General features: G+C 35.9%; 79 protein-coding genes, 1 tRNA gene and 1 pseudogene (2 of these 81 cut by a window edge). 40 read left to right on the forward strand and 41 right to left on the reverse strand.

All coding sequences use genetic code 11. From position 1 onward, the window contains the following. Together EGI22_RS07665 and EGI22_RS07670 are read left to right on the forward strand one after the other, a co-directional pair. A protein-coding gene (locus tag EGI22_RS07665; RefSeq protein WP_255067538.1) for a hypothetical protein crosses the window boundary here: on the forward strand, positions 1-86 show its final stretch. It extends 790 nt beyond the left edge of the window; only the last 86 of its 876 coding nucleotides appear in the window; the start codon falls outside the window, past its left edge; its stop codon occupies positions 84-86. 74 nt (positions 87-160) lie between these two features. Beyond that, positions 161-799 carry a NeuD/PglB/VioB family sugar acetyltransferase gene (locus EGI22_RS07670; RefSeq protein WP_255067539.1) on the forward strand — a complete coding sequence of 213 codons (639 nt, stop codon included), beginning with the start codon at positions 161-163 and terminating at the stop codon, positions 797-799. Between the two features lie 117 nt (positions 800-916). Here the strand turns inward: EGI22_RS07670 and EGI22_RS07675 are convergent, their stop codons facing one another. The 3 genes from EGI22_RS07675 to EGI22_RS07685 form a co-directional block, all read right to left on the reverse strand. Beyond that, positions 917-1,480, reverse strand: coding sequence for a DJ-1/PfpI family protein (locus tag EGI22_RS07675; RefSeq protein WP_255067540.1), 564 nt, complete (start codon positions 1,478-1,480; stop codon positions 917-919). A gap of 114 nt (positions 1,481-1,594) precedes the next feature. Beyond that, entirely contained in the window at positions 1,595-2,002 is a 408-nt protein-coding gene (locus EGI22_RS07680; protein ID WP_262925430.1) for a GxxExxY protein, read from the reverse strand. A gap of 569 nt (positions 2,003-2,571) precedes the next feature. Further along, a complete protein-coding gene (locus tag EGI22_RS07685; protein WP_255067541.1) occupies positions 2,572-3,522 on the reverse strand; it encodes an N-acetylornithine carbamoyltransferase in 951 nt (316 codons plus the stop codon). Between the two features lie 102 nt (positions 3,523-3,624). Between EGI22_RS07685 and EGI22_RS07690 the strand changes: the two genes are divergently transcribed. Together EGI22_RS07690 and EGI22_RS07695 are read left to right on the forward strand one after the other, a co-directional pair. Then, positions 3,625-5,085 (forward strand): ATP-binding cassette domain-containing protein, encoded by a 1,461-nt coding sequence (locus tag EGI22_RS07690; protein ID WP_255067542.1) that lies wholly within the window; start codon positions 3,625-3,627, stop codon positions 5,083-5,085. Positions 5,086-5,165: 80 nt separating this feature from the next. Next, positions 5,166-5,879 (forward strand): hypothetical protein, encoded by a 714-nt coding sequence (locus EGI22_RS07695; RefSeq protein WP_255067543.1) that lies wholly within the window; start codon positions 5,166-5,168, stop codon positions 5,877-5,879. A 55-nt stretch (positions 5,880-5,934) separates the two neighbouring features. Here the strand turns inward: EGI22_RS07695 and EGI22_RS07700 are convergent, their stop codons facing one another. The 5 genes from EGI22_RS07700 to nhaC all read right to left on the reverse strand — a co-directional run bounded on the left by EGI22_RS07700 (position 5,935) and on the right by nhaC (position 14,280). Further along, complete coding sequence (locus EGI22_RS07700) at positions 5,935-9,072, reverse strand: glycoside hydrolase family 2 TIM barrel-domain containing protein (protein ID WP_255067544.1); 3,138 nt, start codon at positions 9,070-9,072, stop codon at positions 5,935-5,937. Between the two features lie 38 nt (positions 9,073-9,110). Then, positions 9,111-9,566, reverse strand: a complete 456-nt coding sequence (locus EGI22_RS07705; protein ID WP_255067545.1) for a protein-disulfide reductase DsbD domain-containing protein — start codon at positions 9,564-9,566, stop codon at positions 9,111-9,113. 12 nt (positions 9,567-9,578) lie between these two features. Further along, positions 9,579-10,973 (reverse strand): MBL fold metallo-hydrolase RNA specificity domain-containing protein, encoded by a 1,395-nt coding sequence (locus EGI22_RS07710; RefSeq protein WP_255067546.1) that lies wholly within the window; start codon positions 10,971-10,973, stop codon positions 9,579-9,581. 187 nt (positions 10,974-11,160) lie between these two features. Further along, on the reverse strand, positions 11,161-12,675 hold the full coding sequence (purH, locus tag EGI22_RS07715) for a bifunctional phosphoribosylaminoimidazolecarboxamide formyltransferase/IMP cyclohydrolase (RefSeq protein ID WP_255067547.1): 1,515 nt from the start codon (positions 12,673-12,675) through the stop codon (positions 11,161-11,163). A gap of 159 nt (positions 12,676-12,834) precedes the next feature. Further along, a complete protein-coding gene (gene nhaC / locus EGI22_RS07720) occupies positions 12,835-14,280 on the reverse strand; it encodes a Na+/H+ antiporter NhaC (protein ID WP_255067548.1) in 1,446 nt (481 codons plus the stop codon). Positions 14,281-14,530: 250 nt separating this feature from the next. Between nhaC and EGI22_RS07725 the strand changes: the two genes are divergently transcribed. Next, positions 14,531-15,430 (forward strand): SMP-30/gluconolactonase/LRE family protein, encoded by a 900-nt coding sequence (locus EGI22_RS07725; RefSeq protein WP_255067549.1) that lies wholly within the window; start codon positions 14,531-14,533, stop codon positions 15,428-15,430. Positions 15,431-15,437: 7 nt separating this feature from the next. Here the strand turns inward: EGI22_RS07725 and EGI22_RS07730 are convergent, their stop codons facing one another. The 3 genes from EGI22_RS07730 to EGI22_RS07740 all read right to left on the reverse strand — a co-directional run bounded on the left by EGI22_RS07730 (position 15,438) and on the right by EGI22_RS07740 (position 18,850). Then, positions 15,438-15,947 (reverse strand): phosphoheptose isomerase, encoded by a 510-nt coding sequence (locus EGI22_RS07730; protein ID WP_255067550.1) that lies wholly within the window; start codon positions 15,945-15,947, stop codon positions 15,438-15,440. A 105-nt stretch (positions 15,948-16,052) separates the two neighbouring features. Beyond that, the gene (era, locus tag EGI22_RS07735; RefSeq protein ID WP_255067551.1) at positions 16,053-16,940 is read right to left on the reverse strand and encodes a GTPase Era; all 888 of its coding nucleotides are present in this window, start codon (positions 16,938-16,940) and stop codon (positions 16,053-16,055) included. Continuing rightward, complete coding sequence (locus EGI22_RS07740; protein WP_255067552.1) at positions 16,937-18,850, reverse strand: LTA synthase family protein; 1,914 nt, start codon at positions 18,848-18,850, stop codon at positions 16,937-16,939. Before EGI22_RS07740 ends, era begins: the two co-directional genes overlap by 4 nt. A gap of 79 nt (positions 18,851-18,929) precedes the next feature. On the opposite strand from EGI22_RS07740, the gene EGI22_RS07745 reads away from it, so the two are divergent. Further along, positions 18,930-19,002: transfer RNA gene (locus EGI22_RS07745), tRNA-Met, on the forward strand. A gap of 473 nt (positions 19,003-19,475) precedes the next feature. On the opposite strand, the gene EGI22_RS07750 is transcribed toward EGI22_RS07745, so the two are convergent. Beyond that, positions 19,476-21,725 (reverse strand): tail fiber domain-containing protein, encoded by a 2,250-nt coding sequence (locus tag EGI22_RS07750; protein WP_255067553.1) that lies wholly within the window; start codon positions 21,723-21,725, stop codon positions 19,476-19,478. Between the two features lie 190 nt (positions 21,726-21,915). On the opposite strand from EGI22_RS07750, the pseudogene EGI22_RS07755 reads away from it, so the two are divergent. Continuing rightward, positions 21,916-23,178, forward strand: a pseudogene (locus EGI22_RS07755) (sorbosone dehydrogenase family protein). A gap of 62 nt (positions 23,179-23,240) precedes the next feature. Here EGI22_RS07755 and EGI22_RS07760 read toward each other — a convergent pair. Then, entirely contained in the window at positions 23,241-23,705 is a 465-nt protein-coding gene (locus EGI22_RS07760; RefSeq protein WP_255067554.1) for a DUF5004 domain-containing protein, read from the reverse strand. A gap of 211 nt (positions 23,706-23,916) precedes the next feature. On the opposite strand from EGI22_RS07760, the gene EGI22_RS07765 reads away from it, so the two are divergent. The 8 genes from EGI22_RS07765 to EGI22_RS07800 are packed head-to-tail and all read left to right on the forward strand — an operon-like array spanning position 23,917 to position 32,007. Further along, positions 23,917-24,498, forward strand: coding sequence for a TIGR00730 family Rossman fold protein (locus tag EGI22_RS07765; RefSeq protein WP_255067555.1), 582 nt, complete (start codon positions 23,917-23,919; stop codon positions 24,496-24,498). Positions 24,499-24,542: 44 nt separating this feature from the next. After that, positions 24,543-25,289: a hypothetical protein gene (locus tag EGI22_RS07770; protein ID WP_255067556.1), complete on the forward strand. Its 747-nt coding sequence runs from the start codon at positions 24,543-24,545 to the stop codon at positions 25,287-25,289. Between the two features lie 32 nt (positions 25,290-25,321). Next, entirely contained in the window at positions 25,322-26,623 is a 1,302-nt protein-coding gene (gene eat / locus EGI22_RS07775) for an ethanolamine permease (protein WP_255067557.1), read from the forward strand. Positions 26,624-26,650: 27 nt separating this feature from the next. Further along, positions 26,651-28,003: a glutamine synthetase family protein gene (locus tag EGI22_RS07780; RefSeq protein WP_255067558.1), complete on the forward strand. Its 1,353-nt coding sequence runs from the start codon at positions 26,651-26,653 to the stop codon at positions 28,001-28,003. A gap of 14 nt (positions 28,004-28,017) precedes the next feature. Continuing rightward, positions 28,018-29,154 (forward strand): iron-containing alcohol dehydrogenase, encoded by a 1,137-nt coding sequence (locus tag EGI22_RS07785; RefSeq protein WP_255067559.1) that lies wholly within the window; start codon positions 28,018-28,020, stop codon positions 29,152-29,154. A gap of 2 nt (positions 29,155-29,156) precedes the next feature. Beyond that, entirely contained in the window at positions 29,157-29,876 is a 720-nt protein-coding gene (locus EGI22_RS07790; protein ID WP_255067560.1) for a gamma-glutamyl-gamma-aminobutyrate hydrolase family protein, read from the forward strand. Continuing rightward, on the forward strand, positions 29,857-31,227 hold the full coding sequence (locus tag EGI22_RS07795; RefSeq protein ID WP_255067561.1) for an aldehyde dehydrogenase family protein: 1,371 nt from the start codon (positions 29,857-29,859) through the stop codon (positions 31,225-31,227). The genes EGI22_RS07790 and EGI22_RS07795 overlap by 20 nt, the downstream gene beginning before the upstream one ends. Before the next feature lie 48 nt (positions 31,228-31,275). Then, positions 31,276-32,007, forward strand: coding sequence for a DUF1080 domain-containing protein (locus tag EGI22_RS07800; RefSeq protein ID WP_255067562.1), 732 nt, complete (start codon positions 31,276-31,278; stop codon positions 32,005-32,007). 10 nt (positions 32,008-32,017) lie between these two features. Here EGI22_RS07800 and EGI22_RS07805 read toward each other — a convergent pair whose 3' ends face one another. The 4 genes from EGI22_RS07805 to EGI22_RS07820 are packed head-to-tail and all read right to left on the reverse strand — an operon-like array spanning position 32,018 to position 37,601. Further along, the gene (locus EGI22_RS07805) at positions 32,018-33,070 is read right to left on the reverse strand and encodes an acyltransferase (protein ID WP_255067563.1); all 1,053 of its coding nucleotides are present in this window, start codon (positions 33,068-33,070) and stop codon (positions 32,018-32,020) included. A 53-nt stretch (positions 33,071-33,123) separates the two neighbouring features. Beyond that, the gene (locus EGI22_RS07810; RefSeq protein ID WP_255067564.1) at positions 33,124-33,582 is read right to left on the reverse strand and encodes an FKBP-type peptidyl-prolyl cis-trans isomerase; all 459 of its coding nucleotides are present in this window, start codon (positions 33,580-33,582) and stop codon (positions 33,124-33,126) included. Next, on the reverse strand, positions 33,579-36,737 hold the full coding sequence (locus EGI22_RS07815; protein WP_255067565.1) for a PVC-type heme-binding CxxCH protein: 3,159 nt from the start codon (positions 36,735-36,737) through the stop codon (positions 33,579-33,581). The genes EGI22_RS07810 and EGI22_RS07815 overlap by 4 nt, the downstream gene beginning before the upstream one ends. A gap of 9 nt (positions 36,738-36,746) precedes the next feature. Next, positions 36,747-37,601: a ThuA domain-containing protein gene (locus EGI22_RS07820; RefSeq protein WP_255067566.1), complete on the reverse strand. Its 855-nt coding sequence runs from the start codon at positions 37,599-37,601 to the stop codon at positions 36,747-36,749. A gap of 345 nt (positions 37,602-37,946) precedes the next feature. Here EGI22_RS07820 and EGI22_RS07825 point away from each other — a divergent pair, with 345 nt between their 5' ends. After that, complete coding sequence (locus EGI22_RS07825) at positions 37,947-40,418, forward strand: DNA translocase FtsK (RefSeq protein WP_255067567.1); 2,472 nt, start codon at positions 37,947-37,949, stop codon at positions 40,416-40,418. Positions 40,419-40,484: 66 nt separating this feature from the next. Then, positions 40,485-41,114 (forward strand): outer membrane lipoprotein carrier protein LolA, encoded by a 630-nt coding sequence (locus EGI22_RS07830; RefSeq protein ID WP_255067568.1) that lies wholly within the window; start codon positions 40,485-40,487, stop codon positions 41,112-41,114. A gap of 2 nt (positions 41,115-41,116) precedes the next feature. On the opposite strand, the gene EGI22_RS07835 is transcribed toward EGI22_RS07830, so the two are convergent. Together EGI22_RS07835 and EGI22_RS07840 are read right to left on the reverse strand one after the other, a co-directional pair. Beyond that, complete coding sequence (locus EGI22_RS07835; protein WP_255067569.1) at positions 41,117-42,640, reverse strand: trehalase family glycosidase; 1,524 nt, start codon at positions 42,638-42,640, stop codon at positions 41,117-41,119. A gap of 85 nt (positions 42,641-42,725) precedes the next feature. Then, the gene (locus EGI22_RS07840; RefSeq protein WP_255067570.1) at positions 42,726-43,145 is read right to left on the reverse strand and encodes a nucleoside-diphosphate kinase; all 420 of its coding nucleotides are present in this window, start codon (positions 43,143-43,145) and stop codon (positions 42,726-42,728) included. A 122-nt stretch (positions 43,146-43,267) separates the two neighbouring features. Between EGI22_RS07840 and EGI22_RS07845 the strand changes: the two genes are divergently transcribed. Genes EGI22_RS07845 through EGI22_RS07855 form a run of 3 tightly spaced genes read left to right on the forward strand, consistent with a single transcriptional unit; the run spans position 43,268 to position 46,090 of the window. Further along, complete coding sequence (locus tag EGI22_RS07845) at positions 43,268-44,314, forward strand: bifunctional oligoribonuclease/PAP phosphatase NrnA (RefSeq protein WP_255067571.1); 1,047 nt, start codon at positions 43,268-43,270, stop codon at positions 44,312-44,314. 28 nt (positions 44,315-44,342) lie between these two features. Then, a complete protein-coding gene (locus tag EGI22_RS07850; protein WP_255067572.1) occupies positions 44,343-45,182 on the forward strand; it encodes an FKBP-type peptidyl-prolyl cis-trans isomerase in 840 nt (279 codons plus the stop codon). Positions 45,183-45,223: 41 nt separating this feature from the next. Beyond that, positions 45,224-46,090, forward strand: coding sequence for an FKBP-type peptidyl-prolyl cis-trans isomerase (locus EGI22_RS07855; RefSeq protein ID WP_255067573.1), 867 nt, complete (start codon positions 45,224-45,226; stop codon positions 46,088-46,090). A 77-nt stretch (positions 46,091-46,167) separates the two neighbouring features. Here EGI22_RS07855 and leuB read toward each other — a convergent pair whose 3' ends face one another. The 6 genes from leuB to bshC all read right to left on the reverse strand — a co-directional run bounded on the left by leuB (position 46,168) and on the right by bshC (position 53,897). After that, on the reverse strand, positions 46,168-47,238 hold the full coding sequence (gene leuB, locus EGI22_RS07860) for a 3-isopropylmalate dehydrogenase (protein WP_255067574.1): 1,071 nt from the start codon (positions 47,236-47,238) through the stop codon (positions 46,168-46,170). A gap of 71 nt (positions 47,239-47,309) precedes the next feature. Then, positions 47,310-48,821, reverse strand: a complete 1,512-nt coding sequence (locus EGI22_RS07865; RefSeq protein ID WP_255067575.1) for an alpha-isopropylmalate synthase regulatory domain-containing protein — start codon at positions 48,819-48,821, stop codon at positions 47,310-47,312. Next, entirely contained in the window at positions 48,808-49,962 is a 1,155-nt protein-coding gene (locus EGI22_RS24110) for an acyltransferase family protein (RefSeq protein ID WP_369010868.1), read from the reverse strand. Before EGI22_RS24110 ends, EGI22_RS07865 begins: the two co-directional genes overlap by 14 nt. Positions 49,963-49,976: 14 nt before the next feature. Further along, positions 49,977-50,588 (reverse strand): 3-isopropylmalate dehydratase small subunit, encoded by a 612-nt coding sequence (leuD, locus tag EGI22_RS07870; RefSeq protein ID WP_255067576.1) that lies wholly within the window; start codon positions 50,586-50,588, stop codon positions 49,977-49,979. A gap of 68 nt (positions 50,589-50,656) precedes the next feature. After that, complete coding sequence (leuC, locus tag EGI22_RS07875) at positions 50,657-52,054, reverse strand: 3-isopropylmalate dehydratase large subunit (RefSeq protein WP_255067577.1); 1,398 nt, start codon at positions 52,052-52,054, stop codon at positions 50,657-50,659. A gap of 298 nt (positions 52,055-52,352) precedes the next feature. After that, positions 52,353-53,897 carry a bacillithiol biosynthesis cysteine-adding enzyme BshC gene (gene bshC, locus EGI22_RS07880; RefSeq protein ID WP_255067578.1) on the reverse strand — a complete coding sequence of 515 codons (1,545 nt, stop codon included), beginning with the start codon at positions 53,895-53,897 and terminating at the stop codon, positions 52,353-52,355. An 80-nt stretch (positions 53,898-53,977) separates the two neighbouring features. Between bshC and mnmD the strand changes: the two genes are divergently transcribed. Together mnmD and EGI22_RS07890 are read left to right on the forward strand one after the other, a co-directional pair. Then, positions 53,978-54,631, forward strand: coding sequence for a tRNA (5-methylaminomethyl-2-thiouridine)(34)-methyltransferase MnmD (gene mnmD / locus EGI22_RS07885; RefSeq protein WP_255067579.1), 654 nt, complete (start codon positions 53,978-53,980; stop codon positions 54,629-54,631). A 55-nt stretch (positions 54,632-54,686) separates the two neighbouring features. Continuing rightward, the gene (locus EGI22_RS07890; RefSeq protein WP_255067580.1) at positions 54,687-56,033 is read left to right on the forward strand and encodes a sugar porter family MFS transporter; all 1,347 of its coding nucleotides are present in this window, start codon (positions 54,687-54,689) and stop codon (positions 56,031-56,033) included. A 47-nt stretch (positions 56,034-56,080) separates the two neighbouring features. Here EGI22_RS07890 and EGI22_RS07895 read toward each other — a convergent pair whose 3' ends face one another. Further along, positions 56,081-57,547, reverse strand: a complete 1,467-nt coding sequence (locus EGI22_RS07895; RefSeq protein ID WP_255067581.1) for an alkaline phosphatase — start codon at positions 57,545-57,547, stop codon at positions 56,081-56,083. A 46-nt stretch (positions 57,548-57,593) separates the two neighbouring features. After that, positions 57,594-58,670, reverse strand: a complete 1,077-nt coding sequence (locus EGI22_RS07900; protein ID WP_255067582.1) for a formylglycine-generating enzyme family protein — start codon at positions 58,668-58,670, stop codon at positions 57,594-57,596. A gap of 396 nt (positions 58,671-59,066) precedes the next feature. Here EGI22_RS07900 and EGI22_RS07905 point away from each other — a divergent pair, with 396 nt between their 5' ends. Then, a complete protein-coding gene (locus EGI22_RS07905; RefSeq protein ID WP_255067583.1) occupies positions 59,067-62,153 on the forward strand; it encodes a TonB-dependent receptor in 3,087 nt (1,028 codons plus the stop codon). Between the two features lie 27 nt (positions 62,154-62,180). After that, positions 62,181-64,019: a RagB/SusD family nutrient uptake outer membrane protein gene (locus EGI22_RS07910; protein WP_255067584.1), complete on the forward strand. Its 1,839-nt coding sequence runs from the start codon at positions 62,181-62,183 to the stop codon at positions 64,017-64,019. Between the two features lie 273 nt (positions 64,020-64,292). Here EGI22_RS07910 and EGI22_RS07915 read toward each other — a convergent pair whose 3' ends face one another. After that, the gene (locus EGI22_RS07915) at positions 64,293-66,545 is read right to left on the reverse strand and encodes a c-type cytochrome (RefSeq protein ID WP_255067585.1); all 2,253 of its coding nucleotides are present in this window, start codon (positions 66,543-66,545) and stop codon (positions 64,293-64,295) included. 174 nt (positions 66,546-66,719) lie between these two features. Continuing rightward, on the reverse strand, positions 66,720-70,823 hold the full coding sequence (locus tag EGI22_RS07920; RefSeq protein ID WP_255067586.1) for a two-component regulator propeller domain-containing protein: 4,104 nt from the start codon (positions 70,821-70,823) through the stop codon (positions 66,720-66,722). Positions 70,824-71,074: 251 nt separating this feature from the next. On the opposite strand from EGI22_RS07920, the gene EGI22_RS07925 reads away from it, so the two are divergent. From EGI22_RS07925 to EGI22_RS07970, 10 genes are all read left to right on the forward strand, one after another. Beyond that, the gene (locus EGI22_RS07925; RefSeq protein WP_255067587.1) at positions 71,075-72,610 is read left to right on the forward strand and encodes an arylsulfatase; all 1,536 of its coding nucleotides are present in this window, start codon (positions 71,075-71,077) and stop codon (positions 72,608-72,610) included. Positions 72,611-72,641: 31 nt separating this feature from the next. After that, positions 72,642-74,051, forward strand: a complete 1,410-nt coding sequence (locus tag EGI22_RS07930) for a Gfo/Idh/MocA family protein (protein WP_255067588.1) — start codon at positions 72,642-72,644, stop codon at positions 74,049-74,051. A gap of 215 nt (positions 74,052-74,266) precedes the next feature. Further along, positions 74,267-75,193 carry a ThuA domain-containing protein gene (locus EGI22_RS07935; protein ID WP_255067589.1) on the forward strand — a complete coding sequence of 309 codons (927 nt, stop codon included), beginning with the start codon at positions 74,267-74,269 and terminating at the stop codon, positions 75,191-75,193. A gap of 171 nt (positions 75,194-75,364) precedes the next feature. Continuing rightward, the gene (locus EGI22_RS07940) at positions 75,365-76,678 is read left to right on the forward strand and encodes a sulfatase-like hydrolase/transferase (protein WP_255067590.1); all 1,314 of its coding nucleotides are present in this window, start codon (positions 75,365-75,367) and stop codon (positions 76,676-76,678) included. 33 nt (positions 76,679-76,711) lie between these two features. Next, complete coding sequence (locus tag EGI22_RS07945) at positions 76,712-77,413, forward strand: SGNH/GDSL hydrolase family protein (protein ID WP_255067591.1); 702 nt, start codon at positions 76,712-76,714, stop codon at positions 77,411-77,413. Positions 77,414-77,421: 8 nt separating this feature from the next. Continuing rightward, positions 77,422-79,194 carry a DUF1961 family protein gene (locus EGI22_RS07950; RefSeq protein ID WP_255067592.1) on the forward strand — a complete coding sequence of 591 codons (1,773 nt, stop codon included), beginning with the start codon at positions 77,422-77,424 and terminating at the stop codon, positions 79,192-79,194. A 44-nt stretch (positions 79,195-79,238) separates the two neighbouring features. Beyond that, on the forward strand, positions 79,239-81,776 hold the full coding sequence (locus EGI22_RS07955) for a DUF4962 domain-containing protein (RefSeq protein ID WP_255067593.1): 2,538 nt from the start codon (positions 79,239-79,241) through the stop codon (positions 81,774-81,776). 1 nt (position 81,777) lies between these two features. After that, a complete protein-coding gene (locus EGI22_RS07960) occupies positions 81,778-83,208 on the forward strand; it encodes a sulfatase (RefSeq protein WP_255067594.1) in 1,431 nt (476 codons plus the stop codon). Between the two features lie 23 nt (positions 83,209-83,231). Continuing rightward, positions 83,232-84,755: an arylsulfatase gene (locus EGI22_RS07965; protein ID WP_255067596.1), complete on the forward strand. Its 1,524-nt coding sequence runs from the start codon at positions 83,232-83,234 to the stop codon at positions 84,753-84,755. A 4-nt stretch (positions 84,756-84,759) separates the two neighbouring features. Beyond that, the gene (locus EGI22_RS07970; protein ID WP_255067597.1) at positions 84,760-85,953 is read left to right on the forward strand and encodes a VCBS repeat-containing protein; all 1,194 of its coding nucleotides are present in this window, start codon (positions 84,760-84,762) and stop codon (positions 85,951-85,953) included. Between the two features lie 4 nt (positions 85,954-85,957). Here EGI22_RS07970 and EGI22_RS07975 read toward each other — a convergent pair whose 3' ends face one another. From EGI22_RS07975 to EGI22_RS08015, 9 genes are all read right to left on the reverse strand, one after another. Next, the gene (locus EGI22_RS07975; RefSeq protein ID WP_255067599.1) at positions 85,958-87,355 is read right to left on the reverse strand and encodes a BNR-4 repeat-containing protein; all 1,398 of its coding nucleotides are present in this window, start codon (positions 87,353-87,355) and stop codon (positions 85,958-85,960) included. A gap of 27 nt (positions 87,356-87,382) precedes the next feature. Continuing rightward, complete coding sequence (locus EGI22_RS07980) at positions 87,383-88,825, reverse strand: sulfatase (protein WP_255067601.1); 1,443 nt, start codon at positions 88,823-88,825, stop codon at positions 87,383-87,385. Between the two features lie 34 nt (positions 88,826-88,859). After that, entirely contained in the window at positions 88,860-90,203 is a 1,344-nt protein-coding gene (locus tag EGI22_RS07985) for a sulfatase-like hydrolase/transferase (RefSeq protein ID WP_255067602.1), read from the reverse strand. Beyond that, positions 90,200-91,801 carry a sulfatase gene (locus EGI22_RS07990; protein ID WP_255067603.1) on the reverse strand — a complete coding sequence of 534 codons (1,602 nt, stop codon included), beginning with the start codon at positions 91,799-91,801 and terminating at the stop codon, positions 90,200-90,202. Before EGI22_RS07990 ends, EGI22_RS07985 begins: the two co-directional genes overlap by 4 nt. Before the next feature lie 39 nt (positions 91,802-91,840). Then, positions 91,841-93,265 (reverse strand): sulfatase, encoded by a 1,425-nt coding sequence (locus EGI22_RS07995; protein ID WP_255067605.1) that lies wholly within the window; start codon positions 93,263-93,265, stop codon positions 91,841-91,843. A 12-nt stretch (positions 93,266-93,277) separates the two neighbouring features. Next, positions 93,278-96,259, reverse strand: a complete 2,982-nt coding sequence (locus tag EGI22_RS08000; RefSeq protein WP_255067609.1) for a DUF6797 domain-containing protein — start codon at positions 96,257-96,259, stop codon at positions 93,278-93,280. Between the two features lie 82 nt (positions 96,260-96,341). Further along, a complete protein-coding gene (locus tag EGI22_RS08005) occupies positions 96,342-98,720 on the reverse strand; it encodes a GH92 family glycosyl hydrolase (protein WP_255067612.1) in 2,379 nt (792 codons plus the stop codon). 27 nt (positions 98,721-98,747) lie between these two features. Beyond that, on the reverse strand, positions 98,748-100,445 hold the full coding sequence (locus EGI22_RS08010; RefSeq protein WP_255067614.1) for a hypothetical protein: 1,698 nt from the start codon (positions 100,443-100,445) through the stop codon (positions 98,748-98,750). A 24-nt stretch (positions 100,446-100,469) separates the two neighbouring features. After that, entirely contained in the window at positions 100,470-101,828 is a 1,359-nt protein-coding gene (locus tag EGI22_RS08015) for a DUF1080 domain-containing protein (protein WP_255067615.1), read from the reverse strand. A gap of 506 nt (positions 101,829-102,334) precedes the next feature. Between EGI22_RS08015 and EGI22_RS08020 the strand changes: the two genes are divergently transcribed. Further along, on the forward strand, positions 102,335-103,918 hold the full coding sequence (locus EGI22_RS08020) for a hypothetical protein (protein ID WP_255067616.1): 1,584 nt from the start codon (positions 102,335-102,337) through the stop codon (positions 103,916-103,918). Between the two features lie 119 nt (positions 103,919-104,037). Next, on the forward strand, positions 104,038-105,309 hold the full coding sequence (locus tag EGI22_RS08025; protein ID WP_255067617.1) for an aminotransferase class V-fold PLP-dependent enzyme: 1,272 nt from the start codon (positions 104,038-104,040) through the stop codon (positions 105,307-105,309). On the opposite strand, the gene EGI22_RS08030 is transcribed toward EGI22_RS08025, so the two are convergent. Further along, a complete protein-coding gene (locus tag EGI22_RS08030) occupies positions 105,310-107,280 on the reverse strand; it encodes a hypothetical protein (RefSeq protein WP_255067618.1) in 1,971 nt (656 codons plus the stop codon). A gap of 207 nt (positions 107,281-107,487) precedes the next feature. On the opposite strand from EGI22_RS08030, the gene EGI22_RS08035 reads away from it, so the two are divergent. Together EGI22_RS08035 and accD are read left to right on the forward strand one after the other, a co-directional pair. Then, positions 107,488-108,624: a M48 family metalloprotease gene (locus EGI22_RS08035; RefSeq protein WP_255067622.1), complete on the forward strand. Its 1,137-nt coding sequence runs from the start codon at positions 107,488-107,490 to the stop codon at positions 108,622-108,624. A 112-nt stretch (positions 108,625-108,736) separates the two neighbouring features. Continuing rightward, positions 108,737-109,579 carry an acetyl-CoA carboxylase, carboxyltransferase subunit beta gene (accD, locus tag EGI22_RS08040; RefSeq protein ID WP_255067625.1) on the forward strand — a complete coding sequence of 281 codons (843 nt, stop codon included), beginning with the start codon at positions 108,737-108,739 and terminating at the stop codon, positions 109,577-109,579. 17 nt (positions 109,580-109,596) lie between these two features. Here the strand turns inward: accD and EGI22_RS08045 are convergent, their stop codons facing one another. Then, the gene (locus tag EGI22_RS08045) at positions 109,597-110,493 is read right to left on the reverse strand and encodes a DUF4249 domain-containing protein (protein WP_255067626.1); all 897 of its coding nucleotides are present in this window, start codon (positions 110,491-110,493) and stop codon (positions 109,597-109,599) included. 4 nt (positions 110,494-110,497) lie between these two features. Beyond that, positions 110,498-112,882 carry a TonB-dependent receptor gene (locus EGI22_RS08050; protein ID WP_255067629.1) on the reverse strand — a complete coding sequence of 795 codons (2,385 nt, stop codon included), beginning with the start codon at positions 112,880-112,882 and terminating at the stop codon, positions 110,498-110,500. 206 nt (positions 112,883-113,088) lie between these two features. Here EGI22_RS08050 and nagB point away from each other — a divergent pair, with 206 nt between their 5' ends. Next, on the forward strand, positions 113,089-115,008 hold the full coding sequence (gene nagB, locus EGI22_RS08055) for a glucosamine-6-phosphate deaminase (protein ID WP_255067630.1): 1,920 nt from the start codon (positions 113,089-113,091) through the stop codon (positions 115,006-115,008). A gap of 216 nt (positions 115,009-115,224) precedes the next feature. Further along, positions 115,225-115,343 carry the 5' portion of a hypothetical protein gene (locus tag EGI22_RS08060; RefSeq protein WP_255067632.1) on the forward strand. It continues 37 nt past the right edge of the window, so 119 of the gene's 156 nt are visible here — the first part of the coding sequence; the start codon lies at positions 115,225-115,227; its stop codon lies off the right edge, out of view.

The following is a 115,343-nucleotide window of genomic DNA, read 5'->3' on the forward strand; positions in this document are numbered from 1 at the left end:
TCGCTTTTAATATTCTTTTCGATTTTGCTTCTGAAACCTTCAAAGATCAAAAGAAACGCTACAAAGCAGCCCTCAAGAATCAATAATATCAATAATATTCCTTTCAAAAAGACGCAATCGATAATTTAGATGTGTAATTTTGCGTAAAATATAGAAAAAAATGAAAAATCCTGTTGTAATATTTGGTGCGGAAAGCTTAGGAAGGTTGGCTTTGGATATTTTTGCGAGCAACGATGTCCTAGTTTATGGTTTTTTAGATGATGACAAAAAATTGCATAATACTGAAATATCAGAAGTGGTAATATTAGGTGATCCTATGGACGATGGTTTCCTGAAAATTATAGGTAATAAAACGGAGGCATTTGTGGCTATAGCCAACAAGACTCACAAAGAGAAAATTGTGAAAATGCTGCTGGAAAGAAGAAAAACTATGCCTGTAAATGCCATACATGCAAAAGCAGTATTATCAGAAGATGCAGAAATAGGTCACGGAATTTTACTTGCTGCTGGAGCAGTGGTAAATCAAGGTGCAAAGATAGGCAATCACACGATAATTCTCTCGAATGCAGTAGTTGATACACAAGCCGAAATAGGCGAATATGTGGAAATAGGAGCTGGAGCAATTATAAATTCTGAAGCTATCATCGAGTCTGGTGCCTTTGTAGGCAGTGGAGCCATAGTCGTTTCGGGTGTCACTATTGGAGCCAATGCTCGTGTAGGAGCTGGTTCAGTTGTCATAGAAAATGTAAAAGAAGGAGCGACTGTTTTTGGTAATCCTGCTAAGGCAATTGGGAAATGATGATTCCTTTCTATATTTTAATATTTTGAAAGATTGGAAGCAAGATTAGGCATTGTAAAGGAATTTGTAGAAAATTTAATAATATTAACTACAAAAAAATTTTAAAGAATAAATTCCCTATTTCTCATTTAAACATTCAAAAACCATCCTATAAAAATCAGGATGAGATTGCCATGTTTGGCCAGAAACGTATCTTCCGTCTCTCACGGCTTCGTTTTTTCCAACAAAATTTCCTCCACAAGCTTCTACTTCGAATCGTACGTTTTCGTAGCAAGTAACAGTTTTGTCTTTTACCAATCCAGCGGCTGTCAAAATCTGAATTCCGTGACAAATGGAGAAAATAAACTTATGGGCCTTGTCAAATGCCTTTACAATTTCTATCACTTTGTCGTTGTGGCGTAAAAATTCTGGAGCTCTTCCTCCTAAGATCAAAACGGCCAAATAATCCTCAACTTTTACATCGACAAAAGCAATGTCAGACTCAACCATATACCCAGGTTTTTCTACATAAGTATCCCAACCTGGCTCAAAGTCATGGATGACTAAATTGAGTCTTTTTACACTCGGAGCTGCAATAACAGACTCATAACCTGCTTCTTCAAAGCGATGCTTGCCGTACAAACATTCGTAGCCTTCACCTGCATCTCCAGTAATTATAAGAATTTTTTCTTTCTTTGACATTGTATTAAATTAGGTTGAATAAAAGACAAATATAAAGTATTTTGAAGCCAAAAATTCTGGTAATTCTTAATGTTTTTCTAAATCAGGATGGGTCTATTGTGGTTTTGAGCAAAATTAGTCAGGCAATTGTCTGAAATACTCATTGACCAATGGAATATAGCTCTCCTTCAATTTTCTTGAAAAAAAATTAATAACCAATCCTTGAGGTTTTTTATGCAATCTCATGTAGGTCAATACCTGTGCTTCGTATGCTGGATGAAGGTTTTCGGTAGCTTTTACTTCTACAATTACCAAATCATCTACTAGTAAATCAATTCTAAGCTCGGCATCTAATTTAATGCCTTTATAATCTATTGGAACCCCAACTTGAGAAGTCACATAGTTCCCTCTAGAAATCAATTCATGTTTTAAACATTTTTCATAGACACTTTCTAATAAGCCTGGACCTAAGGTATTATGAACCTCAATTGCAGCATTCATTATTTCATAAGACAAGTGTGTTACTTTCTTTTTTGTTATCATCGTGAAATAGGTTTATCATTTTGATCTTTTTAACATGAAGGTATTAAGTAAATGAAGAATCTTAATGCCCTTAAAACCTTCATTTTCTTCATGTTAAAACTATATTGATTTTTCTTAACATGAAGGTATTAAGAAATGAAGTGCATGGAGTTTCTTAATGTTCTTAAAGCCTTCATTTTCTTCATGTTAAAAATTACCGCATTTTTCTTAACATGAAGGTATTAAGAAATGAAGTGCATGAAGTTCCTTAATGACCTTAAAACCTTCATTTTCTTCATGTTAAAACTTACCGCATTTTTCTTAACATGAAGGTATTAAGAAATGAAGTGCATGGAGTTTCTTAATGTTCTTCAAACCTTCATTTTCTTCATGTTAAAAATTACCGCATTTTTCTTAACATGAAAGTATTAAGAAATGAAGTGAATGAAGTTCCTTACTGACCTTCAAACCTTCATTTTCTTCATGTTAGAAATTACCGCATTTTTCCTTAACATGAAGGTATTAAGAAATTAAGTGCATGAAGTTCCTTAATGTTCTTCAAACCTTCATTTTCTTCATGTTAAAAAATCTTACTTCAAATCCTCCAAAATTTGTTTAATAACCGCCTGCACAGACCATACGCGGTTTCCTGCTTGTTGGATTACCGCGGAATACTCAGCATCCAATACTTCATCGGCAACTTTTAGACCTCTTCTAACAGGCAAACAATGCATAAATTTAGCATGATTAGTTAGAGCCATTTTTTCGGCAGTTATTTTCCAAGAAGGATCTTGTGTCAGAACTTGTCCATACTGCTCATACGACGACCAGTTTTTCGCATATATAAAGTCTGCCCCGGCAAAAGCCTCCACTTGAGAGTGCACAACTTTGGCATTTTTTCTAATTTCAGGTGCTAAGTCATACCCTTCAGGGTTAGCTATCACAAAATCATAATCTGTCATTAAGACCCATTCCGCAAACGAATTACCAACGGCTTGGGGTAAAGGCTTAAAATGCGGTGCCCAGGTTAAAACCACCTTTGGTTTTTCGACTTTTTTTAGCTCTTCTATTGTAATCAAATCCGCCAAAGATTGGCAAGGATGCCTTGTGGCTGATTCTAAATTCACGATTGGAACGCCTGCGTATTTTCTAAAACTCTCTAAAACTGTTTCTTTATAGTCTTCGTCTTTGTCTTTTAATTCAGCAAATGCTCTTACCGCAATAATATCGCAATACTGCCCTAAAACTGCAGCCGCTTCTTTAATATGCTCGGCTTTACCTTGATCCATTATCACACCGTCTTCAAACTCCAATTGCCAAGAATCCGAACCAACATTCATCACTATGACATTCATTCCGAGATTTAAAGCTGCTTTTTGGGTAGAAATCCTTGTCCTAAGACTAGAATTGAAAAACAACATCCCAATGGTTTTATTTTCTCCTAAATGTTTGTTTACAAAAGGATTGGCTTTCTGGGCAAGACCCTCTTTTACCAAATCTGCTACATTATTTACGTCATTTAGGTTTATAAAGTGTTTCATTTTAAGTATCTCTTGTTTTATTACAAAGGTAGCCTAATTGACTTTTTAATTAACTTTAAGTTCAAAAAAAATGAAATTTTACTAATTTGCGAGAAAAAACATATGCCCATCCGCTTCGAAAATGTAGAATTAAGTAAAAATAATTTTACGATACTATCTGATTTAAACTTCGAGATAAATGAAAATACGGTAGTTTATGGAGAAAGTGGTTCGGGTAAAAGTATTCTTTTGGATGCCATTTCTGGCAAATTATTCCCAACAAAAGGCAAGATTTTTAAGGATTCGAGTAAAAGTATTATTGCTGTAGGTCGTGATTATAGTTTTCACAAACTTATTGGCCCAGTATACCAATATTATCAACAAAGGTTCAATTCCCAAGATGCTGAAATAGGCCCTACTGTTTATGAAGTTCTTCAAAATCAAGTAATTCCTGTGGGAACAGTAAACGAAAATTCCGTGGAACTTACCTCTCCGCTTTATGAAGAAAATTGGCTTGGAGAAATTGTAAAGTTGATGCATTTAGAACATTTACTGAAGCAAAAAATAACTTCTCTCTCAAATGGAGAAACCAGAAGGACCTTGATTGCCAATGCATTGTTAAAAAAGCCGGCCATTTTATTATTAGACAATCCTTTTACTGGATTAGATGTTAACAGTAGAGTAGAGCTAAAAAATATTTTATCAGGACTAAAACACGTTCTAATTGTTCTAGTTGCTAACCCAGCCGATGTACCTGAAAGCTTTAAAAACATAATATTTTTAGACAATAAGTCAATTGAATTCATAGGAAATAGGGGAAATTTCATCCCGAAAGAAGTTAAAAAGTGGAATATTGATTTAAAATTGCTTAGAGAAATTGAATTACTCTCCACTCCGCAATTTGATGATTTTTCAACTGCAATAAAAATCATTGATGGGAAAGTAAGATATGGCGACAAGCTGGTGCTACAAGAAATAAACTGGGAAGTGAAGAAAAATGAAAAATGGGCACTAATGGGACCAAATGGTTCAGGAAAAAGCTCACTCCTAAGTTTAATTACTGGCGACAATCCACAATGTTACCAAAACCAATTGTATCTTTTTGATAAAAAACGTGGGAGCGGTGAAAGTATCTGGGACTTAAAAAAGAAAATGGGCTTTGTTTCACCTGAATTGCACCTTTATTTTAATAAATACATTACGGTTTGGAAAGTAACTGCCTCTGGTTTTTTTGATTCGGCGGGTTTGTTCCAAAAATTGAATGAAAACCAAATGAAATTGGTCGAAGCTTATCTTAAGCTAGTAAATCTTTTTGAATTTAAAGATAGAACCCTAAATCAACTATCTTTTGGTCAACAAAGATTGGTTTTCTTAACGCGAGCTTTGGTAAAAAATCCTGCATTATTGATTTTAGATGAACCATGCCAAGGTTTAGATTATAATCAAATGGTGTATTTTAGAACTATTTTAAATGATATAGCTACACATCAAAACAAGTCATTGGTTTTTGTTACACATTATGAAGATGAAATACCAGGATGTGTAAATAAAAGACTAAATTTATCAGAAGGCAAAGTAATTTAAATTATTTTGTAAATTTGAAATAATTTAAATTACAATTCAAAAATAATTAACCACTTCCTTATAACACACTCAAAATTAAGATGTCAAATAGATTCATAGGTTTCAATCTTACAATTTTAGCTATTTCAAATATCTTTTTTTTCAACCTTGCATTAGAAATTCAACCTTTAACATATCAAGATATTGTTTTGGGGAAGATTTTGAATCAAAGTAACCGTTTGCTTATCTTCTTATATATAATAACTAATAATAAATTCACTTTTAAAGAAATTAATATTTCAATAATCTTACTTATTATAATTGTAGGATTTAGCAATGAAGTTTTTAATTATTTTTATATTCAAGAAGATAAAATTCTTGAAAACAGTATATTTATGATAATAGAAAAACTACTCTGGATATTAATATTTATATCATTGGGAGGAAGACTATTTACAAAAAATCATATTAAAAGCTTTTTGAATTTAATTTTCGGATTTTCACTTTTATATTTTTCCTATAAGGCAATACAATCAAACACGGAATTAAAAGCTATTCCTTTTTTAAATTTTACAATGCTTATAATAATAGCTTTTGTAATATTTAGCTCAAATATTAGAGAGTCATATTTTCATATGTTAGGTATTGGTGCATTATTAATAACCTTTGGTGACCTAGCATTTATATATTCAGGTTACTTTGAAGATTTGCATTGGAGATCCTTATATCTTTTACCAAGATTTTTAATAAGCATCGGAGAACTCATGATTATATACAAAATACTTGAAAATTATAATTCAGAAAATTTCGTCTAAATTTTTCTATTCAACTAAATTCAATAGTTTATTGTGCTTGAAATTTTATAAATTTTTAAATCAACCGAATTACATAAGTGTAGCTGTAAGTTTTATCTAGTAATCTATATTGATTATGTGGCAAAGCGTACCATGAGTTATCTCCGCCTAATCCTCTTTGCATAAGATCTACATGCAAAAACACTTCGTTTCTGTGCTTAACATCTGTGGGATGTTGCTGTTTTTTTGTAAGGCCCGGGTCAATATCTTCTGTTTTAAAAGGTAAGGCACTAAAACTGAGTCCTTGTTTGCCTTCAATTGAAAGCCCATGCATAGTTTTATCAAGAATTTGAAGCCATCTGGTATCTGTATGATAGCCTGTTTCTTGAGGTCTAATGTATGTCCAATCGTATTCTGAATTAATAAATTCGGAGTATTTGCCTACAAAAGCAGAAGTAAAACGGTCTTGATAGTTTTCTAATGGCCCTCGACCATAATAAGTCAAATTTCTATATTCTGGAGATAATTCAATCCTCATTCCAAATCTAGGCATTTCCGGCAAATCTAGCTTATCCATTGAGATAGTGGAATTTACTTTTATTGAACCATCATTCTGAATCGTATATTCTATCCTATATGGTACCATTAGACCTAATAACTCATATTGAATTGTTATTTTTAAACCTTCATTATTTTTCTGACCTATTTCAACATTTTTGAGTTTTTTATCAATATGAGCATTTCTCCAAATTCCAAGTTTTAGAGGCATGTCATTTCCAAAGTCATTGTCATTTGGAGCCCTCCAAAAATAAGGCTCAGGCATTTGATTCATAACATTAGAACTATTTAATAAAGTATACTGAGTAAAAACTGCTTTATCGGTGTCAAATTCTCCAGAAATATTGCCTGATTTAAATTTTAGGATTTTTCCCTCTTTTACAATTTCGAGATTTCCAGGAATATTCTTTTTCATTGAATCAAAATATTGTTTTGAGCTCAACTGAAATTGCTCTTTAGCAACTTCATGACCAGCTGGAACCATTTCATTCCCTTTTTTTGAATATGCAAATACATTTAAAAAATATTCATCCTCTCCATTGCTATCTATATTTGGAATTTCTAGCATTATTTCTTTTAATTCATGAGGCGAAAGTTTCAAATTAAATTTCCCTTCAAAGGTTTTCGTTCCATTTTTTAAAATCTCCCATTTAAAGTCATAGTTTTCCAAATCTGTAAAATCAAAAAGATTCTGAACAGTCAGCATTCCTAAACTTATGTCTTTTGATTTAAATAAAATGTTTTGATATACTTTTTTTACTTCAAATATGCCGGGATGTAACCTCCGGTCTGAAGAAACTAAACCATTAGCACAAAAATTATCATCGTTTTGTAAATTTTGAGAACCTAAATCACCACCATATGCCCAAAAAACACGTCCATCAGAGGTTTTTGTTTTTAATCCTTGATCTACCCAATCCCAAATAAACCCTCCCTGCATTTGCGGACTACTCATGATAACATCCCAATATTCTTGAAAATTACCGTTGCTATTTCCCATGGCATGCGAATACTCACACATAATATATGGCCTAGATTGTGTTTTATCAGCAGCGTATTGCTTCATATATTCCATAGTAGGGTACATAGGGCAAACGATATCGGTATTGGCTTCTTGTCCAGCCTGCTCTGATTGCACGGGTCTATTATCTCTTGACTTCAGCCAAGCGTAGTTTTCCTTAAAAACCGGACCATTTCCACATTCATTCCCCAACGACCAGATTATTATAGAGGTAAAATTCTTATCTCTTTCAAACATCCTCTGTGTTCGGTCTATGTGAGCTGGGGCCCACTCCGGTTGATATGCCGTATGCGTAGTTTTATCTATTACACTTTGTAATTCTGCTCCCATTCCATGAGCTTCAATGTTTGCTTCGTCAACCACATAAAAGCCATACTTATCACAAAGCTTATAAAAATAAGGGTCGTTTGGATAATGGCTCATCCTAATTGCATTAATGTTGAATTGTTTCATCAGCTTTAGGTCTTTTATCATCAAATCTCTATTGGGCACATGACCATTTTCATCGTCATGTTCGTGTCTATTTACTCCATGAACTAAAGTAGCTACTCCATTAATCAACAACTGAGCATTTTTTATTTCTACACGCCTAAACCCAATCTTTGACCCTGTAAGGCTTAAAAGCTTTCCCTTTTCGTCTGTTAATTTTATTATGCAATCATACAAATAAGGATTCTCAGCGTTCCACTTTATCGGGTCGCCTAATTCCGTTTTAAATTGAATTTTTTGGATTTCATTTTGGTTGAATGTAAATTTTTGTGCCTGTGAATAAACATTTTTTCCGTTTGCGTCTTTTAATATCACTTCTAAATTACCTCCTTTATTTAACGAATTTGGAAATTTCCTGATATCAACTTCACATGAAAAAAGGCCTTTTGTGTATGAGTCATCTAAATCAGCTTTTATGAAAAAATCCCATATACTAGTTCTCTCCATGGCTATCATATATACATCTCTTTCGATACCAGAGAGCCTCCAGAAATCCTGATCTTCAAGATAGCTGCCATCATGCCACCTAATAACTTGAACGGCCAATGTATTGATTCCTTTCTTCAGAAATTTTGTGATATTAAATTCTGCGGGAGATTTCGACACTTTGCTTAATCCAACCTTTTGGCCATTCAAAAAAACTGTTGCACAACCTGTTATTGAACCAAAGTGCAAAATTATTTCTTTTCCAGTCCAATTTTCAGGTATTGTGAAGGTCCTTCTATAGGTTCCTACTGGATTGTCTTCTCCCACAAAAGGAGGGTTTTTAGGAAATGGATAAATTACATTGGTATAGATGGGAATTCCAAAACCTTTCAACTCCCAGTTAGAAGGCACATCAATTGTTTTCCAAGAAGATATATCTAGACCTTCTTTAAAAAACCCTTCTGGCTTATTGGCAACTTTTTCTGTAAACAAAAAATTCCATTTGCCATTTAAGGATTTATAATAAGGGGATTTTGAATACTCGTCTGCAATTACCCCATCTTCTGAATTATGGAAATAAAAGATAGATCTCGGTTTTTCTTTGTTTTGCTCAATTAAGAGTGGGTTTTCCCAATAATTGTTTTTAGAATAATCTTTAATTCCTTGCGAAAAGGCAATTTGACCAAGCAAAAAACTAAATAAGAAAAGAATATTTTTCATATATAAGTAAATAGAACAATCGATAATTTAATAAGTATTCAAAACTTAAAACTGAACTTGTCTTTGTTAGTTACACAACTTCCGTCTTTAACAGTACAAGCCTGATTTATTAATTTGCCTTCAACCAACGCTCCAGACTTTAAAATCTTTACTTTCTGGATAAACTTCGCTTCTTTTACATAATAATTCACCTTTCCTCCCCATATTTCATCATACTTTTCTTTAGGGTTTACAGGAATCAATTTGCCAATTACTTGAAACGAACCATTGTTTACAAACTGGACTTCGGTGGGACTTGGGCCTTCCACTTTCAATTCAGAACTGTAGATATACCATTCTTTATCAATTTTGCCAGAAAAAACTAAATCAACTGTGCTACCTACTGCTGCTTTTGAAGGATTAGACGTGAATGTCCATTTTACAGGCTTCACAATATCGAAGGACAAAATACTCAAACTAAAAATTAATGAAACTACTAAAAATCTGATTCTCATAAAATTTTAAATTTAAAAGGCAAAACCCTCGCCTTGATTGGGAATAATAATATTTTTAAAGCCCTCGGCATTTAATTTTTCTTTAAAAGCAATTTGCGTTTTGTATTCTCCATGAACCAAGAATAATGTTTTAACCTTTTCGGGATCTTGACATTTTAGTAGTTCTATTATTTCAGAGTAGTCCGCATGGGCGGAAAATGAATCCATAATTGCTATTTCTGCCTTTACTATTTTCTCCTCCCCAAAAATTTTAACAGTTGACTGACCTGTTTTTAACATAGCACCTAAGGAATTGGGAGAACAGTAGCCTACCATCAGGATGGTATTATCCCGATTTTCTATATTGTTGGCTATATGATGCTTAATTCGGCCAGCCTCTGCCATACCTGAAGCTGAAATAATTATACAAGGTTCTTTCGAAAAATTTAATTCTTTTGATTCCTCAACCTTAGTAATATAGTGCAGGTTATCAAAACCAAAAGCATCGCCGTCCCGCTCTATATATTTAAGAATATCAGGGTTAAAGTCCTCTCTATGCTTTTTCATTACCATTGTTGCATTTACTGCTAATGGACTATCCACATATACTTGAATACGAGGAAGTTTACCCTCACTTTCTAATTGATCCAAAGCATATATCAACTCCTGGGTTCTATCTACAGCAAAGGCAGGTATAATTAACTTTCCTCGTTTTTGTACACAAGTTTTATATACCAAATCCAACAAATGAGCCTTCATGTCAAGCTCAGGTTCATGTAACCTGTCACCATAAGTTGATTCACATATCAAATAATCCACCTGAGGAAAACTCTCAGGGCTTCTAAGTATTTTATCATTTGGTCGGCCAATATCACCAGTGAAGTAGATTTTCTTAGTTTCATTTTTTTCTTCTAAATGAATCAAAATCCCTGCACTGCCCAATATATGACCCGCATTAAAATATTCCACTCTTACCCCTTCTTCAAGATAAAATGCTTGATTGAGCTTTACAGTTTCAAACAAAGCCAAAGCTTCATTTACATCGGACTCTTCATATAAAAGTTCTAACTCTTCTTGATCTCTTTTCCGCCTCCTTTTATTTACTCTTTCAAGGTCTCTCTCTTGAATTCTAGCTGAATCCATAAGCATAATTTCACAAAGACTTTTTGTGGCAGCAGTGCAAAATATTTGACCCTTAAAACCTTTTTTTACAAGCCTAGGTACCAAACCAGAATGGTCAATATGGGCATGGGATAGCAATAAATAGTCAATTTCTGAAGGATTGAATCCAAAATTTAAGTTTAATTCACTTGTATTGATTCCCTGAAACATACCACAATCCATAAGGATTTTTGTGCCTTTTTGTGTAGTTAAAAGGTGTTTACTTCCTGTAACTTGTTGTGCCGCTCCGTAAAATTGTAGTTTCATTGTAATTATGTTTAAAATCTTTGCTTTTAGCATTATTTGATGCAAAATAAACAATTGTAGGTGAATTTAATATTTCTGATTAAAAAACTGCTTAATAAATAAAACAAAAAAGCAGAAATTCCTTGTCGAATTTCTGCTTTTTTTTATAATAAAAATAAGGATTTTGCCAACCTAAAGTATTAATTTCTCAATGTAAAAAATGCCTCACTCCTGTCATAACCATAGCAATGTCATGCTCATTGCAATAATCAATTGACAATTGGTCTTTGATAGATCCGCCCGGTTGCACAACAGCAGTAACGCCAACACTTCCGGCTATTTCAACACAGTCTGGGAAAGGGAAAAAGGCTTCAGATGCCATAACGGAGCCTTTTAAATCAAAACCAAATTCTTTTGCTTTGTCGATGGCTTGCTTTAGTGCATCAACTCTTGAAGTTTGTCCTACACCACTTGCCAATAGCTGTCCGTCTTTAGCTAAAACAACATTGTTTGACTTGAGATGTTTACAGATTTTCAAAGCAAACTCTAAAGCTTTGTTTTGATCTTCGGTAGGAATCTTATTAGTTACAACTTTAAAATGAGCTGTTTTTTCAGTTGAAAGATCTTTATCCTGCTCTAGAACACCATTTAAAAGAGTCCTAAACTGTTTCTTCGAAGTTTTAACTTCTTTTCTAATTAACAATCTTCTGTCTCTTTTCTTTTTCAAGACCTCTAAAGCATCCTCATCAAAAGAAGGTGCAATCAATATCTCGAAAAACAATTTGTGCAATTCTTCAGCCGTAGCCAAGTCTACATTCGTGTTTGTAATAATAACACCTCCAAAAGCAGACACTGGATCGCAAGAAAGTGCATTTAAATATGCTTGCCTGGATGTTTCCGCTGTAGCAACGCCACAGGCGTTGTTATGCTTTACGATTACATAAGTTAAATCTTCAAATTCTTCTATCAATCTTACACACGCATCTACATCCATTAGGTTGTTATACGAAAGTTCTTTTCCGTGCAATTGTGTAAACATCTCATCAAGATTTCCATAGAAACTGGCGGATTGGTGCGGGTTTTCACCATAACGAAGCGGAGTTTGTTGAGAAGCTCTAAAGTTTCCTCCGTCGTCTATTCCAGCAAAATAGGCGTGGATAGCTGAGTCATAATGAGAACTTGTGCCAAAGGCTAACATTGCATATTTTTTTCTATCTTCAAAGTCCGTACCGCAGCCTTTTGCCGATAAAATTTCAAAAACGTCATCATATTGTGTCCTCGATGATACTATTAACACATCTTGGAAGTTTTTAGCCGCTCCACGTATCAAGGCGATTCCTCCAATGTCAATTTTTTCAATAATATCATCCTCTGAAGCCCCAGAAGCCACCGTTTCTTCAAATGGATAAAGGTCTACAATAACTAAGTCAATGGCTGGAATTTCTAAGTCTGCTGCAGTTTTTACATCGTCTTCGTTGTCTCTTCTATGTAATATTCCTCCGAAAACTTTTGGATGCAATGTTTTAACTCTTCCACCGAATATAGAAGGATATGAAGTAAGGTCTTCTACAGCTATTACTGGAATTCCCATTTCTTCGATAAAACTTTGGGTACCACCAGTTGAATATATCTTTACGTCATTTTCATGAAGCAATTTTACGATTTTGTCTAAACCATCTTTGTAGAATACAGAGATAAGTGCCGACTCGATTTTCTTTGACATAAGTTTAATTAAGAATTTTTGTGCAAAAGTAAGGTTTTTTTAAAGAAATTTCCCTCATCACTATAACAAATAATAAACTTAAGTCTTAGCAAATCAATGACTATGAAATATTAAATCTGAGTTGAGCAATTTGTTTTTTAGCAAAAACAAATTCTCTATTTACGCAATATCTTCAACAATTTTCTTGATTTTGATATTCAAAGCTGCAAAAAGCAATGTCATAAATGGACTTATAATATTGAAAAAAGCATAAGGTAAATAAGCCAATGTATCAACACCCAATACTTGAGATTGATAAGCTCCGCAGGTATTCCACGGCACTAAAACCGAAGTCACAGTACCTGTATCTTCCAATGTTCGGCTTAAGTTTTCAGGGGCTAAGTTTTTTTGTTTATAGGCTTCTGCAAACATTTTGCCTGGAACAACAATCGCTAAATATTGATCAGAGGCCGTTAAGTTTAATGCCAAACAACTAGCAACAGTACTTGCAAATAACCCAAAAACACTAGTGGCAAAGGAAAGTAAAACTTCAGTAATTTTTGATAAAGCACCAATTGCTTCCATAACCCCTCCAAAAATCATGGCACAGATAATCAACCAAATTGTGCTTAACATGCCTGCCATTCCCTTGGCTCTAAACAAATCTGTCAATTGACTATTATCGGTTTCTATACTGGTTTGAATAGTTAAAGCATTTAAAACACCTTTATAGCCAGTTACAAAATCCATTTGTGTGCCTCCTCCAACCTTTGCTACAATACTAGGTTGAAAAATTAAGGCGAATACTCCACCTAAAACGGCTCCAGTAAATAAGGCTATTAATGGATTGGTTTTTTTAATAATCATAAAAATTACTAAAGCAGGAACTAGAAATAAAAATGGACTTACATTAAAAATATCCGTTATTGATTTAAGCGTTTTTTCGGTATCAACTTCTCCTGTACTTGTACTAAAAAGTCCGATAAAAATAAAAATTATCAAAGTAATCAAGAACGTTGGAACAGTGGTTATTGTCATATATCGAATATGTGTAAACAAGTCTGTGCCAGCCATAGCTGGAGCTAAATTAGTTGTATCAGACATTGGAGACATTTTATCACCGAAATACGCACCTGATATAACCGCCCCTGCTACCATTCCTGAATCAAACCCCAAGGATTGACCAATCGCGATTAAAGCAATTCCAACTGTAGCAGAAGTAGTCCAAGAACTGCCAGTGGCGACAGACACTATAGCAGTAATAATTAAAGTTGCAGGAAAAAATATACTAGGTTGCAAAATTTTTAGACCATAATATATCATGGTTGGAATAATTCCGCTTATGAGCCATGTACCAGATAATGAACCTACGAATAAAAGAATCAAAATAGCTCCAGAAGTAGACTTTATGTTATCATATACGTTTTCTAACATTTCCGAAACCTTAAATTTGTTTTTTAAACCGATTGCCATAGCAACAGCAGCTCCTATTATTAAAACAAATTGGTTTGAACCTGAAGTAGCAGAATCACCAAATACATATACATTAAAAGCTAAGATAGAAATAAGGACTAATGCGGGCAAAAGTGCCTCCCAAAGCTTTATTTGTTTTTTAGTTTTGTTCATTTTTAATTCAATTAGGGTAAAAATCGTTAATAGAAGTGTTATAATCTGCTTGTTAAAGGTAAAGTAAATAAAAAATGAAATTGAATCAAAGCATTAATATTCTCATTCAAATTTTATTAAAAGGTTAGTAATTTAATTTTTGGAATTTTTATGGCTACAAATAAAATGAGATTGAATTCTCAAATAGAAAAATTCAAATATTAACCTTAATTTGCACAAATTAATATTCAACCTTATTCAATTTATAAATATGTTTCGACCACTTATTTTAATAATTGCATTATTTATTGTTCCAAAAATATGCACATCCCAAGATTTTGACACGCTTCAAATAGTAAAAAAAGGGGCAAAACTGCAACAAATATCTAAGCAGTTTAAGTTTACCGAAGGACCAGCAGTTGATAAAAAAGGAAATGTGTTTTTTACTGACCAACCCAATAATAAAATTTGGAAATATGATACCAAAGGTAATTTAAGCCTGTTTCTTGATAATGCGGGTCGGTCAAATGGTCTTTATTTCGATAAAAAGGGTAATCTGCTATCTTGTGCTGATGAAAAAAACGAGCTTTGGACAATAGACAAAAAAGGGAATCATAAAGTTTTGCTTGGCAACTATGAAGGAAAACTATTCAATGGTCCTAATGACCTTTGGATTGATCCGAAAGGCGGCATTTATTTTACCGATCCTTTTTATCCAAGAGATTATTGGACCAGAAAAAATCAAGAAATTGACAAAAAAAGAGTTTATTATTTAGCCAAAGATGCTAAAGCTGCAATAATAATGGATGAAGATTTTAAACAGCCCAATGGAATTGTTGGAAGTCCTGATGGCAAAAATCTGTTCGTAGCTGATATAGGTGCAAGTAAAACCTATAAATACGACATAGCTCCTGATGGCAAACTCACCAATAGAAAATTAATGGCCAATATGGGTTCTGATGGGATGACCTTAGACACAGAAGGGAATCTTTATTTAACTGGAAGAGGCGTGACAATTTTTAATAAAGACGGTCAGCAAATTGGAAAGATACCAGTTCCATCAGGTTGGACAGCCAATATTTGTTTTGGAGGTAAGGACCGAAAACTATTGTTTATTACTGCATCTGAATCAGTTTATACCTTGGAAATGAATGTAAAAGGGGCGAATTGAGCCCTTTTCATCTTCCAAAATCATCCTGAACTCTTACTATATCGTCCTCATTAGAAGGATTTTCTTTGTCGGTATGTTGCCATATTTCAGCTACTACGCCCCAGCCATCGGCTCCTAAAAGACGGTGTCTTTCTCCACATTTTAGGTTTATTACTTGTCCTATTTGCAATGGAAGCGGTATGTTCTCAATATCCGTATCAGAGATTACCACCCCTGCTACTCCACCTATTAGTTTCCAAATTTCCGCTCTTCTATGATGATATTGCCACGAAAGCCTTTTGTTTGGAGCTACTACCAATATTTTCGGACTAAGTTTTTCAAACCCGGCAAAATCCTCAAGACTTAAATGAGAAAAAAACTTTTCGATGAATGCTGGAGCTTGGGCTTCATCTATCACAAAGAATCCTCCCCAAGGGCGATTTTGGTCTTTTGAGACTACTGAAAACCCTTCTGTTTTTATAAATTTAGCGATTGATTCAAATACGTTTTCTTTCGAATTTTCTTTTAATAATTCCATTTTAAATTTATGATATAATTTTAATTTATATTAAGCGATTTAACTGCAATAACCTTTTAAAGCAAGCGGTCGACCTTTGGTGTGACCGCGTAACGGTCAAAAATTTTAATATCCAAAACGATCCAACTTGGCCTTTTGCTGTCTCCAATCTGGTTCAACTTTTATGTATTGTTCTAGAAAGACCTTTTTGCCAAAAAACTTTTCCATTTCTATTCTTGCCTCTATACCTACTTTTTTGATTCTTTCACCTTTATGGCCTAATAAAATAGCCCTTTGGGTAGCTCTTTCTACAAATATTTCGCTCGAAACCTTAATAATATCATCTGATTCTCTAAACTCTGTGATGACCACTTCGCAACTGTAAGGTATCTCTTTTTTATAATTTGTAAAAATCTTTTCTCTTACCAATTCCGCCGCAAAAAACCTTTCTGGTTTATCCGTAAGTTCATCCTTGGGAAAATATGGCGGATGAACAGGCAAAAAAGAAATAACTTGCTTAAGCAAATCTTCAACACCGACATTGTTAAGAGCTGAAATCGACAAAATGATTTTTGGATCAAAAACAGTTTTCCAATGTTGTATTTTTTCTTCAATAACCTCCTCTGTAGCAAGGTCAATTTTATTTATAATTAAAATAATAGGACTTTCACAATGTTTCAATTTCTGAATTACATCCTCTTCATCATATTTTTCATAAATATCCGTAACAAAAAGTACAACGTCTGCGTCTTCAAGCGAACCATGGACAAACTCCATCATGGCATTATGCAGTTCGTATTGAGGTTTGATAATACCCGGTGTGTCGCTGTAAACCAATTGAAAATCATAGTCTGGCATTTCGCCATTTACGATTCCCATAATCCTATGTCGGGTTGTTTGGGCTTTTGAAGTAATAATGGACAGTTTCTCACCCACCAAAGCATTCATTAAAGTTGATTTGCCCACGTTTGGTTTCCCCACTATACTTATAAACCCTGCCCTGTGTTCTTTCATTTTATCGTTAGTCTGTTATCTATCATTCTATTTTGATATTGCTGCAGAAACCCTTTTAGATTAAGCTCCATTTTTTTTGCAAATTCATTGTCAGAAAGCAAAAGATTGTTCTTTAACAATTTATCGTCCACAAAATTATACAATCCTTGCGGTTTTTCCCCGTCAAACTGCATAACATATTTGCCTATGAACCATTGGTATTGGCCAAAGTAGTTAATTGCATAGTTCTGAGGCTTGTAGTCCAAAAGGTTTTTGCCAAATGCTAAATAGGGTTTATCAAAATTTAACAGCGACAATACAGTAGGTAAAACGTCTGATTGTTGGAAGTTTTTATCCGATTGTTCTGCTATTTGACCACCAGGATAATAAAAAAATATAGGTACTCTAAATCGCCCAACACTGTTAGAAAACTCTGGCAAAGTAGCGTGCGAACTGGTATGATCTCCGGATATTACAAATACGGTATTCTTAAACCAAGGTTTCGATTTAGCTTTTTCGAAGAATGCTTTCAAGGCAAAATCGGTATAACTTAGAGTTTCATAAATGGGATGTGGTCCTTTTTTGAATTTTCCTTGATACTTTTTTGGTATTTTAAAAGGGTCGTGCGAGGAAAGGGTAAAAACTGTACTAAAAAATGGTTGAGGAAATGAATCTAGTTTTTTGCCAAAAAAAGAAAGAAATGGTTCATCCCATATTCCCCAAATTCCATCTGAATCTTCATTATTACCATATTCATCTTTGCCAAAATAGTGATCAATACCTACCAAATTGGCAAATGACTGAAAACCCATAGAGCCATTAGGTGCTCCATGAAAAAACGAGGTATGATAATTTTTACTTTTCAAAAGTCCTGGCAAACTATTAAGTGTATTTGTAGAAAATGAAGAAAGCACAAATGGCTGTGTAAAACTTGGCACGCCACACCATAATGCCGGCAATGCTTCTATTGACTTTTTGCCATTTGCAAAACTATTTAAACTGTAAAAGGAATTTTGCCTTAAAGAGTCTAAAAAAGGCGTAAATCCTCCTGAAGTCTTATTTTTTTTAAGCAATCCTGAGGCTTCTTCACTGTAGCTTTCAATAATTATAATGACAACATTGAGAGGTGAAAATACTTTTGATGTATCTGGAATATGAATTGGAGAGTATTCGGTTTCAAGTTCTTTGTCAGATTTAAAAAAGGTTAATCTTTGGGCTTTTTGTTTGCCCAAGGTTTTGAAAATGGTAAACGGTGTATTAAAAACCAAAGCAGTTTGATTGGCTTGTTTTACATATTCTCCTGCATGGTTTAATCCCAAAGGTCTGGTGGCATGTCGTAAATCGCCGCCACGTAAACCAGCGACTATGAAAAATAAGGCTATGAATGAAAAGTCAAAATGAGCATGTGAGTTTTTGAAAAACTGACCAATTTTAATTTTTTTGATTATTAAATATAGCATAAATAAAAATACCAACCAGACAGCCCAAACATACCAATATCGCCAAAGAAAACTAATTAAAAGATGATTTAGATTATTAAAATCTTGAAGTTCGTTGAGGCTTGTCCAAGTAGTGCGGCGTAAATTAAACTGGTAATAGACAGCATCAATACAATTGGCCAAAATACCGATACCATTTGTTATTAAGAACAAAACATCCGTAAAAGTCCTTAATGATGCGGATTTTAAGAGATTCCCTGGCAGAATATAAATCAAAATAAAAAGAATATTAAGATATAAAACACTCACAATATCAAACCGAACACCTCCCCAAAAAATCAAAAGGGCTTCTTTGGTATTGATATTAAAGAAATCTTTATTGCTTATGAGAAAATGAAGCCTCGAAATTGAAAACAAAACCAATACTGCCAATAGCCTAAATATCAGTACCGAGGGAAGGTTTCGAAAAGAAAATGAGGGTTGTTTCGGCATTAGCAAAGCAGAATTATCAGTTTTTTCTACAAAGATACTTGATTTTTAAAAATATCTTCTTACCTTTGCAGTCCAATATCGCGGGATGGAGCAGTTGGCAGCTCGTCGGGCTCATAACCCGAAGGTCACAGGTTCGAGTCCTGTTCCCGCTACACAAAGGAGGTCATTTGACCTCCTTTTTTTATTTACGCTTGTCGGGCTCATAATCCGAAGGACGCAGGGGCGGGGCGGACGGCTAGTCTCCTGTTCCCGCTACACAAAGGAGGTCATTTGACCTCCTTTTTTTATTTTACGCTTGTCGGGCTCATAATCCGAAGGACGCTGGGGCGAGGCGGACGGCTAGTCTCCTGTTCCCGCTACTTTTAGGAGGTCAATTGACCTCCTTTTTTTATTTTACGCAATTTGGACTCATTATCTGAAGGACTCTGGGGCGAGGCGGACAGCTAGTCTCATGTTCATGCTACACAGATGAGGTCATTTGACCTCCTTTTTTTATTTTAAGCAATTTGGGCTCATTATCTTAAGGACACTGGGGCGAGGCGGACGGCTAGTCTCTTGTTTCCACTATTTTTAGGAGGTCAATTGATTTACTTTTTCAAATAAGTTTAGCAAAATATACATGGATTTAATAATTTTCTGCTGATAATTTATTTTCTATCACCTCTATCTTACTTGCCAACTTCTGTATCATGCTTTCATAGTTCTCATTCTTCTTTTTCAATTCCTCAATAATAGTTTGCTGTTCTTTTACTGCATTAACTAAGGGCATAACAAAATCAGAATAAGTTAATGAATATGTTCCATTTTGAGATATTTGGATTCCGCTAAATGGCAATTTAAGCCCTTTTACTGCCTCTTCCACTTCTTGTGCTATAAATCCATCATGCATGGTTTTTGTCTTATCTGAGATGTAATTGTAACGCTTAGGATTAAGCTTTAGAATGAAATTTAGACCTAAATCATTATTACTAACAATATTCTCTTTGAGCCTCAAATCTGAGGGGGTACTCCAAGATACTTGACCTTCTATTACGGTAACACTACCATTACCAATTCTGATTTTATTATTATCGTCTACTAAAGCATAAGCACCTATAACTGTTGAATTACTTAAACTGCCTGATGTTACATCTGCATTGTATCCAATAGCAGTATTACTTGTACCCGAAACATTTCCTTTTAAAGCCTCCACTCCAAAAGCAGAATTTTCACTACCATCAATATTGTTTCTTATAGCATCCCATCCAATAGCAGTATTATAATAGCCTGTTGTGTTTAAATAAAGTGAGCCTACCCCAAATCCACTATTGTGATGCCCATTTGTATTTGACCAAAGCGAATAATAGCCATTTGCAGAATTATTATGACCGTCTAAATTTGAATATAATGCTCCAGAACCCATTGCACTATTAAATCCACCAATTGTATTGGAATATAAAGAAGTAGACCCACTAGCAGTATTGTTTAGGCCATTTAAGTTAGAGTATAAAGCATTAGCCCCATTTGCGGTATTATAGTTTCCGTATGAATTAAGATATAAAGAATTATAACCATTAGCAGTATTATCATTTCCTGTTGAATTGGTAGTCAAAGAATTATAACCGCTAGCAGTATTGTTGCTACCAGTTGTATTAAAATGCAATGAACCAGCACCGTTTGCAGTATTATACCAACCTGTTTTATTATACCATAGTGAGCTATTACCTGTTGCTGTATTATAACTACCTGTAGTGTTATAATATAAAGAGGCTGAACCAGTAGAGGTATTGAAGTATCCTGTTGTATTAGAATAAAGTGATTGAAACCCGCTTGCAGTATTATCAATTCCTGTTGTATTAGAATACATAGAGTAAGAGCCACTTGCTGTATTGAAGTATCCTGTAGTATTAAAATAAAGTGATTTAGACCCGCTTGCCGTATTATTGCTACCTGTTGTATTTGAGCTTAGGGAGGACACGCCATTTGTAGTATTCCAATTTCCTGTTGTATTTGAGCGTAAAGACCAATAACCGCTTGCTGTATTATTAAAACCTGTTGTATTTGAAGATAAAGATGCATTACCATTTGCAGTATTATTAAACCCAGTTGTATTTGAATATAAAGATTCAACGCCATTTGCTGTATTATAAGAACCAGTTGTATTTGAATATAAAGATAACATACCATATGCCGTATTATTAAAACCTGTTACATTATTCCTTAAAGATTCAACGCCATTTGAAGTATTATTAGACCCTGTTGTATTTTCATACAAAGAATAAACACCACTTGCAGTATTATTAAACCCAATTGTATTTGAATATAAGGAATAAGCACCAGTTGCTGCATTCTTATACCCTGTTGTATTTGATGATAATGCTTTAAATCCATTTGCCGTATTATTGCTACCTAAGTTATTCCATAATGAATATGCCCCAGTTGCTGTGTTGTAAATACCAGATAAATTATAATATAAGGAATATGCACCATTCGCAGTATTGTTATGACCTGTTCTGTTGTAATACAATGAATTTGCACCAGTGGCCGTATTTTTTTCTCCTGTAGTATTAGCAAGTAATGAAGAGGAACCACTCGCAGTATTTTCTATCCCTGTTGTATTTCGACTTAAGGAAGATGAACCAATTGCAGTATTTTGTTTACCTGTAGTATTGAACGATAATGAATTATAACCAATAGCAGTATTGCTGCTACCTATCGTATTTAACCCTAAGGAATTACTTCCTAAAGCCACATTTTGAAAATTACTAGAATTTGTGCTACCTAAAAGCCCTTTCGGAGTAATGACTATTGAGCCATTTCCACTTGATAATGTTGAAATTTGTGCATTTGATAATGTAGAAATTGATAGAATTAAGAATAAGGTAATTTTTTTCATGTGTATTTTTTTTATTTGTCTAAATTAACTCATTAATTAAAATATTATCCTTACCTCTCTTTCTTTTTTTTTATAAAATAATTTTCAGTTTTAGAAACAGTCTTCTTTTGTCATCGTTTTCGTTTTTTCAATAATATTTCCAAAAAATCCATTTACTTTTAGGGAACAATTATTCAACCTTAAAAAACAAATGAAAAAAACATTGATTTTGGCTGCGTTTGGTATTTTAACAACGCTGGCTTTTCGCACATCTCATTCTTTCTTAATTTCTAAAATTCTTGATACTCCTAAAAGTGAAATTATAGTTCCAGCTGGCTTTAAAGCTGAAATTCTTGGTGCGGATTTAGGGGCTACAAGGCACATGGTAGTTTCAAAAAATGGCGTAATTTATGCCAAACTATCCAAACTAAAGGATGGTAAAGGAATGGTTAAACTTACCGATACCAAAAAAGACGGCAAAATAGATTTGACAGAATATTTCGGTGATTATACTGGTACGGGAGTTACAATAAAAAACGGATATTTGTATGCATCCTCAAACAAGGGCGTATTCCGTTATAAACTTGATGACAAAGAAAATATAATTAACACAGATGCTCCAGAAAAAATAATCGATGGCCTTGTAGACAAAGGAAGAGACAATGCAAAGCCTTTTGTATTGGATAATGCAGGGAACATTTACGTGACAGTTGGCTCATACAACGACCCTTGCCGAGAGCCTGGTACTGGAAACGGAATTAACCCTTGTACTATTTTAGACTCTGCCGGTGGAATCTGGAGATTTAAGGCAGATATGGCCAACCAATCTTATTCAGACGGAAAATTGTACGCAACAGGCTTAAAAAATGCCGTAGGCATCGCTTGGAATAATAAAACAAATACTTTGTTTGCGACAGTACACGGTAGAGGCCAATTCCATGATTTCTATTCGCAATACTATACCCCCAAACAAAGTCAAGAATTGCCAGCAGAGACGCTTTATGAATTGCATGAAGGTGATGATGCAGGTTGGCCGTATGTATATTATGACCAATTTCAGTAGAAAAAAATCGTAGCTCCTGAATATGGCGGCGATGGCAAAAAAACAGGTGGAGAAAAGGCTTTAGATCCTATAGTTGCATTTCCAGCACACCTCGGACCAAACGATCTGCTTTTTTATACTGGAAAAATGTTTCCAGCTAAATACCGAAATGGGGCTTTTATAGCGTTTCACGGACAATCGCCGGAACTTAAGAAAGGCTATTTGGTAGCATTTGTACCTTTTGTAAACAATAAGCCTTCAGGTAAATGGGAGATTTTTGCGGATAATTTTGCTGGAGTAGATCTTGTTAAACCTACTGGCCCGATTCAGCATAGACCATGCGGATTAGCCCAAGGCCCTGATGGTGCTTTATATGTTTGTGATGATTTGGGAGGGACTATTTTCAAAATAAGCTACAAACCAAAAAAGTAAAAATTTGGCATAAAAAAGGCGTGATTTGTAAAAAATCACGCCTTTTTTTAACTTAAAAATTTTTATTTCACTTTAGTAAATACTACAACTAAAGAAGAAAGTTCACCTTCAAAAGTTTCTTCATAAGTCCAAGTAAATTTACCATCTTCGAATACAACATTTCCATTGTATGGAGTAGCATCACTTTCTATAATATCAAGAGCTGTATCATTTGTTAGATTAAAAGTACCCGTTGGAGTAAAAATAAATAAAGATTCACCATTGTCATCTTTACAATCATTTGGTTCAAATACCGAATATTTATTATCCTCGGTAAATGTCATTGTAATATCTTTGGTACATGGATAAAAGGCGTTATACAAAGCCCAAATATCAAAAGCTTGGGAGCTGTCTTTATAATTGGCACTTGTAATTTTCCAAGTTCCTGCTATTTTGGCATTAGGACCAACATCTTCTTTTTTACAGCCAGTCAAGCCGACTAAAACGCCAAAAAAGATTACTAAAACGCTACTTTTTAATGATTTCATTTAAATAAATTGATTAATTACAGATTTTCAAGCAAATAAAAGTACTACAGAAATTCTTAATATTATTTTAATTCAATTAATAAAATGAAAATATGTCTCCTTTTAAACTATTTAAATTAGATATAATCAAAAAAAAAGCCAAAATTTGTTTTCAAAGAAAAAACCTTTTTTTTGTGTTTAAAAACCATTCTAAAATCAACAAACATCTGCTATGAAATCTATTTTGGTCTATTGCGGCTCGAATATGGGTAAAAATGAAATTTATAAAAATGCCGCTATAAGTTTAGGCTTGGAATTGGTAAAAAGAAATATTAAACTTGTTTATGGTGGCGGAAATAGGGGTTTAATGGGTGAAATATCAAGAACGGTTATGAAAAATGGAGGATATGCCATTGGCGTAATGCCTGATTTTTTGGTAAAAATGGAAGTTGCGAGCACGGAATTGTCAGAAATGATAATTGTAGAAACTATGCACCAAAGAAAATCGAAAATGGAAGAGCTTTGCGATGGAGTAATAACTTTGCCGGGAGGATTTGGAAGTATGGATGAATTGTTTGAAATATTAACATGGGGACAATTAGGTTTACATAAAAAACCAGTCGGAATTTTAAATGTCAACGGTTTTTATGACCATTTGCTAGCCCAAATGGATTTTATGGTTGATGAGGGTTTTTTGAAAAAAGAAAATAGAAATTTACTAGTTTTCGATGAAAATATTGATTCATTATTAAACAAAATGAGCAATTTTAATCCTGAATACAGCAAAAAATGGATGGACAAAGACAATATTTAAGCTCACGTTCTTTTATTAAGATTTATTCTTAATTATTTACAAAAATGAAAAAACTTCTTAAAATTTTAGCAGTCTTTATAGGTTTGGTGTTTTTAGTGGGGATCATTTCATATTTTATTTTCAATGAAAAACTTCCCATAGGCGAAAACCCAAAAGAAGGTGATGAACTTGCACAAAAAATGCTGGTAGCATTAAATAAACCTGCTTGGGACTCAACCAATGTTCTAAGTTGGACTTTTAAAGGCCTTCATTCTTATGTTTGGGACAAAAAAAATAATTTGGTAGCAGTAAAATGGGATGACAAAGAAGTTTTATTAAACCTGGGTGATTGGCCAAAAGGTAAAGCCTTTGACAAAGGTGTCGAAATTACAGACAAACAATTAGATGTCTTAAGAGGCAAAGCCTACGCTTATTTTTGCAATGATTCCTATTGGCTGATAGCCCCATTCAAAGTCTTTGATGAGGGGGTAAGTCGAAGCATTGTAAATACTGAAGACAATAAAAAAGCCTTGTTGGTCAGCTACAGTTCGGGCGGTGTTACACCGGGAGATTCTTATTTATGGTTTTTGGATGACCAAAATATCCCAGAATCATTTAAAATGTGGGTAAAAATTATTCCAATAGGTGGTGTAAAAGCCACTTGGGAAAATTGGACAAAATCTGAAACTGGCGTAATGGTTGCAAAAAATCATAAATTGGGGCCTATGAATGTGGATTGTAGTGCAATTAAAATGGGTCTCAATTTAGAATCAATTGGTTTAAAGAGCGATTATTTTAAAGCAATTTTGTAAAATTTTAAAGATACATATAAATCAGAAATTGGATGGATCAAAAACTAAAAAAGACTTTGTCACCACTTTTGCTTTGGGGTTTAGGCGTGGGTTACGTGATTTCGGGCATGTACTTTGGTTGGAATCTCGGCCTAGAAAAGGGAGGCGTTTTTGGGATGGCTGCGGCCACTTTTTTGGTGATTGTGATGTATGTTTGTTTTAGTTTTTCATATACCGAACTGGCCTGTGCCATACCCAAAGCAGGAGGAGGATTTGATTATGCAAATCGAGCTTTCGGCAAAAATCTGGGTTTTATAACTGGCTTGGCACAAATTATCGAGTTTGTCTTCGCTCCTCCTGCCATTGCCATTGCCATCGGAACTTATCTCAACCTTTCATTTCCAAATATTCCAGTTTTTGGGGCTGCATTTACGGTCTATTTGATATTTACTGGATTAAATATTTATGGGGTAAAGGCTGCTGCAACTTTTGAGTTGTTCGTTACAGTTCTGGCAGTTTTTGAATTATTGCTTTTTGCGGGAATTACATTGCCCCATTTTTCGACTACTCAATTTACACAAAAGGCTTCTGTAGATGGTTGGGCCGGGGCTTTTGCAGCATTGCCTTTTGCTATTTGGTTTTTTCTAGGTATCGAGGGGGTTGCTAATGTGGCCGAGGAAACCAAAAATCCTCAAAAAGACATTTTAAAGGGGTTTGGATCTGCTATATTGACCCTTGCTGCTTTATGTATTTTGGTATTTTTAGCCTCTGTGGGTGTTGGAGGATGGGAGAAAATAGTTTTTAACGCCGATGGCTCTGTTTCAGATTCGCCTTTGCCATTGGCCATGGCTTTGGTGGTAAGCAAAGACTCTATAATGTATCATTTACTAATCAGTATAGGTATATTCGGATTGGTTGCTTCTTTTCACGGATTGATTCTGGCTTCGGGTAGGGCCACAATGGAGTTTGGAAAGTTGGGTTATGCTCCCAAAATTTTAGGAGAAGTAAGTCCAAAATTCAAAACACCGATGTTTGCTTTGCTTATAAATATGGCATTAGGACTCATAGCTTTGGTATCGGGGAAAACAGGGGAGATTATAACGATAGCCGTTTTTGGAGCTTTGGTTTTATATATTATTTCGATGTTGTCTTTAATAAAATTAAGAAATAGCGAGCCTAATTTAGAAAGACCTTTTAGGGTTCCTTTTTATCCAATCTTACCAATTTTAGCATTAATTATCGGAATAGTTTGCCTAATTTCCATGATTTATTTTAATCTGGTTTTGGCAGCTTTGTTTTTTGGCGTAATTCTGTTTTCATTTATTCTTTTTAGATACTTTTATAAAAAATATTGAGCTAAATAATTTTCAAAATTGCGTTTTATGTCTGAAAATGAAATTATAGAATATGTTAAAAACCATCCAAGTGGCCGAGTTAAAATTGCCGTTGCTGATATTGATGGTGTTTTAAGAGGTAAATATATTTCGACCGAAAAATTCATGTCCATAATCAATAATTCATTTGGATTTTGTAATGTGATTTTTGGCTGGGACATGGCCGATGTTGCTTATGACAATACAAATTACACTGGCTGGCATTCTGGGTATCCGGATGCAAATACCCAAATAGATTTAAATACTTTCCGTAAAATTCCTTGGGAAAATGATGTGCCGTTTTTTTTAGGTGAAATGATTGAAGGAAGCGAAAATCATGTTTGTCCGAGACAATTGCTCAAAAGAATAGAAAATCAAGCCAAAGAAATGGGTTACAAACCTTTGGTTTCTCAGGAATTCGAATGGTTTAATTTTGAAGAAACACCGCAAAGTGCAGCAGACAAAAACTTTCAAAGTTTAAAGCCGCTTACACCTGGAATGTTTGGGTACTCTATTTTAAGAAGTTCGCAACGTAACGATTTCTTTTCTGCCATTTTTGATAATCTAAAAGCTTTCGATGTGCCAATTGAAGGTTTACATACCGAAACTGGACCCGGCGTTTATGAAGCGGCTATTCAATATGGACCAACCTTGGAAGCTGCCGATAGAGCTATTTTGTTTAAAACGGCCATCAAAGAAATTGCCTATAAACATGGAATTATGGCGACTTTTATGGCAAAAATTAACGAAGACCTACCCGGCTGCGGAGGACATGTGCACCAAAGCATTTGGGATGCTGAAGGTAAAAACAATCTCTTCTTTGATGCCAATGATTTAAATAATATGAGTCCTTTGATGAAGAGTTTTGTAGCAGGTCAGTTGCTTTGTTTACCCGAAATACTTCCTTTGATTGCTCCTACTATAAATTCCTACAAAAGACTAGTAGAAGGGGCTTGGGCACCGACTACACTTACTTGGGGTGTTGACAACCGAACGGTGGCTTTAAGAGCATTGACAGGAGGAAATAAATCTTGCAGGTTAGAAACCCGTGTGGTAGGTGCTGATACCAACCCATATTTGGCCATTGCGGCATGCTTGTCTGCTGGCTTGTATGGTATTAAGCATAATTTGGAATTAAAACAGCCCGCAACAATTGGAAATGGTTATACCGATGAAAGCAACGGAAGGTTATCAAAAAATTTAATTGATGCTACCCATAAAATGAAGGAGTCTAAGATTGCAAACGAACTTTTGGGTGAATCATTTGTTAATCATTTTGCACAAACTAGGGAATGGGAGTGGAGAGAATTCTCGAAAAAAGTTACTGATTGGGAGTTAAAAAGATATTTTGAAATAATTTAATATAAAACTAAACTATGATTTCACAGTTTAATTTTCCTACAACTATCCGATTTGGTGCTGGCGTAGTGAAAGAGTTGGCAGTATACTTAAAGAAAAATGATTTGTCGAAACCATTAATTGTTACTGATAATACTGTAAAGGAATTGTCATTTTTTAAAGAAATACTCAATGACCTCTCGGTAGCAGGAATTTCGACTGAAGTGTTTTCAAATATTCATAAAAATCCCGTAAAATCTGATGTATATGCCGGAACTGAGGCGTATGATGCTACAGAAAGAGATTGTATTGTCGGAATAGGCGGAGGTGCTGCCTTAGATGTAGCAAGAGCGATTTTATTGCGTATCAATCACAGAGAAGATTTATTTAAATATGATGATTTGATTGGTGGTGATGTTTATGTAACCAACGATGTGCCTCATTTTATTACCATACCTACCACTGCCGGCACTGGCAGCGAGGTGGGTCGAAGTGCTATAATTGCCGACGATGAAACCCATCAAAAGAAAATATTATTTGCTCCAAAATTATTGGCAAAAATTGTATTTGCCGATCCGATGTTGACTATCGAACTGCCTGATTTTATTACAGCAGCAACAGGAATGGACGCATTGACACATAATATGGAAGCCTATTTGGCTAAAAACTTTCATCCACTTTGTGATGGAATAGCTTTAGAAGGCATGCGATTAATTAATGAATCGATTGTAAAAGCTACTAAAAACCCAGATGTGGAGGCAAGAAGTAATATGTTGATGGGCTCTATGATGGGTGCCATTGCGTTTCAGAAAGGCCTTGGAGTGGTACATTCATTGGCCCATCCTATGTCTTCTTTGCTAGATACTCACCATGGATTGGCCAATGCCGTGAACTTGCCTTATGGTATGAAATTTAACCTTGCTGGCAACGAAGCTCGGTTTACAAGAATGGCACAATCTTTTGATTTGAATGATACCTCTCCAGAGTCTGTCATCAAGCATTTGTTTGAATTAAACTCTGACATCAATATTCCCCATAAACTGTCGGCTGTGGGCGTAAAACCAAAACATATCGAAACGTTGGCTGAATTGGCTTTGGCAGATTTTGCCCATCCCAACAATCCAAAACCGGTAAGTAGAGAAGACTTCAAAAATTTGTACTTAGAGGCTCTATAAAAATGGCACTGAAAATAGGCATAACGCAAACCGAAACTAAAGGGCATAATTATCCAAAATGGATATTAGACAGTGGTGAAGAGATTGAATTGGTTGAATTATCATACGAAAAATATAATCTTGAGGAAATATCTATTTGCGATGGGGTACTTTTTACAGGGGGCATTGATATTCACCCCAATAACTTTATTCCTGACTTTGAAGGGTCCTACCCCAATTCCCCTTCTGATTTTTCGTACCAAAGAGATAAGTATGAATTTGAAGTACTATCAATTTGTTTAGAAAAAAAGATCCCAATTTTAGGAATATGCAGAGGTTTACAACTATTTAATATATTTTTCGACGGAACCTTGGTGTTGGATATTGGGCCAGAAGGATGTAAAGCCCATAAAGAAGAAGAAAGTAAAGACAAATGCCACAAGGTTGAACTTGTGAAAGATTCAATGTTAAATAAAATTGTAAAACTAGATTCAGGTATATGCAATAGTGCCCACCATCAAGTAATAGATAAACTAGGACTAGGTCTTAAAATTGGTGCACATGATGAGCAAGGGTTAATAGAGGCAATAGAATTGATAAATCCAGAAAATCAATTTTTAATGGCTGTTCAGTGGCATCCTGAAAGAATACCTGACAAAGAAAGTCCACTTACAAAAAACATAAAAGAAGCATTTTTAGCAGCATCAAAACTATATTCAAATCATGTCATTGTCAATATTTAATCCTGCAAATGGGAATCTTATTACCGAAGTTCCAACAGATAGTCAAGAAAGTTTACATCTAAAATTCGAAAAACTTAGTTCAGCCCAAAACAGCTGGAAAATGATTTCTTTGTTAAATAGGATGGCTATTATTCAAAAATTTAGCGATTTGTTAGCGTCAAATATTGATGAATTAGCATCAATATTAAGTTCAGAGGTAGGAAAACCACTTAATCAAGCCAAAAATGAAATAAATGGTGCCAGAACCAGAATCGCTTGGCTTTTAGCAAATGCCGAAAAATATTTGAGCGATGAAATCATGTCAGAAACACCTGGAATGACAGAAAAAATCGTTTATGAGCCTTTGGGTATCGTTTGCAATATTTCGGCTTGGAATTATCCGTATTTGGTAGGAATCAATGTGATAGTTCCAGCACTTTTGGCAGGAAATGGTGTTTTTTATAAACCATCAGAATTTGCGACTTTAACAGGTTTAAAAATCGAAGAAATGCTTTTAAAAGCGGGCCTTCCAGAAAATACTTTTGAGATTGCCATCGGAAAAGGAGAGGTGGGAAATATGCTTTTAGAAATGCCTTTAGATGGATATTACTTCACAGGATCTTACAAAACGGGCGATTATATATACCAAAAAGTAGCGTCTAAAATGGTGCCTTGCCAATTGGAATTAGGCGGCAAAGACCCGCTTTATGTTACTGATGATATTGCTGATATAAAAAATGTTGCAATAGGAACCGCCGATGGGGCATTTTATAATAATGGACAAAGCTGCTGTGCCGTCGAAAGGATTTATGTACATGAAAAAGTGTACGATGCTTATGTTGAGTCTTTTATAAATGAGGTAAATTCATGGACAATAGGCGAGCCAAGTCAAGAGGGTGTTTACATTGCAGCGATAACACGTGAAGACCAAATCAAAGTATTGGAAAATCAGGTAAAAGATGCCCTCGAAAAAGGTGCAAAATTGCTAACAGGTGGCAAACGCATCGATAAAAAAGGAAATTATTTTGAGCCAACGGTTTTGACAAATGTCAACAACCAAATGTTGGTGATGCAAGAAGAATCTTTTGGACCCATTATCGGAATCATGAAAGTGTCGTCAGACGCCGAGGCAATAAATCTTATGAATGATACAAGCTACGGTTTAACTGCTTCAGTTTATGCAGATTCGAAAGAAAGAGCCAATGAGATATTGCCAAAATTGAATGCAGGCAGTGCTTATTGGAACTGTTGCGACAGGGTTTCTGCAGCTTTACCTTGGAGTGGAAGAAAACACTCAGGCTTTGGTGCCACGCTTTCGCACGCAGGTTTGAGAGCATTTACACAGCCTAAAGCCTATCATTTGAGAGGATAAAATCCTATTAATATAAATATACGCCTTAATTAAAAAATAATAAGTACAATGAAAAATGTCTCAATTCTATTCCTTTTTTTAGCCATTTCTTTAGCTTTTTTATCTTGTCAAGATAAGCCTACACCTGTAAATACACTATCTGAAAACGAAATCTCAGAGGGATGGAAATTATTATTTGACGGAAAAACTACAGAAGGCTGGCATTTGTATAATAGAGGAAATACACCTTCGGCATGGATAGTAAAAGATGACGAATTGTTATGTAATCCAGATACTTTTGAAGTAGAGCATGGTGATCTACTTTCCAATGTTACTTATGAAAACTTTGATTTAAAATTTGATTGGAAAATATCTGAGGCAGGAAATTCTGGTGTTTTTATAAATGTGCAAGAAGCTGAGCAATATCCTAGGGCATGGACCACTGGTCCTGAGTTACAATTATTAGATAATCTTGGGATTCATAAAGAATATTTAAACGACACCACTCATTGGGCTGGATGTTTATATGGTTTCAAATCAACTTTAAATGCGGCTACTTATAAACCTGCCGGACAATGGAATGATGCTAGAATACTACAAGAAAATGGAAAAGTAAGCTTTTGGTTAAATGGGGTACAAACTGCTGAGCAAGACCTAAAAACCCCAGAATGGCAAGAAATGGTAGCGAAAAGCGGTTTTAAAACTTTTTCGGATTATGGCAAATCAACCAAAGGCCACATAGCCTTACAAGATTGGTCAAAAGGCGTTTCTTTTCGAAATATTAAGATTAAAAGTCTTTAAGTTTTAAAATTTATTTTTTTAAAATCCATTTTCTAACGGGCTCTTCGTAATATTTAAAAATCATAATTGATACATAAATCAGTACGATTGGACTTATGAATTTATCAAGGGTGCTTCCAAAAACCAGTTTCGAATATTCACGGATTGGAACCTGCAAAAGGTATATTGAATAACTAGCTCCACCAAGTAAAACGAGTGTATTTGATCCCAAAAACTTACTTATTGGTGAACTTTCAGATGCAATTTGAAATATTAAAACACCTACCAAAACGATAGCTAAACTTAATAAATAGATATTGTTTGAAAAAGACAAAATCATTAAAATCAAAACAATATTTAAAGAAACCATACCAGATTTTCCTAGGAAAACAGACTGAGTTAGAATATAAATTCGGCACAACAAAAGGCCAAAAATGAATTCAAATGCCCGTAAAATGGGTAATGGCAATTGGTAAGCTTCAAGACCGATTTTTACAACTTCACCAGGTGCTAGTATTGGTGTAGCGAAATAAACAATGGCTATACCTACCAAAAAGGTAAGCATATATACATTTTTAAGAGAACGTTTGTTGATATAATTCCAGATAAAAGGGAAAATTAAATAGAAGAAAAACTCTACAGAAAGTGTCCATGCCTGAAATAGCCAGGCATAGCCCATACCGGTGTTTTTTAAAGTCCACGACTGGGTCATCGTAAGAACCGAGGCTATGGAATGTAAATCAAGGCTTTGATATACAAAAGGCAATACCAATAAAAGTGCTAAAAAATATACGGGGTATAAACGTGAAAACCTTGCCTTATAAAACTTGAATAAAAACGACTTATTAAAATGAATTTCTGGATAATTATAAGCTAAAATAAAACCAGATAAAATAAAAAAGAGACCAACACCTAAGTATCCGTGGCTTAAAAAATTGATGATTTTGTCATTTAAACCTGCTTTTGTTGCAAAACTTAAGCCGCTGTGAAACAGCAAAACATAAAATGCAGCAAAAAACCGAATTCCTGTTAAAGATTTGATGGATTTTCTTTTAAGTTCTTTCGAATCTTTCTGGAAGGGCATTCTAATAATTTATTCTGTGGGCAAAGATATTAAAATTTAGGTAAATTCATTTTTTACTCATGAGCAGCCAAAACTTCAATATCAAAAACCAAGGGTGAATTCGGTGGAATCGGGCCTCCACCGCCCGAACCATAACCCAAACTGGAAGGAAAAATTAATATTCCTTTTTCACCCACCTTCAATTTTGCAATTCCCTCATCAAAGCCAGGTACAACCTGACCTATTCCTAAAATAAAATTAAATGATCCTTCATCAAATGACTTTCCGGACAATAAATGCCCGGAATACTTTACTTTTACAGACTGCCCTTTTTTAAGAAGCTTTCCAGAAGGGTTGGCTTCCACCAGAACAAATCGCAATCCACTTTGGGACTTTTCCGTGATTTTTAAATTATTGTCTGCGATGTATTTTTCTATTTGTGGCTCCTCAGGGAGGCTTTCTTTTTGCTTATTCCCGCATGATAAACCGGAAACTAAAACTATAATTAATACTACATTTTTTAATTTAATCATTTTTCTAAAGGATGCTCTTTTAATAATTTAGAGGTATTGTAAAAATCTTTCTTTGCGGCTGTTTTTGCCCTTACCTGTTTCACTTTTTCGGGTGAAACCGCGGGTGCTTGGTTTCCAAACGAATTTCTGACATAGGTTAGAACTGCTGCAACTTCTTTATCCGTTAAAAGCCCTCCATAAGGTGTCATAGGTACTTGACCTGGATATTTTTTGCCATTTACGTCTATTTCTCCCATCAATCCTTTCAATACAATTTTAATCATTCTCTCTTCACTTCCAGTTACCCATTTTGTGCCAGCTAATGGAGGAAAACCAGATGCTGAAAGCCCTTGCCCATCGGCTTGGTGGCAAGTAATACAATATCCTTCTTTAGAAAAAATCTCTCTTCCCAGTGTAAACAACTCCAAGTCCTTGCCCTTAATATTGGTAGTACTATAAATTTCTTTTTGCTTCTTCACTTCTACCCCATTCAAATGTGCCTCTGCCGTTTCAAAAGCATGAATCATCCAATCGTCCAAAGGTTTTTTCTTGGCTTCTGCCAAAATAGGTAAACCTTTTTCCTTTCCTATCCATGATGAGGCCACTATAGCATCTAATCGAACTCTGGTGTTTTCATCTTTAACCATTTGCATCAACAAAGCGGCTTGGTCTTTAACTTGATGACCTGTAAATCTTAAAACCTCCACAGCTGCAGCTCTTACATGATAGTCTTGGGCTTTAAGTAGCTTTTTTAACAACTCTTGATCTACTTTATCTAGCCCCCAAGTAACCCAAAGTGCCTCAAGCAGATGATGCTCATATCTAGCATCTTTTTTATCTAAAGTGTTTTCCCATTTTTTTATAGCACTGAGCACCTCAGAAGCATTTCTTGCTCTTAGTTCTCTTCTGGTACGGTATCTGGTTCGGTATTCTGGTAATTTTAAATTTTCTAAAAGTGTTTCAATACTAGCACCATCTATTTTTGCAGGTACTACCAGTGGCCTAGATGGATAGGTAATTCGGTAAATTCTCCCATGCACATGGTCACGAAGCGGATCACGGGCATTGTGCTGCATGTGACCGATGAGAATATTGTGCCAATCAATTAAGTACAATGATCCATCCGGTGCAAACTCCATATCTACAGGTCTGAAGTTTCTGTCTTCGCTAGACACCAAGTCTTGACGAAATTTGGTTTTGTAACCTGTTCCCTCATCCCATATCTTGTGCTGTTTCATTCCCAAGAAACCTATAGTATTATTAATTAACAAATCTCCTTGAACCTCATCAGGGAAATGTCTGCTCGATACAAACTCCAAGCCAGACGTTGGTCTAACCATTTGGTCCTTTTCAATCAATTGAACGCTTTTGTGGGTAGCTTCACCATATCTCGGAAGTACCGTTCCTGGCATCATCCATCTCACATCCGGACTTGAAGTCTCGGCAAAAAACGGCTGCCCCCATTCGTCAAAAGCAATTCCCCAAGGATTTGGAATGGCTAATTGAGCGGTTCTTTCCAATTTATGTAACTGTGGTGAATATCTATAAAATCCACCATTGGTTGCCCTAACTGTTCCGTAGGGCGTTTCTACATTTGTATGCAAAAACACGCCTTCGCCAGAATAGATTGCACCAGATGGGTCGGCACAGAATGCACTGCTGTTATGATGCGTATCATGATCATCATAACCACTAAGAATGATTTCCATCTTATCAGCTTTGTCGTCACCATTGGTATCTGTAAATAATTTAAGATTTGTTCCTTGTGAAACGTAAACCCCTTCTGGTGCAAATTCAAATCCCAATGGCAAATGTAGTCCTTCTACAAAAATCGTCTGCTTATCAGCTTTCCCATCGTTATTAGTGTCTTCTAAAATCAGTAATTTATCATTTGGCCTGGCATCTCCGGGTTTATAATGAGGATAACTAGGCATAACTGCTACCCAAAGACGACCTTTGTTGTCAAAAGACATTTGGACAGGATTTGCTAAATCTGGAAATTCAACCTCAGAAGCAAACAACTCGATTTTGTAGCCATCTGGAACTTTCAATTTATTCAAGGCATTTTGCCCATAAAGATATTCTAGACTACCATTCTGTTCCGGGTTAAAATTTGTTGTAACGGGTGGCAATACTCGGGTTTTTTCATCCTGGGTTTTTATATCCATTTTAGTGCCTTTTGAAACGGCCTCCCATATTGCGGCATCTCTTATGGCAGTCATTTGTCTGATTTTCTCAATTTCTGCTGGATAATTATCTGGCCCGAATGGATTGTATCTTCTTCCATAAACATGCACGCCATTTGGGATTTTGTAATCATTGTGCCACATCCAGTTTTTTTCTAAAACGGCATCTAAGACCAATTGCTCGTGCTCTCTTTTTATATTTGATACCTGACCAAATATTGCATCGTTTAAAAGAATTCCTAATTTTTGGTATCCTGCATTGTTTAACTGAAACCCATCTATTGTTAAAGGCTCATTGGTTTCATCGAACCATTTTTTAGAAGTCGAAAAAACATCTAGAAACAAAACATTATTGCTTTTGGCAACCTGACGCATTGCCTGTGTATACAACCAAAGATTTTCATTCTCTTTTTTTCCGTTTGGTAAATCCATTTTGTCGGATACATCTTCAAATGCAATAGGAGAAACCAAGGCCAGCTGTGGAGCTTGTTTTCCATTATACAATTGGCTTTGGGTATGTTTTATAAATGCTTCTAATTCTGCTTTAAAATTCTCTAAACCTTCAGGACCAGAAAAAGACTCGCTATATCCAAAAAATGCAATAATGATATCAGTTTGCAATCTCGTAAGCCATTGGTCGGGGTTTTCAAAATGACCTTCACTTCCCGAATTGGTTGCTAATTCAGTTTGGAATTTCTCCGCACCGGGAAAAGCCCAAGGAGAAAAACGTGAAGCATGGGGACGAAAACCTGGGGTATCTCCACCGTCACACATATTTCTAACTACTACATTTTTTGAGGGATTTCTCAAATACAATTCCTTTTCAAAATGACCGTAGTTCATCATTCTTGAGCCTAAATCATTCCCAATCAACGAAATGTGGGCGTTTTCTGAAATTTTCAAAAACTGAGGTTCTTCTGTCAAAAAACTGCTAGAAATAAAACCCGAAAAAATTAACGTGATTATTAAAAAACCTATTTTAGATTTCATCTTATTTTTTTAGTTTACCATACCTCTGTAAGGTACATTAATGTCTATTTTTCCTTTCCATTTTTTAGGCACTTTTAGTCCTAACTCCCAGTGAATGGCGTTTATTACCAAGCGTTGAAATGCCTCCACACTGAAATCTTCTGGATGACCAATGGTTGTTGTAAAAACCTTAGCACCAAAAGAGTTTGTACCAACCCAAGCAACAGGATTATCAACTGCAGCTTTGTCAGGATTTACAGACTTACCCATCAGCAACCACTCAGAGCCTTTGGTTGGAAAATCAGGCAAAACATGGTATAGCCAAGAGTTTACATGGAAACTTGGAGCAACGCCTTTCAAAATTGGATGTTTTTTGGCACTATTAATAACTGAAACGTCGGTAGTGCTTTTGTGACCATAATGCGTGTGGCCTGCCTTCCCTCCCCATCCTGGAGGGCCATTAAGAGCAAATTCGCCGAATGCATTCCAACGCTCTGAAGGGTGACCTTTCGGGAAGTTAAATGCATGAGTGGAGGTTCTGAAACCAATTATTGGTTTGCCTGACTTTAAGTATTCGTCTATCAAGGCTAGTTGGTCTTCAGGCAGTTGTCTCCACCGTAAATAAAAAACAGCTAAGTCTGCCTCTTTTAATATTTCTAAGCCAGGAATATTTTTTTCTGCATTTTGATTGGGATAAGCCTTTAAAACCTTTGCTTTAATATTATAATTTTTCTCAAGTTCTTTAGCTATAAATGGCAAGGTCTCTTCTCCGCTGTATTCATGATCGCCACAAACAAAAACCACAAGAGGCTTTTTTTGGGCATTTATAAAATTTGGAATGATAAGGAGGCCTCCAAAAATAAGGACGGATAATATTTTTTTCATTGTAAAGGTTGAATATTGTAAGCTAAAATTAGATAATCTGTTTTAATAAAAAAAATTAATAATTCTATTCATAAGCCTTTCGGGCTTTAAATTTAAAAAAAACCAAAAATTAGTTCCCAATACATTTTTTCTTTCTTAAAGCTATAAAACTATTACCATTACTTTAACAAAAAAAGAAACTAATCAATTGATTATAAGAATTTAAAAAGACGGACAGCTTGTGCATTTTCCATAAAATTGATTATTTTTAAATAATTTTTTATCCAAAAAGAAATGGAAGCTTAGCATTTGTTCGTTTAATTTTTTTAATTTTGTGAACAATTGCTTTCCCATAAAAATACTACGATGTCTAATTCTTTCCGAGCCAAAAAGAAAGCTGTAAAGCCTTCTGAAAAGCGTACTATTCCAAATATTACAGGGTCTTTTGTTCCTCAAGATGGACAATTTTCTTTTTTGTCTGGAGTATTTCTAATAATGCTTTCTGCATTTCTGCTAATATCTTTCATATCGTATATATTCACTGGTACCTCAGATCAAGATATTTTACAGCAAAGCATGGATGCTACTTTAAACCAAAGTGGTAAAAAAACGCAAAATATGCTGGGTTGGTTTGGGGCAAATATTGCCCATTGGTTTATTTATATTTGGTTTGGAATATCTGCATTTTTACTTATTCCCATAGTATTCCTTTCTGGTTTTCGATTGGTATTTAAGGAAGATTTGTTTCGCTTGAATCTTAACAGATTCACAATTGGGTCTGTTTTTTATCTTTTTTTCATTTCTGTATTTTTGGGTTATTTTGTCTACGTTTTCAAACTTAAAACACTCAGCCTTACTGGAAATTTAGGGTATAGTACCAATGAGTTTTTGTTTGCTATGTTTGGTTATGGTGCTATTTTGGTGATATTTTTGGCATTATTTATTTGGTTAATATTTTTTCATGGATTTACTAAAATTGATGATTATGTGTTAAGCAGATATTTCCCTAAAAAGCGAAGATTTACATATGACACAGAGGATGAAAGTGAGGAAGAAATAGAAGAGTCCAATGCTTGGGTTAAAAAAATCATCAAAACTGAACAAGAGGTTGTTGATATAAGTAAAAAGGCAGATACTAATAAAAATATTAGTTTAGAAAAAGAAGTAGCTTTTGAGCCTTCCTCATTGCCAAAAGAGCCTTTTAAGGGAGCCAATATCGCATTTACGGTAGAAGCACCTGAAGATGCTATAGGTAAAGTAGACCCGAAAAGAGAAGACTTTTTTAGCAAATTAGAAGAAGATACTGATGGCCTTTTAGCAGAGTTTGGCGAATATGACCCAAAACTTGACCTCTCCAATTATAAATATCCGCCATTAAGTTTATTACAAGAATATGGCAATAATGGCCCGAAAGTAAGCAATGAAGAACTAGAGGCAAACAAAAACAAAATTGTCGAGACTATCAATAACTTTGCCATAGGTATTGCATCTATCAAAGCGACTATAGGGCCTACGGTTACTTTATACGAAATAGTACCAGAGGCCGGTGTGAGGATTTCGAAAATCAAAAACTTAGAAGACGATATTGCCTTGAACTTGGCTGCATTAGGAATACGGATTATTGCCCCAATGCCTGGAAAGGGAACCATTGGTATTGAAGTACCGAATAAAAACCGAGAAATGGTTTCAATAAAATCGGTTTTAGCTTCAGAAAAATTCCAAAAATCTGGCTATGAATTGCCGATCATTCTTGGAAAAACTATTTCAAATGAAATCTTTATTACGGATTTAGCCAAAATGCCGCACTTGTTGATGGCTGGAGCAACTGGACAAGGTAAATCAGTAGGATTAAATGTGATTTTGACTTCTTTGCTTTATAAAAAACACCCTTCTGAAGTTAAATTTATACTGGTTGACCCTAAAAAAGTAGAGTTAACACTCTTTAATAAAATAGAACGTCACTTTTTGGCTATGTTGCCAAATGCTGAAGAGGCAATAATTACGGATACCAAAAAAGTAATTAATACTTTGAACTCTCTTTGTATAGAAATGGACAACCGCTATAATTTGTTGAAAGACGGTGGGGTTAGAAACATAAAAGAGTACAATGCGAAGTTTATCAAACGCAAGCTGAATCCAGAAAAAGGACACAAGTTTTTGCCTTATATCGTTTTGGTTATTGACGAATTAGCAGACTTGATGATGACAGCTGGTAAAGAAGTGGAGCAACCGATAGCGAGACTAGCACAGTTGGCCAGAGCAATCGGAATTCACTTAATAGTTGCCACCCAGCGTCCTTCAGTAAACGTAATTACTGGTTTGATAAAAGCCAACTTCCCTGCTCGATTATCATTCAAAGTGACAGCAAAGGTGGATTCCCGCACTATTATGGATACAGGCGGAGCGGAACAATTGGTCGGAAACGGTGACATGTTGCTTTCGACTGGTTCTGAAATTATCCGAATACAGTGTCCGTTTGTCGATACGCCTGAAGTTGAAAGTATCTGTGAATATATTGGTGAACAAAGGGCTTTCGAATCCGCTTATATGCTGCCCGAATTTTACGGAGACGATGAGCCAGATGCTTTAGATTTTGATCCTCGCGAATTAGATCCTTTGTTTGATGATGCAGCAAGACTTTTGGTAATTCACCAACAAGGGAGCACTTCATTGATACAAAGAAAAATGAAGTTAGGTTATAATAGAGCTGGTAGAATTATTGATCAATTGGAAGGTGCTGGAATAGTTGGACAATTTGAGGGAAGCAAAGCTAGAGAAGTTTTGATAAAAGATATGGAGCATTTAGAAGAAATTTTGCGAAATTTGCAACGTAGTTAATCAAAATGGGGTTTTTAGTTTAAACTATTTAGATTTTAAGAAGTCTAAGCTATAAATATTATGAATATGAAAAAGGGAATATTATTAATTATTGCTCTAGTATTAAGTTTTGGGATAAAAGCCCAAGACAAAAAAGCTGAGGCAATTTTAGATGCTATGAGTGCAAAGTATAAAGCTTTGAAAACTTTCAATGCAAACTTTACTTATGGCGTGGAAGGTGCAAATGCAAAGCTTACCAACGTTTTTACGGGAAATGTAACTGTAAAAGGAAATAAGTTTAAACTTAAAACAGCCGGTCAGGAGATTTTTAATAACGGTAAAGACCTATATACTTACGTAAAAGAAACAAATGAAGTAAACATATCTGATTTTGACCCAAATGATGATAATGACTTTTCTCCAACAAAAATATATACGATTTATAAAAAAGGATACAAGTATATATTTAAAGAAACGAACGCTACCTATGATGTAGTTGAGTTATCTCCTATTTCTGGAAAATCAAATGTAGCTAAGATTCAAATAACAGTAAACAAAAAAGACAAAAGCATTAAAACTTGGAAAGTTTGGGACAAATCAGGCAAAAAAACAGTGTTTAGAATAGACAAGTTTGTGCCTAATGTACCTGCTACTGATGCAATATTCAATTTCGACAAATCAAAATACCCTGGTGTAGATGTTGTTGACTTAAGATAAAACTATTTGGCTCTTAGCAATAATAAAATACTTAAACTCCCATCAATTCTTTCGGTTTGGGAGTTTTTTTGTTTTAGTCCCACTACATCGTATGTGTTTTGAATTTTACCATTATCCTTATAAAATACTTCATTTGTATTTAGCCATCTTTTTGCGATTTCCTCCGCCAAATGTTCTTTTTTATATTCTTGTAAAGCTTTAATTGCTAAATACTGATATTCCGCCGAGCCTTCATTATTGCCACCGAAAGTGTTTAACAAGCCTCCAGGTTTTAAAAATTTATTACTAATATTTTCGCTAACTTTTTCAGCTTTATGAACATCTGCCAATCCAACATAAAGTGGCAAAATACCAGCTAAAGTATAAACCTCGCTTTGTCGTTTTTTTGAAAAATTATAATCGAAATAAAAGCCTTTTTCTTCGTTCCAAAAATATTCATTAAACAAAACCTTCCTTTTTTGAGCTAAATTTTCGAAACTTTTAGCATATTCTTTTTGTCCGCTTGAAGTGTAAATTCTACTTAAGGTAACTTCCAAATAATACAACCAAGCATTTAGGTCTACTGGCAGCATTTCTGATGCCTTCAATTTGTCTTCACTGCTCCATCGTGTTTCATTTCTCCATTCAGACTCATCAATAAGCCTTTTGTTATTTAAAATTACAGAATCCGATTTAACCTTTATATCAAGGTAATACTTGTCGGGCCCAAGTCCATTTTTTTCGTCATTATACCTATTCAAAACGTTATCTCCTGAAAGAAATACTACATTTGTATAACCTAATTTACCAGACTTTTTAGCTTCCGCTTGCTTTGAAGCCTGCTCTTTATCTAACGCTGACATCCAATATTGATACTCTTTGGTAAGATGCGAGGCAAAAGCTTGTAAAACTTTTGGATCCTTTTTTGATAACACATCCACCATTTTTGATAAAACAGGTGGATTGCTTCTACCTAAATAATAAGAGCGATTACCTGAAGGAACGTAAGAGAAGTCTTGAATAAATTGTGCACAATTTGTTGCTAAATCTGCTGCCAAAGTATCATTTCCAAGTTTTATAAGGGCTTCTACTTGAAACAGACTTCTAAAATAATTAAACTCGTTAAATTTCCCCCCTCCAGCAAAATATTCCTTCCGGGTTGGTATCAAAGAACCTCCATCATCTTGTGGTTTTCTGATTAAGGTATAAAAAGAAGAATCTACGAAATCGTTAAAAGGCAATTTTGAAGAGGACGTATTTTTATCGTAATCTGGCAAAGCAAAGTTTTGGTCTAAAAACACTTTAACATTAAACCCTTTTCCTGTTTTTTCTTTATTATACCTGAGCAAAATTTCTTTTGCATTGGATTTAGGAACAGCATCTGCAAATATTTTAGGATCCGTAATACAATCACATGCCATCACATCTTCAAAAAGATCAGGCCAGAGTTCTTCTGGCGATTTGTATTCTTTTTTTGAAATAGAATCACCACATGAAATATTAAGAAGGCAAATAAATATTATAAAAAGGAATCTTTTGAAATGCATATTTTGAAAATGAAGCCGATAATATATTTTAAACAAAAAAAGGCATCAGAAAATTGATGCCTTAAAATATTAATTTTTGGAAATTTTAAAATCTCTCTATTCCCGAAAAGAAAAATGAACTCTCAATTGCTGCATTTTCGTCAGAATCCGAACCATGAACGGCATTTTCACTTTTTGATTTAGCATATGCTTTTCTTACAGTACCTTCAGCTGCTTCGGCAGGGTCTGTAGAACCAATCAATGTTCTGAAATCCAAAACTGCATTTTCTTTCTCAAGAATCATGGCAACGATAGGTCCTTCTGACATCATTTCGCATAACTCACCATAAAAAGGTCTCTCAGCATGTACATTATAAAATTCGCCAGCTTGACTAGCCGTCATTTGGAGTTTTTTAAGTGCTACTATTCTAAATCCTCCCTCTTCTATCATTTTCAAAATTCCTCCTACGTGATTATCAGCCACTGCATGTGGTTTTATCATCGAATATGTTCTATTACTTGACATGTTAGTTTGTTTTTTTTACAAAAATAGCAAATTTTAGCTTTGTAAGGTAATTTCTAAAAAATGAAGCATTTAAGAGTTATAAAGAAATAGCTTCGTAAATTGCGAACGAATTGAAAAATAATATGATAGAGTTTTTTACGGATAGCAAAGAGAAACTGGATTTATACAAAGATTGGATTGGTAAAGCAAAAAACATTGTCATTACAAGCCATCAAAACCCTGATGGTGATGCCTTTGGTTCTGGCCTTGGACTTTGGGGGTATTTGAAACAATTTTCTTTCGAAAATGTAACCTTTATTAGCCCGACTGACTATGCTGATTTTTTAGCTTGGATGCCTGGCATAGAGCATATAGTTGTTTTTGATAATAAAAATAAAGCTACAGCAAACGAATTAATTGAAAATGCTGACCTTATTTTTTGTTGTGATTTTTCTTCAGGATCTAGAATGAAAGACATGAAAGACAATGTTTTGAATTCAAAAGCCAAGAAGATTATCATTGATCACCACGAACAGCCAGAATCATTTGGAGATTTAATGTTTTGGAATCAACATGCTTCATCTACTTGCGAATTGGTTTTTCAGATGATTCACAAGCTTGGTCATGGAAATTTGATAAATATTGATGTGGCTACTTGCCTATACACTGGCCTGCTAACAGATACTGGTTCGTTTAAATTTGATGCTACTTCGCCTGAAGTTCATCTCATAGCAAGCCAATTACTAGCGGCAGGAGTTGTGCCATCAGTAATACATCGAAATCTTTTCGATAATAACCCTTTCGAAAAACTTCAATTTTTAGGATATATTTTAATCAAAAAAATGACATTTTTGCCGGAATATGGCGTTTGTTATATCAGTGTTACTGAAAAAGAATTACAGAAATTTAACTCAAGAAGTGGCGATACAGAAGGTATAGTAAACTATGGATTATCTATAAAAGGAGCTGTGATGTCTGCAATTTTTATAGAAAAAGAAGGAATAATAAAAATTTCTTTTCGATCTATTAAAGACTTCTCAGTTGCAGACCTAGCCAGAGATTATTTTGAAGGCGGAGGACACAAAAATGCAGCAGGCGGAAGATCTAATTTGTCCTTAGAGGAAACCGTCCAAAAATTCTTAACTTTGCTGCCTTATTTAAAAACTCAATTAGTTTTACAACCAAATTAACAATTTAATAATCATAAAATACAAACAAATGAAGTTTACATTTAGCGTTTTGACAATTCTAACCGTTTTGGGGTTGGTTTCTTGTGATAAATTCAAAGTTACAACTACCGAAAACGGGGATAGGTTGTTGATTCACGAAAAAGGGAAATCTGGTAAATTAGGTAAAGATGGAGATATTATATCTTTTGACTTGGTAATAAAAACAGCCGCAGACTCGACAATAAAGGATTCTTATAAAGAAGGACAGTCTTTTACTGTTCCTATACAAAAAGGAGCTTTCAAAGGGTCTTTTGAAAACGCACTTTATCATATTGGAGAAGGAGATAGTACAACGGTATTAGTAAACGCAGACTCATTGTTTAAACTAATGAATCAACCTTTGGCTCCTGGTATTACGAAAGGAAGTGATTTGAAATTTATAGTTAAAATGCACAAAGTGCAGACTAGAGCAGACTTTGAAAAAGAATTGGCAGATAAAAAAGCTAACGAACCTAAAATTATTGAAGAATTCGTAGCGAAAAGCATGAAAAATGCTCAAAAAACTACTGAGGGAATATATTATGTTGAAAATAATGTTGGAACTGGGGCAACGCCGGTGAACGGAGAAGTCGTAGTAGTAGAATATGTAGGTAAGTTTATGGATGGTAAAATATTTGACCAATCTAATGGACAACCATTTGAGGTGCCTTTGGGCGAAAGCAGAGTTATTCCAGGCTGGGAAGTTGCTCTGAAAACAATGAAAAAAGGCGGTAAGAGTACGTTTATTATACCTTCTCCATTAGCATATGGTGAGCAAGGTGGTGGACCGATAGCTCCTAACACGCCTTTGGTTTTTGATATAACTTTGAACGATATCAAAAAGAAGTAAATTTTTGATTGTGGTATTTGGAATTAAATAAATTTAAAAAAATGTTCTATTTAAAAAGGTTAGCGGTTTTATTAATATCTGGTATTTTACTGTCTTCTTGTCTTGGAAAATTCGTTGAGAATGACCTAGATCAATTGACAAAAGATGAAGAAGTTAAAATTTTAGAATACGGCCAAACGAATAATTTAACTCTAACCAAATTAGGTACATCTGGTATTTACTATAATTTATCAAAGTCAAATCCGACGGGTTTGGAAGCATCTGCTGCTTACGATTTTTTAATTGTATATACTATTAAAACCCTAGAAGGCTCAGTAATTGATTCAAGGACTTTGGCTGATTCTTTACAATTTAATTTTTATACTACTTCGGTATTTGACGGATTTAAATATGCACTTTTAACTTTGAAAGAAGGTGAAAAAGGCAAATTCTTAATCCCTTCTTATCAGGCATATTATGATAATCCTCCAGTAGGAATCAATAAGTATCAAATATTGATAGCTGAAATAGAATTGGTTGATTTACTCTCTGAGGATGAAAGAATAGATAATTATATCAGGAAGAAAGGCTTAAATGTGACTGAAAAAACGGCCAGTGGTTTAAGGTTTATAAGAACAAATGAGCCTACGGCAAATGATACGCTAGTAATTGGCGACAATGTTACTGTAAAATATAATGGTATGTTTTTGAACGAAAAAAGTTTTGATAGTGGATCTTTTGGAATCGTAATTGGCTCTTCTTCAGCTATCGGCGGATTTTCGGAAGGAATAGCAAAATTAAGAAAAGGAGAAAAAGCAAAACTCATATTTCCTTCATCTATTGGCTACGGAAGCAACGGCAATTCTAGTATTCCCCCTTATACACCTTTGATGTTTGATGTGGAAATTGTGACGGTAAATGGCCTTTAGATAATATAGAAACAATATGTATAAAAAAAGGATGTCTAAAATTAGGCATCCTTTTTTGTTTTTAGATTTCAATCAAATTAAATCCTATCCAAAATCTCTTTTCCAATTGCGTCAGTGCCTAAAATTTTATCCGCAGGTGTAGATGCATCTGCAATATCTCTTGTTCTCCATCCAGCTTTCAATACACCGTCGATTGCTGCTATAACTGCCTCAGATTCTTCTTTCATGCCAAAAGAAATATCTAACAACAACGCCGCAGACAATACAGACGCCATTGGATTTGCAACGCCTTTGCCAGCAATATCATGACCCGAACCATGAATTGGCTCGTATACTCCTGTACTTTCGCCAACAGATGCAGATGCCAACATTCCCATAGAGCCTGCTATTTGAGAAGCTTCGTCAGTAAGAATATCTCCAAAGATATTTCCAGTCACTACTACATCGAAACGTTTTGGATCTTTGATTAAAAGCATAGCCGCAGCATCGATAAATTGGTGCTCTAGTTCAACTTCTGGATATTCTTGAGCTACTTCAAGCACAGTCTCTCTCCAAAGTCTTGAAGATTCTAATACATTCGCTTTATCTACAGACATTAATTTTTTACCTCTGGTCATAGCAGCCTCAAATGCTTTACGAGCGATACGCTCAACTTCATATTTGCTATAAATCATGGTATCATATGCTGTAGTTCCATCATTTAAGCGTCCTCTTTCACCAAAATATACATCTCCTGTTAGCTCTCTAAAGAAAAGAATATCAGCTCCTTTCAATATTTCCGGCTTGATGCTAGAAGCTCCCAAAAGCTCATCGAACAATTTGATAGGACGAAGATTGGCAAAAAGACCCAATTCCTTACGCATTTTCAAAAGTCCTTGCTCAGGTCTTACTTTTGCGTGTGGATCATTGTCGTATTTTGCATGACCAACTGCTCCAAAAAGAATTGCATCAGAATTACGCATTTTCTCTAATGACTCAGCAGGCAATGGATCTCCTGTGGCTTCTATAGCCACATGGCCCATAAGTGCTTCATCGTAAGTAAACTCATGGCCAAATTTTTCGGCTATTTTCTCTAAAACTTTTTTACCAACTACGGTAACTTCTTGGCCAATACCATCTCCTGGTACAACTAAAATGTGTTTTTTCATGTTTATTTTCAAAAAAATTAGTTCGAAAAAGTTTAAGCTTTTTCTAAAACTATAATTTACTGTTTAAAATTTTATATAATATTTAGCATCTTACGTGTCGCTTCTATGGCTGATACTGTTTGGTCAGAATCAAGTCCTCTGGTTTTCACGTCTTTGCCGTTGATACTCCATGTGATGATAGTTTCACACAAAGCATCGGTTTTGCCACCAGGAGGAATCCTTACCGAATAATCAGTCAATTGTGGTAATTCTTTTCCTTTTTTGACGTAAATCTTTTTCAAAGCATTCATAAATGCATCATATTGTCCATCGCCTTGGGCATTTTCTTGAAAAACCTCCTCCCCTATTTGCACTTGTAAAGTAGATGAAGGTTGCAGGTTTTTAGAATGTGTCAATACGTAATTCAATATTTTTACATTTTCTGATACCGCACTTGTATCCAAAACATCAGATATGATATAAGGCAAATCTTCTTTTGTGACATTTTCTTTTCTATCGCCAAGCTCTATGATTTTTTGAGTGACTTTTTTCAAGTCAATGTCATTGAGTTTTATGCCCAATTCTTGAAGGTTTTTCTCAATATTTGCTTTACCAGAAGTCTTACCTAAGGCATATTTCGTTCTTCTTCCAAACCTTTCTGGACTTAAAGTACTCACATACAAATTATTCTTCTTATCTCCATCAGCGTGAATTCCAGCAGTTTGCGTAAAAACATTTTCACCAACTATTGGCTTATTTGCTGGTATTCTAAGGCCTGAAAATGTCTCAACAATTTTACTAATTGAATACAATGATTTTTCCACAACTGAAGTGGTATACTCCGGCATGAAATCATTTATTACGGCAATTGCACTAGCCAAAGGAGCATTTCCTGTTCGCTCACCCATTCCATTTACTGTCAGGTGCAAACCTCTTACACCTGCACGCAGACCTTCCATTACATTGGCCGTACTGAGATCGTAGTCATTGTGAGCATGAAAATCGAAATGAATATTTGGATATTTATCAATAATTGATTTCAGAAAAGTATAGGTCTCATTAGGCGTAAGTACACCTAAGGTATCTGGAAATAGAATTCGCTTAACTGGTTGTTTCGTCAAAAAATCGAGAAATTGAAATATGTACTCTGGCGAGGTTTTCATGCCATTGCTCCAGTCTTCAAGATAAACATTTACAATAAGATGGTTTTCAATAGCTTTAGCTATTACTTCAGCAATTTCTTCAAAATGCTGCTCTGGTGTTTTGCTGAGTTGGTGGGTAAGATGATTTAATGAACCTTTGGTCAGTAAATTCATCACTTTGGCACCTGAAGCTAACATCCAATCAATAGAGGCAGTACCGTCGACAAATGTAAGGACTTCAATCTTTTCTAAAAAACCATTCTCTGCAGCCCAAGAGGTTATTGCTTTAACTGCCTTAAGCTCACCATCAGAAACACGAGCCGAAGCCACTTCTATCCTATCTACTTTTACTTCTTGCAAAAGTAGCTGGGCGATGGTAAGTTTTTCTGATACCGAAAATGACACCCCGCTGGTTTGTTCTCCATCCCGAAGCGTGGTATCCATTATTTCAATGTGTCTCATTTGTGATTTTTTTGTAATAAAATTTGGTCAATTTGTCTTTCAAATATCTAGTCGCTTTTATTTCAATATATTGATAGTGAATAAATGAAAATATTAGGACGATTAGAAATGATATATAAAACAATGTTGATTCTAGAAAATAATATTTTTTGAAAATAAAAGAAACATAGAGGGCAATTTGACTATGAAAAATATAAATTGAATAACTTATATTACCCAATAATATTGACCATTTCCATTTTAATAAATTAATCAATTGTAGATTTTTCAATGTTAAGATTGAAACAATAATTAAACTAAACCCTACCGTTTCCAATATTAATGTTTGTCCTAAGAACCCTTGGGCTTTTACCAAATACATCCCCAATAAAATGAAAAAAAATGTACAAAGAATGTTTCTGAAATATACCCAATCTGCAGAAGAAGTATTTTTCAACCACCAGCCCAATCCATTACCAAAAATAAAAATATGCAAAAAACCTAAAGGCCTATCATAAATAAGTGTACCAATTTCAAAGTGATAGACCATTAGGTATCCTCTTAAAAAACAAATAGATAGAAATAGAAAAATAGAAAAGAATAAAATTTTTTCTTTTTTATAATAACAGAAATATTTAAAATATATAGGGAAAAGAAAATAGAAAAATATTTCAACTGATAATGACCAATTTTGAGGTGAAACAGAATAAAAATATTTAACTGTCCATGCTTGAATCAGAAATATGTTCAATATAATCCCTTTTAAATTACTCTTAAAAATTTGAAAAAATTCAATCAAACTAAGTTTTACAATTCCAAAAATAGAAATTTGACTATCAAAGTTAATAATATCTAAAAACCTAGATACAAAAGGAAAAATTAGTACTAAAAATATACCTAAAACATAAGTTGGATATATCCTAGCAAAACGATTAATATAAAACTGCTTAGCTTTGATATTTTTTGAATCGTTTGAAACAGACATTATTATCCCAGAAAGTAAAAAAAAATATAAGACGGCGAAATTTCCTTTTATAAAAAAAGGTTTGAAAAAATTCGTTGCAAATGGGAATACTTCCTGATTCAAACATATTCCATGATATATCACGACCATTGAAGCAGCAATAAATCGTGTAAAATTTAAAAGAAAGAAAGTATTCATTTTTCAATAAATTTTTATGAGGTCTGCTTTTGACTGAATTCAGCAATCTCAGATTTCATAGATTGTAGGTAGTCAATATCATCAAATCCATTCAACATATTGTGTTTTTTGTATCCGTTGATATCAAAACCTTCTGACTCGCCAGTGGCAACTAGCGTAACTTTTTGATTCGGCAAATCTACCTCAACTTCAGCATTTGGATTAGCTTCGATTGCTGTAAAAATTTTATCCAAAAACTCTGGACTAACCGTAACAGGAAGTATTCCAATATTCAGGGAGTTTCCTTTGAAAATATCTGCAAAAAAACTTGAGATTACACAACGAAAACCATAATCGTAAATAGCCCAAGCGGCATGCTCTCTACTAGAGCCAGAACCAAAATTACGGCCTGCCACAAGAATTTTTCTTGGTGTGCCGTTGTCAGTATAGGTTGTATTGTTAAGTACGAAATCTACTTTTGGAGAATCGTCTCCATTGTATCTCCAGTCTCTAAATAGGTTGTCTCCAAAGCCTTCTCTTTTTGTTGCTTTCAAAAAACGAGCAGGAATGATCTGGTCTGTGTCCACGTTTTCCAAAGGAAGTGGGACACAAGTTGCTTTTAAAACATTAAAACTATCGTATGCCATTTTTTTTTCTTTTTTTACATTCATTTTCCAGATTTAAAGAAAATCGAAGAGAATGAATAAATGATTTTTTATAAAAATATTCTTGGGTCAGTTACAACACCTGTAACTGCAGCAGCTGCCGCTACCAAAGGAGACGCCAAAAGGGTTTTAGAGTTTGGTCCTTGACGGCCTTCAAAGTTTCTGTTTGAAGTAGAAACTGCCAACTTTCCAGCTGGGATTTTATCGTCATTCATAGCCAAACATGCCGAACATCCTGGTTGACGAAGTGCAAAACCTGCCTCAGTCAAAATATCCAAAATACCCTCTTCTTTAATCTGCGACTCTACAATATGAGAACCTGGAACTAACCAAGCAGTAATGTTGTCTGCTTTTTTACGGCCTTTTACGATAGAAGCAAATGCTCTGAAGTCTTCGATTCTACCGTTAGTACAACTTCCTAAAAATACATAATCTACAGCCTTTCCAATCATGCTTTCTCCTTCTGAAAAGCCCATGTAGGCCAAAGATTTTTTATAACTCGCTTCTCCGTCTTTTACATCTGCAGCTTTAGGTATACTTTGAGAAATACCTGTTCCTAAACCTGGGTTAGTTCCATAGGTGATCTGTGGCTCAATGTCGGCAGCGTTGTAGGTTAACTCCATGTCAAACTCTGCTCCGTCATCAGTTTTCAAAGTTTTCCAATAGGCCACTTGCTTGGTCCAATCGTCACCTTTAGGGCTTTTTTCTCTTCCTTCTAAAAACGCAAAAGTAGTTTCGTCAGGAGCAATCATGCCTCCTCTGGCTCCCATTTCTATCGACATATTACAAACAGTCATACGTCCTTCCATGCTCATATTTTCGAAAACATCACCTGCATATTCAGCAAAATACCCAGTAGCTCCAGAAGCAGATATTTGAGCAATAATATATAAAGTTACGTCCTTGGGTGTTACACCTTTTCCTAATTTACCATTTACATTTATTCTCATTTTCTTAGGCTTAGGCTGCATAATACATTGTGATGCCAAAACCATCTCTACCTCAGAAGTACCAATTCCAAATGCAATAGCACCAAAAGCACCATGAGTAGAAGTGTGCGAATCACCACATACGATGGTCATTCCTGGTAGCGTGATGCCATTTTCAGGTCCAACTACGTGTACAATACCGTTTTTGGGATTATTCAATCCCCAATGCGAAATTCCATATTTGCTTGAGTTGGTCTCTAGTGCTTTTAACTGGTTAGCCGAAAGCGGATCTTCAACTGGCAAATGTTGATTAATTGTCGGTGTATTATGGTCAGCTGTAGCAAATGTACGCTCTGGAAATAATACGCCAATTCCTCTAGATTCAAGTCCTAAAAATGCAACTGGACTAGTAACCTCGTGAATAAAATGACGGTCAATAAACAAAACATCTGGGCCATCCTCAATGTGTTTCACAACGTGAGCATCCCATACTTTGTCGAAAAGAGTTTTCTTAGACATATTTTTTTGATAAATAATTTTTCGAAAGCAAAATTGATAGAAAATGTATAGAATTAAACATTTATTTCGCTCAAAAAATAGCGATTTTAGTTCAAAGGCAAAATTGGGCTAATTTTTGTAATAAAGCAAAAAAGCGAGGAAATATTAATTTTCTCGCTTTCTCTTTATACTTAGAACCTATGATCGAATAAAAGACGCTACAAATGTAAAATAAACACTTATTATTTTTCTACTACATTTTGTGTTTTTTTAATACTATTTTGCTTATTTATAAAAACTTCTATACAAAATCGTATCTTTAAACATTAATAATGTTGAAATTGAAATCTAATGGGTCAAAAACTGAAGAAATTTTCTGGATAAACTCAGGATCATTTAAATAGAAATTTAAGAAATTCTCAGATCGTTCTTGAAGTCCTCCACCTGGAAAAAGTTTATCTTTTAATCCCTGTAATTGATTCAAAGAAGTCTCGAATTTTTTCTCTTCTGCTTTTTTGATTCTTTTTTCAAGATGTCCTAAAGCTGTGGAGTTTTTTACTTTTTCAGATTCAATTACAGCTTTTAGAGTAGCATCGACCTCTATAGCTTTTTGTGCAATATCATCAAAAAGGCTTTCAATAGCTGCAATCTCTTTTTCTAAGGATAGTGAATGTTCAGAGTTTTTTTCTACAAAATTACGCTTCAAACTTACCTCATCAAGAAATAAATCTACAGCCTTCACGCCTAATTTATCCATTCGTTTTAACGTACCTTCGTTTATAGCCAAAGCTAAATTTCGGGGTAATAAAATCGGGAAAGGCAAAAGGCTATCATCAAATATTCCCTTTAATTGCAACCAATAACTTACCTCTGAAGGCCCTCCCAAATAAGCTAAGTTAGGCAATATTGTTTCTTGATACAATGGCCTAAGAACTACATTAGGGCTTAACTTTTCAGGCGTTTTCTCTATAATTTCTAATAATTCCTCTTTACTAAAACTAATATCAGTGTTTAAAACAGTAAACTTATCTCCATGAATTTCAATCCTTTCTCTAAGATTGTTTTCCAAATAAAAGAAATTGATATTTCTAGCGTGTATCTGCGTTTTATAGCCAAGGTGTTCTAAATCAGAAGATATTTTTACAACAGCACTTTCTGCAGTATGCTCAAAAAGGTCGTTTTGCATCGCTTGAGAAAATAGTCCTTTTAGTAGTCTATCATCTCCATCAATACAAAATAAGCCCTGAGAACCAAAAAGTTCATGCATGTATTGTCTAACAGCCGCACCCAAAGTAGCGTTTTCTGAATAGGCTTTTTCAAAAACTTCAGGTCTATCTCTCAGACCTTCAATTATTTTTAATAAACCCGAGGGGTCCATTCTTCCTACTCCACCTTTTTGTTCAGTTTCCCACACATGTTTTTGACCAAACAAATTAAAATATGAAATTTCCTCAAAATCATGATCTTCTGTTGCCATCCAGTAAACCGGAACAAAATTGTAATCAGGAAATGAGGCTTTTAATTTCTTGGCTAAATTAATGGTGCTTACAATCTTGTAGATAACATACAAAGGGCCTGTGAATATATTGAGCTGGTGACCTGTGGTAACTGTGAAAGTTTTGTCATTCAACAAAATATCGAAATCTGGACTATTTTGTAATCCATTATATTGATTTTTTAAAGCCTGTACCAAAACTTCTCTATTTTCAAAAGTCCTATTGCTTATCGAATTTTTAAAGCCTTCAATATCAGGAAAATCTGTGTAAAATGGCTTTAAACTATCTTTTTTATCTAAATAATCGATGAAAAGTTTAGGGAAACTTGCAGCTTGTGATAAAGGTATTTTTGTATGTTCTACTTGCAAAATGTTATGATTTTAAATTTCAGAACAAAGAAACACATGAATGGGTTTCAAAAATTATATTTGCTATAAATTTAGCGATTATGAAAGTTAAAATAACCGAAGATGGCTCAAAGACCGTATATTCTCAACAATTTAATCAAACCTATCATTCAATTTTTGGGGCAAAAACAGAGTCTGAACGAGTATATCTAGAGCTGGGTTTTGAAGAAGCAAGTAAAAAATTTGATACAATTAAGATTTTAGAAATTGGCTTTGGAACCGGCCTAAATGCCTATTTAAGTAAAATGCACGCCGAAAAGTTTAGAATTCCTACAGAATATTTGGGAATAGAGGCTTTCCCTTTATCAGAAAAAAATTATTCGAAACTAGACACAGAATTGCAAATTTTTCATTTAGCTTCTTGGCAGCAAAATCATGAATTGTCAGAATTTTTTAATTTTAAAAAAATCAAAATCAAAACTGAAGATTTTGAAACAGACGAATCCTATAATTTAATATATTATGATGCTTTTGCCCCTGAAACTCAACCAGAATTATGGACAGAGCAAATATTCTCAAAAATGAAAAAACTTTTGGTTACAGGTGGAATACTTACAACATATTGTTCCAAAGTAATTGTGCAAAAAAACCTTAAGTATGCAGGCTTCAAAATAGAAAAACACAAAGGACCACCACATAAAAGGGAAGTTTTAAGAGCCGTCAAAGTCGAAACTCTTGGATTTGAAAAAATTTAATTATGCCGATTTTTTTTATAGTTTTGCCAAGAAATACAAAAATACCTATATACCTATGAATAAAAACACCATCATTTATTTTATTGCAGCTGTAGCAGCTACTGGCGGTCTCCTATTTGGTTTTGATACTGGAGTTATCAATGTGGCACTACCATCCCTTAGAGAACAATTGCATCTGACTCCTTCCCAAGAAAGTATGGTGGTAGGTGCGGTACTTTTTGGAGCTATGTTTGGTCCATTTATTTCTGGTTTCTTAACTGACCTATTAGGTAGAAAAAAAATCAATATTATTGCTTCTTTGGTATTTGTTTTGGGTTCAATTCTAGCAGCAATAGCACCAAACACCAATTCACTTATAGCTGGTAGGTTATTATTAGGATTAGCTATTGGTATTGTAGCTGCTACTGTCCCTCTATATTTGGCGGAACTTTCGCCGAAAGAAAAACGGGGTAGAATGGTAACATTTTTCCAATTGGCCATTACACTGGGAATCTTGCTATCTTATGTAGTAGGTTATATTTTTGGAAATGCTGAAAACGCTTGGAGGTTAATGTTCTGGGCTGGATTTGTTCCAGCAATTATCTTATTTGTTGGAATGCTTTTAGTACCAGAAAGCCCAAGATGGTTATTGTCTAAAGGACGAGATGATGAAGCTAAATCAGTTTTAAACAAACTAAGAGAGCCCAAAGAAGCTGAAGATGAGTATAATGAAACTAAAAAGCTGCTGGAAGAAGAAAAAAACAACAAATCAAGCTGGAAGGAATTGTTTTCCGAAAGATTGCGTATCCCCCTTTTTATTGGAATAGGAATATTTGCCATTCAACAATTTTCAGGCATAAATGCTATCATTTACTATTCAACCGATATTTTCAAACAATTATTTAGTGACTCAGATGCGACAATTGCGACGGTTGGCGTAGGAGTAGTTAACACTCTTGCAACAATTCTAGGCATGCGTTTTCTTGACAAATGGGGAAGGAAACCTTTGCTTTATACTGGCCTGATTGGTACAGCGGTATGCTTAGGCACTGTGGGTTTAGCATTTTATTTCCAAGACATCCTACCCGCTGGACTTAGACAAATAATGTTGGTTGGTGGAATTTACTCTTATATTATATTTTTTGCTATTAGTCTTGGGCCGTTGGGCTGGTTGCTCATTTCGGAAGTTTACCCACTGAAAATCAGAGGATTTGCCTCAAGCATGGGGAGTTTCAATCACTGGTTTTTTGACTTAATGGTGGCTATTTCGTTTCCTTTAATGAGGGCGACTTCATTGGGTGAAAACGGCGGGATTTTCGGAATCTATATGTTGGTTGTATTGCTTGGTTTGTTCTTTGCAAAATATGTGGTTTTCGAAACCAAGGGCTTAAGTTTAGAAGATATTGAGAAAAAGTATAAGTGAGATTTAAAAAAAGGTGCAAGTTTTAAAATACTAGCACCTTTTTTGATTTATAAAACCCGATCTTTCTGAAAAGCATATACTTCCTTCCCATAAATATCATGATGTCGAAAGTTTATTGAACTTTTGCTTCCGACACTTCGAAGTTCCACAGACATAAAACCCCCTTTCACCAAATGAAACCTATGGTACATTTTGTTTTCACCTGGGCTTCCTTGGGCATGTTCATCACTTGCTGCACCTATACTAAACTCGTTTAAACCTGTTTCAGGATGGACTGAATGATATTGCCAATGCCTATCCCCACATATTACAAAAAAATTATCAGGCACATTATCTTTTAACCAATTTCGTATTTCGTCTCCTTCGTGTTTAAAACCTAAATTGCTATGGTTGTCGTTCTTTTGTTTTCTATCTGGACCCACCAAAGGAGTCGGACTAACTAAAATTTTCCAAGTTGCATCGCTTTCTTTCACCGTTTTCTTAAACCAATCTTTTTGTTCTTTGCCCCAAATTGTTTTTTCTGGCCCGTCATCCATATCATTTTGAGATCTGAAATCTCGACCATCGCTTAACCAAATCTGCAAGTCTTTTCCCCATCTGAATGTACGGTAGCTTAACCCATCGTACATAGGAGCTTGTTGTCTAAAAATGTCCTGCCCTTTTTCAAATGTCAAATCACCCATAGATTCTCCAGGACTTGAGTCATCATTTAGGGTATCGTGATCATCTTTTAGCCAATATGTACCAACATTGCTATTGAATTCAACCAATCTTGGAAGGCTAAACATCCTTTCCCAATGATATCTGGCCAATCGAGGAGAATTGGCTCGCGGCATATCATTGTCATAATAAACTAAATCGCCTGTGAGGAAAGCAAATTTTGGTTTGAGTGATAACATAGAAGGATAAATTTGATGGCCATCTTTATGGCCTCTATCTGGATAGCCCTGACATGTCATTAATGTAAATATGAAATTACTCGGAATAGAAGATTCAGGAGCTGTATTAAATTGTCCTTTATGTGTAGTTATAGGGTTTTTGCCTTTTTTTAAGCTTGCTTGACTTGCGTAAAAATATGTACTACCTGATTTTAAGTTGATTAAATGAAAATGGTGAGTATAATCTGTTTTTTCAGAAACTTCTATCCATTTAGTGGTTTTTTGATCTTTTAAATTTTCTCCAATTCCATATATTAAACGGACGTATCCAAGTGTACCTGGAGTTGCACCTTCTAACTCCTCCACGGGAACATTTACGATGGGTAAGTTCCTTTTTTTATAATCTTGAGCTCTGCCTGGTATTACTAAACCTTCGTTGTTTCTGCTAGAATTCAAAGTAGAACGAACCCAAACAACGGCAGAAGAATCTGTTATTTCTCCTACTCTAGTTCCCATTGCCTGATATACGGAAGGCTGGTTTTCTAATTCAAAAAGAGGAATGCCTGAGCCTAAAAAAGCCAAAAAAGAGCTTTTTTTAACAAATTCCCTTCTGTTTACATTTTTATCTTTTATCATAAGGTTTTACTAAATTTATCGGGATACGAAAAGAACATTTTTATTATTAGAAATCTTTCGCACATCTGAAGCCAGTATGTGATATACCAGAATCTTCGCTGGATTTCATCCTACGAGATACTCTATACCCACTGCAATAACTGTCATTACATAAAAAAGACCCTCCCCTGATTACTCTCTTTGGTGTATATGGTTCGTCTGGATCCAATGAGTTTTTAGGTCCTTTAGGGTTATAAGCATCTTCCGCTTCATTATAGGCATCGAATCGATACCAATCACTACACCACTCCCAAACATTACCTGCCATTTCGTATAAGCCATATCCGTTTTTTTCGAAAGACTTAACTGGAGCAGTGCCCAAAAAACCATCCAAGTTTGTATTTTGATAAGGGAAAAATCCTTGCCAAAAATTCGCTTTTTTGTTGGCATTGGCTGCGGGTTCATTGCCCCAAGGATAAATGGGGTCATCTTTCCCTCCCCTAGCTGCCCACTCCCATTCGGCTTCGGTAGGGAGTCTTTTGCCAGCCCACTTGGCATAGGCATTGGCATCCTCCCAAGCCACATGTACAACAGGATGATTCATCCTATTTGTAATATTTGACTTTGGTCCTTCTGGGTGCCGCCAGTCTGCCCCGACGGTCCAATGCCACCATTGACTAACATCGTCTAAAGCTACGGGTCCTTGAGTAGGAATAAAAACCAAAGAACCTGGTAGCAAAATACTATCATCAGGTTTGGGTGTTCCTGGAGGTAATTGTGCCTTTATTTCTTCCCATATAATAGGACGCTCAGCTACTGTTTTATAATTAGTAGCCAAAACAAATTTTTCAAATTCACTATTACTTATTTCATGTTCATCCATCCAAAACTTATCTACCCTAACCCTATGCTTTGGGTATTCATCTTTATCCGCTTGCTCACTATTCCCTCCCATCTTAAACTCTCCACCTGGAATAATTACCATTTTGTTTTCAATTGAGATAGAATCAATTTCTATTTCTTTTGTTTCGTTTTCTACAACATAATTATTTTTATTCTCCTCTTTCTGTTTCTCCGAAGAATTACATGAAGCAGCCATAAAAACTATAAATATGATTGAAATTGAATACCGATAATTACGCATTTGAGTATACAAGATAAAATTTAGGAATATAAAAACTGAGCTTTAAATTTAACGCAATCTAATTCATTTAGACCACATCTCCATAGAAGAATGATTCTCATAGAATCTGTATAAAAGCTCAAATTTCTCGTGATTTTAAGAAATTTTAAGCCACTATTATTCTTATTCTTAGAAGTTTTAGTAATTTTTTTATCTAAAGAGCACATTTAACCTCTTCATTGATACAAGAACAACTTTATCCAAAAGCTTGATAATCCTACTTTTATATTATTGATCGTTATAAAAAATTGTACTAATTCTTTGTATAAACTATTAAAAAAATCTAGTACAAAACTTATTTATAATCAATCAAAAAATAATAATCAATTTAAATTTTAAACCCTTTAATTCAAAACTATGAAACTACTTCTTCTTAAAAGGATGATGAGATGTGGTCGCAATGCTTTGTTTATCTGCTCTCTTTTAGGGGCCTTTAAATCAATTGCCATTCCCCATGAAAATGGAGAAAAGAAAAAGCCAAATGGAACTACTAATCTGGAAGTTCGTCTAAATGGAAAAATTACAGACGAAAATAGTGAGCCTATTCCAGGGGCATCAATTGTTATTAAAGGAACTAGTGAAGGAACCGTCAGTGATTTGAATGGTAACTACAGCATAAATGCTGCAGACAATAACGTAACTTTAATAGTCTCCTTTATTGGCTATGTAAGCCAAGAAGTTGCCGCTGGGGGAAGAAACACTATAAATGTACAATTGGCACTTTCTAGTGAGCAACTTTCCGAAGTAGTGGTAGTGGGTTATGGAACGCAAAAGAAGAAAGACCTGACTGGGGCAATGGGTTCTATCCAAGCTAAAGATATCGTAAGAGGAAACCCAATTCAAGCCGCAAATGCTCTCCAAGGCCAAGTAGCTGGTGTTAATATTACTCGTGTAAACAGCCGACCTGGATCTAGCTTCGATATCACAATTCGTGGAGTCCAGAATTTTGATAATTCGCTAAATGCACCATTAGTAGTGATAGATGGTGTAATAGGTGGTAATATGGATAACCTAAACCCAGCTGACATCGCTTCGATGGATGTATTAAAAGATGCCTCTTCAACTGCCATATATGGCTCAAGAGGAGCAAACGGGGTGATTTTAATAACAACTCATAAAGGTTCTTCTGGGAAAGCAAAAGTTTCTTATAATTCTTATGTTGGCTCAAAAAGACCTGCTTACGTGCCTGGAATGATGAGTGCTAAAGAATTTTACCAAGCATATAATGTAACACGTCTTGAAGATGCCGCTGCAATAGGAATAAAGATTCCTAAACCTAGAGGATGGACTGCCTCTGAAATAGCAAATGCCGAAAACGACAGAACTTCAGATTGGATAGACTTAGCAACCAATCCTGCTCTTCAAACAAGCCATACTATATCTGTAGCAGGAGGAAGTTCTAGCACTACCTATAACTTTTCAGCTGGTTATTTGAATGAAGGTGGCGTAACTACAGGTACAAGTTTTAAAAGGTATAGTTTAAACGCTGGATTGGAAAGTAAAATATCGAGTAAACTTAAAGTAGGTTTTACTTCTTATGCTTCTTTCAGCGATCGAAACCTTCCTACTTCTGAGGTTATGCGTTCTGCTTTTAGAGCAAGACCTACAGGAACAATAAAGTATGCAGACTTAGCTGAGGCAGATCAAAAAAAGGATATTGACTTAAAAGGCAATGCCTTCTTTATGGGAATAAGCGACAATCAAGTATTTAACGTATTGACGGAGTTGGATCCTGAAAATGCCCAACACAAAACCAACGTTTCAAGTATTCTAGGTAATGGATTTATAGAATATACTCCAATAAAAAGATTGGCAATAAGATCGTCTTTATCTGTGGCTTCAAACAATACCAGAGATGGAGAATATTGGGGAAATTATACCAAAACTCAAGCTGGGACAAAAGGCAATAGGGCTCAATACCAAACCCAAAACTTAATATCATATACATTAGATAATATCATCACTTATGATTTGTTTAAAGGAGACCATGCTTTAAAGATTACAGGTTTGCAAAGTGCCTTCCAACAAAAAGAGGATGAGACAGCCATTGCTGCTCAAGCACTTCCTTTTAGATCATTATGGTATAACATGGGCACAGGAACAATAACAAGCTTTGGCTCAAATTTGAGCGAACGCTCTTTGTTATCTTTTATGGGACGGATTAATTATGCCTACAAAGACAAGTATTTATTAACTGTAACAGGTAGGTCTGATGGGGCATCTCAACTTTCTCCAGGAAACAAATGGATTTTCTACCCTTCGGCGGCTGTAGCTTGGCGTATAGGTGATGAAGAATTTATCAAAAATGTCAATTGGATTTCGAACTTGAAACTTCGGGCCAGTTATGGTATAGTTGGAAATGCGAGTTCGGTTAGACCATACGCAACCCAAGCTACAATAACACAAACTAATTATGACTTTGACGGTACTACGGCATCTGGTTTTGCTGTAGGTGCTTTGGCAAATAAAAATTTAGTTTATGAAAAAAATAAAGAGTTGAATTTTGGATTAAACTTCGGTTTTTTAAATAATAGAATATCTGGTGAAGTTGAAATCTATAAAAGAAACACTGTTGACTTAATTATAGGCGACAAATTACCAAGGTCAACGGGTTTCAGTGACGTGGTAGCAAATGTCGGAGAAATCCAAAATAAAGGAGTAGAAATTACGCTTAATACGGTAAATGTCAACAAGGGTAATTTCAGATGGAACACAAATTTTACCTTAACCAAAAATAAAGATCAGGTAACAAAATTAGCTGGAGGAATAACCGAAGATATTGGTAATTTAAGATTTGTAGGTGAATCTGTTTACCCTTTGTATAGTTGGGTATTTGATGGTATCTGGCAATTAGATGAGGCTGAAGCCGCAAAAGCATTTGGTCAATATCCAGGAAATGTGAAAATTAAAGATTTGGATGGCGATGGTGTTATCACAGACAAGGACAGAACAATTGTTGGAAAACAAACGCCTGATTTGTTGCTTGGAATGCGTAACAATATGAATTATAAGAATTTCGATTTTTCGTTTTTCCTCTATTCAAGGAGAGGTTTGAGTTATAGTAATAACTTTTTAAATGGTACATTTGGAGATATTGGAAGTGACAGATATAACCATACCACTGAATTAGATATTTGGACAAGTACAAACCCAAGCAATACCTACTTTGGACTTAATGGGTCAGGGAATTCAGGAAATGCCAGACAAGCATTGAGTATGCAAAAAGCTGATTTTGTAAGACTTTCAGATGTGACTTTAGGATATAAATTATCTGGAAAAGCATTAGACAAAATGAAATTCTCTAATTTCAGAGTTTACGCTCAAGTGACTAATCCAATGGTGTTTACAAACTTCCTTACGTTTAACCCTGAATATAATTCAAACACCGCTAATGATGATATTTCATCTAAAACATTTTTATTGGGTTTGAACGTATCATTCTAATATTATAAAACATTAAAAAGTATAAAAATGAAAAAATATATAAAGTGGAAATTTATAGCTTCTTTAATTTTCTTGTCCAGCAATTTTGCTTGTACGGATTTTTTAGATGAAGTTTCGGTTTCAAATCAAACAGCTGACAATTATTATGTTACAGCAAAGGGTTTTGAAGATTTAACGCGTTCGATATATCCGCTATTGAGAAATATAACGCAGCAAAGAAGTCTAATTTTAAATGGAACAGATATATTCGCTGTAAACAGCAGCTGGGACGGTGCTGGCCCGACTGGAGACCCGATAGATTTATACAATCAAGGTTTTGCTTCTACATTGACTTCTGTCTCTGACTTGTGGAATTTATTATACCTCGAACTGAACCGTGCCAACACTGTTATAAGCAGAGCTGATTTGGTAGAAGGTATAAGTGCTACAACGAAAGCTTCTAGCGTAGGAGAGGCAAAGTTTATTAGAGCTTTAATGTTGTTTTATTTAGTACAACAATGGGGCGATGTGCCTATGCCTCTCGAAGAAACAACAACCGCAAATAAAGAAGTAGTTAGAGTACTATCTGCTGATGTTTATACGCAAATAATCAAAGATTTGACTGATGCAGAAACTGCCTTACCTTCTCAAGCTTCTACCGATTGGGGAAGAGCGACTAAGGGTTCAGCCCAGTTTTTACTCTCTAAAGTATATCTTACCCGAGGATGGAACTATAATAATTCTTTAGGTGGTTCGGCGGCGGACTTCACCCAAGCTTTGGCTTATGCTGATAAAGTAATTGCAGCTTACCCAATGGTTGCAAACTATAAGGATTTGTTTCCAAAGCGTTCAGAGAATCCTCTACTGGAAACAAATAATCCGGGAACGCAAAAAGCCCGTAATTCAGAGGTGGTTTTTGCAATTCAATACAATACAAATGTATTGACAAATTCTGGTGACCCAGCATACCCTGCCACGGCAGTAGGCAATGATTTACATTCTGTTTTTGGTAATGACCCTGGTGATACTCCAGGTGCTCCTTCAGCTAGAACGGGAGAGTATAATCGCCATCAAGGTAGGCATCATGTTACCCCAGCAATGTACCGTATGTACGATCCAGATATCGATACGAGATACGATCATAATTTTGTAGAAAAAATTTATGCATTAAATGATAATTCTAAATTTGAAGCCAGAAAAGGCGTTGTTGTGCCTATTAAAAAGGGTGATGTTACTATGGAATTCAGACCTTGGAATAACCCAGTGACTGATATAGCTGACCGCGGTATGGACATTGAAGGTGGAACAAAACCATATTCGGTATTGAATACTGATGAGTTTGGAGATAATCCTCAAACGAACTATCATGGTGGTGACCGTGCCATGATGATGTGGAAGTTTTGGGAGCCTGGTATTGATTATGGAGATGCCTTTGGAACTTTTGACTTTGCACTTTTCAGGTCAGCAGAAGCCTATTTAATAGCTGCTGAAGCAAAACTAAAAGGTGCTACGGGCGGAAACTTAGGAACTGCTGAAGATTATTACAATAAAGTTTTAGATAGAGCTTTAGGTAGCAATAAAGATAAAGACCCTATGCAGGCAGCAGCACCAGAAAATGTAAAATCATTGGACGCCAAATCGTATAGAGCGGTAGCTGGGAAATTGGACATAGATATGATTTTAGATGAAAGAGCGAGAGAGTTTATGGGAGAATATATGCGTTGGTTTGATTTGAAACGTACAGGTAAGTTAATTGAGCGTGTAAAAAAATACAATCCATGGACAAATGCGGCAGGAGCATTGGAAGCTAAACATTTAGTTAGACCAATTCCTTTGAGCGAATTAGATTTGGCGAGTAATCCTATAGTTCAAAATCCCGGTTATTAAAAGTTAAAATTGAATAAAATAGATCAAAAACTAGGGCCATTGGCTCTAGTTTTTTTAGTTTTAGAAGTATTGAAATACTCCGGTTAATTTTTGAATCAAATAATCTTTATTCAAAAATATTAATCCATTTTTGATTGTACTTTATCGAAGCCTAAGAATTAAAAATGACCTTTGGATTTTGTTGGTCAAGAAATACTTAACCTACCATACGATGAAATTAGACATTTAAAAATTCACCTTTAAAAAGAAAATTACATATCAATCCTCGTCATTTTATTTATCAAAATCATAATTAAGAAGCTGTTTTTCATTCAATAAATTTTCTCCAAAAGGTTTTTGATCCCTCAATTTTTTAACATCTGCGGGCGAAATTCCTTTAATGTTTTTAGCAAAAGCGTTTTGGGTATATTTTACAATATCCGCTATGTCTTGGTCACTTAAGTCGGTATTGTTCGCCAAGGCTGGCATTTCGGTGCTTAAATCATACAGTTTTCCATTTACATGAAGTGGGCCGCTGATTCCAAAAAGCAGTATAGAAGTTAGTCTTTTTATAGAGCCATCTATATATTCAGAGTCTTTTAAGGGCGGAGCTAGGTCTTCTATCCCACTGCCGTCGGCTCCATGGCAAGCTCCACAAATACTTCTGAACAATTTCAAACCATTGGTGCGGGAGTCTTCTTTTACGGATGTATTTACAAAAATAGGATTGGGTTCATTAGCCTTACGGTTTTTAACCGCCAAGTTAAGATTGCCCTCTAAGTTCTTGCTGAAACTCATTTTAGGCAAATAATCTTCTTCTATTCCACCCAAACTACTAGTGATGACTTCATTTATAACTTTATTTTCTTTGTATTTTTCTGCCAATTTTACAAAGGTTTTTTCAAATGCTGGTTCATTCTTATATTTTAAATACTCCCCTATAGCTGAAATCAAATATACATCAACAACTTCACTGTTTTTTAAGGCCAAATTATTTGCAATTGAAACCATTTCAGAGCTGTTTTTAGTGCTAGTAAATTTGTTTAAAAGCTGAAGTGCATGAGCCATGGTTTCTTCCTGTTTAGTCTCGTTTAGTATTTCTTTAAGTATGGCAAAAGAAAGGCTTCCTGTTCCTTCTAAAACATACAGAGCATGCAGTGCTGCATGGTTTTCAGCATCGGATTTAGAAAGACTTAGTAAGTCCTTCTTTAACGATTTATCCTTTTTTAAGATTAAGATTTGTTGGGCACGGTCACGAATCCAGCCATTGGGGCTCGACAAGAGGCCTAAAAGTTCGGAAGTAGAGGCCTGACTAAAATTAGGAGGTATTTGTAAACTTTTGTTTTTATTTACTACTTTCAATATTCTCCCCAAATTTTGAAGAGTATCCAATTTTTTTTGAGCCAGCATAGTGCTCAAATATTGCGATATGAAAGCTTTATGTTGAATAATGCCTCGATGCATATCTACAATGTACATAGCACCATCGGGACCATTAAATAGATTGACTGGCCGAAAACCCTCATCATAAGAAGAGATGAATTCTTTGTCATGGTAAGCTTGAGTAGCCTTTGTTTCTAGATTATCGAATTTCAGAATATTTCTTTTGATGGAGTTGGCTTCAGGTACACAAACAAAAGCGTTTAGGTCATATTCTTCAGGAAATTGAGCTCCTCTATACACCAAAGGACCACAAGAGGCAGTCACATTTTTTAGTTTACCATTCTCATCCAATATGCCTTTTTGATAGCCTCTGTTTACACTTGTGGCCTGAAGAGCATATACCCGCTGATCATTGGTAAGTTTTTGATTTTCAGATAGTATGGGCTTAAAAAACTCGTTCTTTGTTGCAATATTTGGCAATAAATAATCTCCTTTAAGCTGTGTAGAATTACTGTTGTAATAAAGTCTTCCGAAATTATCTCTCGTGATTCCCCATTGTCCTCTATAAGAAGTGGGTTCTTTAAGCCATTTTCCTTTTACTTTTCTATACCTAAAATTGCTATTTGCATTATAAATCCAATTGTCCATGTTCATCATGAGGCCATTGGGCTGATGTTCTACATTGCCTGCGTCGGCATATTTGGGATCTACCAAAGTCTTTTTGCCCGGTAAATCATTTTTTATTTCTGCAAACCAAAGTTCCGGCCCATTGACATACAATATGCCATCATATACCAAGGCAATGCCCCTCGGCAAAACCAGATCATCCATAAAAGTTTTGGATTTTTCGAAGAAGCCATCTTTATCTAAATCCTCTAAGATCGTGATCCGACCGTTCTGTTCATCTTCTCCAATTCCTTCTAAGTTGGGCATATAGCCAATCATTTCTACCACCCAAATACGACCTTTGTTATCAAATTCCATACTCACTGGAGCTTTCAAGAGAGGCTCTGATGCCACAAGGTTTAATTCGAAACCATCTTCAACTACGTATTTATCAAGTGAAATATTTGGCTTATCAGAAGACAAACTTAAGAAGCCGAAAATGAAAATACTGCCTAAGAAAAGGGCTATTAAATATCCGGAACGCTGAATTCTTTTCATTTTAAATTTTTTTTCAGAAAAACTGTAAAAGAGATTTTAGATAATCTTCTCTTTAAATTTAAAAAGGAATTTAGCGTCAACCCTATTATTAAAAAAAATACAGCATTATACCCTTAGAATGGTACAAATGTTCAACATTTGAGGTAGAAATTGCCAATCAAGAAAAGGCTAAATTTATGTAAGAACAGGATATTTAGACGGGTTTTCTTTGTATTCACTTGGAGAAACCCCATACATTTTTTTGAAACATTTTCTGTAATAGTTCGGATCTTGAAATCCTATTTCGTAACAGATTTCATTGATGTTCAAAAGACTGTTTTTCAAAAGATTCGCTGCATATCTCAATCTTACAAAACGAACAAACTCCGAAGCGGTCATCCCTGTCATGGCTTTGACTTTGCGGTATAAATGGCCTCGGGTCATTTTCACTTCTTTCCCTAAAAATTCAATTCCAAAATCAGGGTTTTTCATATTTTTTTCGACCCCTTCGATTAAAATTTCAAGAAAACGTTCGTCAGCGGTGTTTACCGCTAGTTCTTTAGGGCTTAGGTTAAATTCTTTAACAAACCTTTCTCGAAGTTTTTTTCTGCCTTCTATCAGGTTTTTAACTTTAAGTTCTAGAATTTGAGGCGTAAAAGGTTTTCCTACGTAATCATCGGCTCCTGTTTCCAAGCCATTTACTTTAAAAATAAGAGACGTTCTGGCCGAGAGTAAAATGATGGGAATATGACTGGTTTTCAAATCTCTTTTTAAGGAACTACAAAGCTCTATACCATTCATTTTAGGCATCATTACATCGCTAATGATCAGATCTGGTAGGTGCTCAATGGCTTTTTCTAAGCCATCTTCGCCGTTTGCTGAGGTTATAATTCGATAGTTGGGACTAAAAATCCCTTGGAGGTAAGCCTGAATGTCTAAATTATCTTCAACGATTAAGATAAGGTCCTGCAAGGCTTTGCTTTTTTCGTCGACCGTTTGCACCGGTAAAGAAGTGTCGAAATCCGACTCTTGATAATGGTCTTCTGATTCGCTATTTTTAAAATGTTTATCTATTTGCTGGTGATCAAAATGCTTTGAGCCTAAAGGCAATAGTACGCTAAATTTTGAGCCTTTATTCTTTTCGCTTTGTACACCTATGCTACCCTTGTGCAGCTTTACAAAACCTTTGGCTATATCTAGACCCAATCCCGTACTGTTTTCAACCAAAGATTCTGATTGGCTAGATTGGGTAAATCGGTTAAAGATGGATTCTATTTCGTTTTCTGGAATTCCAAGTCCTTGATCACTGATAACAATTTTTAAAAACCCTTCAGGGAATTCCTCCGATTGGTTTCCTTCAAAACTAATGTCAAGGCCTATTTCAGAACCATCGGGGCTAAATTTAAAAGCATTGGATAAAAGGTTATAAAAAACCTTCTCAATCTTATCTCTGTCAAAATACATGGAGATATTGTCGTCTTCTGTGCTAAAGTTGTATTGAATTTTCCTAATTCTGGCTTGCTCTTGGAAGGAAAGAAATATTTCATGAATAAACAAAACGATATTTCCTTTTGCCACCACCAATTGATTATGATCGGTTTCAAGTTTCCTGAAATCCATCAATTGATTTACCAACCGCAATAGATGTTCTGCATTTTTATAAGCAGTTGTATATAAGTTTCTTACAGCATTGTCACCTTGGTGAGTTTCTAGTAATTTTCCTAAAGGCCCCAATATAAGCGTCAAAGGAGTACGTAAATCATGAGAAACATTGGTGAAAAAACGATACTTCATCTCATGAAGCTTCTTTTCTTCTTCATTTTTATAATGCTCTAGCCGTAATTCGTTTTTAAGTTTTATACGATTACTGATAATTTCTTTTATCAAAAAGTAAAGTCCTGTCAAAGTAATCGCATAGATAAGATAAGCCCACCAAGAGAACCAAGGAGGTTGGGAGATTGTAATTTTAATTGCCGTACTTTCTGAAACCCATTCTCCATTGCTATTGGTAGCTTTTACTTTAAAATAATAAGTGCCGGGATCCAGATTGGTGTAGGTAGCTTTTCGGTCGGTTCCTATGTAATTCCAATCGTCAAAGCCTTCTAATTTATAAGCATATTCGGTTCGCTCAGGCTGTGAGAAGTTTAATGCTGCGAAATCAATAAATAGAGTATTTTGGTCGTAATCTAATTTAAGTAAATGCGAATTGTTTAATTCCCCCAATAGTGTGTTTCCAAGGTTGCCTTGTTTGGTATTGCTGCCAATACTGAGGTCAGTAATCTCTATTTTTGGGGAAATTACGCCTTCATTTATCAATTTAGGGTTAAAAGAGATCATACCATTCAGACCTCCAAAATACATGTTCCCGTCTTTTGACTTCAAATAAGCCCTTCGTTTAAAAACGTCATTTTTTATGCCGTGGGCTCTTTGTAATCCTAAGTATTTTTCGGACTTTTTATTAAATAAAAATAAACCTTCAGAAGAGCTCAGCCAAAGATTTCCTAGGTCATCATCTAAAATACCTAAGATGTTCTTATTGGCAAAATCAGGACTTTTGAAGTTTTTTATAGATTCCGTTTTGGTATCTAATCTGTATAAACCCTTGTTTGATGTACCCAGCCAAATGTAATCTTTATCCTCAAAAATGCAGTTTATATTAGGTATTGGATATTTCTTATACTCCCAATTTTCATCATCTAGTTTTAATAAGCCGTCGGGCTGATTTATAGCCAACCAAATGTTGTTTTTAGAATCCTCAAAAATCTCATTTATAGTATTTTGAATCTTCACTCCATTAAGTTCTGAAGCATTTTTCAAAGTTTTATGTTGCTTTACATCATAATAATGTAAACCCATGGCATGGGCAATCCAGAGGTTTCCTTTATGGTCGACTTTTAGCCCTTTTATGCGTTTATAACCGAGATCGTTGGGGTCGGCAACATTATAATTGATTGGTGAAAATGTTTTTGTTTTTAAGTCAAAATTAAAAACCCCTCCATACAAAGTACCTATCCATACATTTCCATTTTTGCCTATTTCAAGTTCCATAATATGGTTGGAAGCGGAACCCGAAGGGGTGTTTTTCTGGTTAAAAAATTGAAATGTTTGGCTTTTACTATCGAAAAGGTTCAAGCCACCCCTATCTGTTGCTATCCAGATTTTACCCTCCTCGCTCTCGGTTATAAAAGATATTACATTGTACGAAAGGCCTTTGTTGTCTCCCGTATATTGGTAATGATTAAAAATATTGAAGTTTTTATCAAAATAACTAATTCCTCCATGATATAGCCCCAGCCAATAGTTGCCATGGGAGTCTGATTCAAGAGAGGTAATGCCATTGTCGCTTATAGAATATGGATTGTTATGATCATTTACAATCTTGGTTTCGTAGTCAGAGTCTGGATCAAAAATAATAAGTCCGTCAAAAGTGCCAAGCCAAAGTCTGCCTTTGTCGTCTTCCTTTATTGCTCGTACTCTATTTCTTAGCACATCATTTGGCCCAATGGACTTCAATGGATAATATTCAAACTTTTGGCTTTCCTGATTCAATAATGAAAAACCAGCTTGATTTGATGCAAACCATATTCGACCCTTTGAATCCTGAATTATGGCGTTAACGGGAGGGTCTTTATCAATTTTGAATCTTTCGGTGATAGGAAAGCGAGTAATTTTCCCGGTTTTGATGTTCAATTTGCTAATCACTTTAGGCTCACCTATCCATACATTTTGCTCTTTGTCAATCAGCAAATGTCCTATTATATTTCCTTGTAAAAGTCCTTTGGTATAGTGTTTTGTAATATGTTTGTTTTTATCGAGAACAAACAAGCCATTGTTACTCGAAACCCAAATATTTCCTTTTTCATCCCTTTTTAAATCATTAATCGAAGCATCGCTAAAATCACCATTAGGGGTTTTTAAAGGAATTTTAGAGAAAGAGTTATTAATTTCATCATAAATATCAAGTCCATTGTTGCTGCCTATAATTAGCTGCCCTTCCTGATCCAGAATTAAAGTATGAATTCGATTTGAACTAATGCTTGTAGAATCAGTTTCTGAATGAAAAAAAGGTCTGAAACTATAGCCATCGAATCTATTGAGACCTTCAATAGTCCCTACCCAGATAAACCCAGTTTTATCTTCAACACTGCAAGTCACATGATGATGTGAAAGACCTATATCAGTTGTAAAATTTTTGAATCGATAAGTGGAAGATTGTGAATAAGAAAGTGTGGCATTTAGCATAAATGCCAAAGCAAAAAATGCTGAAAATGATTTTACAAACTCACTGGTTCTTTTCATATTCCAATAAAAAATTTAATTAAATTAAGCATTAATAGCTTCATTCGCCTAATTTATCGCTTAAAAAAGAAAAAATGATATGCCTTATTTTTTCGGATTAATCATTAATACATCTCACTGTCTAAATGATACAATTGAAGTTTTGTCTCGTTTTCTATTGGCAGTACTTTTGAAAAAGCTCAATTTTTATTTTTTTTAGCTAAATTTTCAGGATATTCTAACTATTCAAACCTTAACGAATTCGAATTCAAATGAAAAAAAACAAAGCATTGGTAGTCAGTTTTATACTGCTCTTATTTTTAACTTCCGCTCGTCCTGAATCTAAAAACCAAACAAACCCTAAGCCAAATGTGATTTTGATTCTTGCCGATGACATGGGCTTTGCCGATTTGGGCTGTTTTGGAAGTGAAGTAAATACCCCTAATCTGGATAAACTAGCAGCCAAAGGAATACGATTTACGCAAATGCACAATACCTCTAAATGTTTCCCATCTAGAGCCTGCTTGCTAACCGGTTTGTATTCTCAAAAAACAGGATACAATAAAGGTTATAAAAAACCAATGTCAAATGCCATCACTTTAGGAGAGCTGTTCAAAATGGCAGGATATACCACCCTATGGTCAGGCAAACATCATAGTACTGAGCTGCCGACAACCCGCGGTTTTGACCATTACAGTGGACTTTTTGAAGGGGCCAGCAATCATTTCAACCCTGGCCGACAAAGAGAAGGTGAACCTGCTCCAGCTCAGAAAAACCCAAATAGACCATGGGTTTTGGATGGCAAAGTAATTACGCCCTATACGCCACCAAAAGATTTTTATACGACTGATGCTTTTACGGATTATGCCATAGACTGGTTAGAAAATCAAGACTCCAAAGATCCATTTTTTCTTTACATGTCATACACCGCTCCTCATGATCCATTAATGGCTTGGCCAGAAGATATCGCAAAATACAAGGGAAAATATTTAGCAGGGTATGAAGCTATCAGAAAGGCGAGATTTCAGAAACAAAAGGATATTGGTCTATTGCCCAAAAATTATCCCTTATCAAAGCCGAGCTTTCAAGATTGGGATAATCTGAGTGATGCTCAAAAAGAGGAAGAAGACCAGAAAATGGCAGTTTACGCAGCGATGATAGACCGATTGGATCAAAACATCGGCAGATTACTTTCAAAAATTGAGCAAATGGGTGTTGCTGAGAACACTTTGATAATCTTTTTATCAGATAACGGTGCCTCAGCTGAAGTGGTGGACAACGTAAAAGGCTCTGGCGAAATAGGGTCTTTGTCTCGCTGGACATCGCTTGCTGAAGACTGGGCGAATGTTGCCAATGTGCCTTACCGTTTTTTTAAGAATTATAGCCACGAAGGCGGCATAAAAACTCCCATGATAGCCTATTGGCCTTCGACTATAAAAAAGGGCAATCAGTTTTCAGACACGCCTTTGCACCTTATCGACCTGATGGCTACTTTTAGCGACATTACTGCTCAGAAATATCCGACAGAATATAACAACCAAAGCATATTCCCAATGGATGGAATTAGTTTTTTGCCGATCTTAAAAGGAAAGAATATAAAGCGTGAAAAGCCACTATTTTGGGAATGGCAGCATGGCAAGGCTATACGTGAAGGTGACTGGAAATTAGTAGCTTATAAAGACAAATGGGCTCTTTACAATCTAAAAAATGATCCCGTAGAAGAAACCGATTTGTCACAATCAAATCCAAAGAAATTCCAGGATTTAAAGCTTAAATACAATGCTTGGGAAAAAGAAACAGCTCAATAAATATTGAATTATTTTACAAAAAAAAGGAAAAATGAAAAGAAGAGATTTTATGAAAGTTGGCTCCTTTGGAGCAGCAGGTGTCACTATTCTTCCATCACATATTTTTGGAAATAAAGTAAACAAAATAGCACCAAGCGAAAAAGTAAACTTGGCTTGTATAGGTATTGGAAATCGTGGTGGACATATTACCAAATCACTTTATGATACAGGTTTAGCCAATATTGTGGCCTTGTGCGATGTAGATATGGGAGCACCTTACACTTTAGAAGTATTAGAAAAATTCCCGAATGTGCCTCGTTTTCAGGACTTCAGAGAGATGTTTGACAAAATGGGAAAGCAAATAGATGCTGTAAGCGTAGGAACTCCAGATTTTTCCCATTTCCCAATTACAATGCTGGCCATGTCGCTAGGCAAACATGTGTATGTTGAAAAACCAATGGCCCGTACATTTCAAGAGGTTGAGTTGATGATGGCAGGAGCTAAAAAATACAAAGTCGCCACCCAAATGGGAAACCAAGGTCACTCTGAAGCCAACTATTTTCAGTTTAAAGCTTGGAAAGATGCAGGAATCATAAAGGATGTAACCGCGATCTCCGCTCATATGAATTCACGTAGAAGATGGCATGATTTTGACCCAAATATTACGAAATACCCTGATGCTCAACCTATTCCTAGCACACTCGATTGGGATACTTGGCTTATGACTGCTCAAGAGCATGATTACCAGAAAGATTTTGTAAATGGCCAATGGCGTTGTTGGTACGATTTCGGTATGGGTGCCTTGGGCGATTGGGGAGCTCACTTGATCGATACCGCTCACCAATTTTTAGACTTGGGTTTGCCTTATGAAGTAGATCCAGTTTATTTGGAATCTCATAATCCTTTCTTTTTCCCTTTATCTACTACTTTATCATTTAAATTCCCAGAAAGAGGCCATATGCCTCCAGTAGAGATAAAATGGTTTGACGGAATCAACAATCAACCGCCTCTACCTGAAGGTTATGGAGAGTCTGTTTTAGATCCAAATATTCCACCTCCGACAGATGGCAGTAAGTTTACCGAGAAATTAAAACCCGGCAAAATTATCTATTCCAAAGAACTGACTTTCAAAGGCGGCTCTCACGGAAGTACCCTTTCTATAGTACCTGCGAGCAAAGCAAAAGACTTAGCCTCAAATATGCCCGTAGTGCCCGAAAGTCCTTCAAATCATTTTGCCAATTTCTTGAAAGCTTGTAAAGGGCTGGAACAATGTCGTTCTTCATTTGAAATTGCTGGGCCATTAAGTCAAGTGTTCACTTTAGGTGTAATAGCCCAAAGGCTAAATACCAAGTTGCTTTTCGATAGAAAAACAAAGCAGATTACCAATAATCCTTTGGCCAATTTCTTATTGCAGGGCTCTGCACCTCGTAAAGGTTGGGAGGAATACTATAGGTTAGCATAAAAATTTTAGAAATTGGGGCATGAGAGTAGGTGCTTTTATGCCTTGGTTTTATTTAGTTTCATGTACATAAAAACAGTTCTTTGGATAGGCTAAAAAAGTATTCATTTGGATGCCCAGAAGTATTTTCTTTGAAAATTATAGGAAATAAAATCAGCCTGCCCAATATTACATTAAATTTGAAATCTTAAAAATCAACCTTTTATAAATAAGCACTTATGAAATACACCCGAATTTTATTGCAGATTCTATGTTTGAGTATTTTCTCTTTTAATTTAAATGCTCAAAGCATGCCCAAAGTTGAGTTAAACACCTCTTGGCTAAAGGAAATCAAAGAATTAGCACCCGAAAAAACTCATTTTCCAAGTAGCAAAACCCATAAGGTATTGGTGTTTTCGCTCTTTACCGGTTTTGACCATTGGGTAGTACCCCATACGGAGGCCATGATGCGTATCGTAACCGAAAAAGTTGGCGGCTTTGAATTGACCTACACTACAGATATTAACTATTTTGATGAAAATACCCTAAAACAATTTGACGCTGTGGTACTTAATAACAATTGCAGCATTAGAGACAAGCGAGATATGTTCTGGGATGTGTTTAAAAATGACAATAAATTAGATAGCAACCAAGCCAAAATTAAAGCGGCCAAATTCGAAAAATACCTTTTAGATTATGTAAAAAAAGGGGGAGGCATTATGTCGATACACGGAGCCATAACCATGCAAAACAAATCGGAGGCTTTCAGCGATATGATGGGCGGAAGTTTCGATTATCATCCAAAACAACAAAACATTGATGTGAAATTGGTCGATGCCAAACATCCTTTGGTTCAAGCATTTGATGGCAAAGGTTTTTCACATATCGACGAGCCTTATTTTTTCAACAATGCTTATGCAGACAAAAACTTCAGGCCTCTATTATATATGGAAGGTTCTAAAATAGAAGGAAACAAATACCCTGACGGAGATGAAAAACGCTACTTAGCCTGGATTAAAAAATACGGCAAAGGGAATATTTTGTATACCTCTCCTGCTCACAATGCCCAAAGTTTCAGCAATCCCAAATTGCTACAATTTTTCTTAGACGGCCTACAATTTGTAGTGGGTGATGTCGAGTGCGACACGAGTCCCATAAGAAAATAAAAAGCATTCTTTAAGAAGCCTTTGATTCGTCAAAGGCTTTTTTTTTATGTTTCAAAACCGTTTTTTCTTTAGAGAGTACATTCCACTTCGTAAATGGTACAAAGCCTTGCTCCGTGGAATTTTTGGGTATTCTATATTTACAAACAGTTTTAAGCCTTAAATAATTAAACGATGAAATCTAGAATATTCTTATTCCTTTTGGCAATTGGCTTGCAGGCTTTCTCCCAAAAAAAACAGCCGAATATAATTTTGATCATGGCCGACGACATTGGCTTTGAGGCTTTCGGAAGTTACGGAAACACCAATTATAAAACCCCAAGAATAGACAAAATGGCTGCCAATGGTATGCAGTTTAACTATTGTTACTCCCAGCCCCTTTGTACCCCTTCTCGTGTGCAAATCATGACCGGGAAGTATAATTTTCGCAATTATTTAGAGTTTGGTTCGCTCGACATGAACGAAACCACCTTTGCTCATGTCCTCAAATCTGAGGGCTATAAAACCTGTATAGCGGGCAAATGGCAGCTGGGAAGTGATGCCTTTGGTCCCTACAAAGCTGGTTTTGATCAGTATCACTTATGGCAGCTCACTTTTACGAGTTACAATGAGCGATACAAAAACCCTAGAGTTTTAGAAAACGGAGTGATGAAAAAATACACCAATGGCGAATACGGCCCAAAGCTCCACACTGAATTCATTAAGAATTTTATGGAGGAGAATAAAGACCAACCTTTTTTCGCTTATTATCCAATGGCTCTTACGCACAGGCCTTATGTTCCATCACCTGATACTGAAAATTACGATTCTTACTTTATACCTGGAGAAGGCAATGCTCATAGTACCAAATCCGACCCAATCTATTTTAAAGACGAAGTAGCTTATATGGACAAACTAGTAGGAGAAATCATCGACAAAACTGTAGAACTCGGTATTGCAGACAATACGCTGATCATTTTTACGGGTGACAATGGAACTGGCGTAGGCATAAAATCAAAAATGGGCGATGTGACAATACCCGGCATGAAGGGCTCCACCACGGAGTATGGCATGCATGTTCCCCTGGTAGCCTATTGGGCTGGGCAAATTAAAGGTGGTCAAAAAAGTAATTATTTGGTAGATTTTACTGATTTCTTACCTACCATTGCTCAAGCTGCTAATATAAAACTACCCGAAACTTTCGAAACCGATGGGCTTAGTTTTTATCCCCAATTAATGGGCGATTTTTCGCATACCCGCGACTGGATTTTTAGCCATTATGATCCGGGCAAAGAAAAATTTTCGCTCAAAAGGCTGGTTCAAAACCAAGAATGGAAACTCTATGAGACGGGCGAATTTTATAATGTAAAAAAAGACCCGTTCGAAAAGAAAGATTTGGCTAAAACGCAATTAAGCCCAACAACTTTAAAACTTAAGGATGAATTTGCCGCCGTTCTTGCCAAAATGCATGTGGTCGAAAAGCCGAAAAGTAAAAATACTGAGGATTGAAAAAGTCTTTTGCAAAATTAATTATTATCAAAAATGCACAATTCAAGAAGGAAATTCTTAAAACAAAGTCTGCAAGGATTAACAATGGCATTATTGCCAAAAATAGCCTTTTCTAAATCAGGCCTGGAATTACCTAAAATTCTTATCATTGGCGATTCTATTTCTATTGGCTATACGCCTTTTGTACAAGAAATTCTAATAGGTAAAGCCATGGTAAGCAGGCCGATGAATGAAAACGGTGTGGCTGAAAATTGCGAAGGAACAAGCAATGGAATTCTAAAAATTGACGCTTGGATTGGGAATACAAAATGGGACCTCATTCATTTTAATTTTGGATTGCATGATCTTAAGCATGTAAAACCAGACACAGGTGAAAATAGCAATAATCCCGATGATCCGCTTCAGGTCGAAAAAAAACAATACCGTAAAAACTTAAAAGAAATCGTCGCAAAATTGAAAGCAACAAATGCCAAATTGATTTTTGCAACTACAACGCCTTATCCCGATGGCGAACTTAAACCTCTTCGTGATCCAGGTATGTCAGCCGAATACAATGCCATTGCCCTCAAAATAATGAAAGCCAATAATATCCCGGTAAATGATTTGTACGCCTTTGTTTTACCCAGATTGGGAGAATTGCAAAGACCAATGAATGTTCACTTTACGGATGAAGGCAGCCATGAGTTGGCCAAGCAGTGTGTAAAATCAATTGAGCAGGTTTTAGCCCTTAAATAAAAAACTAAATGAAAAAAGCCTTTTACATATTTCTTATTTTAAACTTTTTTTTGTTCAATGTTTCAAAGGCAAATGAACCTTACGGTCTTTCATCCATCAATAAAGCTGAACTCAAAAAACAATTATTCCTTGTTGCCGATTGGCAAAGTAAGCAAACTGCCCATCAAAAAAAATACGGTGCCTTAAACTGGCATTATGCTACTTTTTATATTGGTTTGATGGAATTGTACAAAAGTACGGGTGAACAAAAGTATTTTGAACAATTGTATGAACTAGGCAAAAAACATAATTGGACTACCGAAAATAGGGTTTTTGATGCCGACTATTTAGCCATTGGACAGGTTTACCTTGACCTATTTAAAGAAAAACAAGAGCCTGAAATGATTCAAAGGCTTCAATGGGTAATAGACGCTCATCTTGAAAGAATGCCAAAACCGGATGTACGTTTTGTTGATAACCAATACCGTCGTGAATGGTGGACTTGGTGCGATGCCCTCTTCATGGCTCCACCTACATTTGCCAAAATGTATGCACTCACTGGGCAAGAAAAATACCTCGATTATGCTATGGATAACTGGATAATCACAACCAATTATCTTCTGGACAAAGACGACAAATTGTTTTTTAGGGATGATCGTTATTTTAAGCATCAAACACCAAATAATAAAAATTTGTATTGGAGCAGAGGCAATGGTTGGGTCCTAGCTGGTTTGGCCAATATGATGGATATTATCCCAAAAACTCACCCAAAACGTCCATTTTTTGAAGAACAATTCAAGGCTATGGTTGCTAAAATAGCCGAAGTGCAACAAGTAGATGGCTTGTGGAGACCAAGCCTTTTAGATCCCAAAACCTTGCCACAGCCTGAAGCCAGCGGAAGCTCTTTTTTCTGCTATGCTTTTTTGTGGGGAGTTAACAATGGCCTGCTCGACTCAGCTGAGTATTTGCCAAAAGCACTTAAAGCTTGGAATGGCTTGAAAGCTTTGGTGAATGAAGAAGGGCGATTAGGTTATGTGCAGCCACCCGGAAAAGAACCCTTGCCCTATACTGAAGATGCCTGGGAAGAGTATGGCTCTGGAGCTTTTTTGATTGCAGGCAGTGAGCTTCTAAAAGCCATAGAAAAAAATGAAGGTCCAAAAAAGGGTAAGCTCCTATATGAAAACCCACTATCAGATGCCGCCAACATTAAAAACTGGCCAATGGAAGGTCCAGGCAAAACAGAATTTATGGACAATTGGATGCATATGTATTCACCAGAGGAAGAAGGGCATCACGTTCTTTGGTGTACAGAAGATTTTCCGGGAAGTTTTATCGCAGAATGGGAAGTGCAAAATATGGAAACCGATGCTGGTTTGGTAATTATGTTTTTCTCAGCGAAAGGTGCCAAAGGTGAAGATATTTTTGATAAATCACTAAAAAAACGCGATGGTATTTTCAAAGGTTACACCAAAAGTGACATCAATAATTACCATATTTCTTATTATGCTAACGGACGTGACAATCGTGAAAGAGTAGTTGCCCATCTTCGGAAAAATGCCGGATTTAATTTGGTGCAAAATGGAGAAGATGGCATTCCAGCTCATTCAGAAGTGATTCATAAAATTGTTTTAATCAAAAATAACAATAAGATCTCAATGACCATTGACGGCAGAGAAGTAGTTAATTGGACCGACGATGGAAAAGAATATGGTGCAGTACTGCAAGAAGGCAAAATGGGTTTTAGACAAATGCAATGGACACATTTTAGATATCGGAATTTTAAGGTTTACACTTTAGAATAAATTTTATAATTATGGATTTTACAAAAACATCAACCTTAGCAACCATGAATAAGCTCTTTTTTTTCCTTTTGTATTTCTTGATTTTTCAAGGTTCTAACTTTGTTAGTGCCCAAAAATTAACGTATAAAACCCCTGACGTTGCCGTGATTTACCCAAAAAACAGAATTTGGGCCACACCATCAGGAGGCCAAGAGGCAGCCTTTAATTCACCAAGCTTACAATGGTCAAGTGATGCTAAAAACCCTAATTACAGTGTTCGCATATCTTCATCGGCAGATTATACCAGAGATCTGATTGAAAAGTCAGATCTCATTTATGGGATTTTTAATCCACATAAAATATTGAGCCCAGGAACTTGGTATTGGCAGTATAAAGCCAAAGACGGAGATTGGAGTCCAAACAATAGCTTCATAATTACGGAGAATACTCTTCTTTTTGAAACCCCAAGTAGCAAACAAATAATTGCAAATATACCTCAAAGCCACCCTCGTGTTTTGAGCTACAAAAAGGATTTAGAGGACTTGAGAATAAAGGTTAAAAACTATGCTGAAGCTTCTCAAATCATTGCCGAAGCTAATTCTTACATTAGTTTACGAGTTCCAACAGAAATAGACTTAAATCCTAAATTCGAAGGAAAAAACGATTTCGAAAACAAGAAAATAGCTCTGCTAGCTAGTAAAAAAATTGGCTCACAGGTTTATACTGTTTTATACACCCTATGTCAAGCTTACACACTCACTGGCGAAGATAAATATTTTAAAACTGCCAAGGCATGGGTTACAGAAGCCGTGCAATGGGATCCTAATGGAGCTTCACACAATTCCGATTTTGGAGATGCTGGAACAATGGCCGGATTTGCATTGGTATTAGATACTTTTTGGGATAAAATATCACCTGAAGAAAAAGAAGTAGTGGTCAAAAATATTTCTATTCGGGCTAATGGTTTTTACAAAAAATGGATAAATAGTGTAGAAAAAAGATCCTCGTCCATGCACGTATGGCAGCATATTATGCATCGTATGCTTTATAGTTCTATTGCTCTTGTAGGTGAAACACCCGATGCAGAAAAGTGGCTCAGCTATATCTACGACATTTGGATTGCACAAAACCCTAAGATGGGCGAAGAAGACGGTGCTTGGTTTAATGGCACTGGGTATTTCAGAATGAATACCTTGACCATGTATGAAACTACCCATTTTTTTAACAAGCTAAGTGGTAAGGATTTCATGCTTAATCGATGGTTCAAAAATAACCCCAAATGGCTTATATACGCCATGCCGCCAAGTTCTGTTTCAGATGGTTTTTGTAACGATGGTAATAAACATCCTATGCCTACTATTGGATATGCAGGTTATGCAGATGCAGCTTCAAGAATGTTTAACGACCCTTATGCAGCTTGGTATGCCAATGAAGTGGCAAAAAGCAATGGAATGGCCATTGCAGAAGATGATGAATTTCGATGGTTTAGGGTTATAAAAACGAATGAGATGCCTTTACCTAAGCAATTGCCAAAGTTCGATTTACCGCAAGCCGCCGTATTTCCTGATGTAGGCGTTGGTTATATGCATACGAATATTGAAGAAATGGAAAACAATTTGATGCTTTCGCTACGAAGTAGTCCATTTGGTTCTTTGGCACATACCCATGCCGATCAAAACACATTTAATATTGCATTCGGTGGAAAAAGACTTTTTTACAATTCGGGATATAGGCCAGCCATGGGCGATCCTCATTTTTTGGGTTGGTACAAACATACCCAAGGTCACAATGCCATTTTGATTGATGGACAAGGTCAACCTTTCAATGCTGGAGCCTATGGATTAATTCCTCGTTTTTTACACGGTGAGCAAATTTCCTATGCCATGGGCGATGCTTCCAATGCGTATTCGGGCAAAGACTTAGGTGAAAATACTGATTTAGGAATGAAGACTTTCATGCGACATTATTTAATGCTTCGGCCAGGCATTATTGTAATTTATGACGATTTAGAAGCCGACCATAAAGCCGATTGGTCTTGGCTTTTACACAATGATACAGGTCTGGAAGTTAATGAGAAAACGAAAAGCATAATAGCCCAAAATGAAGTTGGTGGAGCAAAAGTATCGTTGTATTCTTCATCAGCTATTAATTTCGAAGTGAGTACCGAATTTTCAATACCAGTAGACAACTGGACCAAAAAAACCGATGAAGATGGAGAACCTATTGATTTTAAAGACCAATGGCATTTCAAAGGTTCGGCGAAAGAGAAGACAAATAAAATGAGGTACTTAGCAATATTTCAAGTAAATTCAGCTCAAAAATTTGAAGAAATTAAAATAAACGCGAAAGGTATTTATGAGGTCGGTGATTGGGAAATATTCGCGGAATTGGATAGCAATAAAGAAGCAAAACTTACAGCTCGAAAAAAAGATGGAACGGCTTCCTTTGTTTCAACAGGAGAAATGAAAGTTGATTCAAAAAACTACGCTGGTTCAAATGCTAAAATCTTTGAAAATAGCTATGGAAATAAGCTTTACAAAGAATCAAAAGATGTGATTCCAAAAGCCATTCTAAATGCAGCATTAATGCCTGATAATAAATAATATGAAAGCTATACTTATAGTTCTTGTTTCTATTTTGGCGTTTGGGCTAAAGCCTAAAGAAAAGCCAATCTCCAAACCAAATGTGCTGATGATCAGCATTGATGACCTTAATGATTGGGTTGGGGTAATGGGAGGAAACTCATCTGCCATTACGCCAAATATCGATAAACTGGCCTCAGAAGGCGTTCTTTTTATGAATGCTCATTGTCAAACTGCTCTTTGTGGTCCGTCAAGGGCCTCCATAATGAGTGGTTTAAGACCTTCCACTTCAGGGATTTACGGCCAATTGAAAGACGAGGAAATAAGAGAAGCCTCCGCTGTCATGGAAGGCATTAAATTCTTGCCAGAGTATTTCGGTGAAAATGGATACAAAACTATGGGAGTTGGAAAGATATTTCATGAGCATGCTCCAGAAGGTGTCTTACAGATTTCTGGAGGTAGAGTAAAAGGTTTTGGTCCCAAACCCGAAAAAAACTTCCATTGGGACAAAAAAGGAACAAGTACCGATTGGGGAGCATTTCCTGAAACCGATGCCAAAATGCCGGACTATAAGTCGGCTAAATGGGCTGTAGAAAGACTTTCGGAGGAACATGATAAGCCATTTTTCTTGAGTGTAGGATTTGTGAGACCACATGTGCCTTGGTATGTGCCTCAGAAATGGTTTGATATGCACCCGATTGAAACCGTAAAAACGCCGCCCTATTTGAAAAATGACAAAGACGACCTGCCTGAAATCGCAATTCAAGTCGATGATATGCCTATGATGCCAAGCACCGAATGGGCGATAGAAAATAAGCAATGGAAGAACATGGTTCAAGGGTATTTGGCTAGTACCACTTTTGTGGATTATTACGTGGGACAAGTGCTTGAAGCTTTGGAGAAAAGCCCTTATAAAGACAATACCATAGTGATTTTATGGTCTGATCATGGATACCGTTTGGGTGAAAAAGGAACTTTCGCAAAACATTGCTTATGGCAAGTCGGTACCCATGTACCTTTGATTATCAAAACGTTGACTCCCAAAAGTGGTACAAGAATTAATCAACCTGTTGAGCTTTTAGATATTTACCCTACTTTGGTAGAGCTATGTGGTTTAGAAAAAAACAGTAGTAATGAAGGGATGAGTTTAAAGCCGCTTTTAGATAACTCTGAAAGTAATTTTAAAAAGGTAGCAACCTCAACCTATGGAAGAAACAACCATGCTTTGGTATCAGAAAAATACCGCTATATCAGATATGAAAATGGAGCTGAAGAATTGTATGACCGAAATCAAGATCCAAACGAATGGAATAATTTGGCAAAGGACAAGAAAATGTACAAAGTCAAAAAAGAAATGAAAAGCTATTTACCAAAGAATAATGCTCCTTGGTCACCTAAAGTCGTGATGGGACATAATGCTTATTTTACTAAAGCTACAGGAACGTCTGAGTAATTTTGAAAAGAAAATACGAAAAAATGAAAAAATATAGTCTGATTTTATGCTGCTTCTTTGCTTTGGGAGCTTGTCAAACTCAAAAGAAGAGCGAAGTTGAAAAGCCAAATATCATCTATATTTTGGCAGATGATATGGGATTTGGAGATGTTTCGGCTTACAATGCCGAAGCCAAAACCAAAACGCCCAATATTGATCAACTGGCTGCTGAGGGCATGCGTTTTACAGATATGCATTCTCCTTCTTCGGTATGTACTCCCACCCGATATGGTATCTTGACAGGTCGATATTGTTGGAGAAGCCGCCTTCCACAAGGAGTTTTGCAAGGTTACGGCAAAGCTTTGATTGAAAAAGACCGTGAAACTGTAGCATCTCTTTTGCAAGGTCAAGGTTATACAACAGGCGTTATAGGAAAATGGCATTTAGGCGTAGATTGGGTTTTAAAACCCGAATTTAAAGACTCCGTAAATACGAAATCTGCCGAAATGAATGAATTCGGTATGGTTCGAAATTTAAACGGAGATTGGGTTGATTTCTCTCAAAAACCTACGGATGGGCCATTGAACCATGGTTTTGATTACAGCTATATTTTGCCTGCATCTTTGGACATGGAGCCCTATTGTTATTTAGAAAACGATGTTTTGACAGAAATTCCTTCTGAATATACACCCGGAAATGATTTAAATACCGGATCGTATGCGACTCAAGCATTTTGGCGACCAGGTCGAGTGACTAAGAGTTTTGATTTTTATGACGTACTTCCAAACTTCATCAATCAGGCCAAAAACTTTGTAAATAGCCATGCCAAGGACAATAAACCCTTCTTTTTGTATTTGCCTTTGGCTGCTCCGCATTCCCCATGGGTACCAACGGAGAACTACAAAGGCAGCTCAGGTGCTGGCCAATATGGAGATTTCGTGCAAATGGTGGATGCTCAAATTGGTGAATTGCTAAAAACATTGGAAAAAACTGGAGAAGCTGAAAATACTCTGATCATTTTTACCTCTGACAATGGGCCTTTTTGGAAACCAGATTTTATCGAAAAATACAATCACAAGGCAGCCTCTTTTTACCGAGGAATGAAAGCCGACATACATGAGGGAGGGCATCGTATACCTTTTATTATCAAATGGCCAAAGCACATTGAAGCGGGTACTCAAAGTGATTTTCCAGCTACTTTGACCAATCTTATAGCTACCTGTGCAGATTTGCTTAACTTAAAATTAGGCGAAAATACGGGTGAAGATAGCCAAAGTATTTTGCCAATAGCATTGGGCGATAAATCAAAATATCAGGAGCCAATTGCCATTGTTCATCATTCGTCTAAGGGCTTTTTTGCGATAAGAAAAGGCCCTTGGAAACTGATAGATAAATTGGGTTCAGGAGGATTTTCTGTGCCAGTAGAAATTAAGCCAGGGCCAAACGAAGCACCAGGGCAGTTGTACAATTTGGAGCTCGATCCCTCAGAAACTAATAACCTTTATGCTACTGAGCCCGAGAAGGTCAAAGAGCTTTGGGCAGAGTTAAATGCAATAAAAAGCAAATAGAATAATGGTGAAGCCAATTTTACTGGTCTTGTTAACGGCTTTTTATGGCTACTCCCAACACTGGGAGATGCATACTATAGATAACACATCTACAGGTGCTGATGGCGTAAAATTAGCTGATATTAATCATGATGGACTTTTAGATATTGCCACAGGATGGGAAGAAGGCGGCATTACAAAGCTATATCTTCACCCAGGTAAAAAAAAAGTGAAAGAACTTTGGCCATCGGTTATTGTTGGAGAAACCCCAAGTGTAGAGGATGCCGTTTTTATGGATGTAGACAATGACGGCCAATTGGATATCGTAAGTTGCACCGAAGGGAAGTCTAAAAAAATATTCATCCATTTTGCCCCAAAAGAACAATTGCTCAATTCTGAAAAATGGAGGACAGAAGTACTGCCTGCCTCAGTAGACTTGATGCAATGGATGTATGCCGAACCTATAAATATTGATGGTAAAAATGGCCCTGATATTGTGGCTGGAGGTAAAAATGCAAATGGTGCATTCGGGTGGTTCGAAGCACCTGAAAACAGAGCGAATTTAGCCGATTGGAAATGGCACCCTATTTCCTCAATGAGTTGGCTTATGTCTATTATTTTTAGAGATATGGACTCGGATGGCGATATGGATATCGTAGTTACCGACCGGAAATCAGGACTTCAGGGTTGCAGATGGTTGGAAAACCCCGGTAAAACAGACTTGCAAAAGAAAGAATGGAAAAGTCATTTTATAGGTGCAAAAGACCTGGAAGTTATGTTTATGGCTATGAGCGATATGGATGGAGATGGTATAGAAGAGGTGATTTTGGCAGAAAAAACCCACAAAACCATTCGGATTTACCGTATAATTGGAATAGAGTGGAAAGAACAAATAATCAAAGTTCCAGACTTTACGGGTAACTGTAAGTCGGTCGAAGTGGGCGATATAAATGGCGATGGTATCAAAGATTTGGTTTTTAGTACAGAAACAGGAGGAGAAGTGAAAGTTGGACTAACTTGGGTTAATGGCAAAGATTTAGATCAAGAAAATCCAAAATTTCAGGCCATTTCAAAACTTCATAGATCCAAATATGATCGTGTAGAACTGATTGATATTGACTTAGATGGCGATTTAGATCTATTGATTTGTGAAGAAAACTTTGGTGAAAATAGCCAAGGATTAGGTGTGGTGTGGTACGAAAACAAGTTTAAAAAATGAGGAACTAAAACCCAAACCTTTTCACTGGTCCATGATCTCCAATTAAATACATTTTACTATCGACAGCCATGGGTGTATTGGGAATTTCTGCCACAATTACCCGAGCATCCGGATGAGCATTTCTAATCAAAGAACTCATAACATATTTGCCATTTTTTGAAGTTACTAGCGGTGTCTCTTTGGTCCAATTTTTACCATTCTCATCAGCTTGCCACCAGGCGATTTCTGCTGTGTTGTTCATTATTGAAGATGTAAGAAACCTAATTTCATTTGTATTTGCTATCAGTATGTCAGCTTCCTCAAATTTGAATTTTTGTCCAAGAACTTCATTGAAATTCCATTTGTCACTTTCCCAATTGGCATAAGAAATATTCGCATTGTTCCTAAAATATAAATGTGGGTTCCCTTTTGAATCACTTCTAATCGTGCCTAAACGCACACTTTTGCCTTTAGAATCATAAATTTGGACCAATTCATCTGCCGATTCTTTGGTGAGTGGCATATCTAACTTTTTACCCATGATGGATTCCCAAGTGTCAGTTTCGGTGTTCATTTTCATGTAATACGAATTGAGCCTAAGCGAAGTGTGATTTTCACCCGTGCCACATAAGTGATAATTGAATGTAGAAACGATGCTATTATTGGCCCCTTCTTGAAACCAGGCATACCAAGAATCGGAGGTAAAGGCGTGGCCTTCGGCTTTTTTATATTTTAGAATGGAAACCGGAGCTGCGAATGTACGTGCATTGTCAGTAGATTTTTGGTAGACCCAATTGCTCCGATGCGAGCCGTGGCGGTAAAACAAATAGATGGTGCCATTGCTCATTTTGACCCATTGGCTATAAGTCCCCAGTGGTGAAACATTTCGTAATTGTTCCCATTCGCTGATGTCATAAGGACTTTTAGAAACCACATGCATTTGTTCACCACGACCCATCGTGCCCAAGGTGTTTGCTCCAAGGCCACGATGCCCGCCATGTCCGCCAAATATTAAATGAATATACCCTTCGCCGTCGACCAACAAAGCCGGTCGGCCGTGGTTGTCTATTTCATCGGGATCGGTACTTAAGGGCGTTTTACCCAATGCACTTATACCCGCTTTAAAAGGCCCTTTCCATTCTTTGGTTTGATGATTATAAGAACAGACATAAGGATCTTCGTGAGGTCCTTGGTAGGCAACATAAGTAACTCCTTTAAAATATTCACCCATAGGATGTTGTATAGACTGTACTGGCTTTCCAAATCCATTGTCTGCAAAATAATCGAGACTATCGGCTTGGGAATGTATTAAAGGATTAATCCGTGTATCATTAGCTTCGTTTTTGGAAGAATTAATAAAATTGCTCATCAGCAGAACTACAGCAATCACACCAACGTAGAAACTACTTTTTGTATAAATCATTTTGTAATTCTTCACTATTTAAGATTCTTATTTGTCAGTTTTTTTCAATGCTTCCTCTAATTGCTTACTGTATTCAGGACGGTCTTTCCAATTTTGTAAATAGGGAGCATATTCCTTTTTATTCCACCAAAACTCGGGTTCCGGGTCTTTTTCGAGCAATCCGCCGTCATAATCATCACCATGTAGACTTTTTTCCACTGACAATAACCAGTTTTCGTAGTATGAAATCATTTCTTTGGCTTTTTCAGGAAAATCGGCCAGGATATCAATCGATTCTGTTTTGTCTTTATTGAGGTTGTATAAAGCGTATTTCTTTTTCTCAATATTTTCGACTAATAATTTATAATCATTATCTATCAAAGCTCCTTTATTTCGGTATTTGAAAGGTATTGGTGCTTTTCTTAAAGAAGGTGGTTTTCTTTGAAACAAATGCTCGATACTATTTCCATCGATAGGTTTTATGAAAACATCCTGAGACAAGTTTAAAATAGAAGCAATTGTCGGAAATATATCCATTGTACTGGCAGGATACGAACTTATTTGATTGGGCTTTATAACTTTTGGCCACTGAATAATACAAGGAACTCTCAAGCCACCTTCATATACACTACCTTTAAAATCTCGCAGACCACCAACACCTTCAGGTCCACCAAAAGGTACACCACCATTGTCGCTGTTAAACCAAATCAGGGTATTTTGGGCTAAACCCATTTCTTCGAGTTTACGATTTAATCGTCCTATGCTTTTATCCATCTCAACTATTTCGCCTAGGTAATCCTTTTTCTTTTCTTCCATATTTGCTGAAAAATCTGACTTATCGGTATCCAAAGCACTCCAAGGATCATGCGGACTGCCGTACCAAATCACCACAAAAAAAGGATCTTTTTTATGTCCAGAAATAAAATCAAGTGCTTGATTTACAATAACATTGGAAGAACTTCCTGAGTATTCATTTATCTCCCCCTTATGACTCATCAAGGGATTTAGGTCAAAAAAATTAGTAACAGATATCCATTCCATGAAACCAAAACTTCCCGGACTTCTACTGTCTTCAGCCAAAATGGGTACTCCCGGTCCTTTAAGCCCATCGAGATGCCATTTGCCAAAATGAGCAGTTTCATAGCCTGCTTTTTGCAAAGCTTGAGCTATAGTTTTTTCTTGTCTTCGCATAGGATAACCATGTGCAAATACCGCAGAACGATCATTTGCTCTTCCGGTAAGCACCGAAGCTCTCGTAGGAGAACAAACAGGAGCACCTGCATAGAACCGGTCCATTCTGAGGCCATTTTCGGCCATTTTCACCAAATTAGGTGTTTTCAAAAAAGGATGATTGTAATAACCCATTTGTCCCCAACCTTGGTCGTCAGACATGACAAGGATAATATTGGGCCGCGGGTCTTTTTTGGCTTTGATAAAAGCCGACAACATTATAATGCTAAAAAGGAAAACCAGAAGAGCTTTTATTTTCATTCAAATTGAATTTTAAATAGCCTAAAATTGTCACTTACCTCTTATTATGAACTTCCCAAGCCTGGTACTGTTTTTTCAAATCAGCCACAATTTCAGGATGTGAAGAAGCCACATTGGTGGTTTCGCCGGGGTCGTTTTCTAAGTTTGCTAAAAAGAAATTGTCGGCTTCTGTCAGGACGCCTTTTTTGCTTGTGTCTTCAGGGTTGGCGTGCAATTTCCATTTGCCTTTTCGAGCTACCCATGATTTTCTGAAAGCCCAGCAATAGCCCTCTTCTTCGTGAAAAGAAACAGCCTCTTTCTTATTAATTATAGTAACCAAACTATTTCCATCTAGCTTTTTATCAGGCAATTGTATTTTGCAGTATTCTGCCAAAGTAGGAAACCAATCGGTATTTACAGCCATTTGATCCCTAACCTCTCCTTTGGGAATTTGGGCTGGCCAACTTATAATAGAAGGTACTCGAATTCCTCCTTCAAAAAGACAGGCTTTGGCTCCTCGATATATTCCGGCATTGCCTCCACCAAAATGTGCCCGCTCTTCTGTGGAATATCCATTGTCCGACTGAAATATGATGATCGTGTTTTCTGCTAAGCCCTGGTCTTTGACTTGTTTGAGCAAAACGCCAATTTTATCGTCGAGCGTAGACATAAATGCAGCATACAAATCACGCGGATAGGCCAATCCTTTCTTTTGATAATACTCAAGCCATTTTGGGTCTCCTTGATAAGGATAATGTGGCAAATTTATAGCGAAATACATAAAAAATGGGCTCTTATCAGCTTCTTTCATAAACTGATCCGCTTCTTTGAGCATCAAATCTGGAAAAAACTGACCGGGATAATAAACCTCTTCGCCATTCCTATAGAGATCATGTCTATTGGGTCCATTCCAGTAGAAAAAATGAGAATAATTGTCGATGCAGCCCGAAATATGACCAAAGGAATGGTCAAAGCCCTGTGCATTTGGGCTCATTTCTGGCGTATAACCCAAATGCCATTTGCCAATATGTGCAGTTTTATAGCCTGCACTTTTAAATAATTCGGCCATAGTAAATCTATTGGCGGGCATGCCATTATTGGGATTGGTTGCTGAGGCATTTCCCGGCAACCCGGCCCTTTGAGGCGTAAGTCCTGTCAATAATGAGGCTCTCGAAGGTGAACAAACCGGAGAAGCATAAAACTGGGTAAACCTAACTCCATTTTTGGCCAATCCATCTATGTTAGGAGTTTCTAAGTCCTTGGCACCGTAGCAATTAAGGTCTATTGCTCCCTGATCGTCGGAATAAATAAGAATTACATTCGGTCTTTCTTGTGCATTTAAAAAACCAACTGTTCCCAAAAGAAATAGTGCACAAAAGCTTATTTTCAGTAGTTTCATTTCTTTTTGTTATACTTAGGATTGTATTCGCCTTGTTTTTTAAAGCCCTCAAAATTTCTCATGCTACCAAATCGCGGATAGCTGTCAAAAATATCACCCCCATTTATCATTCTAGGGTCGCCTTCTTTGGTTAATTTCTCCTCTAATTCCTTTCTGAGCTTTTGCAAAACCGACTTCATTTTTGGAGATTTCGCCAAGTCATTGACACAGTAAGGATCATTGATAATATCAAATAATTGTTCTGTATCTCTTTTTTCAAAGGCGTTTTTATATAATAAAAAAGGATAATTAGCCTTATGGTCAATCATATAGGTTTTGCTGGGAGAAGAGTCAATGTCTTCATAACCCTCCTCAATATCTTTCATGCCTTTTTTACCACTAGTCGAAACCACATAATCGGGGGCTGGGTCGCCTACTGGCCATCGGTCAGATTTAAAGTTTCGAATGTATAAGTATTTTTGCGTTCGAACCGCCCTGGCTGGGTAGCCCAAATTGTCAGGTCGGGCATGGGTATGTCTTTCGCGACCCGTATAAACACTTTTTCGAGAGGCCTCTATGCTGCCAGATTTTGAACTTTTAAAAATCGACAATAATGATTTTCCAACGATGCCTTCGATGTATTTTACACCCGCTAAATCTAAAAAAGTAGGTGCCAAATCTATCAAACTGACCAAATCATCCACCTTCCTATTTTTTCCATTTATTCCAGGACCAGCTATTGCCAAAGGTACATGCGTACCAAACTCTTGAAGATTGGCCTTGGCATAGGGGAAAGCCATTCCATTGTCGGCAGTAACCACAATGATAGTGTTTTCTAACTCTCCTGCCTCTTGAAGCATTTGCAGCATTTTGCCCAATTGCGTATCAAACCAATTGATTTCCAAGGCATAATCGAGAATATCGTTTTTTACAACATCTGCATCGGCCAAAAAACCTGGAACTTTTAGTCCATTTGTCGTTAAACCTGAGGCAGCACCAGAACCTTCTTCATATTTGCGATGTGGCTCCTGCCCGCCATACCAGAAAAAGAAAGGACTGTCTTTAGGCTTGTCTTTTAGAAAATCCTTGAAATTGGAAGCATAATCTGTAGTGCTGATACCTGATGCAGGTACTTTGTCAAATTTCCTTTTATTATACTCTGGCCCGACAGGATTTCTCGACCAGCCCGAATCCTTAAAATTGCCAGGGCCCCAAGGTTTGCCCGTAAAACCTATAGCATATCCCGCATTTTCGAGAGCATCGGTAAATACCGGAAACTTTTTCGGGAAATAACTACCATGAGTACCTGCTTCTTCTAATTGCCAAATATTCCTACCCGTAAGTATGGCCGCTCTGGAAGGGCTGCATTGAGGGGCAGCTACAAATGCATTGTGGAAAAGTATGCCATTGGCCGCCACCTTATCAAATTCTGGTGTGCGAAAAGTACTGTTTCCATAGGCCGAAGCATGCGGAAAAGACTGATCGTCGGCTATAGCAAAAAGAATATTCGGTGGTCGTTTTTCAGATTTTTTGACGCTATTTACACGAAATGAAGTCAAAATTAAGCCAAAGAATGCTAAAAAAAGTATTACATATTTAACCCTACTCAAACTTTTCATTTTCATTTTCATTTAAAGGTTGTTTAAATTGCTCCTGATTTAGTTCTTCGAGCTGGCTAACAATTCCGGATTATTGGTTTTGATATATCGTACCAAGGAAGCCTCCAATTCTTTGGCTTTGGCGGCATTTGACTTTGAAATATCCTGAGTTTCACCAATGTCTTTGGCAATATTATACATTTCTACTTTTTTAGTTTTCCAGAATTTTATCAATTTATAATCTCCCAAAATAATAGCGGAATGAGGATAGCCTCTAGCAAATCGATGGAAATAAAAGGCTTCTTCCTTTCTGGTCACTTTTCCAATTCCTTTGTTTTTTAAGACCGAAGCAAAACTTCCCCCTTCTACCTCTTTACCTACGTTTTTGTTTCCTGCTAAATCATTGAAAGTGGGTAATAAATCCCAGCCTGCTACGGGTACATCTGATTGAATACCTTTTTGTATTCCAGGGCCTTTAACCATAAATGGAACTCGAATTCCCCCTTCAAACAAAGTCCATTTTCCGGCTCTTAGAGGTGCATTTCTCATGGGCGTTTCAAAGGTAGAAGGAAGATCAAGCTTGTTTTTTACAGGAGGAATAAACTCCACGGCCCCATTGTCTGCCATCAAAACAATGTAAGTATTGTCAGAAATCCCGAGTTCTTCCACCATATTAACCAATTCACCAATTTTTGCATCTAAGTCATTTATCATACCTCCCCAAGCTGGATTATGGTGTTTTTTACCGGGTTCTTTTGCCTTAAATTTATCGTAGCTGGCCTGCCTTGTTACCATGTCAACATGGGTGGCATAGTGCGATACTTGCAAATAAAAAGGACTATTCGATTTTACTTGATCCTTCATGAAACTTATTGCCCTGTAGGTTAGGCTATCCATTTGTTTGGGATTGTCGCTTATAAAATACCTATCCCATTTATCTTCTTTGCCATGTCCCATGTTTCCATTTGAGTTTCCGTTGTCGCCATCGCTGACATCATAGCCCAATTGCTCAGGGGTCATTTCAGCTCTTAGGTCCCATTTCCCAAAATGGGCTGCTTTGTAACTTGGATCATAAGCTTTTAAAACTTCTGGAATAGTTTGAAGCTTGGAGCTATAATTCTTAGGAAAAACATCATCATCGCCCATTTTTATAGAAGTTTGCCCAAATTGAATGCTTCTTCGTGTAGGCGAACAGATAGGATCAGGTGCATAGCCTCTTGTAAAACGCATGCTTTCGGTAGCAAACTTATCGATATTTGGAGTCTCGAAAAAGTCGCTTTTAGAATCAGAAACTCTATCATCCATTTTTGAAGAAAGACATGACCAACCCAAGTCATCAGTTAAGATTAAAATGAAATTGGGACGCCGCACAGCTTCTGGAGCATCGGTGACCTGAATACTGCTAAAACCAATGAAAAACAGTGCCAAAAGGCTCAAATAGATTGATCGTTTAATAAGGGTTACTGAGTTTGTTTTTTGTTTCATTTTTCTATTAGATTAAAAGGAATTATTAAGCTCATGAATCGTTCCTTGAATGGAACCATTTAGCGGCTCACCTTTTGAATTCTTAATTTTATAGTCAATCGTAATCACATCTACTTTTTCTAAATCATTTATACTTAATTCCAATCGATTGCCTTGCGATTCGGCTTTGCTAATTCGAAGCGTTTTTTTGTTTAATCGATCCGAACCGTATTTTTTACTTCTCAATAAATCCCATGTTTTCACTTCAAATTTGCTGACATCAGCAGCAACAATTGGGTCTAAGATTGAATCAAATTCCAAGACAATTTTCTGTTCGAAAACCTTCATTTTTAGGGGAATCGGAATAGTTTTACCTGTATAACGAACCCTATAAAGGCCTCCTCCTCGGATCATTTGATTGGTTCCCCAAGCTGACATGCCGCAAGCATAGAGTTGTCCATCTGCAGGGTTAAATCTTCCTCGCATCACACCAGTGAGAAACTTCACTCCCGGCAAATCTATCACGGCTCCTTGTTCTTGTCCGTTTACGGTTTCGTTCAAAACGTATTGAATTTTTCCATAGCCATAAGAAAGGCTGAGCAATCCACCATTTAAGGCTCCCCATTTTTCACTTTCAACCCAAACCATTTCCGAAGGAGAGCGGTCGTAATTCATATCAACCCAAACAAGCGGCTGCTCCATGGCTGCTCGCGAAGAATCTTTGGGAGGATTGTAGCCCCACATATTGCCGTAAAATTTTCCAGTTCCTTTTACCCAATTTATCCTGTTCATGGGATTCCAATAGCCCTGCTGGTCGGTTACAATAAAACTCCCATCAGGGTTGATACATACACCATTGGCTGCTCTAAATCCGGTAGCAATTATATCCGTTTTTGAGCCATCGGCACTCACTTTCAATAAGGTACCATGCTGAGGAATAAGGGCTTCTCGGGCATGTCTTCCACTTTTTGCATAATAAAAATTCCCTTCTTTATCGGTTTGTAAGCCCATAGCAAACTCATGGAAATGATCGCTTACCTGGTGGTCGTGATTAAAACTTTCGTAAAAATCAGTTTCTAAATCATCATTCAGGTCTCTTAACAAAACCAACTGATCGCGGCAAGTGACGTATATTTTTTCATCTACTATTTTAATGCCCAAAGGTTGGAATAAACCAGAACCTATTCGCTGCCAGGTCAATTCTCCATCGGGACTCAGAAAACCACTTATCAACCAAATATCTCCATCTGTTGCACAAGCTGCGGCTTTGTTGGGATCTTGGAAAAAGTCAATTCCGCTAAGCTTCATGCGGCATGCCCAGGGATTTTCGAAAGGTATATTTAATTGATCCACTGCGAAAGGGCCGTCTTCCTTTCCTTCAGTTACATCAGTTTTCAAGATTTCTGGATAATGAGGCTTTCCCTTTCCCATTGTATATTTTAACAGAGATTCAGGTTCTGCTAAGCTAGTTTCTTTAAATTCCGAATCTTTGGGCATAATCGCCAAAGTAATTTTTACCGGTTCCTCAGCATTAATTGTCAAGTAAACATGTCCGTTTTCTTCTATCAACCTGGCACCTTTTCCTTTTATTTTCACTTGTGAAGTCGCCTTAGCAACTCGCATTTTGAGTATTGATTTAGACGGAGAAATATTCAATGTTCGCGTAAAAACATACGGTTCTAAAAATCCAAATTTCTCCAAGATATCAGATTCTCCAACAGAGTAAGAAATAATCACTTGATCTTCGTGGTGGTATAAGCCCTTGTAATTTGCCCAGGATTTTGGCAGCGGACCAAATGCCCGGCCATCTCTCGCCACAAATCGAGGATCATCAAAATTGCCTGTCGCTGGGTTTGCCCATCCGGGTCCAACAGGTGTTTCAAAATGAAGCGTACCAATAGTTCTTGGGTAAGTTTCGTGTTTGTCGTTCAGCAAAATTGCATTCCAATCGATAAATCCCTCGCCCGTATACGCCCCTGCAACTCTCATCAGGTCATGGTCAAACACCATCCAGGCTTTTCCTTTAGAAACACCTCCATGGCCCTTATCTAGTCTTACGGCGATACCTTTATAGGCAAAGTTGTTCTTGGAATAATCTTCATCGGGAAAAGGTGATGGACCGGGAGAATGGTATCTCGGCAAGCCCGATTTTTCATCAACCAATTCATAAGTATTTATCAAGAAATTGCCGTAATCCATATCGGCCCAAGGTTGATAAGGTTTCAAAGCAGGCCCTCGGGAATTACCCTTCGGAAGGGAAGCCAAGTAGCCAGGAGACACCTTCTGGAGAACTACATTTTTGTTTTTGGAAACAAATTCTTTCTGGATGTAATGAATCACATCATATTTTTCCTGGGGACTTAAGGAGACCTGAGGAGGCATGGAGCCAAATCCTCTTGTTACAGTTTGATACATCGAAAAGGAGTCGTGTCCTGCCTTGAATCGCTCTGACCAAAACTTTAAAGACATGGGTATAGAGCCCTCGTTTTCTTCATTTCCATGGCAATTGATGCAGGTAGCATTGTATATTCGCTCTCCTCGAACAAAGGTATTGACATCAAATTCACTGATAAAACCTGCATGATCCAGATTTTCTTCGGTCTTTTCTAAGTCTTTAGCCGATAGGTTGTATTCTATATTCTTTCTATCAATAAAGACCTTTTCTTCTGATAATCTTTCTCCCGAAACAGGCAAACTGCGTTTTTTTGAAATCAATTGAGCAGAAACTCTTTCCTCATCAATTTGGCCTTTGAGCTGGTAGTTTACTTTATCAATAAGCAAAGAACCCTTTATTTGATTCTCCGAAACCTTTAAACTATCGATTTTAATTTTCCCAGATTCATAAAAATTGATGCTCCCAATATAATTTTTGCCGTCGTGATTTATTACCATGGTAGCTTCTTCTTGGTAGTTACCATGGTTTACAGATATCGTCCAATTACCTACCACAAATCTGCTCTTACTACAATTAGTAAGTGCGATTGCAAAAAGTAAATAGAGATATCTTCTTTTCATTTTTACGGTTTAATATTGCTTGATTTTTACAAGTCAAATCAATCAAAGTATTATTATTTTTTCACCCAAAATCAGATTCAAATTAATCCATAGTCATTGAAGGCGGTGCCTGCTCGGGTTTAATTCCCCATTTTTTGTTCGGTTTTTTGCCCATGTTTAAAGTTAATTTTCCTCCATTTACCACAGTTTCGTGTAATACCCAAGGTTTGTCAAGTGCTTTTCCATTCAATTGAGCCGATTGGATATAATAATTATTAAGCCCATTATTTTTTGCTTCAATCGTAAATTTCCCTCCTGAATAATATTTCGGATTTAAGTTGAAGGTGATTTTGTTGAAAATTGGACTACTTATTTCGTAATAAGGCTCCGTAGAAGTTCCCCCGTTGGTAGAGAAAAGGCCAGATTTCATTAATACAGCCAAACTGCCCATTAAGCCTTGGTCTTCATCGCCACTGTAGCCAAATTCTGGTGAAAGGCCGCTATAAACTTTATCAATTACCTGACGGGTCCAGTATTGAGTAAGCCAGGGTGCTCCCGAAAAATTAAACAAAAAAGCCGTGGGAATACAGGGTTGATTTCCGTAATTAATAAACACCCTACGGAATTCCCGGTTTAGTTCTTTATCATGGGATTTTCCTGATACAAAATCATGCTTACTTGCTTTTTCAAACGACTCATTTAGTTTTTTAGTAAAAGCCTCTCTGCCACCAATCAATTTCGCCAAACCATTGACATCGTGAGGAACCCACCAAGTGTACTGGGCTGCATTACCTTCTACCCAGCCATTGTCATACAATAAAATATCTACCGGTTCTTGCCAATTGCCATCTAAAGTACGGTTCCACATCCAGCCGATATTTGGGTTCCAAATGTTTTTGTAATTGCCAGCTCTTTTTGTAAAGAGCTCAAAATCATCCGTTTTGCCCAGCTTTTTTGCCATTTGAGCTAAAGTGAAATCCTGATAGGCATTTTCTAAGGTCTGTGCCGAGCCGTCTTGGTGAAAGCCGTAGCGAATAGTACTCAAAGGATGTGGAATATATCCTTTTTCGATATAGTGTTCTATCCCGCCGCCTTTAAAGGTATGATGTTCGTAGCCCGCCTTACTCATCAAGCCACCCGGAAAATGATTCTTACGCATACCTTCATAGGCTTTTTCGATATCAAAACCTTTGATACCTTTTAAATAAGCACTGGTAATAAATGGCGTGCTTGACGCTCCGGTCATTACATAGGTATAATTTCCTCCGGCTGGTCCACGAGGTATAAGCCCACCGTCATCGTACATCAGAAGCATAGAGTTTACAAACTCTTCCGAAACCTCAGGATATACCAAATGCCAAAGCGAATTTATAGTCCATTGGGCTCCCCAAAAAGAATCGGAATTATAATGATTAAACTTAGGCTTCCCTTTATCATTTAGGGGAATTTGGCCAATCCGTGGGCTAGAACCCGTATTGTCGATATATTTTCCGTTTACATCTGAAATAATCCTACGACCTTGAAGTGCATGCCACAAGTCGGTATAAAAACGTCTTTGCTCTGTCTCTGTGCCACCTTCTATCTCAATTTTGCTTAACCAGGAATTCCAATCTTCCTGACTGTCTCGAACACATTTTTCAAAATCCCAATGAGGCAATTCAGCGTTTATATTCAACCTAGCTTGTTCTTCACTTACATAAGAAATCCCCACTTTCATTTTTCTTACTTCGCCGGTTTGTGTAGCAAAACTTACATAAGCCCCTATTCGCTCACCTTCTATTTCATTGCTTAAGAATTCTTCCAACTTGCCATTTCGCCATCCTTTTATACTTTCAAAAGGCTTGTCAAATTGTGCAGCGAAATATACGGTAAGCGTTTTAGGCCTTCGGGCAGTTTTACCCATGACGGCATATCCTTCTATTTCTCTGTCGCTCACTTTTTTTATTCCTCCTTTGTCGGTATCGGATGGTCCTAAAAATGTACTCAAGTCGAAAAGGATTTGGCTCTGAGCAGATTTCGGAAATGTATATTTATGAAAACCCACTCTGGTGGTAGAGCTGAGTTCAGCGGTAATCTGATAAGCATCTAAAAACACTTTGTGATAGCCCACTTTTACGATTTCTTTTTCATGGCTATATTTTGAACCGTATTGTTCTGAGCCTAAATGTCCTTTAAATTCGCCTGTAGTAGGCAAAACAGGTACTCCCGAAAGCTGCCAGCCGTGCAAATGACTAAAGCATTTTATACTGTCAAGATTATAGCGATAACCTGCATTCCAATCGGCATTAATGGCATTGTCAGGACTTAGGTTTACCAATCCAAAAGGTCGGGAAGCTGAATTGAAAAAGAACCATCGGGAATTGGCGGCATCGACCAAGGGATAAACCAAATCAACAGGTCGCTCCTTGACTTTTTGGGAAAAAGAAGTATTGAAACTAAAAAGGAGAAGTAAAAAACAAAATTTTTGCAAAAACTTAGTCATAGAGATATTTTGATAATTTATGATAATTTATGATAAATTTAGGGTGTGTTTAAAGGGCGTAGTACCCGTCAAATACACCGTGGGAGCTTCCATGGCAGGCAAAGCTCCTCTTAACTGTACGCCCTTGTGTTCTATTCTGCCCGGACCAAAACTTATGACATCTTTGCCCACAGTATAGGATGCTTTTTGGCCAGAAAACAAATAGGCATTTTCTCTTTTGGTATATTCATTTACTCCAGCAAATGTACCTCCAGCTCTAAAAATCAATTCCATAGAAACAGGAACATTATCTGTTCCGCTCATTTCTATTTCAACTTCAATTCCAGCATAGATTTCTTTAACTTTTACCGTGGTTTGTAAAGTCTGAATTTCGCTTTTCTTGCGTAAACTTCTTGGCATTTTACTTAAGTCGCCATCTGGTGAAATCTTGTCTTTTTCATGTGGCTGATAGTACGGCCCTTCGAGTGATTTGCTCAATACCCAAGTATCACCAATTTGTTCAATTTTTTCGGTTTGGAATTGCCCTTTACCAAAAAATGAACCCGAAATTCTCATGGCTTGTAAAACCGCATTGCCATTGTGAAAAGTTAGCCAGGCGGCGTTTTCGGAAAGCAATGTACAATCCCAAACCCCTCGCCGAATCCTCACTACGCCTGAATAAGGAAATGCTTTGGCATAAGAAGTCGGAAGTGCTTTTGATGCCGGTAAATCTTTTAGTAAAGCTGGGTTTTCTAAAAAATTAGTAAGATAGCCTGCTAATTGCTGAGGTGTGCATGTTTTTTCTATTAGTCTACAGGCCGCTGCCATTTCTCCACTATTGTCAAGCAGTGCCATGTAACGGTAGCAATAGTAATATTTATACATAAAGTCTATCGAGCCGCGATCTTGTCTATTGGATGCCTCTGTCACAACTTCACCATTGGGATGAATATAGAATAAACTCATCGCCAGGTTTTTTCGTACCGCATCATAAAGTTCAGGTTTATTCAAGCCTATGGCCATGTCTATTAATGCTCTATCGACGATCGGAGAATAACTATTGGTGCTTTTTTCGGTGAATTGGCCATCTGGGTCAATATCGATATGTTCTGCCAGCCATTGGTCCGCTCGGTCGAGGTAACGTTGGTCAGGAAATAGCTCATTTACTTTGGTCAAAGCAGCCGAAACTACCCAGCGGTGATTTGGAGTATGCACTCCTCCAACGATAAGAGCCTCGCCTGCGTTTTTTATAAAGCTTTTTAAATTTTCTATGGCATTTTCGGAGCCTTTGACTTTGGACTTTAATAAAAACTTATAAGAAGGAATGATGTTTTCCAAAACAAAGGCCGTGTCAGGCGTAGAATGGAAATTGGTCGAAAGTAAATCTATCGTACCGTCGCTGTGTTGAAATTTCAAAAGTGCCTTGGAAGCCGCTTCAATATCTTTCAAAACATCTTTAGAATTATAAAAATCAGACTCCTCACAAGCGAATAACATAGATGCTTTAGCAATAAATCCGGCCGTAGAATGTGGACTTGGAATCTCATCTCCATCAAAATAGCCCCCAACATATTTATTGGAACTGTGAGTAATTTTATTGGATTTGAAATTCGGCAAAGCCTTATCATGAATTTTAATCCACTCGATAAGCCATGCTGGATTTTCATTTTCTAAAGATGTAAAACTCAGCATAGGAAGCACGCAAAGGCTTGTAAGACCAGAATTGATAAATGCTCTTCTTTTCATAGGTTAAAGGTTGAATAAATGAATTTAAAATTCTCTGATTTTTATACTTCTAAAATGAACCACATCGCCATGGTCTTGCAGGAGAATATGGCCTTTAGCAGCTTGAGCAAAATCAGGGTGAGGACTAAATTTGCTTTTCGCCACCAGATTTCTGAAAATCTGAGAATGACGATCGTATTCTACCATTTTTAGATTATTGATCCAATGCTCCACATGCCCGTCTTTTGAAACCACACGTACTTTATTCCATTTGCCAGGAGCTTGAATTCTTTTGCCGCCACCACCTTCAGAAAGGTTTTCTGAGGTAATTAAGTCATAAAGTGAAGCTGTTGTCCTGTTTCCTCCTACACCTTCTTTCGCATCAGGATGCCTAATGTCATCCAAAAGCTGAAATTCAGGCCCAAGACCTGATCCTTTTCCTTTTTTTGGGTCATTTACTACAAAATATTTAAGTCCACTATTGGCTCCTTCGGTAAGCATATATTCCAATTCCAATTCAAAATTGCCAAACTCTTCTACTGTTTCAATGTCGCCACTAACCTTTTTGCCATTTTCTCTCAGGCCCAAAACCGATAAAACACCATTGTCCATCGTCCAGCCTTTTTCAGGAAACTCAGTTCCATTGGCTATTTTCCAGCCAGTAGAGGTTTTGCCGTCCCAAAGTAGTCTCCAACCTTTACGTATTTCATTTTCGGTCAATTGATTTACCAAATAACTGATTTCAGGAGCATCTTCTCCTTTAAATTTCACCTCTTCCAAGTTTTCGGTAGCAATTCTGATATTTTTCCATTGAACAGTCAGACCTTGTTGTTTTTCAGTTTTGATGGCATGTACCTGTAATGCAATAAAACCGCTGGCAGTTTGTGGATCAAAAAGGTTGGCACATGGAATTCCGTTGATCCAAGTCTTGATATTTTGGCCAACTGCTTCTATATGATAAGTATTCCATTGCCCCACTCTGAAAGCTTTTTGACCATTGGGATTTACTGAAAGTGGATATTTCCAGCCACTACGGCCTTCGTCAAAAATACCACCAGCCCAAGCACGTCCACCTGGATCTATCTCTACTTGATAGCCATGAACTTTACCATTATTATAGGCTGGATCGCTTATACTTCTGATTTGAATTCCAGAGTTTAAACCTGCTTCTACTTTCACGTCAAGTTCAAGGACAAAATCGCTATAGTCTGATTCAGTACACAAAAAAGAATTGGGGGTATTTAAGGTCGAAATGCCCACAATAGCATTGTCTATAACTTTGTATTGTGCCTGACCATTTCGCTGGACAAAACCACTTAAGTCTTTGCCATTAAAAAGGCTTTTCCACTGAGCCTGGCTGGAAATACTTATTGCTAAGAATAGCAGAAGGATGTTTTTATTCATTAGGATGAATTGATTTTTGAAAGTTTAATTTCTGTAGTTCAATTTATAGGAAATTTTCATTACTAAAAAATGGTAAAACTATATTCATTCCCTTTTGCACTAATCAGCATTGGTAATGATACATTATTCTTTAATATTCCTAATTTCTATTTTTAAAATTAATTTGGAAAACAATCTAAACCTTATCTAAAAGACTCTTAGGATTTTTATTTCAAATTTGTAAATAATCCATACCATTTTTCTCAATTTGATTTTATTTGCCACCTGCAATAAAACCTCTACTAATTTCAAGAAAAAGTAAAATTTAATACTTTTGAAATTATTTGATTTAGAAATATAAAGTGCTTTTTTTACAATTATAAACCTAGAATAATACTGGTCAATCACTAAAATTAGTATTTTTGTATCTTGGACGTCTTATTTCAGAAGAACATAATTTAAAACTGATATAGAAAATTTACCTTCTCCCCTTTTGAAAATCTTTGACTGTCATAAGTAAAAATTATATGCAAAAATTCCAAAAAAAAGACATTTACATACTTTTTTTTCTACTTACAACCATACTTCTCTATTTTTTTTATTCATTTAAAAATTATGACCTTGGCCCAGCCGACGACGATGTTTATCTTAAGACAGCACTTTTATTAAAACTACCATACGAACAGTTCGACAACTTACTTTATCCTTTGTTAATGCGTGTTTTTGGCTTTTTTAGTGCCAATAACATTAATTTAATTTATAACTTTTATTTCTTTATTTCGGGCTTAGTATTCTTGGCTTTCTTCTATTATTTAAGATATAGCAAACTTAATTTTGCCATTTCATATTTACTATCTACAGCATTTCTCTTTTCAAATTTCCAGATTGGCCTTTCTCCTCGGTTAACACTACTTAACTTAATTTTTGGCTTCGTGTTTTTGAGTATCATAAGTACAAAATCGGAGAGATACATCAAATGGGGATTTATGACCGTTTGTTTATTACTTTGCAATTATGTCAGCGTACCAGAGTTTTTAATATTTTTTTTACTTTCTTTTGCTATTTTTCTCTACAAAACCCTAAGCAACAAATCCTTAACAGTTTCAGGCAAAATCAAACCCATCGGTATAGTTTTGGGCATATTGGGAATATTATTTTACTTTGGAGGCGGTATAGAAAACCAATCGGTTTTTGTAAGAGAATATAAATACCATTTTCTTGACAATTGGGAACTATGGACCGGCGAACATTATGATTTTCAAGACGAGCTCAATGTTTTTGATCGTGTGTATGGTAAATCTAACAGTCTATATGAATTTGTTACAGTTAATCCCAAGCTGTTTTTAAAACATATTTTATATAACTTAGGTAAATATATTATCACAGTTTTAGGGATTTTCAAATCTTGCTTCTATCAACCTTTTGTATCGTTTTTTGGGCACTATACTAAATATGTTTTTGGTGTTTTTGTGCTTTTTATCGTTTTTACAATTGACCTAAAAGCAACTTTTAGTTCTTTAAAAAATCAACTAAATATTCATAAAGTTAATATTGCCTTTCTCGAAATTTTCTCTTTACCGGGACTTGTAATAGCCATTTTGGTATATCCTCGCAATCACTTTACTATTCTCGATTTGCCTATCTACTTTTTAATTGTTGGTTTATTGATTCAATCTATTGTCTTAAAAACTAACAAAGTTTGGAATTGGACCAGATGGATATTGTTGGTGGGATTTATTGGAGGGATATTTTTACAAAAACCAATATTTAATGATGCGGGTCATGTGGCATCTTACAAATACATCCAGTCAGCTTCTTTAAAAAAGGACTTGAGTATTTTATCAAATGATTTTTTTGGCTACAATTATTATTCTGGTCATACTACTATTCAAAATTATGATCCTAACAATGACGACTTGGTCAAGCTTTTGGCTACTCAAAAATATGATATTTTAACACTATATTCGCAAGATTTAGAAGTACCCAAAAATCGAGCATTTGTAGCCAAAAACTACCTACAAACTGACTATGTCCGTGTAAGAAAATTTGAGGGTGTAAAAAGATATATTTTTGTCAAAAAAGAATTAGAGCATTTGTTTTCTGAGAATTGATACTTCAAAACTCATTGTTAATTATCGAATTTTATCTTCAAAAACCTACTTTAAGTAGTATTCACTTTGCAGTACGATACTTTTTTTAGAAATTACTTTCCAAAAAACTTCATTTCAAAATGCTTAATAGAAGAAATTTTACCACCAAGCTATTATCGTCCTCTTTTATTCCTGCATTGGCAATAAAAGACAAAGGATTTTTAAAAGGTATTTCTGAATGGATTACAAAAAATGACCCAAGTGAATCAGACGAAGATTTTTGGAATCAGATTCGTTTAGCATATACCGCTTCACAGCAAATTGTCAACCTTAATAATGGCGGGGTGAGCCCTTCTCCAAAAGTTGTGCAAGATGCCGTTGAACATTTCAACAAACTGGCAAATGATGCTCCTTCCTATTATATGTGGCGAATAATGGATCAAGGTCGAGAACCTTTAAGAGAAAATTTGGCAAAATTTGCTGGAGTAGATCCCGAAGAATTAGCAATCAACAGAAATGCCACAGAGTCTTTGGATACAGTAATTTTAGGAATGAGCCTAAAAAAAGGAGACCAAGTGGTTCTATCAAAATATGACTATCCAAACATGCTGCATGCTTGGCGACAGAGAGAAATTAGAGATGGTATTGAGCTAAAATATGTGGATATTGATCTTCCGCTTGAAGACAATGATAAGGTTATTGAAAAATATTTGGATCAATTCACATCAAAAACCAAGGTAGTCCATCTTACCCATGTGGTCAATTGGAACGGACAGATACTTCCAGTGAGAAAAATTGCAGATGAAGCAAAAAAAAGAGGTATAAAGGTGGTGGTGGATGGTGCCCATTCGTTCGCGATTCTAGAGTTTAAAATCCCTGAACTTAATTGCGATTATTTCGGCACTAGCCTGCACAAATGGCTATCAGCACCTATAGGTTCGGGCATGCTTTGGATAAAAAAAGAAGAAATAAAAAACATTTTCCCTTTGATTCCTAACGGAGAGCCTTTTTCTGAAAACATAAGAAAATTCGAAAATCTAGGGACACGATCATTTATGATAGAACAAGGAATTGGCTATGCTTTAAATTTTCAAAATACCATTGGCAACAAAAGAAAAGAAGATAGATTAAGGTATTTAAAAGACTATTGGACAAAAGAAGCCATGAGTTTGCCAAAAATAAAAATGTACACTCCGCTTGGCAAAGAGTATTCCTGTGCGATAGCCAACGTTGGTTTTGAGGAAATGGAAGCTGGCACAATAGAGTCTACACTTTTCGCAAAATTCAAAATACATACTTCGCCTACCAAATGGGAAAAAATAAACGGTGCTAGAGTTACGCCACATGTTTATACCACTACTCGCGATTTAGACAGACTTTTGGACGGACTAAGTTATATTTCTAAGATGTAATTAAACTTTTGCCTTATACACCTTACACTCATGTTCCAACGCAAAATCAGTGGTAGAAAATACCAATTCATATTTTTCATCAAATGAATCTATAAGTTGTTGGTTTGCATTTAAATTTGCCAAAAACAAATAATCTCCCAACTTCCATTTTGCCACATACTGGGTCTCTGATGGTTTTTGAATCCATTCAAAATCTAAAAATGAATTTTGTTGTTTTATTTCTTCAAACAAACTTTTCATTTTTTCTAACTCAAAAAACAGCTCATAATTTTTTCCCCAAACAAAAGGACCATGCGTAACTTTATCCGTTTCAGCATCATCTGTGATTTGGAAAACATAAAGTTTGGTGTATTCTTCATTTGGTGCTCTTTCCAAATGATTATTCCTACATTCAAAACCTAGGGACATATAAGAAGGTAAAATTGGCAAGAAAATACCGATAAAAAACCTCAGGTGATTACCTTTTTTGTAAAAACCATCAAACCTAGGATCATCCTTGTCAGCAGTAATCATCGTAAAATTTGGTACGAACTTTCGATTTTCACCTATTTCAATGTACGCTGCTAAGTTTCTCATAAAAACTTCAGAGCCAATCGGCTCAGCTTGCAAGTCTCCCAGTGTACTATCTGCTTCTATCGCTTCTAGATGATCTACTTCATTACCGTAGCCCATTACATCAGGGGGTGCAATAAACGTTTCTGCAAAAAAACCGAAGTGTTTAATTCCTTGATTCACCACATAGTTTTTGATGGCTTTTAGTGGATCGTAATAGTCTCCGATTTCCTTAGGTACACCTCCTGGCCTTGGCTGCACATGAGCCATATCGCCCCGCATAAAGTCAAAATTATAGTTCTGCTGGCATTCGAAATACTTTTTTGATACATAATCCCACGCCATTTTGTTTGGATTATCAAACTCTAATTCTTGGTTGTTTTCAGCAAAATAAAACTTATATCTTGTTAATGGCCCAAAAACCCTAGACATACCTTCAGGTTTGTCAAATTGGTAGTTATACCATTTATTTCCAATCTTATCGTATATAAAATCATCATTTACCAAATGCAAGCCTCGATAAGGTGGAGCCATCGTTACAGGTAGCGTTTCAAGTCCATGATACAAAATTTGTTGCATCAACTCAAGCCTTCTGTTTAACCTTTTTTCTTTATCATGAACTGTCCCAAAAATTACTTCTAACTTCTGTTTTTCAGATAAAATAAAACTTCGAGGGTCAAAAAACATTTCTTTACCATAAGAAATAAAACTACCGTCAGCAGTTCCATTTTTATGTAAATACTCCCAAATAATATCCTCGACTTCGATAGCATTTTGAGTAATTACCGACAGAATCGTTTCATTGGAGCGTTTTACCCATTCAAACATTTGCGGATATAAAAACACAAGCTCTGAAAATCTATCAGTGTGCGGAATTACGTCCATACCAACTGTTTTCCCCATCAAGTGGATAAGATTGGTTACCACTTTCAATTGTTTTTCTACGGTATCAAGTGTTGGAATTGCATTCTTCAGTTCTTCACTGAAAAATTCTGGGTTAATATTCCAACTAGTTTTTCCATATAAACTCGCTACCACGCCCGGTTCCCATATTGGCAAAATATGTACAGAATCTTGTGTTTCACCAATAGTAAGCAGGTATTTAATCAAATTGAAAAAATTCCCAATAGTTCTGATATTAACACCAACCATATTAGAGGACTTAAGCCATTCTCCATTAGGTTTGTCCGCCACAGGACTTACAACATTGTATTCTGGATTGAGAGCCCTTGCAAGTGCTTCCGAACCAAATCGCCCCTGAAGTATTTGAAATATTTCAAATACATTTAACTTAACTGCAATTTCAGGTATCAAATGCCCTAAAAAAGACTTTGTCCTGTCAGAATACTCTTTTTTGTAGACAGAATGCGTATTTCTCCAAACATCAAAGGGTGTTTGATTAGGGAATGTTTCCATCATTTTTTATTTTATCATAGGTTTTCAAAAGCAAAACTATCAATATTATAACAGAAATTATATTTTTTTAGTAAAAACCGTAGCTTTCAATCTAAAATAGTTTGGTAAAAAACAACCAAACTTTGATTTTAAAAATTTTACTTTTCCATTTTAAAATACCATTCGACTACTTTTGTTCGTTAGTGAAATTCAAATTAATCTGTTTCCTGAATGAAGAATGCACTTTTAGTTAGTTTTTTATTGTTTTCATTTTTTGAATCTATTTCACAAAACAGTAATGGAATAATAGTAGGCAAAAACTATTATGGAAACGTAATAAACGAAAGAGAAATATGCGACTGGGTGGCTTTTTCTACAAAACCCGAGGTTAGTAAAGCTATTGAAAACATTGTTAGACGGTCGGGGCTCAAACAGAATTTCTATGTAATGGAATGTCCAAATACTGATAATTGTTTTGCCGCGACTAGAAACGGCGAACGCTTGATTGTCTATGACCCAAGTTTTATAAACAAACTTAATAATGTAACCAAAACTGATTGGGGAGCTTTAAGTATTTTGGCTCATGAAATAGGTCATCATTTACAAGGACACACCATAAAACAAGGTGGCTCAGAGCACGAAAAAGAACTAGAGGCGGATGAATTCTCGGGTTTTGTGATGTATCAAATGGGTGCCAAGCTCAAAGAAGCCCAAACTGCAATATCGAGTTTAACTACAGAATATACTACCTCAACCCACCCACCAAGAAGCAAAAGACTGAAAGCCATTGAAAAAGGCTATAATAATGCAAAAGAGTTATATCCCGACATACAACAAAGAAGTATTGAAAGTACTTCTACCTACTCAAAACCAGTTATTTATGAAAAACCTATTGTATCAGAAAAACCCAGTAGTGATGAAATAATAATAGAAACAACAATAAGCCCTAATTCAAAAACAACTGAAATAATTAGAAAAAAAGGTTGTATTGACGGGAATTGCTTTGAAGGCTTTGGGGTAGCCATAAACTCAAAAACCTCTGAAAAGTTTGAAGGAAATTGGCATATTGGAAAAAGGCATGGCGAAGGCTCGGAATATTATAAAGATGGTAGAAAAAAATATACAGGAAGCTTTTCAAATGGCATATATAATGGTAAAGGAACTCTTTACTTAAAAAATGGAGATAAATACACTGGGGGATTCTATAACGGTAAAATGCACGGCTTAGATGGAGTTTATACATACCGAAATGGAGATAGGATTATAGTAAATTTTATTTTAGGCAAAAAAGAAGGGAAAGCCAAAGTAATCTATTACGGCGGTGTAGAAGGAACAAAGTTTTATAAAAACGATCAGGAAATTTGGTAATTAATATGCTTAAAATGAGCAATTAGTATTCCTTGGTTTGAAAAAATTAGATGTTCTTGACAAAGCCCATAAAAATTCTTTTATATTTGCCCCTCCAAAAACTACCCATCTTATGTCTTGGTTTAAAAGAACTGAAAAAGGGATTAATACTCCTACTGAGCTTAAACGCGAAACACCAGACGGACTTTGGTATAAATGCCCGGAGTGTAAAAACGTTATGCACACACGTGAGCATAAGCAAAATGCCTATACTTGCATACATTGTAATTATCATGATAAAATAGGTTCTGAAGCTTATTTCTCTTTGCTGTTTGATGAAGGCGACTTCACCGAGCTTGACAAAGACATGATCTCAGGAGATCCTTTAAAGTTTGTAGATACAAAAGCCTATCCAGATAGAATAAAAAGCACTGTAGAAAAATCTGGCCTAAAAGATGCATGCCGCACAGCTTATGGAAAAATGAATGGGCAAGATATTACAATTTCCTGCATGGATTTTGGTTTTATAGGCGGTTCAATGGGCTCTGTGGTGGGAGAAAAAATAGCAAGAGGAATAGACCATGCCATTAAAACTAAAACTCCGTTTTTAATGATTTCAAAATCTGGAGGAGCAAGGATGATGGAGGCTGGTTTTTCTTTAATGCAAATGGCCAAAACATCTGCAAAACTTGCCCTTTTAGAAGAAGCGAAACTTCCATATATATCTTTATTGACTGACCCAACCACTGGTGGAGTAACAGCATCCTATGCCATGTTGGGTGATTTTAACATTGCTGAGCCTGGTTCTTTGATAGGTTTTGCCGGACCAAGAATCATAAAGGAAACCATTGGAAAAGACTTACCAAAAGGCTTCCAAACAGCTGAATTTGTATTGGAGCATGGTTTTCTAGACTTTATAGTAGATCGTAAAGATTTAAAGGATAAATTAGCGAGCCTTTTAGCAATTTTAAAATAAATCGAAAAACAATTTTCTTATTGCTTTGGCTTAGCCAAACTCTTATCTATTACGGTTTCGAAAGTGCTTACTTTTGAAACAAAAAATGCTCCTATTGCTTTTTTAGTAGACTGTCCATTAAGATTAATAATATTTGTTGGAATATTACTCAGTGGAGTTGCGAAGATTCCTCCATTCGAAGATTCTTGCTTTAGTTGAAATAAATAATAATAAGCCTCTACAGGTATAGAAAAAAGCTCAACTTTGAGTTTGTCTTTATCAAGAAATAATGTTTGATTAATAGATTGACGAATCGGCAAAATAAACAAAAGTCCATCAGACTTTGAGCCAGCCGAAAATCCCGCATCATAGGCCAAGGTAATGTCATTAGGAGCAAACCTCAAAGTATCGTTTTTATAAGACCTAATCATATAGGTGTCTCCATCTCCAACAATATCATTGGCATAAAATTGGGCCAAAAAACCGTCCTTTGGACCACCATTAGGTGGAGTAATTGGAAAAGAGAAGACTTCATAACCTATCGAGTCAATTTTAGGAACACGTTTTAATTCAGACAAAGAATAATACTCTTCATTTTCATATTTAATATATAAAGCCGTTCTTTCATCTTGCTTTAAATATTCATTGTTTTTTGGTGTGTATGTATATATCCCATCATTGTCAATATCTGTAAATACATGTGCCGTAGAATCTTCATTATAAACAATAACCTGAGCTCCTAATGCTGGTTGGGGGTCAGCCTCCTCAAAATATGGCTGCGATAGAGTAAGTTTTATACTTTGCTCCTTTTGCTCATCTGTTAGCCATGCATCCACTACCAATTGGCTTACACCATCTTTAACCTCAAGGTCAATCACTTGCTCACATGCCAGAAAACTTACGGAAACTAATATCAATAAAAATACTTTTTTCATCTTATTAAAATTTAAAATTGTATGTAACTGCTGGAATAATTGAAGCAAAAACAGAGTACTTTACGGCTTCGGTTTTTGATGGATCATCCGGGTTCTGCCTTACGTATACTGAAAATGGATTTTTGCGATTGTAAACATTATAAATAGAAAACACCCATTCGCTTTCTCCTTTTTTAAACAAGGCGTGTTTGTTTTTTCGGGTGGCAGACAAATCTAACCTATGGCTATTGGGGATTCTGTAAGTATTCCTCTCATCAGTATAATTCTGAGGCAATGCTATCCCTTGCCATACAAACTTATTGGTAGGAAAACTGGCCGGAGTACCTGTAGCAAACGACATCGTGCTTCCAAAAGACCATTTTTTAGAAATATCAAAAATTCCTACAACTGACAAATTGTGAATTTTATCAATTCTACTTACAAACCAATTGTTATTATTTAAGCCATCTACTTTACGCTCAGTTCTTGCCAAAGTATAACTTACCCATCCATTTAGTTTTCCTTTGTTCTTTTTTATAAAAAATTCAGCACCATAGGCTCTTCCTATTCCAAACATCAAATCTCCTTCAACAGCTGGATTTAATAATAAATCTGCATTTCTAATGTAGTCTATCTGATTTTTTAAAGTCTTAAAATAGACTTCAACCGAAGACTCATACATATTATCAGAAAAGTTTTTAAACAAGCCAAAAGCTATCTGATCTGATATCTGAGGTTTTATATTATTGCTACTTGGTGTCCAAACATCAAGAGGAGATGATGCTACCGTATTAGATAATAAATGAATATATTGTGCCAACCTATTATAACCTATTTTTATAGAAGTACTTGCGTTTACCCCTATATTAAGTGCTAGACGTGGCTCTAAATTTCCGTACGTTTTTATACCTTCCCCTTTAGTAGCTTTTTCTGCACTTAGTACCTCTTTTCTATCTCCAGGGCTTGTATTTTCATCAAAAGTATAAACTGTTCCTGGGCCAAGATAGGTGTAAAACGAATAGCGTAATCCATAATTTAAAGTTAGGTTGCTACTTACCTTCTGTTCGTTTCCAATATAAAGAGCCGACTCAACCGCATACTTGCTATCCAAACCTATTGACCTAGATTGCCCACCAGAAACAGCAGTTGCTTGCCCAGGGTTAAAGGTGTAATATATTACTTGGCCACCAAAAGAAAGCGTATTCTTGGCATTGATATAATAGTTGAAATCTGGCTTAATACTATAATTGAGAATATTAGATTTCCATTCAAAAGAGTCTTGGTTGTTCTCATCTTTTAAATCTGAATCAAGCGAATAATCATAATTTGAATAAAAAACAGTTGTGTTTAAGAAAAGCTTGTTATTGAAAACATGATTCCATCTGAAGGATGTAGTTGAGTTCCCCCAATTAAAACCAAAATCTGCCCCAAACACATCTCTACCAAAATACCCAGACAGAAAAACAGTGTTTTTATCGTTAATTTTATAATTGGTTTTGGCCGTAAAATCATAGAAATAAAACCTAGAGTTTTTTAAGTCATTGTTTAAAAAAGGTTTTGCTAAAATATCAATATATGACCTCCTGAGGGCAACTATAAACGACCCTTTTTCTTTCAAATAAGGCCTTTCATAGGCAAAACGGGAAAAAATTGTACCTAGACCGCCAGAAAATTCTGGTTTCTTCGAATTCCCTTCTTTCATTCTTACATCTAAAATCGAAGAAATACGCCCTCCATAAGAAGATGGAATTCCACCCTTTATTAATTTAACGTCTTTTACCACATCAGGATTAAAAACCGAGAAAAATCCGAACAAATGAGAAGAATTGTAAACTGGAGCCTCGTCAAGCAATACCAAATTTTGATCAATGGCTCCACCTCTAACATTAAATCCTGAAGAGCCCTCTCCAACCGAACTCACCCCAGGCAAAAACTGGATACTCCTAATTACATCAACTTCTCCTAAAAGTGCTGGCATTTTTTTGATGGTTTTCATTTCCACCTTATTTACCGACATTTCTATATTTTTAATATTGTCGTCTTCTCTTTCTCCTTTAATTACAACTTCGTCAAGCAACTTACCTTCTTCTTCTAATTCAAAATTTAAGGTTTTGTTGTCAATTAATTCAACGTTTTTAGCAATTGATTTATAGCCTACGTAAGTTATAAACAAAGTGTATATCCCTTTTGGGGCTGTAATAGAATAAAACCCGTAAACATTGGTGGAGACACCTATTTGAAGTTCTTTAAGATATAAATTGACACCAATCATCCCCTCTCCATTTTTTGCCTCACTTATTTTGCCACTAATGGTGACTTTATCTTGAGCCAAAACCGAATTTAGACTAAAAAAGAAAATAAAACTTACTAATTTTAAGTTTGTGAATTTCTCAAATGTAAAATTGAGCATTATGATATTCTTTGATTTTTAATTACTTATTAAGTTCTAACGATTTAAGGCAAAAAATAGTTTTTTCTAAATATTATTAACCAAAAACCACTAATTTTTCTACCTTTAATTATAAAAACGAATACTACTTTTTAAAAAAATTTAATAACTGTTCTCGTTTACCAAACTTTTTGCATTAGTTTTGTAAAAAACCTAATTGATTCATCATGAGTAACGCTTTGTTTAAAGAACCAATAGCATACGAAAAAATTCCAACCAGAATATTTAACGACCCACGAGAAGCATCAAAATCTGTGGCTAAAGAGATAGCAGATTTGATTAGGGCAAAAGCAAAAGAAGGAAAAAATTGTGTTCTTGGATTAGCGACAGGATCATCTCCAAAGACAGTTTATGCTGAACTCATAAGAATGCACAAAGAAGAGGGCCTAAGCTTCAAAAATGTTATTTCGTTTAATTTGGATGAATATTTTCCAATGGACCAAGACGCTGTCCAGAGTTATTGGAGATTTATGCGTGAGCAATTATTTGATCAAGTCGATATTCCAAAAGAGAATTATTTTATTCCTTTTGGCAATATTCCCCAGAATCAAATAGAGGAGTTTTGTAAAAGTTATGAAGCAAAAATAGATAGTCTTGGAGGATTAGATTTTCAACTTTTGGGTATTGGAGGAAATGGTCATATTGGCTTTAACGAGCCAGGTTCTTTGATCAATTCAAAAACTCGTTTGATGATGCTCGACCATTCGACCAGAGCAGCGGCAATGATGGATTTCGGAGGAGAACTAATCAAAGTTCCTAAAAAAGCCATTACTATGGGGGTTTCTAAAATCCTGCAAGCTAAAAGAGTGGTACTTTTGGCTTGGGGAGAAAGAAAAGCTGAAATGATAGCAGATGCGGTTCAAGGACCAGTTTCCGAACACAACCCTTCTTCCTATTTGCAAAGTCATAGTAATGCCCTTTTTGTTGTTGATACAGCGGCGGCATCAGAACTAAAAAGGATGAAAACACCTTGGTTAGTAGAAGACGTTGTTTGGGATAGTCAAATGACCAAAAAAGCAGTTTGTAGTCTAGCCCTAGAACTTAAAAAACCCATCCTAAAGCTTACTAACAAAGATTACAACGACAATGGACTTTCAGACCTTTTGGCGGGCTATGGACAAGCTTATGAGATAAACATTGAGGTATTCAATCAACTTCAGCATTCAATAACAGGTTGGCCAGGTGGAAAACCAAACGCTGACGATACCAACAGACCAGAAAGAGCACTTCCTGAAAGAAAACGCGTGATTATCTTCAGTCCACACCCAGACGATGATATTATTTCAATGGGGGGTACATTTCAGAGATTAGTTGACCAAGGCCATGATGTACATGTGGCCTACCAAACTTCGGGAAATATTGCAGTTTCAGATGATGAGGCCATAAGATTTATAGATTTTGTTGTTGATTTCAATAAGCAATTTGGAATAAAAAATGACAAAACCTCTGCAATATTCGACTCTGCCAAATCATTTTTGGAAAATAAAAAAGATAGTGAAATAGACACGCCAGAAGTTCGTCATGTTAAAGGTCTTATACGAAAGGGTGAAGCCAAAAACACTTGCAGATTCGTTGGAATTCCTGTGGAAAATGCTCATTTTTTGAATATGCCTTTTTACGAAACTGGACAAGTACAGAAAGCTCCATTAGGTAAAGAAGACATTGATTTAACGGCAGGATTAATTGAAAAAATTAAACCTCATCAAATATATGCAGCTGGGGATTTAGCCGATCCGCATGGCACACACAAAGTTTGTTTGGATGCAATAATGGCAGCTGTAGAACAGCTAAAGCACAAAAATTTCATGAAAGATTGTTGGGTTTGGTTATATCGTGGAGCTTGGGCTGAATGGGAGATTCATGAAATCGAAATGGCTGTACCAATGAGCCCTGATCAAGTGATTCAAAAACGCTTAGGTATTTTCAAACATCAATCTCAAAAAGACGGCGTGGTTTTCCAGGGTTCAGATGCGAGGGAATTCTGGCAAAGAGCTGAGGATAGAAATGGAACTACGGCCGAATTATATAACAAACTTGGTTTGGCAGAATATGAAGCAATGGAAGCTTTTGTAAGGTGGAAGTATTGAGATTTAAATATTAAAATAAAATAATATTATTAATCGAATTTTCGTTGCTTAAATAATTATAGAATTTGATTAAACTGATAAATTAGAATAATAAAAGAAACCACTCAGTAATTTTTTTTGGACAATTCAAATATTTAATTTAAATTTATGGTCAAATGGTACGTTTTTTGCAATGTAGATTAAGTGCTTTCAATTTAAAATGTATCAATTACCATTATGAAAAAAATTAATTTCTTTATGACCGTTCAGTGGCTAATTTTTATGCCATTGATTTTGCCTTTAGGTATTATTACTGGTGCTTTTGAGGGCGTTAAGAAAACTTTTGAGCAAGCTTC

Origin of the sequence: Lacihabitans sp. LS3-19, from assembly GCF_024343575.1 — a bacterium.
GTDB lineage: Bacteria > Bacteroidota > Bacteroidia > Cytophagales > Spirosomataceae > Leadbetterella.

Excerpts from the sequence above, each read along its gene's own strand:
- EGI22_RS07960 (WP_255067594.1), top strand. The coding sequence starts at position 81,778 with ATGAAAGCTATACTTATAGTTCTTGTTTCTATTTTGGCGTTTGGGCTA.
- leuB (WP_255067574.1), bottom strand. The coding sequence starts at position 47,238 with ATGAAAAAACACATTTTAGTTGTACCAGGAGATGGTATTGGCCAAGAA.
- EGI22_RS07900 (WP_255067582.1), bottom strand. The coding sequence starts at position 58,670 with ATGCGTAATTATCGGTATTCAATTTCAATCATATTTATAGTTTTTATG.
- EGI22_RS07980 (WP_255067601.1), bottom strand. The coding sequence starts at position 88,825 with ATGAAAATAAAAGCTCTTCTGGTTTTCCTTTTTAGCATTATAATGTTG.
- EGI22_RS08035 (WP_255067622.1), top strand. The coding sequence starts at position 107,488 with ATGAAGAATGCACTTTTAGTTAGTTTTTTATTGTTTTCATTTTTTGAA.
- EGI22_RS07910 (WP_255067584.1), top strand. The coding sequence starts at position 62,181 with ATGAAAAAATATATAAAGTGGAAATTTATAGCTTCTTTAATTTTCTTG.
- EGI22_RS07825 (WP_255067567.1), top strand. The coding sequence starts at position 37,947 with ATGTCTAATTCTTTCCGAGCCAAAAAGAAAGCTGTAAAGCCTTCTGAA.
- EGI22_RS07815 (WP_255067565.1), bottom strand. The coding sequence starts at position 36,737 with ATGAAATCTAAAATAGGTTTTTTAATAATCACGTTAATTTTTTCGGGT.
- nagB (WP_255067630.1), top strand. The coding sequence starts at position 113,089 with ATGAGTAACGCTTTGTTTAAAGAACCAATAGCATACGAAAAAATTCCA.
- EGI22_RS07930 (WP_255067588.1), top strand. The coding sequence starts at position 72,642 with ATGAAAAGAAGAGATTTTATGAAAGTTGGCTCCTTTGGAGCAGCAGGT.
- EGI22_RS07790 (WP_255067560.1), top strand. The coding sequence starts at position 29,157 with ATGGCACTGAAAATAGGCATAACGCAAACCGAAACTAAAGGGCATAAT.
- EGI22_RS07820 (WP_255067566.1), bottom strand. The coding sequence starts at position 37,601 with ATGAAAAAAATATTATCCGTCCTTATTTTTGGAGGCCTCCTTATCATT.
- EGI22_RS08050 (WP_255067629.1), bottom strand. The coding sequence starts at position 112,882 with ATGCTCAATTTTACATTTGAGAAATTCACAAACTTAAAATTAGTAAGT.
- eat (WP_255067557.1), top strand. The coding sequence starts at position 25,322 with ATGGATCAAAAACTAAAAAAGACTTTGTCACCACTTTTGCTTTGGGGT.
- EGI22_RS07995 (WP_255067605.1), bottom strand. The coding sequence starts at position 93,265 with ATGAAACAAAAAACAAACTCAGTAACCCTTATTAAACGATCAATCTAT.
- EGI22_RS07830 (WP_255067568.1), top strand. The coding sequence starts at position 40,485 with ATGAAAAAGGGAATATTATTAATTATTGCTCTAGTATTAAGTTTTGGG.
- EGI22_RS07795 (WP_255067561.1), top strand. The coding sequence starts at position 29,857 with ATGTCATTGTCAATATTTAATCCTGCAAATGGGAATCTTATTACCGAA.
- EGI22_RS08025 (WP_255067617.1), top strand. The coding sequence starts at position 104,038 with ATGCTTAATAGAAGAAATTTTACCACCAAGCTATTATCGTCCTCTTTT.
- EGI22_RS07750 (WP_255067553.1), bottom strand. The coding sequence starts at position 21,725 with ATGAAAAAAATTACCTTATTCTTAATTCTATCAATTTCTACATTATCA.
- EGI22_RS07770 (WP_255067556.1), top strand. The coding sequence starts at position 24,543 with ATGAAAAAACTTCTTAAAATTTTAGCAGTCTTTATAGGTTTGGTGTTT.
- EGI22_RS07835 (WP_255067569.1), bottom strand. The coding sequence starts at position 42,640 with ATGCATTTCAAAAGATTCCTTTTTATAATATTTATTTGCCTTCTTAAT.
- EGI22_RS07940 (WP_255067590.1), top strand. The coding sequence starts at position 75,365 with ATGAAATCTAGAATATTCTTATTCCTTTTGGCAATTGGCTTGCAGGCT.
- EGI22_RS08010 (WP_255067614.1), bottom strand. The coding sequence starts at position 100,445 with ATGAAAAGAAGAGCATTTATCAATTCTGGTCTTACAAGCCTTTGCGTG.
- EGI22_RS07865 (WP_255067575.1), bottom strand. The coding sequence starts at position 48,821 with ATGAGACACATTGAAATAATGGATACCACGCTTCGGGATGGAGAACAA.
- EGI22_RS07950 (WP_255067592.1), top strand. The coding sequence starts at position 77,422 with ATGAAAAAAGCCTTTTACATATTTCTTATTTTAAACTTTTTTTTGTTC.
- EGI22_RS07810 (WP_255067564.1), bottom strand. The coding sequence starts at position 33,582 with ATGATTAAATTAAAAAATGTAGTATTAATTATAGTTTTAGTTTCCGGT.
- EGI22_RS07785 (WP_255067559.1), top strand. The coding sequence starts at position 28,018 with ATGATTTCACAGTTTAATTTTCCTACAACTATCCGATTTGGTGCTGGC.
- EGI22_RS07725 (WP_255067549.1), top strand. The coding sequence starts at position 14,531 with ATGTTTCGACCACTTATTTTAATAATTGCATTATTTATTGTTCCAAAA.
- EGI22_RS07805 (WP_255067563.1), bottom strand. The coding sequence starts at position 33,070 with ATGCCCTTCCAGAAAGATTCGAAAGAACTTAAAAGAAAATCCATCAAA.
- EGI22_RS07970 (WP_255067597.1), top strand. The coding sequence starts at position 84,760 with ATGGTGAAGCCAATTTTACTGGTCTTGTTAACGGCTTTTTATGGCTAC.
- EGI22_RS07730 (WP_255067550.1), bottom strand. The coding sequence starts at position 15,947 with ATGGAATTATTAAAAGAAAATTCGAAAGAAAACGTATTTGAATCAATC.
- EGI22_RS07850 (WP_255067572.1), top strand. The coding sequence starts at position 44,343 with ATGAAGTTTACATTTAGCGTTTTGACAATTCTAACCGTTTTGGGGTTG.
- EGI22_RS07890 (WP_255067580.1), top strand. The coding sequence starts at position 54,687 with ATGAATAAAAACACCATCATTTATTTTATTGCAGCTGTAGCAGCTACT.
- EGI22_RS08015 (WP_255067615.1), bottom strand. The coding sequence starts at position 101,828 with ATGAATAAAAACATCCTTCTGCTATTCTTAGCAATAAGTATTTCCAGC.
- EGI22_RS08045 (WP_255067626.1), bottom strand. The coding sequence starts at position 110,493 with ATGAAAAAAGTATTTTTATTGATATTAGTTTCCGTAAGTTTTCTGGCA.
- EGI22_RS24110 (WP_369010868.1), bottom strand. The coding sequence starts at position 49,962 with ATGAATACTTTCTTTCTTTTAAATTTTACACGATTTATTGCTGCTTCA.
- EGI22_RS07945 (WP_255067591.1), top strand. The coding sequence starts at position 76,712 with ATGCACAATTCAAGAAGGAAATTCTTAAAACAAAGTCTGCAAGGATTA.
- EGI22_RS07695 (WP_255067543.1), top strand. The coding sequence starts at position 5,166 with ATGTCAAATAGATTCATAGGTTTCAATCTTACAATTTTAGCTATTTCA.
- EGI22_RS07710 (WP_255067546.1), bottom strand. The coding sequence starts at position 10,973 with ATGAAACTACAATTTTACGGAGCGGCACAACAAGTTACAGGAAGTAAA.
- EGI22_RS07680 (WP_262925430.1), bottom strand. The coding sequence starts at position 2,002 with ATGATAACAAAAAAGAAAGTAACACACTTGTCTTATGAAATAATGAAT.
- EGI22_RS07740 (WP_255067552.1), bottom strand. The coding sequence starts at position 18,850 with ATGCCGAAACAACCCTCATTTTCTTTTCGAAACCTTCCCTCGGTACTG.
- EGI22_RS08000 (WP_255067609.1), bottom strand. The coding sequence starts at position 96,259 with ATGAAAAGAAGATATCTCTATTTACTTTTTGCAATCGCACTTACTAAT.
- EGI22_RS07685 (WP_255067541.1), bottom strand. The coding sequence starts at position 3,522 with ATGAAACACTTTATAAACCTAAATGACGTAAATAATGTAGCAGATTTG.
- purH (WP_255067547.1), bottom strand. The coding sequence starts at position 12,675 with ATGTCAAAGAAAATCGAGTCGGCACTTATCTCTGTATTCTACAAAGAT.
- EGI22_RS07760 (WP_255067554.1), bottom strand. The coding sequence starts at position 23,705 with ATGAAATCATTAAAAAGTAGCGTTTTAGTAATCTTTTTTGGCGTTTTA.
- EGI22_RS07800 (WP_255067562.1), top strand. The coding sequence starts at position 31,276 with ATGAAAAATGTCTCAATTCTATTCCTTTTTTTAGCCATTTCTTTAGCT.
- EGI22_RS07975 (WP_255067599.1), bottom strand. The coding sequence starts at position 87,355 with ATGATTTATACAAAAAGTAGTTTCTACGTTGGTGTGATTGCTGTAGTT.
- EGI22_RS07855 (WP_255067573.1), top strand. The coding sequence starts at position 45,224 with ATGTTCTATTTAAAAAGGTTAGCGGTTTTATTAATATCTGGTATTTTA.
- EGI22_RS07905 (WP_255067583.1), top strand. The coding sequence starts at position 59,067 with ATGAAACTACTTCTTCTTAAAAGGATGATGAGATGTGGTCGCAATGCT.
- EGI22_RS07965 (WP_255067596.1), top strand. The coding sequence starts at position 83,232 with ATGAAAAAATATAGTCTGATTTTATGCTGCTTCTTTGCTTTGGGAGCT.
- EGI22_RS07840 (WP_255067570.1), bottom strand. The coding sequence starts at position 43,145 with ATGTCAAGTAATAGAACATATTCGATGATAAAACCACATGCAGTGGCT.
- EGI22_RS07675 (WP_255067540.1), bottom strand. The coding sequence starts at position 1,480 with ATGTCAAAGAAAGAAAAAATTCTTATAATTACTGGAGATGCAGGTGAA.
- EGI22_RS07955 (WP_255067593.1), top strand. The coding sequence starts at position 79,239 with ATGAATAAGCTCTTTTTTTTCCTTTTGTATTTCTTGATTTTTCAAGGT.
- EGI22_RS07915 (WP_255067585.1), bottom strand. The coding sequence starts at position 66,545 with ATGAAAAGAATTCAGCGTTCCGGATATTTAATAGCCCTTTTCTTAGGC.
- mnmD (WP_255067579.1), top strand. The coding sequence starts at position 53,978 with ATGAAAGTTAAAATAACCGAAGATGGCTCAAAGACCGTATATTCTCAA.
- EGI22_RS07690 (WP_255067542.1), top strand. The coding sequence starts at position 3,625 with ATGCCCATCCGCTTCGAAAATGTAGAATTAAGTAAAAATAATTTTACG.
- leuC (WP_255067577.1), bottom strand. The coding sequence starts at position 52,054 with ATGTCTAAGAAAACTCTTTTCGACAAAGTATGGGATGCTCACGTTGTG.
- accD (WP_255067625.1), top strand. The coding sequence starts at position 108,737 with ATGTCTTGGTTTAAAAGAACTGAAAAAGGGATTAATACTCCTACTGAG.
- era (WP_255067551.1), bottom strand. The coding sequence starts at position 16,940 with ATGAAAGAACACAGGGCAGGGTTTATAAGTATAGTGGGGAAACCAAAC.
- EGI22_RS08020 (WP_255067616.1), top strand. The coding sequence starts at position 102,335 with ATGCAAAAATTCCAAAAAAAAGACATTTACATACTTTTTTTTCTACTT.
- EGI22_RS07705 (WP_255067545.1), bottom strand. The coding sequence starts at position 9,566 with ATGAGAATCAGATTTTTAGTAGTTTCATTAATTTTTAGTTTGAGTATT.
- EGI22_RS07920 (WP_255067586.1), bottom strand. The coding sequence starts at position 70,823 with ATGAAAAGAACCAGTGAGTTTGTAAAATCATTTTCAGCATTTTTTGCT.
- EGI22_RS07935 (WP_255067589.1), top strand. The coding sequence starts at position 74,267 with ATGAAATACACCCGAATTTTATTGCAGATTCTATGTTTGAGTATTTTC.
- EGI22_RS08030 (WP_255067618.1), bottom strand. The coding sequence starts at position 107,280 with ATGATGGAAACATTCCCTAATCAAACACCCTTTGATGTTTGGAGAAAT.
- EGI22_RS07845 (WP_255067571.1), top strand. The coding sequence starts at position 43,268 with ATGATAGAGTTTTTTACGGATAGCAAAGAGAAACTGGATTTATACAAA.
- EGI22_RS07780 (WP_255067558.1), top strand. The coding sequence starts at position 26,651 with ATGTCTGAAAATGAAATTATAGAATATGTTAAAAACCATCCAAGTGGC.
- EGI22_RS07985 (WP_255067602.1), bottom strand. The coding sequence starts at position 90,203 with ATGAAACTACTGAAAATAAGCTTTTGTGCACTATTTCTTTTGGGAACA.
- EGI22_RS07670 (WP_255067539.1), top strand. The coding sequence starts at position 161 with ATGAAAAATCCTGTTGTAATATTTGGTGCGGAAAGCTTAGGAAGGTTG.
- EGI22_RS07925 (WP_255067587.1), top strand. The coding sequence starts at position 71,075 with ATGAAAAAAAACAAAGCATTGGTAGTCAGTTTTATACTGCTCTTATTT.
- EGI22_RS08005 (WP_255067612.1), bottom strand. The coding sequence starts at position 98,720 with ATGACTAAGTTTTTGCAAAAATTTTGTTTTTTACTTCTCCTTTTTAGT.
- nhaC (WP_255067548.1), bottom strand. The coding sequence starts at position 14,280 with ATGAACAAAACTAAAAAACAAATAAAGCTTTGGGAGGCACTTTTGCCC.
- EGI22_RS07700 (WP_255067544.1), bottom strand. The coding sequence starts at position 9,072 with ATGAAAAATATTCTTTTCTTATTTAGTTTTTTGCTTGGTCAAATTGCC.
- EGI22_RS07990 (WP_255067603.1), bottom strand. The coding sequence starts at position 91,801 with ATGAAAAGTTTGAGTAGGGTTAAATATGTAATACTTTTTTTAGCATTC.
- EGI22_RS07765 (WP_255067555.1), top strand. The coding sequence starts at position 23,917 with ATGAAATCTATTTTGGTCTATTGCGGCTCGAATATGGGTAAAAATGAA.
- EGI22_RS07895 (WP_255067581.1), bottom strand. The coding sequence starts at position 57,547 with ATGATAAAAGATAAAAATGTAAACAGAAGGGAATTTGTTAAAAAAAGC.
- leuD (WP_255067576.1), bottom strand. The coding sequence starts at position 50,588 with ATGGCATACGATAGTTTTAATGTTTTAAAAGCAACTTGTGTCCCACTT.